Consider the following 115,343-nt stretch of genomic DNA (forward strand, 5'->3'; position numbering starts at 1 on the left):
TCGCATCTCCAAGGCCCAAAAGACTTATCGTGGCTTCTACGACAATTGCGCCCGGTACGTTGAGGGCCATTGAAGCGAAGGCGTAGGGGATAAGCAGAGGAACCATATGTTTGAAGATTATTCTCGTATTGGAGGCTCCAAGAGCCCTGGAGGCCTCAATATAAGTCTCTTCCTTGATCTGGAGTCCCATGCTCCTGACGGTCTTCACCGGTCCTACCCAGTAGAAGATGCACATTATTCCAATCATCACCCAGATATTTGGCTTAAAGACAGCGCTCATTACAATGAGTACGGGAAGCATGGGAACGCTTATGAATATCTCGAATATACGTTGCATTAAAGAATCCTTCCAGCCTCCAACATAAGCACTGATGACACCGTAAACGACACCTATGGAAACCGAAACAAGAGCCGTAAGGAGCCCGATCAGCATGGCCCATTTCACTCCAGCTATTACTCCACTCCAGATATCTCTCTTCGAGTTGTCCGTTCCCAGAATTCCATGCACTCTGCCCGCAATGCTGATAAAGACATTGTCGATCCTCTCGTCTGGCTTTTGCAGTAGAAGTGTTACTTTGAGTCTGTATGTTCCAACGAGCGGCTCAGGATTTCTGAATATTCCCTCCTGGGCTTTCGAGAACAACACATCGGTAGTCTTGATTGTTTGGAGAGGGACTCCTTCAGAAGGGGAGTATTTCTTGCCGAAATTCATCGCCGATGTTTGGGCCGATCTATCGATTGAGACCCTGGCATCTTGACTTGGAGAGGTTTCAAGCTGTTTTCTGTACAGATCAACTGAAAGGCCGTCAGGTCTTTCGATAGAGATAACCACAGTTGGCTTGCCAACTCCAGAAGCATGAAAGACGACATCCGAGGGAGCAACAGACGCGGAGTAATCATATTCAAAAACATACTCCTGTATTCTCATTGCACCGGCAAGGGTTTCAGAGAAGGTATATTTCTCGATAGTCTCCGATATCGCGCGCTTCTTTGAGGTAAAAAGATTGATCCACGAAGGAGGTGCACTGGAAGGAAGATCCTGCCAATAGGTAATATCTCTCCACTTCTCGTTGACTTCGGGATATGGTACGATGATCGGTTCAAAGATTAGGATGCAGATAAATACTACGAGAAATATGAGACCAATCATTCCCGACCTAACCTTTCTGAATTCCTTCCAGAAATCGCTTGCCGATCTTCTTAAATCACTCATAGTCATTGTTTACCACCTACCTTGATTCTCGGATCAAGTAGGCCATAAATGAGATCTAGAAGGACGAGACCACAGATATATAAGCCGGTAGTTATCGCGAGGTTTCCCATAAGAACTGGAACATCATTCTGCTGCAAAGCTATCCAGTAAAGGTTTCCCATTCCTGGCCAGGAGAAAATTCCCTCGTAGACAATGTTTCCTCCAACAGAAGCCAGCAATGCTAGCAGAGACATTGTAACAATCGGCGGTGCAGAAGTTCTCATAGTATGTCCGTAGAGAACCTTCCTTTCAGGGATGCCTCTTGCTCTTGCTGCCATTATATAGTCTTCCTGAAGTACTCCGAGAACGATGTTTCTGGTAAGAAAGGCCCTTCCCCAGAAACCGATAACAACAAGCGTAAGTACTGGGAGCGCGAGGTGGTACAGGAGATCGAAGAAGTACGAAATTCCCTCTGGTGGAGGAGTCGAGTGTAGTCCACCGGAGGGAAAGATCTTTACTCCATAGGCGAAGAACATGATCATAATCATTCCCAGCCACCACGACGGCATACCGAAGACCACCATGGTTCCAACTGAAGTGCTTTTGTCCAGTAATCCTCCGGCCTTTTGTGCCTTTTTCAGTCCCAGAAGAAGGCCGAGAACAATGTCCACCAACATTGCAACAGAGAAGAGAAGAATGGTCTTCGGTATAGCTTCTGAAACGACATCCCATACGCTTCTGCTTCCATTGGAGGATCTAATGATTGTTGAATTACCAAGATTCAAAGTGAGGGTGTCCCAGGTTCGCCAGAGAATTCTTTCAGCTACCGGTCTTGTTAGGCGGTACAGTGAGTACAGATCGTTTCTTCGATTAACAACGTAGTCTTCCAGCTGACTCTCGTTCAGACTGGTCATGCGCATAGTCTCTCCTCTGATCTGTTCTTCAATTTGCGCTCTTAGGGTCTGTTCCATTACCGTATTGAACAGAGCAGAGAAAATGAAAACCAAGATCGCGTACATAAGTATCCCATAGAGCACTCTCTTAATTGCATACTTCCAGTACATAATTCACCTCGATCAACAAGCAAAATTCTGTTCGATCTCTATTGGGATTCAAGAACGTGTATTTCTCAAAAACAAATGACGAGTAGAAAGAACATGTTATCCTTATTACGTTTAGGTGCTTTCATGGCCGAAAAGATCTCGCCTTAAGAGAAAAATTCATTGGTGTTGTGAATCGATTGAAAACACAATGATCAGAGGTAAATCACACCCACAACACAACATAAACAATGATGACAAATCGTTCTGCCGACAAATGCAAACAGATATGATGGATTACGGTATATAACAATTATATACTCACTGTTAAATAATCAGTTGTGTTGCACGGTATAGTTCAAGAGACTAAGGGAGGAAAAGTCATGCAGCTTTCTTCATTTGGCGAGGGAACAATTAAGCATTTCACATGGCTGAATGAGCCGAAGCGGTGGGAATTGCAGGATGGTAACCTGATAGTGGAATCAGAAGAATCTACCGATTTCTGGCAGAGAACGCATTACGGATTTAGAAGCGACAACGGCCATTTTCTTTTTGTTCCATTAATGGAAGATTTCTCGTTTGTCCTTGGCGCGAAGTTCTTTCCGGTCAATCAATACGATCAGGCCGGAGTCATGGTAAGGGTCTCACCTTCCTGCTGGTTGAAGAGCTCTATTGAGTTTGAAGGAAGTGCCCCATCCAAACTAGGTGCCGTTGTTACTAACTCTGGCTATTCAGACTGGTCGACTCAAGATGTATCTTGCGAAACAAGGAGCCTAAGAGTTAAAGTCGACAGAAAGGGGTCTGACTACTCAGTTTTTGCTTGGCAGGATGAGTGGGTTCAACTCCGGCTGGCAAGACTAATAGAAGACGACTGCAAACTTCCGGTTATGGTGGGGGCTTATTGCTGTAGTCCAAGAGGAAGTGGCTACAGAGTAGTCTTCGATGAAATCTCTTTGAACTGCAGATAGCCCTCTCGAAGGATATCAAGGAGATCCGAGATTGATCCGGTAATTTAGCCTTCTCCGCCGGAAGTGTGGTCATCTATTTTTGATCGGGCGACATTTCTTGACCAGATTCTTCAGTTATTACCAAGCCTATTTTGAAGGCATCAACCTGTTCCCTTCTTTTTTCGCCTTCAAAATAGAGAAATTCAAGCATAGAATCTCCTGAGTCTGTGGGTTTTAATCGAAACACTGAATACCTTACACCCATATACTCTACTTCAGTGATGTCACCAACAGGTTCTACTGCCGAATATGAAGAAAGTTGCCATTCGCAATCTTCTTCGTTGCCTTTCTTCAATCTAACCAAAACCGTTTGATCGATCCTTATTGAAATCGTTCTTCCATAGTCGGAATCCTGAATAAAAACATATTCCCTAACGGGTTCTGCAACGACTATTGTAGCCTCAAAGGTTCTCTCGGGAGCGACATCTTCCCACAGACTGCCATAATCAAACCTAAGTCTAGCCTGCCCGTAATTCATACCCTCAAAGTAGTAGGTCTGTTCAACTTTCCCGGCTGAATACAGTGATGGTTCCGTAATTTTCACTTCATTTTCTCTTGGCTGTCGGAGTACTTCAGGAGTGGTGGCAGAGATACGCCATCTTAATCCGGAATCAATAGGGGAATCGAGAATAACCTCTATCGGTTCATTGAGACCGACTACAACAGTTTTTCCTGCATCTGAAGAATCAATAATTACCGGATCTATGTTGGGCTTTTCTACATTAATAGAAAATGAAGAGGTCCTTATTGAAGTTTCCTCCCACAATGAACCAAAGGAAAACTCAATGGAAGACTTCCCAGATCCAACTACCCGGAAATCGAAGACGTCGCGTCCACCGCCTGATTCCTTAAACTCTTCGTAGTATGGATCCGAAATCGGTCTTATGGAGTTTTCGTCAAAACTCTTGACTTTCCAGAAGTATCCTGCACCTCGATTTGAAGGAAGCTTCACGGAAAAATCATCTCCAACGTGAAGTTCGTGAACTTTTCCAAGATCTTCCCACCCGAATACCATATCTCCTGGAACTTCCGACATGTCATCAAAATTCATTTCCTGTTGTCCTTGATGACTAAAGTTTTCTTCGGCTCTTTGAAGGAAATCTTCCACAATGGTTTTGAAGGCTTTCTTCTCTTCAAGCATAGGTAGATGTCCGCTGTTCATGAAGGTTACAAATTCGATATTTGGAGACCCCTCTTGAAACGTTAAGAGATTCTTGACGCCGGGAAAGCTGTTTAATCCAGAGCAGATAAGAATCGGTACGTTAATGTCTAAAAGTCCTGAGGAAAAATCATGTCCTCTAAGAATTCCACTTATGAAGGTAGGGGTTTCTCCCCAAAACAGGTTATAGATTTCCTCGTTTATAATATCTCTGGAAAGTACCGGCTTCAGTTCAGATGTGGGACCATCCCCAAACAAATAATGGAACTTGTCGAAACTCTGAGACGATTCACCATCGGCTAGATCGAATAATGCGGAATCGATTGCAGGGAGGTTCAATCTTGGATTTATCATTACGAGACTGAGCAGTCCTTCGGGATTTGTAAGGGCAAATCCAACGGCGATTGCTGATCCAAATCCATGGCCAAGAAGATGAAAAGAGTCTATTTCGAGCGAAAAGATAAGCGAAGCGAGTTCAGCAACAAAGTATTGAAAATCAATAGCTATATCCGAGTGATTCTTTGAACTCCCACTTTCAAGCTGATCGTATCTCAAAGTCTTCCTTCCACTGAGTATTCCTTTCATGTAAGAACTGCTGAAGCCTGGACCGTCGCCTATCAGGATAACCACTTCTCCATCGGCTTCTTCGACTTCATAATGGATTTCGTTTCCGCTAAATAGAATCTGCCCTTCATAAGCTAGACAGATCGCTGAAAAAGCTAATATTATGATCACAAAGAAAGTACGCAAATAAGACACTCTCCTGCCACAAAACAGATGTAAGAACGCTCCTTTTAATGAACTCGCGATTTCGAAAAGTCCGTCTATGGATCTTATTGGTTGCTTGAATTCACAGCATTGAGTTCCCAAAGAATAATAGGCGGAGCTTTCCCTAGTGAACATGCAACCATACACACATTGTCGATTTTCCCCTGTTATTCCAGGCGTAGTATGGAACAAGAGAAAATCTAACATTGTTGCCCTTGTTCTTCACTGATCCAAGGGGGTTGTATAGCTTCTTTTCCCATCCATCCAGATCAAAGGCGACTCCCTTCCCACTAAGAATTACTGGGTTTCCTGGCAGTGCATCACTCTGTGTGACTTCGAAGTTCTTTCTTGAAGGTACTGACAAGGTTCTTACATCGAAATCCGGGTTGTCAACACCTTCTGCACAGTAAACGAGAGGCCCCCTTTGGACCGAGACTTTGTCGGTGTTTTCCCTAAGAAGAGGGTTGGCGGTCATCAATCGAATGCGCATCGGAAGGGCCAGATATACTTCAGTCTTTCCCTTCCAGTTGCCTTCCAGCCGCACAAATCCCTTCTCTGGACGGAGTTTTTGTTTTACGCCATCGACCTGCACTTCGAATTCTCCTTCGGTCCATTCAGGAATTCTTAGGAGAATAGAGAGCTCAGTATCCAGATCAGTAGCAATAGTTAACTGCACCTCTTCAGAGTGTGGATAAGAAGTTTTCTGAATAATGGAGACTTCTCCGTCTCTAAAAGGAATTGTAGCTTTGCTCTCTTCGTAGAAATTGACCCTGATTTCGTTCAGAGTTGTTCCATAGATATAACCTCCGAAAGAGGTCAGCAATCTAGCGATGTTTGAAGGACAGCACGCGCATTCAAACCATTCCTCTCGCTCGCGTTTACCTGCGTCTTCCAGAGGATTGACATAGAAGTAGCGTTTACCGTCAAGCGAAATTCCCGACAACACTCCATTATAGAAAGACTGCTCGAATAGGTCCAGGTATTTGGCATCACCAGATATCATATACATGCGCCAGTTCCAGAAGACATTTCCAACTGCAGCACATGTTTCCGCATAAGCTCTTCTGCTGGGTAATTCGAACTCTTCTCCAAAGGATTCTCCCTCGTATCTTGAGCCGGCGCCACCAGTAACGTACATCTTCCTTGCTGTGAGATCGATCCAGAGTCTTTCAAGGACTGCCAGCAGGGTCTCGTCTCCAGTTTCAAGAAATACGTCTGCCGCGCCCGCCAGTAAGTACAGCATCCTAACCGCATGACCGGTAAGCTCTTTTAGTTCTCTGAACGGTACATGATCTATGTGATACTCATCGCCACCAACATAACCTCTACCGCGATTGTCGATAAGCTTCTGAGCAAATTTCAAATAGTCGCGATTGCCTGTTTCTCTGTGTAGTTCGATCATTGCCATCTCTAACTCAGGATGGCCTGTGGTCACTTTGCAGTCGTCATCTCTAAAGCTGTCAAGAATATTGTCGGCAGCACTTACGCAAACCTTGAACAGCGTCTCGTCACCAGAGGCTCTCTTGTTGGCTATACCTGCCTGGATAAGATGGCCCGCACAGTAGAGTTCGTGCATGTTCTTCAAATCTTTCCATCTTTCCGCCGCCTTCTGGCCAACAAAGTAAGTGTTGATATAACCGTCACCGCTTATATCCTGTGCCTTTTCTATAAGAGTTATCAAAGACTCAATTCTGGCACGAATTTCGGGGTCCTCGTTATATGAAAGAGAGTAAGACGCCGCCTCTATCCACTTATAAACATCGGAATCATTGAAAAACCAGCCGGTGAAGCTCCCTTCCATACTCCCTGCTGCCTTTCGAAAGTTGTCTATTCTTCCAGTTGACTCCAGATACTCGTATTGCATAGGCAAACTGGTAGACTTCATGAGTCCCTGATATCTTCCGACAAACCCCTGTAGTTCCACTTTCTCGATAGCCAGGGGCCTTACTTGCGCTCTTGGTGACCGTGACGTGTCATTCACGAATGTCACTGTTCTCACCTCCAAAGAAGATCCTCTCTTGTCAAGAGTAGCAGAAAACGGTCACACTTTTGTATCCTTAGATAAGGAGGTATTTTGCCATGTTCGAGAAAATAGACTACTGGGTTTCAGCTGCGAGCTATTCAGATAGAAATGGTACATGGTTACTTGAGGCAGCGCTGATTCACCCGAATATTGGAGAGTCTCACGACTATGGGGAAGAATGGACGCGAGAAGAAATAATCGATAAGTGCGACGTATTTGTGTTTTGCCTTATAACAAAAGACGCGAAGGGAAACTGGAAGAGAGGAGAGCAACTTAGAAAGATTGAAACTGACAAGGGAGTTTTCATAAGAGTCGACGGGTTGGAAAAAACGGGGGATTACCTTGGAGACATTCCATTTATTGAGGAGATTGAATGACTCTCTTGAATTAGGTCTCATCCTAACTTGAGCCATTAAGAAGATCCAAATGTCTTAAGTTTTATGTTGGTCAGAAGTGATCGATATTTCTCCAAATGAAAGGGGTTCCTTTGCAGCTTCTTCTGACGATACACACTGTGATATTATTAAGATTATTACAACATCTTATATTAATTGATTTCTTAGTTGCGGACAAAAATACGGTTTGGGGGTTCTCATGAAAGCCAAGTTTGCTTTGATTCTTTATGTTTTGTTTATTTTTGCGAACGCTTGCGGAGTAGGTTCTATAAGATACCTGGTTAGGCCGGGCGATAGACTGTTCAACATCATCAGAGACTATAATCTGAGAATCAGTACAGTGCTCGACCTGAATTGCATCGCCAATCCTCGTCAGCTTGAACCTGGGGAATTCATAAATCTTCCAACTGGAGACGGTTTCTTTTATGAAGTTCAGTATGGTGATTCAATCGACTTCATCGCGAAGCTTTTCTTTGCTCTTGCCGAAGAAATCATGGCTGCAAATGATTTGAAATGTACCTCGGTAATCTATCCCGGGCAAAGGCTGTTTATCCCGCTTGAATCAATAAATGTCTGCGGAAGTATTAATCCTGGTACGCAGTTTACCTGGCCGGTATATGGAAAGATCTCTTCGGAATTTGGTTGGCGAAAGGATCCCTTTACCGGAGTTTCTACCTTTCATTCCGGAATAGATATTGCAGTTCAAAAAGATGCGCCCGTTTTTGCCTCCAAGGATGGAATGGTAATGGAGGCGCAGGAAAGCGGTGGGTATGGACTGAACATAATAATCCAACATTATGACGGCAGCAAAACAAGATATTCACACCTGAATCATATCAGTGTATATGTTGGTCAGAGAGTGCTGAGGGGAGAGTTAATCGGTAGAGTGGGAGAAACCGGGAGAGCTACGGGACCTCATCTGCATTTCGAGATTATCGATTCCAATGATCAATGCAGGAATCCAAGAAGTTATCTTACAGGTATAAACTACATGTATGTTAGAAGAGAAGCAGATAGCCTTGGCGTTGGGGGTAGATAGAATTACAAACACAGTATACGTTGAATCAAACTCTTTTGATCCCTGGTTGAATCTTGCCATTGAAGAGTACCTTTTGAATTCGTACGCCCGCGACAGCAGCGTGCTGTATCTGTGGCAGAACGAAAATACGGTGGTAATCGGCAGAAATCAGAATGCGTGGCAGGAATGCAGACTCGACAATCTTGAAAGGGATGGTGGGAGACTGGCAAGAAGATTGTCTGGCGGTGGGGCTGTCTATCATGATCTTGGAAACCTCAACTTTACGTTTCTCATGCCGAGAAAGGAATACAACCTCCACAGGCAACTTTCTGTAATTGTAGATGCTGTAAAGGAACTAGGAATTGAAGCACATTTCAGTGGTAGAAACGATATTTTGGCGGGCGGAAAGAAGTTCTCAGGAAATGCTTTCTATCATGGGCAATTTGCCTCCTATCACCATGGAACAATTTTGATAGACGTAGACACCGGAAAGCTTTCCGAATATCTAAATGTCTCAAAGGAAAAGATCGAATCCAAGGGAGTTAAATCAGTTGTGTCGAGAGTTGTCAATCTCAAGGAAATGAAACCGGATTTAACCATTGACACAATGAAAAAGGCAATGTATAGAGGTTTCATTGAGGAGTACGGCCAGATAGTCAGTGTTCTAGACTTTGAAAGGGTAATTGAGTCGGAAGATATTGGAGACCTTTATGAGAAATATTCTTCAAAGGAATGGCTTTTGGGGAGAAATCCTGAATTCAATTTCAGAGCAAGCAAAAGGTTTCAGTGGGGAGGTATTGAACTCCTGTTTACATCCAGAAAGGGAAAAATCGTGGATGTGACAGTATATTCTGATTCAATGGATGTAGATTTCATTGAGGAACTGAGACGTGGGCTTAAGAATATTGAATTCTCCAGATCAAGTATTTTAAAAGCTCTTAACAACCTTCCTAGATACATCGAACGGGATGACATCATTAACTGGCTTGGGATAACTGACTTCATTTAATCCGTCAGCTTAGAGACCACATATCTCATCCGATCAAAATAATCATCTGGAGTCTATTTATGACCAAATTTGTGTTCTAGAACACTGCAAACTATTAGAATCGGTCGGTTTTCTGCACGTGGGTTTTATAACCCAGTGCGAAGAAAAATAAGTATTTTGTTCGAGATAGATGACTTCAAATGATCTATTCAACTCATTTACTATTGACTGCCAGCAGCAATAATCTGAAAAATCTTCATAAGCCGATAATAATCGTTTTCATTTTTGCGAACTGAGAGAAATCTCTGTGAAAGCAGGGAAAAGATGTTCTATAATGTAACTGATGACAAGCAAAATTTCCTCTTTTTCTATGTTTTACTAGATAGATCAAAAATAATTCGAGGACTACAGGAGGTTTAGAATGGCACGAGTAATGAAAACTATGGACGGTAATACTGCTGCCGCCCATGTTGCTTACGCATTCACGGAGGTTGCGGCGATTTATCCCATTACTCCTTCATCATCCATGGCCGAGCTTGCAGACGCTTGGGCGGCAAATGGAAGGAAAAACATTTTCGGGCGACCAGTTGATGTAATAGAAATGCAATCGGAAGGCGGAGCAGCCGGAGCGGTCCACGGATCACTTGTAGCAGGGGCCCTAACAACTACATTTACTGCATCACAGGGGTTGTTGCTGATGATTCCCAACATGTATAAAATTGCAGGAGAGCTTTTGCCAGGGGTTTTTCACGTCAGCGCAAGGGCTATAGCGGCTCACGCCCTTTCGATTTTTGGTGACCATTCAGATGTGATGGCGACAAGACAGACGGGATTTGCGTTGCTTGCTTCTGGAAGTGTCCAGGAAGTAATGGATCTCGGATCCGTTGCTCACCTGTCGGCAATCAAATCCAGAATCCCATTCCTTCATTTCTTCGATGGATTCAGAACTTCGAGCGAAATTCAGAAGATCGAAGTTATGGACTATGATGATCTCAAAGAACTTGTCGATTATAAGGCGCTTAAGGAATTCAGAGACAGGGCCCTCAATCCAGAGCATCCCAAAACAATGGGAACGGCCCAGAATCCCGATATCTTCTTCCAGGCGAAGGAAGCTTCGAACAGATTCTATGATGCAGTTCCAGAAATCGTAGCCGATTACATGAAGGAGATTTCGAAGATAACAGGCAGGGAGTACAAGCCTTTCGTCTACTATGGTGATCCAGAAGCGGAACACGTAATTGTCGCGATGGGTTCAGTTACCGATACAATCGAGGAGACAGTCGACTACCTAATGAAAAAGGGTGAGAAGGTCGGTGTAATAAAGGTACACCTCTACAGACCATTCTCTGCAAAACACTTCTTTGAGGTTCTTCCAAATTCAGTCAAGAGGATTTCTACTCTAGACAGAACAAAAGAGCCGGGCTCTCTTGGGGAACCTCTATACGAAGATGTGAAGACTCTCTTCTATGGGGATAAGAATGCTCCAGAAGTCTATGGCGGCAGATACGGACTGGGTTCAAAGGATACCACACCTTCTCAGATTAAAGCTGTCTATGACAATCTTAAGCTTTCGACACCAAAGGACCACTTTACGATAGGTATAGTCGATGATGTCACCAATACTTCTCTCGAGATAAAGGAGAAGATCAATACCGCTCCAGAAGGTACTATTCGTTGCAAGTTCTGGGGACTTGGTTCCGACGGTACGGTGGGAGCTAACAAGGACGCGATAAAGATAATCGGTGATCACACCGACATGTATGCCCAGGGATATTTCGCTTATGATTCAAAGAAGTCCGGTGGAGTAACCATATCGCATCTTAGATTCGGCAAGAAGCCGATAAAGTCGACCTACCTGATCGATGAAGCCGATTATGTTGCCTGCCACAAGCAGTCATATGTGAATCAGTACGAGTTGTTGGAAGGACTTAAGAAGGGTGGAACGTTTGTCCTTAACACCAGCTGGGATTCTGAAGAGCTTGACAGGAATCTTCCCGGTAACATGAAAAAGTACCTTGCAGACAACAATATTAATTTCTACACGATCGATGCCACGAAAATTGCCATGGAGATCGGTCTTGGAACGAGAATCAATACGATAATGCAATCTGCCTTCTTCAAGCTGGCTAATGTAATACCTATAGAAGAAGCTATCAAGTATCTGAAAGAAGCAATAGTCAAGTCTTATGGTACCAAAGGCGAAAAAGTGGTACAGATGAACTACAAAGCAGTTGATAGTGGAATAGATGCGTTGAAGAAAATAGATATTCCGGAATCATGGGCAAAGGCACAAGATGAGAAAAAGGAAGAAGACTCCGAAAGACCTGAATTTGTGAGGAAAGTTGCAGATGTTATGAACAGACAGCAGGGAGACAAACTTCCTGTTTCTGCTTTCTTGGGAAGGGAGAACGGAGAATTTCCCAATGGAACGGCTGCATTCGAAAAACGCGGTATTGCTGTACTGATACCTGAATGGCAGCCCGACAACTGCATTCAGTGCAATCAGTGTTCTCTTGTCTGTCCACACGCAGCGATCAGGCCCTTCCTCATAAACGAAGAAGAAGAAAAGAAGGCTCCCGTTGCCTTTGAATCAATTAAAGCACTCGGAGGGAAGTCTTTCGAAGGACTGAAGTACAGGATTCAGGTTTCCCCTCTTGACTGTACAGGTTGTGGAAACTGCGCAGATATTTGTCCGGCTCCGAAAAATGCTCTCTTAATGAAACCACTTGAATCGCAGGTTGAGAAAGAGGTCCCAAATTGGGAATTCTCTACTACCATTTCTGAGAAAAAGGATGTCATGAACGTCGAAACATTGAAGGGTAGTCAATTCTCCAAACCTCTCCTGGAATTTTCCGGGGCATGTGCGGGATGTGGCGAGACCCCTTATGCACAGTTAGTAACACAACTCTTCGGTGACAGAATGCTTATAGCCAACGCGACGGGATGTTCTTCTATCTGGGGAGCCTCGGCTCCTTCGACTCCTTATTGTATGAACGGCGAAGGCAAGGGACCTGCATGGGCGAATTCACTGTTTGAAGACAACGCTGAGTACGGATTCGGTATGGCTATGGCAGTCAACCACGGTAGAAACAAGCTTGCAAAGATTATGGAAGAGCTCTTAGAACAAGACATTCCGGAAGATATGAAGGAACCATTCGAGGCCTGGCTGAAAGGTAAGGATGATGCTAAGGCTTCAAAGGCGGCCACAATGGGCATCCTCAATGCAATTTCAAAGGGTTGTAAAAATGAAAGGGCAAGTACGCTCTTGAAGGAAATTGAGGAGAGAAAGGATCTCTTGATTAAGAAATCTGTATGGATCTTTGGTGGAGATGGATGGGGCTACGACATAGGTTACGGCGGTCTCGATCACGTACTTGCGTCCGGAGAGGATGTAAACGTTCTCCTCTTTGATACCGAAGTCTACTCCAATACCGGTGGTCAGTCTTCGAAGTCCACTCCGACAGGTGCGGTAGCGAAGTTTGCTGCTTCGGGAAAGAAGACTAAGAAGAAGGATCTTGGTAGAATGGCAATGACCTATGGATACATCTATGTAGCACAAGTTGCTATGGGTGCAGACAAGAATCAAGTTGTCAAGGCCATTATAGAAGCTGAGAAATATCCTGGGCCATCTCTGATCATTGCATATTCTCCCTGTATAAACCACGGTATCAAGATTGGAATGGGTAAGACTCAAGAGCAGGAGAAGAGAGCGGTAGCTTCAGGTTACTGGCATCTTTACAGATACAATCCTCTCTTGAAAGAACAGGGCAAGAATCCCTTCATTCTCGATTCAAAGGAACCGAAAGAATCATTTATCGATTTCTTGATGAGCGAGGTTAGATACAGCGCTCTGAAATCAACCTTCCCGGACATCGCCGATGAGTTGTTCAAAAAGGCCGAAAGTGATGCTAAGGAGAGATACGAGATTTATAGAAAGCTTGCCTCTGAATAGAGGATTCTAAATGGGCGGGTGGTGATAAGCCACCCGTTTCTTGCAAAACGCACTAGCCATGTGTGCTCAGATTTACTGAAGGAGGTTTCAAATGAACGCAATTGATTATGCATTGAAACTAGAAAAAGACGGTAAGGCTTACTACACTAAACAGGCCCAGTGTTCGGAGGACATTCAGCTTAAGAAATTGTTTGAAATGCTCGCAAATGATGAACAGAGGCATTATGAGATCATAAGTGGATTCAAAGACAAGAATTACAAGTACAAAGGCACATATACTTTCAAGACCACTAGAAATATGTTTTCCGAAATGCTCATTGATAAGAAATGCTTTGAGATTGATGCTACGAATCTTGAAGCTTATGAGCACGCAGTTGAAATGGAAAAAGAAAGTGTTAAGCTTTATCTTGATCAGGCAAAGCAAACAAGTGAACCATCCGAAAAAGAGATATTATTGAAGCTGGCTGCGGAGGAAAACAAACACCAGATAATTCTAGAGAATCTCATGGATTTTGTTAGAAAGGGCCTCGATTGGACCGAATCCCCTGAATTCAGCCATTTGGAAGAATGGGATAAGTTTACGGACCTAGACAAGTACTGATTTGGTTTTACTTCAAATATAAGGAAAGACCGGGACATCGTCCCGGTCTCCTTAACTCAGGGGTAATCCATGTCGCCTTCGTTTGTCTTACATTTTAAAGGGGTTGTGCCTGTGGTTTCTCTGGTCTCTGATAATCAGACTTGATACCCGAGAAAAAGGTTCAGTCTGTAAGAAGTTTTTCAGCTGTTTGAAGATCCTCAGGAGTGTTGACCCCCAGAAATTCCTCTTTGTCGCTTGTTGAAAATCCGCATACAGACTTGTTGTCCGACAATGCCAAAGCAACAATATCTGCAATGTAAATTTCTCCAGTCTCCTTGTTTGGCACAAGCTGACCGATGTACTCCTGAACAATCTCTTTTTTGATGATTATCGGACCGATGTAAAACTCCCAGGGAGGTGGGAAGTCAGGGATCTTTCTTTCTTCGAAGGAGACGACTTTACCATTTTCATTTCTCTCGACCAGTGCATAGGGAAACTTTTCCTGGGTGATTCCAGAGAGAAAAGTAATATCACAGTCACCGTTCCTGTGAAGCTCTACCAGAGATTTCAAAGATCCCTTTGCGATAAGAACAAGATCAGAGTACATCACTAGAATGTCTGAGTTGTCTGGGATCAGGTGAAGGCTCCTCTTCAAAGCGTCGGCGGTTCCTTTGGGTGAGTTCTGATAAGCTAAAAGAGTATTTTCATCGAGCACTTCTCTGAATTCCTTTTCAAAGTCCGGATTAATTACAACAATTGAGCATTTGCTTTCACAAAAAGCCGAAACCTTGTTCAAGACGTGAATTATCATGGGTTTTCCCTTTATTTTTACTAATGGCTTGGGAACCTCAGACTTCAATCTCTTGCCTTTTCCGGCGGCGAGAATCACGGGAACTAACACTATAATCCCTCCTTCCTAATTATGATAACACTTCCATCTTGTGATGAATATTTGCGTCCTTTTTCTTTGTAAGGGTTTTGCCATGTGTTATGTCTAGAATTCTCTTTGAGTCGGCCTTGCATTAATTCTATGAAAGAGATTCTATTAATTCAATGATGACATCACTGAAAAAAGTGGCGGACTTAGGCGACCCATTACTAATTAGGAAAGGTTATAATCTTAACTTAAGGGAGGTTGAGGTTTGGTGGAGTATCTGGATTTGTCCTTAAGATTGTTTTGTGCTCTCGTTGCAGGAGCGCTTATAGGTGCCACAAGGGAAAGGATCTATAAACCTGCCGGTCTCAGAACTCACTCTTTGATATGTGTTGGAGCCGCCTTTATAACTGTCCTCTCAACAACTGTGTTTGTCACCGCCGAGCATGGTGATCCGGGAAGAGTAGCGGCACAGATTGTCTCGGGCATAGGATTCCTTGGAGCTGGAACAATTCTCAAGAAAGGTTTTTCAGTCAAAGGCTTGACCACGGCCGCGACACTCTGGGTAACGGCTGCTGTCGGGATGGGTTTCGGCAGCGGGGAATACTTGCTCTCAACAGTAGTGACGGCCTTCGCGTTGCTTATAGTTCTTTTCCTTAAAAGGATTGAGTTGTTTATCGGAGGGAGAAATCTTCCCAGAGTTTTGATAGTTGCTGAAAACAGTCAGGAAACGTCTACAAAGGTCTCCGAATGGTTCAAGGACAATGGATTGACGGTTGAGTCAATGGAAATTGAAGAGGACGATGAAGTCCTTAGTCTTCTAATTGAGTTAAGCAGAGGAGATGCCTTAAAGGTAAAAAACATTATGGTGGGTCTTTCCACACTGAAGGGTGTCAAGAGCGCAGAGCTTCGATGACTTCTATTTTCTTCGACAGATATGGTCTATCCAGAGTTCCTTACCTCCTATCGAAAAAGATGTAATCGTTCCCTGGAGATTAAGTACTCCTCCAGGACCGCTTACGATTGTTAGGTTTACGGTGACCCCGCCGATTACCTTACCGTTGATGTCTAAGAAGTCCTGGACATTTTCGAGAATGCCATTTATCTCCACATTGATGTTGCCTCCATATTCACCGTAGTAGAGAATCACAGCGGATGGGTTTACCGGGAACTTGAAGGAAACGGTGATGTTTTTCAGGTTGACGTCCTTTCCAGAATGACCTGCCAACCCGCCGTTGGTAACAGTCAACACACCGTTGGGAGTTGAAGTGCCATTTGACCATACGAATGGCTTCATATCCATTCGCGTTGTTTGCTCAAAGAGGATCTTGCCATTGTAGTACTTTGTCCCAATCCGGAGCCGTTGGCGCGGCGATTGACTGTACTCTAAGAGATAGACCAGAGCCTATTCATCATGATTTTCGAAACAGTGAGAAGAAGTTTTCCGGACAGACTGATAATGGCAGACATTTCTAGTGTGGAAAATGTACGCGTGATTGCGAGGCTCAAGCCGGGGAATATTGCGACTACACTTTCGTGGTACACCACAGATAATTCACAAAGACTGAAGCCAGATATTGACCTTGTCACTATGCTTGTCAAAGAATTCGACTTCCCGGTGATGCCGAAGGGAACTACTGGGAGCCAAACCGGATGATCATGGCGTTTGAGGCAGGAGCTTCTTCAGTTAGTCTAGGGAGTGTAATCACTAGACCTCAGCTCATCACCAAGAGATTCAATGATTGCCTGGAAACATTGAAGAAGAACAGTGATTTCAGAGAGAGTGATGGCCTTGAAATTTCTAGATAAAGACCTGATCGCTGTTGGTGCAGGAACAGCAGGAATCCATGCCGCTATTACCGCATCAAAAGAGGGCTTGATGTTATGCTTGTTGAAAGGAACGGCTCCGTTGGCGTTATTTCTACCGTCGGTTTATGCAGTCCCTTCATGAGATTCTGGCTTGGAAATGAGTCCCTTGTCTCGGATATTTTCGAAGAAGTACTCTTCGATCTGCACAGGCGTGGTGGACTTCTGAGGGATTCATTCGATTTGGAGATTTTGAAGATGATCTATCTGGAGAAACTCAAAAAGGCTGGAGTCGTGCTCGCGTTTCGCTCGATTCCGGTAAAATTAATCTCCGCAGGAGGGTTTATGAAACAGATTTCGCTGCTTGTGTCAAATGTCAGTTTAACAGGTAAGTAGATGAAAGCTCTAGGAGTGGTCATCAGTGGTACTATGATAAAGACTGCGGTTGTGGCGTGCTCGGGTGAAATCAGTCAAAGGAAGAATCATGCAACCAGCAGGGATCTTAAGAATCAGATCCTCACGATTATTACTGAAGAGATTTCTTCAGATAGCGTTTCATCTATAAGAATAGCGACCGCAGGGACATTATTTCGAGGTGTTTAGATGATTAAGGCGCTAGTTCTTGGTGGAGGCGGGGCAAAAGGTTTTGCTCACGTCGGAGTTATTCGAGCGCTAGAAGAAAAGGGTTTTGTGCCGGATCTGATCATAGGGGTTAGTGCCGGTGCGCTTGTAGGGGCGGGGTACGCTTTACTGTCAGATTCAAAGAGGCTGTGGGAGATCTCTCTTGAAATCTGTAGAAAAAGTAAGAAGCTAATTCGCTTTGCAAATTCAGCTGCAAGAGAAAATAGAGGCTTGTTATTCAATGCAGCCACTTGTATTCACATAAACACTTTTAGAGCGCTGCCTTTCGGATTGTACTTTAACGCGCTCAAGAAGGGTCTGAAAGGGTACAGATTCTCTGACACAAGAATTCCCTTCAAGTGCGTTTCAACCATAATGGATTCAGGTGAGTTATTCGTTCATGAAGAAGGAAGTATTTTCGAAGCGCTTAGAGCTTCCATGGCGATTCCTGGAATTATCTCGCCTTTTAGTCACAAAGGCTTCTCTCTTGCCGATGGGGGGATTGTGAATAATATTCCTGTCAGCATAGCTAAGGAAGAGGGCTGTACTCTAGTGGTGGCCGTGGATCTTTCTTCAAATAATAGAAAGGTCGGGATCGATACTTCAAATTCGATACTGGAAACAATCGATGGGTACAAAGTCGAAGAGTTTCAACGGAAGGAACTGGCTGTTGCAGATGTTGTCATTTCACCATTGAACAAAAGAAATATTGGTTTGCTTGACTTCTCATCCTGTACTGAACTCATGAATGAATCTTATGAAGAAACATTGAAGTTCGATCTAATTGGAGTTAGCCAGTGAAGATACATGTTGGTGGTTATGGTTTCCAGGGACTTGCCTCTATCGAGTACCTTGGAGATTTCGAGAGCGAAAGCAGAATGGTTTTGAACGGACTGGCGGGCTATTATGTAGCGGTTGAGAGAGCCATGGGTAAGAAGGAAGCCTTGTATCGGCTTTCAAAGTTTGTGGATGAGTTTTTCGTCACGTTGGAAGTGATGGATGGTGGCGCGCTTTCTTCAAAAAAGAGAGTGAGCGGCAAATTAGAACGAATTCGCCACTGTCGTATTTGGTCCAAAAGTAATCATATCTACGGGATAGCTGCAAGGGATTCTTATCTCGATGGAATTGCAGGGAAGACAGAGCTTAGTGCTGAAGTATTCAATCTTGAAACTAGGAAGGTTGAGCTCATCCGCGACGATATGAGAGAAGTTGCAGCCGCCTGTATTTCCATCCCGGGACTTTTCGCTCCTTACAATGATGTTTATGTTACTACGACTTATCTGAGCCAAATTCCTGTTTCGTTCCTTTCAGAAGGTGACACTGTAATTCTGAATCTAAGGGATCTTTCTACTGACAAACCAAGTACAGCTTCAGAAGTAGTTTTCCGCGCCATGGAGATCCGATCACTAAATTATGCAAAAATAATTCTCGCTAATTCCAGTTGCGTTTCAGTCGGAGTTAAGACTAGAGTTCATTCAGACAATGTGTTTAACTATCTAGATCGAGTTAAAAGGTCAGTATAGTTTGCGCGAATGATAGTATAGATTGTGTGGAAGTATTGAGACAAGCGGTTTCGAATGGAGGAATTCTAGTTGCTCAAGACGATGGTGGTAATCGGGACTCTTTTAGCCATGGGTTTCTATTTCATTAGTGGAACAAAGAAAGGAATAGATGAGATCGTGACGATTGAACACGATGGCAGAATAAGACAGAGTATCGTTCACCTGCCTCCGATGATTCAAGATGATAAGCTACCTGTAGTGCTGGTATTTCACGGTCTTTTTGGCAACAGTAACTACACTAAGAATACGTACGGAATGACTGAAGTGGGAGACAGAGAAGGGTTTATTACCGTGTATCCCGAGGGAACCGGTACATTGAACAGCGTTCTTTTGAGCTGGAATTCAGGTTTCTGTTGTGGTTACGCAATGGAAAATGATGTCGATGATGTCTCATACATAGCGGAGCTCCTTGGAAGATTAGAAAGTGTTTATCCCATTGACGAAAAGAGAGTCTATCTCATTGGACTTTCCAACGGAGGGATGCTGGTATATAGGCTCATGTCAAGTTATCCCGATCTCTTCGCTGCCTGTGCGATTGTTTCATCTTCTCCAGCCGGCGGAGCCAGTGAGGACAACGTTGTAATGATAGAACCTCCAGATACCGCCATTCCGCTTATAGTGTTTCACGGTATGGAAGATCCTATTATTCCTTTTGATGGGGGTTTTTCCAGTAGTTCTGAAGCAAATGGTATCTATTTTCCCTCGATAGAGGAGTCTGTGAAACTTTGGGCGGAGAAAATGGGCGCAGTCAATATGAGCGAGAAATCGCTCGAGAACGGTTTGGTTCTGCTCAGAGAATACACTGGAGAAGACGAGAGAAGCCTAGTTCATTTCTACGCGATAACCGATGGAGATCATACCTGGCCTGGAAGAGAGAAGGGAATAGATGCTCTCAGCAGCTCTTCGCAGGCGAACATCAAGGCAAGTGAGTTGATATGGGAGTTTATGAAAGACAAGCATCTAGATTGATGCTTGTTCGCTTTCGGTAGATCTCACCTAACAAAGCCGGCTCCCGGCTGTTCAAACCTTATCCGTTCAAATCCCTTTCCCGTTAGAGACCTGTGTATATTGTTAGCAGAGTCACATTTCGTTGGAAAGAGAAGCATAGTGCCGTCGTTCTTGACAACTCTGAGCATTTCGCTAAACTCGTCTTAACGAAATCCCCAAAGACATGATCGGAAATGGAACATCGCCGAATCCGTCTTCGAAGAGAATGTCCCTGATTAGGCCGTCGAAAATGAAGAGATTCCTGACTTCTCTATCATGTACTTTCTTCTTCAGATATTCTTTAAGGATCTATGGGTTCATCAGCAAAGTCAATGGAGGCTTCGCGCTTAGTAGCTGCAAACGGCAGTCTACCGGCGCCCTTTGAACTCTCTTGCAAGATGACTAGCGTTGTGCTTTTCAAGAAGAAGCAGGGGTCTAATATTTAAATTGTCCACATCTATCCAGTCGAGAGACAAAAACATCACCCCCAGAGCAAAAGCTAATATGGATAGTAGCATGATAAAATCGGGATTATCTTCAGTATCGTAGATGGGAGACTTATATGAGGCTTAACAAAGATTTATTCGAGAGAAGGCTGGGAGTCTTCTTCATGGTATTGTGGATCTTAATCCTGTTCTTCTACCTCACCTGGGATGGATGGCTGTACGAGTGGCGCGACTGTGGCTACAACGGTCCTAGTCAGCACTTCGATCTTGACATTACCGACATGGAATATTCGCGCTCCCCAGATAATGAGATCACTTACTTGTCTACGAACAATCTTCACAACTTGATATATCTTTGTTATCTCGTCTTCTTGATCGGTTGGCTGGGTTTGCTTTTTGACCTTGAGTGGGCTAAACAGGGAGCGATGGCTACCATGGGAATTTCTTTCGTTGCGGCTCTCTCGACGCTAAACCTCTCCGACCACGTGTACTTGCTTCAAGTGGTGTATGATATAGTGCATTTTTCAGGGTTAGTAATGGGAGCGTACCTCTTTTCGAAGTACTCCCTGAAGACTTCAAAGAGTCTTCCCGTTGTCCTAGGCACGTGGGCGATATATCTTGTTAGTCACGTTATCTTCACTCCTTGGCCGTTCTGGGAAAACGTTGGCCAAGCTTACTTCAGCGTAAATCAGATCAACGACTTGCCGTTCTTTCTTTTTGGTATGGAGTATATAGTTGTTGTAGTAATCTTACTCGCAGTGAACACCCTTATCGTAAAACTAAACGGAAGAACGTCGAACCGTTTTCTAAGAGTTTTGATCCCGCTCGGCCTCTATTTCCTTCTGTTCATGATAATGTACTCAACAGGCCTAATAATAGTCCAGAACGTGAATATGAACACATGTGCCCTTAGGTAATCATGTAAGCTTGAGTTGTCCAAGTTCGTTCTTCTTTTTCAAAACCTGACCTCAACATATTTCTCCTTAGAGTCGTAGTATCTTTTGGTGTTTCTGAGGTCCTTCTACCCGTTTGGCTTCAGGGATATATATTCATAACCTTCTTAGGCCTTCCATCTCTTCATCAAATGCCTGCCGAGAGAGATTTGCAGTCTCCATCGTAACACGTATAGACAAAGAATGTGGAGAAGAAGACTTGATAAAACCGATTGTAGTTAACTGAATCGAAAGGAAATGAAAGCAAAGAATTAATTGATGAATAGGGGCACTCAATCAATCGCATCTCAATTAACTATGAGTTGATAATTGCCAATAGTTGGATCTTATCGGGTACCATGTCGGCAGACAATAGTTTGTCAGAAACATAGTAGATGGTAAAATGAGTTTGTAAACAATAAGGATTACGTACTTATTTAATAGTTTGTATCTTATTTCCTTCGGCAGCCTGCAAGAGAAGCATTTGAACTAAGTTATCATCAGCATTATTCATTGTAGACAATTGTAAATTGGTCTATAAGCCAGCTTATTGGTTAATAAGGGAGGGTGTTTTATGAGAAAGATAGCTTTGGGATTTCTTTTACTGCTCATTCTAGCTGTTCCTTGCACCATGCTCTTCTCGGAAGAGATTGAGATGCCTGTTGTCCAGCCTCCAATGGTTGTCACTACTCTGGGTCAGAGTCCGGGTGCTTTGATGTTCAGACTGGTCTGTGTCAGAAATCAAATTGCCTGTGTTCAGGAAGACCTACTTACCGTTGAGAAATTGGTCCAATTGGTTGAAGGAGAAAACCCACCCAAGACACTGGTCATAACTACCGGAACCAGTTTGAAGGGAATGGGGGCTGCCGGTATTGACATGAATTTCGAAGTGAAGCGTGTCGAAGGACTGATTGCCAAAGCCAAGGAGCTTGGTATGACAATAATTGGGGCTCACATCGAGGGCATGGCACGAAGGGTAGATGCAACAGATGAGAAGTCCATCAGCACAGTGATGCCTAAGTCTGATTTGATTCTCGTAATAGAAGACAGCGATTCAGATGGATTCTTCACAAACTTTTCGAATGAGACTGGAATTCCTCTTGTAAAGGTGAAAGAATCCTTGGAAATCGGGCCGGCTCTCAAAAAACTGTTCCAAGAGTAGAGCATAACAATGATCTTCTTATCTGTCGACCTTTAGGTCGATTCTAAAGGGGGAGTGTCCTGGTGTACTTCCATGCTGGTCTGATACTTTTCGTTATAGCAGTATCGTTTGGAGTTGCAAAGGCACTTAAGCTAAGTGTCGAACTGTCGATGCTTGTTGCCGCGCTTGCAGCCGCTATTGTCCACTCGGGTGGAGCGATTCCGGTACGTCATCTTGTGGAAGGCTCCTTCACTTATCTTGATGTCTGTCTGATCTTTATTACCGCAACGTTTTTCATGAACCTGATTAAAGAGTCCGGTGGAGTCGCTTTTCTTGTAAGAGGCATTGTCAAGGCCTTTCACAAGAGCAGAGTACTGTGTCTCTTCTTTCTTACTTTGCTGTTGTTGATTCCTGGGGCCCTTACTGGATCGGGTGCCACCACAGTTCTCACGGTTGGTACACTGGTGGGAACGGTCCTCACCTATATGGGAATATCTGAGAAGCGGGTGGCGGCGATAATCTTTGTTTGCGCTGCGATGAGTGCCGCTGCACCGCCAGTAAACCTCTGGGCAATGATGGCTGCGGCCGGATCTAACATGCCTTACGTGGGTTTCTTCATTCCACTGCTGGTATTGTCGCTAGCCGGTTCTCTATTTGCAATGTTCTTCCTTGGGGGAAAGGGTAAGAAAGTAGAGCTCGATGAAGCTCTGAAAGAGCTTCCTGAACCACCTGCTAAGATGAACTGGATAAGGGTAGGAATGCCATTTGTCGTTCTCATTTTCCTGATAATGGCCGGAAGGATTTGGCCTCACTCAATCCCCACTCTGGGACTTCCGTTCATGTTTGTTGTCGCATCAATATTTGCAATTATACTTAGCCCAAAGAAGCTAGAGATCCTTAGAATCGCATCGGATACCATCAATACATTGATCCCTCTTGTAGGCATCATGATCGTTGTAGGTATCCTGATTCAGATTATGGCTTTGAGCGGCGCAAGGGGATTGATCTCTCTTGCGGTAGTAACGTTGCCCATGTGGGTTTTATTTGCAGCGCTGTGGCTGATTCTTCCAGTGTCAGAGGGATTACTCCAATACGCGGTTGCACCGCTTCTAGGAGTGCCCCTAATTCTTCTTTTCAACATGAAGGGAATGGATGCCATAATAGCACTCTCTGCAATGGCTGTTATGTGGCCTGTGGGAGATATACTTCCTCCCACGGCGGTTGTTGGAAGAGCGACAGTGATGGAATTGAAGTTCAAAGGCCATTATTACAGGGATTTCTTGAAGACTTCGCTCATACCGATGGGGTTCATTCTTCTAATTGCTACTTTGTTCTTGATTTTCAGTAATGAACTCTCCTTTTTAGTTGGCGGGTGATGTCATGAGTGAAAGGAAGTGTTTTTGATGGCTATTTTGTACACGATAATCAGTGTCTGCTACTACTTGATAACGGCTTTTATCATCTTTGTTATAGCTAGAAGCTTGGTGAAGACGAAGAATTTCCAAGAAGCAATCCTGTTTTCTGTCATGCTCATGCCGTTCATCCTGCGACTTTTGAGAATCAAGTAGGGGGTGCTGCGATGACTGACAGAAATCTGGCGATAGTCAAAATAGTATCATGTGTTTTAGTTGGAATTGCCCTAATTATCTCCGGTGTAGAGTTCTACAATCACAGGAATTTCAAGGAACCCGTCGTTGTTGGATCGGGAGTCACTGAAGTCAAAACGTTAGGTGACTACTTCGCTCCGTTGAAAGGAACGATAAACGATACGAACATCTACATAATTGACAGCGGTGTACCGGGTGGGACGGCTATGTTGATAGGCAGGTCGCATCCCGAAGAACCCGCAACGAATCTGGCTGCCAAGATCTTCGTCGAAAACGCGAAACTTACCAAGGGAAGACTCATAGTTGTTATTACAGCCAATCAGAGCGCTTCAAGGGTTACCAGACCTGGGGATGCATATCCTATGTACTACACAATAGAGACTCCATGGGGAGAAAGCAAGTTCAGGATGGGAGATCGATGGTCCAATCCGCTTGACTCATGGCCGGATCCCGAAGCATATGTTCACTATCCTAGTGGTCAACTCCTGGCTTATATGGATATTCGTAATTTCAACAGAACGTGGCCCGGGAGAGAAAATGGGATGATCACCGAACAGACAAACTATGCCTTTATGAATTTGATAAGAGAAGAGAATGTGGACATATTTATCGATTTACACGAAGCCGAGCTGGAGTACCCTGTTATAAGCACTATAGTTGCCCATCAAAAGGCGGCCGATATTGCCGGACTGGCTTCAATGATACTTACCTCAACTGAATTCAGAATTGGTATGGAGTTCTCACCCCCTAGCCTGCACGGACTTTCTCACAGAGAGGTCGGTGACCATTCCGACGCCATATCTCTGTTGTTTGAAACGCCGGAACCTTTTCTTGACAGAGTCAGGGGAATCACCGATGAGGCTCTTCTCTTAACGGGTAAGGATGAATTCGTTATGACAGCAGGTAAGTTCGGTTTGCTCTACGAGAAGATTGACGAAAATGGTTGGCCGATCGACGTAAGGGTTGGCAGACACTGTTCTTCAACTCTTATGGTTATTGAACTATGGGGTGATTTCAATCCTGGAAAGGAGGTTGTGATCGAAGGAGTTCCACGGTATGACGAGGTAGTAAGCAATGGAACAGGCTATTATTTCCATGATCCTTCAAAAGCTAGAACACAGGACATTTATTACGAGTAACCAAGAACATTTGTGATTGATGATCACAAAGGAGGGGAGTAAGGGTGAAGAAACTGTTATTGACTGCAATACTGATAGTCTCACTGTTCTATGTGAGTGCTGTAGCATGTACGGATATCTTAGCAGCGAAGCAAGCCACTGTAGATGGTTCCGTTATCACATCTCATACATGTGATGGTCGTTATGACTCCAGACTGGTTGTCGTACCGGCTATGGATCACGAAGAGGGAGCTATGGCCCCAGTTTATGAGTGGATAGTCTACGCCGATCGAATGGATCTGGTGAAGCTTGGAGAGATTCCACAGGTAGCACATACCTACCAGTACTTCAACGTTGCTTATCCTATGGCAAATGAACACCAGCTGATAATAGGAGAGACGACACTTGGTGGAGCCAGAGAGACTGCCAACAGCGATAAGGCGATAATGACAATCGAACAGCTGGAGATCTTCGCTCTACAGAGAACAACTAACGCCAGAGACGCTATAAAACTTATAGGCGCTCTTGCAGAAGAGTATGGTTACCGAGAATCGTGCTGGTTAGGCGAATGCATTACAATTTCCGATCCGAACGAAGTTTGGGTCTTCGAAGTTTACGGGACCGGTCCCCTATGGGAACCAGGTATGGGACCTGGCGCTGTTTGGGCTGCCCAGCGCGTGCCCGACGATCATATTACTACCGTCGTGAATTACAGCATGATTGGTGAGATCGATCTTGAGACAAACAGGCCCCCGAACGTATCTGCAGGGGACTTCATGATCAGTGAAGACTATGTTCAGGTGGCAACGGATCTTGGCCTGTATGATCCGGCCAGTGGAGAACCCTTTGTCTGGAAGTACATATTTGGAGACATTGAGGGGAAGAAGAGCGACAGACTCTGGAGAGTCTTCTCTGTTCTCAATCCTTCGGGGAACTGGTCGTTGGACAACACATGGGAATATCCATTCTCAGTTAAGCCGGATGAGAAGGTATCCGTGTACGACATAATTGAGCTTTATAGGGACGTTTCCGAAGGTACACCTTACGACATGGGCGATAACGAGGCATGGTACTATGAAAGTGGAGGCGAGATGGTTAAGAGTCCGCTGGCAAGTTCTGAGCCCAACACTCCTATGAGAAATCTTCTTGGCATTCCTTACACAAGAACAATAGCAAAGAACGGTTGTTCGTACTATTTTGTTTCGCAGGCAAGGGACTGGATGCCCGACAAGATAGGCGGACTTCTCTGGTTCGGACTTGACAACCCGAGAAAGGGAGCCTGGATTCCCGTTTATGTAGGGACTCTTCCCAATACGCTCCCGGAGTCTTGGGTGACCTTAAACAGAGATGAGCTTGACAGGAGCTGCTCTTATTGGGCTTTTGATCTTGTCGATAAGATTTCAAATCAGAGGCTTGGGGCTCTTATGCCTTTGATAGAGGAAGTAAGAGTACCTTTCCAAACGGAGATGTTCGAAGAACAGAGGGATCTTGATGAAATGGCAATGACCCTTTACGAAGATAATCCCGAGCTTGTTCTTAGACTCCTCTCATCCTATACGGCGAGAAAGATGAGAGAAGCAGAAGAACTCTGGTATGATCTTTCAGAGGTCTTGTTAACTAAGATAGACTAAGTAATTGACTTTGGGCCGGTTGATGCCGGTCCATTACTTTGAAAGGGGAGTGAAAGAAATGAGACGTGCACTTATTGTTATGCTAGTCCTCATTGTCGGTTATGGAGTAACAGCAATGGCATGTACTTCGATACTTGTCGGAAAAGACGCATCTGTCGACGGTTCTACTATGGTGACACATACTTGCGACGGCAGTTACGACGCCAGGTTACAGGTGATTCCCGGTGGAGTACATGAAGAAGGCGAGACGGTAAGTATCTACAAGGGTTTGTGCCAGGCGGGTATTCCAGGTAGAACGGTTCAGTATGTTGGAGAGATTCCACAGGTTCCCGAAACTTACACCTACTTCCACACCGGCTACCCGTTTATGAACGAACATCAGGTAATTATCGGAGAAACAACCTGGAGTGGAGAAAGAGCGCTCAGAAACTCCCAGGGTTGGATGACAATCGAGCAGCTCCAGGTGCTGGGTCTGCAGAGAGGAAAGACAGCCAGAGAAGTCATTCAGATAATGGGTGAACTTGCTGAGAAATATGGTTATGGTGACGGCGGCGAGGGGCTTACAGTAATTGATGGAGACGAAGCCTGGTTGTTTGAGATCTGTGGCCCCGGTCCTTTCTGGTCTCCTGGAAGCGAAGAACCCGGAGCAGTATGGGTTGCGCAGAGAATTCCCGATGACCACGTCCTTGTCCATGCAAATAGATCTAGAATTGGCGAAATCGATCTTGAGAACACAGATTATTTCATGGCATCACCCAATGTATACTCAACGGCTCAGGAACTCGAGCTGTGGGACGGACAGGAACCATTCCTTTTCTATGCAGCTTACGGGCCAAAGAATGCCTTTTATAACACGAGACGTGAATGGAGGGTTCTGGACCTTCTTGCCCCGTCTCTTGAGCTCGATCCATGGGCAGAAAGATATCCGTTGTCTGTCAAGCCAGATAAGAAAGTGTCTGCGCAGGATCTTATGATGATTAAGCGTGACCATTATGAAGGAACCGAATTCGATCTCACTGTTGGCCTTGCCGCAGGTCCTTTTGGCAATCCCAATAGGTATGCTACTCCCGCCAGTGCAAGACCGGAAGGTATAAACTATGACGGTTGGGAGAGAGCTATATCGATGTTCAGATGCTCATATGTCATAGTTGGGCAGGCAAGAAACTGGATGCCAGATGCGATCGGTGGAGTTGTGTGGTTCGGAGAGGATGCACCTCACTCGACAGTTTATATTCCATTCTACGCAGGTGCGACCAGTGTTCCCGAGTCGTTCAGTCAAGGAGCAAGGGATTTCTTCGACAGAAGCTCTGCTTGGTGGGCATTCAACCACGTGTCAAACCTAGCCGATCTGAGATATAATGTCGCAATAGAGATAATCAAAGAGGAATACACGAAGTTTGAGACTGAGTTCCTCGCAAATCAGCCGCTGATCGAAAAGGTTGCGCTGGATCTCTATGCAGAGAATCCCGAAGCGGCTATCGATTTCATTACTAATTACAGCAACGGGCTAGCAAACAGAGTTGTCGATAGATGGTGGAAGCTGGCCGATGAGCTAATTTACACCCTGAACGATGGGTATGTTGATGGTAAGACTGTGGGTTATCCGACGTGGTGGCTCGAAGCTGTTGGTTATGGAGATACAACTGCAAGATAGATACTGATCGTTTATTTGTAAGGGCGGATATTATTCCGCCCTTTTTTAAAGCTATAGATGGAGTGATCCGCGAAAAACATCCAGTGAGTGCAAGTGTGCTCAAATCAGCTAATTCTCAATGCGTTGCATATTCGAAAGATAAAACCTACTCTTCCTGGATTGATTTTCGAATCCCTGAAAGGGTTTGAGTCTTTCCGAAGCTAACTGGAGCTTTTTCCTCCTATTTAACACTTGTGTATCGATTGAAGGAAGGAGGCATATTCTTGGGACCCTTTGCTATAATGAATATAGAAAGTTCTCGAACCTTACTTATGTTGATTTTTTTAGTATCTACAGAGTTTATTGCTTGGGGATGTCACTTTTGAAAATTGCTACGATCTTTTTGATTCTTATTGCGAGTTCAGTTCTTTGCTCGCTGTCTATCGAACCGCTCCCCGTAATTGAAGATCCAGTGCTTTTTACAGTTTGGGGTGAGAGCATAGAGCTTCAAAACATAAACTATTTCTGTGATAGTCTTCAAGTTGCACGTGATTATTCACCGGGTGCAAGTATCGAAGATCTGTGTGAAGGCGCCGGATTCAGGATTGAAGAAGAGCTTTCAGGAGAATCTTTCCATCCATTTTATGTTTCAGGGACACCTTACCGCACACTTGTGATAATTGCCGGGAGTTCTTTGCCAGAGTCGAGAGCAGACATAGAGAGAATTGAAGAGCTTGCTTCCTCAGTGAAGTCTTCAAATGGATTAGTGATGGTAATCGATATAGATGTTGAAGGATCGGGAGATGATCCGCTGAAGCAGGAATTTGCTCAAAGATTGGTGCGGTATCTAGATGTTCTGATTGTAGCTGAAAGGCCAGTTGGAGAGTATCTGTCTTTCTTGGAAGGAGAGACTCCTATAGTTGTTGAGTTACCCGTGGTTGTAGACCTCGTTTCGATTTTCGAAAGGGACTTTGGGGGCGGCAGATGCTGCGATTGATTGGAGGAAATATGAAGAGAGTTCTCTTGATTACGATGATTTTGATTGGCACATTCGCACTATCTCAGATTCATTTGGAAGACTCAGTTACTTTTGGGAGCGAAGGTGACGATGTGGCCAATGATCTAGTAGTGTTGAGCGACGGAAAATTACTACTGGTAGGGTATACAACTTCGTTTTCTGGAGAGCTTGGAAGTTCTAAAGGAGAAGAGGATTTCCTGATTCTTAAGCTAGATGAAAGGCTACGCATAATCTGGTCAAAGACATATGGAGGAAGCGGGCGTGACATTGCTGAAGCAGTTCTCGAAACATCAGACGGAGAAATAGTGGTTGTGGGACTGACAGAGTCGTCAGATGGAGATGTTTCTGAAAGTGATAAGCTTGGCGATTTTTGGGTCGTTAAGCTCTCGCCCACCGGAGAACTCCTTTGGGAGAAAACCTTCGGGGGAAGCAGCCAGGATCATGCTTATGACGTAGTGGAAAGCCCTTCGGGGAATATTCTGGTCGCCGGCTACACCAGGTCTCCCGACGGGGACATCGAAGGACACGTATGGGGCGAAGATTTCTGGATAGTTGAGATTTTACCATCCGGTCAGGTATTGAAGCAATGGGTTATGGATGGAGGGAACAACAACGAAGATCTTGCAAGAAAGCTTTTCGTAAATGAAATGGGAGATATTTTGATTACGGGATACACCGCATATAAGGATGTAGGGATCAGCTGCAACTACGTGAATGAACAGGCGGCTCTTGCCATTATTCATGCTGAGGGTATTTCTTCTTATTACGCTTTTGGAGGCATGTATCTTGAGGATGGCTACGACGTGCTTGCCTCTGGAGAAACAATAGTCATAGTCGGTGAACAGGATGCTGGAATCTCTATGTTTTCGACCGGTCTTGGCGGAAAGGACTTCTATGTAGTCGCGATAGGTGAAAAGGGGCAGGAATTGTGGTCAGAGAATTACGGTGGAACCTTCACGGATATAGCCCGTGTAGTAAAACCGTTTGGAGCTAGTGATCTTCTAGTTGCCGGTCATACAACTTCACAGGATATTGACATTGAAGATCCGCTCGGGATGACAGATGGGTGGATAATCGTTGTTAATGAAAACGGTGAGCTTGTCGAATCGTTGTCGGTAGGTGGCTCGGCTGACGATTTCATTCTTTCGGGTGTTAATTACGGTGAAAAGTACATTTTCTGTGGTTGTTCAACATCATCTGACGGAGACCTGGAAAGCAACAAGGGTAGAAAAGACATCTGGTTGATTACGTTAGGAAAACAGATAAGGTCTAGCGACCTTAAACTGGGGTTAGTCCCCAATAAAATCAAGTTGGGAGGGGTTTCAATTGCGTAAGATCTTGTTGGTCCTGATTGTGGCTGCAGCAATAGTTAGCATCGGCTTTGCGTGCACCACGATCATCGTTACTAAGGGTGCGTCTGTTGACGGTTCGGTAATGACGAGTCATTCAGCTGACTGCGGCCTCTGTGATTTCAGGTATGTCTATGTTCCACCCGCAGACTATGAAGCGGGAGCAAAGAGAGCAGTATATCCATTCATTGAGCCATATCCACGTTATGTCGGTGCGGATATGGGTCCGACCTACAACGATCCGGACCTTCCGGCTACTGAGCCTCTAGGCTACATCGATCAGGTCGAGCACACATATGGCTACTTTGATGCAGTTTATGGTGTAATCAACGAGCACCAGCTCGCCATTGGCGAATGTACTTGTTCCGCAAAGGTCTATGCTCAGCCGAAGGCTGGAGAATGCATATTTGACGTAGCTGCTCTTTCCAGAGTTGCTATGGAGAGATGTACGACTGCAAGAGAAGCCGTTGAACTGATGGGCGCACTTGCCGTTGAGTACGGTTACTACGGTTGGGGAGAAACACTCACAGTAACAGACCCTAATGAAGCATGGGTCTTCGAAATCTGTGCAACGCCTGACAAGAAGAGCGCACTTTGGGCGGCAAAGAAGGTTCCCGATGGAACGGTCTTTGTTGAGTCAAACCTATTCAGGATTAGAGAACTCGATCCTGAAAGCCCTGACAATATGTTCTCCCCGAATCTTATCGAAGTTGCAACGGAGGCCGGCTGGTACGATCCCAGTACCGGTCCTATCGACTGGATGGCTACTGTTAGTACAGGCGAGTACACTATGCCTTACTATAGTCTGAGAAGAACGTGGAGAGTTTTCGACAGGGTCTCCCCTTCTCTTGGACTTTCTCCATGGGTAGAAGACAGTTTTACAAAGGACTACCCGTTCTCTATAGTGCCTGACAAGAAACTGTCGGTAGCAGATGTTATTGATCTTTTCAGAGACCACTACGAAGGAACGGAATTCGATCTTACCGAAGGACTTGCCGCAGGACCTTTCGGCAATCCCAATCGCTATGCAGGTTCAAGCAAACTAATAAAGGGGAGCTGGGAAAGAGCTCTTTCTATCTTCAGATGTGAATACGTATTTGTCTCTCAGGTCAGAGATTGGCTTCCGGATCCTGTCGGCGGCGTAGTATGGTGGGGCGCAGCTGCTCCTCACGAGACAATTCTAGTGCCCATGTACTGTGGAATAACGGACGTTCCATATGCTTATGACAGTGGTAGCCTTCAGGAATTCGACTACGATGTCGCATCATGGGCATTCAACTTCATGGGTAACTGGGCGGAGTTGAAGTGGAGCTACATGTACCCGGAGATTCAGGAACTGCAGAAGAAGATCGAAGGAAAGCTCTTTGCAGTACAGCCAGCTATCGAGGCAGCTGCTGCACAGCTTTATGAGACAGATCCAGAACTGTGTAAGGAATTCCTTACAGATTACGTTGCTGATGTCACTGACAGAGTGATGGCAGAAGTGTGGGATTTCAACGAATATCTTATTACGAAGTACAGAGACGGATACATAAACATTCCGAATGTTGGTTCGTCTGCTGGATACCCCGACTGGTGGCTTGATGCAGTAGGATACGACGAAGGCCATATTTTCGGCGAAGACGGCTACAAAGCTAAGTAATCGACTTACCCGCCCCCAAAGTGGGGCGGGTTTTGCTCTTTTTTGTATTTCAAACCTTGTAGACGATTCTTGATTCATATATAGTGTTGAAGATTTCGAATGAGGAGGTTACTTATATGAGAAGATTTCTGTTAGTTCTGATTGTAGTTTCTCTTGTCAGTGTTTTTGCGTTTGCCGAACCCGAGGTAAAACTCGGTTTGCCTGTCGTAATCACTTCTGCCGGTCAGAGCGCAGAGGTTGAAACAGTCAACTATGTTGCCGATGAAGTCGGCCTGAAGTACGACTACTGTGACGTTCTTTCCAAGGATGAGCTTGCGGCTGGAGTTGGACTCGGTGGAGCCAAGTCAGCAATAGGAAAGCACGTCACGACGCTTTCTCCCGATCCCGAAGGTACTAAGTTCCAGTCTCTGTTACTCGTTCTTGGCGCCAGCCTTAAAGGCATGGGCGCTTCCGGTCTCTCAGTTGACACGGAAGTTGACAGACTCAAGGATCTTATAGAATATGCGAAGGCAAACAAAATAAAGATTGTTGCAGTTGCTATTGGAGGAGAGATTCAAAGAGGTCTTCCAGGAAGTCCGATCGAAGTTATTATCGACACCGTCGTTCCCCATGCTGACGTATTCATAGTTACAAAGGATTCAAATGGCGATGGGAAGTTCACGAAGGCGGCGGAAGCCAGAAACGTTCCAATAGTAGAGATCGATTCTGCATTTGATCTTCTCGATACTTTTACACAGGTATTTGGCTTGTAGTTTCTTGGTGGCCGGCGCAATAGTTTTATCTACCGCGCCGGCTCCAATTAAAGGGGGTAATCAGATTGTCAGCTGATGCAATATACATGCAAACGATCATAGCAGGAATAGTTATGGTTGGAGCCTATGCCGTCGGGAAGTTTCTGAAATTTTCAACCGAACTATGTATGTTTGTCGCAGTAATCGGTGGTGCCATTGCCGGGGGAGCGGGATTTGATACTTTCAGACATATTGCCGAAGGATCGGTAACCTACCTCGACATTGGACTAATTTTCGTGTTTGCAACGATATTTATGAACATCATCAAGGAATCGGGTGGAACGAATTACATAGTAAGAAAGATAATAGGTGCCTTCCACAACAAGAGAATACTGATGCTGATACTTCTCATGCTTGTGATTCTTGTTCCCGGTGCCCTAACAGGTGCCGGAAGCATCTCGGTCCTGGTTGTTGGAGGAACGGTTGCGGCCGCTCTCAACGCAATGGGACTTTCGAAGGTGAGAATCTCGGCGTTGATTTTCATTGTCGCGGGTTTGAGTGCCGCTGCTCCGCCAGTTAACATCTGGGCGATGATGACCTGTGCCGGAACGGCCATTCCTTACGTTGGATTTACGATGCCTCTTCTCATACCGGTCCTGATTCTTGGGCTTTTCACCGTGCTGTTTTTTGGACGCGGGGCAGGAAATATCGACAAAGAAAAGGCTCTCAAAGAGATTCCCGATCCAAAAGGACTCTCCGGATGGAGTGTTGGAGTACCTTTCCTTGTCTTGATCTTCCTGCTTGGAGCTCCTAGAATCTGGCCATTTGATTTCCCGGTCCTCGGATTGCCTCTGGTATTTGCAATCTGTGCTTTGGTAGCATGGCTTATGAACTTCAAGAGAGTTGATATATTGAAGGTCAGCAGAGAAACGGTCGCTCAATTGACGCCGCTCATAGCGACTACCGCTGTCGTCGGTATGCTGATACAGGTGATGAGTTTTAACGGTGTCAAAGGCTTGATTTCCATGTGGATTGTGACTGCTCCTCTCGCGATCGTCTGGATTCTCCTTCCTTTCATAATACCAATATCGGAAGGTCTCCTGACGTATGGTGGTGCTACGGTAATTGGCATACCTCTTATATGGATGTTGAACTCGAACGGGATCAACCCGGTAATCGTTCTGGCAGGACTGAGTTTACTGTGGCCTCTTGGGGATGGATTGCCCCCGACTGCGCTTATTGGGCGCTTGACGGTTAGCACAGTAGGTTACAAAGGCTCATATGGCTCATTCTTGAAAGAATGCGTGGTGCCCTGGATAGCCATAACTGTCGTTGCAATGATACTGGTTATCTTTGCAAATAAATTCAACTTCCTGATGATGGTAGGTTGAGGAGGAGGTGTCGTCATGACTTTGATAATGTTTCTGTATTATGTGATGACAGCCTATGTGGTAGGCATGCTTATCTGGAACTTCATAAAGACGAAGGATATAAACAGCGAAATCTTATATGCACTGGCTCTCTTGCCCCTCATTCTCAGATTGCTTAGAATGAGGTAGGAGGGATATTATGATGAGAAAACTATTGATACTGGTTGTTCTGGCACTTATTGTCTTGGCGGGCGGAATACCTTTGTACATACAGAGGAGTTACAAGGAAGAAGTAGTCGCCGGGCCGAGCGTGACAGACGTCTTCAAGCTAAGCAAGTATTTCGACGGAATCAAAGGAACCATTGCCGATACCGACGTCTTTGAGCTTAAAGGAGCAGAAGAGGGTGGAAAGACGCTGATAATCGCGGGAACCCATGCAAATGAACCCTCTGCTGCCTTACTCGCCTATTTCTTCATAGAAAATCTGGAAGTCGAAAAGGGAACAATTTACGTAATCCCCCATTTCAACCGAAGCGGTTCTCTCGGGCCGCAGCCCGGTGGCGGTTTCCCGCTCTATTACTTCGTTGATACTCCCTGGGGTGAAAAGAAATTCAGAATGGGCGATCGAGGCTTCCAGGCACTCGACCAGTGGCCCGATCCAGATGTATATGTTCACTATCCAGACGGCCAGTTGTTGTCCTATATCGATGCAAGAAACACAAACAGATCTTGGCCGGGAAGACCCGATGGCTACCTTGCGGAAAAGGTTTCCTTTGCAGCAATGGAGATGATCCGTAATGAAGGAATTGACGTGGTTATCGATCTTCATGAGGCAGAGGCAATGTATCCAGTAACAAACTGTATAGTTGCTCCCGAGAAGTCAATGCCCTACGCGATAGGAGCTGCGTTCTATGTAAAGGGAAGGGAGAAATTCGAAAACCATGTGGAATCTTCACCGGCGGGTTACAGGGGTCTTTCTCATAGAGAGATCGGAGATTGGTCAGACGCATACCCCTTCTTACTGGAATCTCCTGGTGTGCACTTAGATCAGATTACGGCAGCGAAAACTCCTGAGCTGATCATAGACGGAATAGACCCGTTTGTACTGAAGGCCGGCGAAAAGGGACTGCTTTTCGTTCCATATGACGAAAACGGATTCTCTATGGACAGAAGAGTTGGACAGCATTCTTCTGTCATACAGGAGATTTTGTCTCAGTGGACGAAGAAGAATCCAGATCGCGGCTTCAAAGTCTCGGCTCCGAAACATGCGGACATTGTTGAAAATGGTCTCGGGTTTTATTTCAAAGATCCTTCTGAGGCGGATGAAGATAAGGTCTTTCTCCAGTAGGATTTTGTCTAGGCTGAATGAGTGCATGCGTTATCGAGGACGCATGCACTTTTTTAGTTTTCGTCACGGTTTCGTTATTATTCTTCTTGAATAATCCGCCCCAGCTGCAGCAGATCGTCGACTATGTAGTCGACGTCTATCGAAGGTTTCGACCCATCTTGCGAAAAGAAGCAGGTTTTTGTTCCCGCATCCCTTGCGGCCATCACATCGAGATCTCTGTCGCCAATGGAGAGAGTTGATTCCGGTTTTAATCTGTGTCTTCTAATCGTGCTTACGAAAGCATCTGGATCGGGCTTTCTTTTGAATCCGCTTTCTTTTGTGACAATTTCACTGAATAAGGAGGTCATCTCGAAGTAATCTAGCAGTTTGAAGGCTGTCCTTCTAGCTCGATGAGTAATTATTAGATTCACTCCACCATCTCTCTTAATTCTTGAGCATACCTCACGGGCACCACTGAATGGAGGCTGTTCGACTGGATCCAGTTCTTCCTCCATTCTTTGGAAGTCCTTGTAGAAAGCGTAATCAACTCCACGATCTAGATAAAAATCTACGGCCTTTCCCAGCGTTTCTTTCATCAGCGAGAGTATCTCATCTTCAGAAGCACCGTATCCGTGAATTGCCAGAGACTGCTTGAATAGTCTTACCATGGCGGGATAGGTGTTAAACAAGGAACCATCGAAATCCCATATTAAATTTTCAATCATCGCCTTCACAGCCGCTGAATCTGTTGCAAACCTGGAGGACAGAAGGAACCTGACTTAAAGAGGTTAAGACGAAGTCCGCGCTGGTCTTTACGAAATCCTTATCTGGATTGAAAAGGCACGTCGCTATTCCCGCTCTCTTTCCAGCCTCTATATCGATCTCTCTGTCACCTATCGTCAAGACTCTCTCTCTCTCAAGGCCGTATTTGTCAATTATGTACATTATTGCTTGAGGATCAGGCTTTCTCGCAAAGCCGCTATCCGCAGATACGATTTCGGAGAAGAGATCGAGCATATTGTAGTAATTGAGAAGTTTGGTCATGGAGTAGTTGCTTCTATGACTGAAAAGGAAATTGCTGCCGCCGTTCCTGTTGATCTTCACACAAATCTCCTTCGCGTTATCAAATGGCGGCTGTTTCTCGGGTTGCAGAAGGTTTTCTATGCGGTAGAAATCCTCAAGGAAGCCATTCATCAGCTTATATTTGTTGACAAAATAGCTTGCAGCTTTCGATGTCGACTCCTTGAGCTTTTCAAGAATTTCATCTATTGAGGCTTTGACATCATACTTCTCGAGAACTTCCTGAAATACCTTTGCTGCAGCTGGGTAAGTATCGAAAAGTGTACCTCCGAAATCCCAAATCACGTAATCATACATAGTACTTCCCCTTTCTTGGATCTAAATCAATAATAAACGCTTTTGGGGATTTCGTCCTGTCGGATATCTTAAGAATCCTGGGTTTCTTCAAGATATCTTACCCTTGATGCAGCGATTATTTCCAACGTTTCTTCCCTTCTTACCCAGCCCTCGATACCCGTTTTCTTCTTTTCGAGATCCTTGTATACGGAGAAGAAATGCTCTATCTCTTTCAGCAGATGAGGCGGAACATCATCGAGAGTCTCAATGTAATTCCAGACCGGATCATGAATCGGAACACAAAGGACCTTTTCATCGGGTCCCTTCTCGTCCCACATCTTGAATGCGCCTATGGGCTTCGCTTCTATTAGACAGCCAGGAAAGGTTGGCTCCCACAGCAAAACCATCGCATCGAGCGGGTCTTCATCCTCGGCAAGCGTATTGAGGATGAAGCCATAATCCATTGGATAATGGACCGCAGAAAACAGCGTCCTGTCGAATCTTATTCTTTGAAACTTCTTGTCGTATTCGTACTTGTTCCTGCTCCCTTTCGGAATCTCTATCATTATGTCCAGTACTATTTCTTCCTGCAAAGCTGTCACCTCCACAACAATTATGCCAGAAAGACCACAGCCTCTGATTATCATAAAAGAAGAACCCCATAAGGGGTTCTTCTAAACCGATTTCAAAACAGTCTTACCTATTGTTAAACAAGAATACCCAGGCAGCAGCGTCTTCGCCGTTGATCTTCCCGTCCTTGGGGAAGGAAATGTCGCAAGCGGTTATGTCGTCTGCTTCCGTAGAACCGATCTTTTCAACTAGATATTCGAAATCCTTCGTATCAACAACGCCATCGCTATTGACGTCAAGATCGTCACCTTCGTGATGAGCGAGATCATCGAATATTGGCAGGTACATCTCTCTTTTTTCAATTTCCCAGAAGCCCAGCTGCCCACTTTCATATTGTTCTTCACTGATAGCCGGAATCACGAAGTAACCACCGTCTCCCCAGTCGTAGGCCCAGGAGTTCTTTATTATCCAGAACGTGGTGGTTGTGAAAACCGGCGAGGCCGCTTGTGTTGGATCGACATATGTGTAGCTTTCGATCTCTTCGTCCAGGACAGGAGTTGCATCTGGATTTGTCTTGCCAGCTAGAATAATATCGTCGAGATCTGTGGCACTTGCCCATCCGACCAGAGTAACTGCATGTCCGCCCGTACTATAATCTCCTTCTACTGGAGTATATATACCCTTTGAATAGTAGTTGAAACTATACGGAACTGAGAAAGCGACGGCAAGAGATCCATAATCTGAAAGCGCTGTCTTGATCATGTTCAAATAGTCTTCATAGCTGTACCCTAGCTCAGCTGCCGATGTGGATGGAGGGATCATAACGGTTCGGGACGACTTCAAGAGCGGAGCATTGTATGCCGAGGGAGGCAGAGGGACTTCCTCCCTGGGGTCCAAATAGACTTCAGAATACGGGGCATACTCTTCTTCCATCATTCCGTACCTAATTAGGTTGTACATTGCAAAATAACTGTTACCGCCCTCAAGGCTGTTCTTATCCTGAACATAACTGTCAGGGGAAAAACTGTAGATATCCCGGTCTATGTTGTGATAAGTTCCCCATCGTTCCGAATAATCGAAGGTGTTATCAACGTTGCCGTTCATTCCGAAAGACTGCACCGCCAAAGCGCTCTCAAAAGAGCCCACAGTGGCAAAAGACCAGCAGCTTCCATGAATGAACTGATCTCTTATAGGTTCGAGTCTTACAAAACTGCTCTCGGCTACTACGCGAGGTTCCAGAAGCACGAAAGTCGACATCATAAGATCATCAGTAGTTGTCATTCCCTGTATAGAGAATTCATCCATCTCTTCTATGTATGCCAACCTCAAATACTCGATGAATCTCTCGCGCACTTCATCTGGAAGGTCTATGTAGCCATTGAGTTTCTCGAATATCGCTTCTACGTCACCAATGTTCGCTGTTTCCAGTTTAGCAACGAAGCTCTCTTCTAGATCTGCTTTCCAGCTGAGATTCATTCTTGATATCGCTGAGTTGATTTCCGTCTCTATGGATACTACCTGAGTTGCAACGTTAGCAGTTGCAAACGAGTATAAGAACAAAACCGAAAGTAATGCTACCAATATTTTCTTCATGGTCATCCCCCCTTTACTCCAAGAAGACAATCGGTTCGTGATCAACTATGAAACCGTCAACCGAACCATTGTCTACATCTCTGAAAGCGGGATTTGGTAAATCGGGATAAGTGCCGTACGTATCCCAGTAACCTTCGTACGCCAGTCCCACGGCAATGAGTTCACCTTCGAAATCTTCAGGAACCGAGAAAGTGAGAGTTGCGAAGACATCGTCGGCCGCTTCGGCTTCATCTGCCCCGTTTAGGAAGGCTTTGTAAAGGGTGACTGCCTCATCACTACTCTTGAATGTTCCAACATCCTTCAGACCTGCCATGAAGTTTCCGAATTCGACGCTTTCGAGAACCAAACCTTCGCTGTTCCACAGAGAGAGTTGAATATATCTGACATCATACAGATCGGCAAAACTCGCAACATTCTCTGTCAAGACACTAACCGTAAACGAATCGCCGGGTCCTATATCACCGTCGGGAGTTGAAAGGCTGATCACAGGCTTTTCATCCGAGTCATACCTCTCCCGTAAGGCAAAGGCCTTGTAAGCTTCTCCGTAGTCGTTAAGAGTGTATCCGAAAACGTGAGCTTCTACCCATCTCGCGTAAACTGTGTTAAGATCAAATCCCACTTCAGCAAACTTGTAGAACAAGACATATCCGCTGTAAGGACCTTCAACACCGGCATAGTATGCCCTTATCGATTTCTCGCCATACTCGAATCCATAAGGCACCCATAGCGTATCATAATCTATCAAATAACCAGGAAGATACACATATGTCTGAAGATCGGGCCTGTCATTTGGTATTTCTTCCCATGTGTCATACATGCCATCATCATCGGTGTCGAGCAGGTTTAGCCGCTTCCTTACCGTTACCTCTTCGGCAGGTACAATTTCCTCTGAGGCAGTCTTGTAAAACCTGATGCCGAAATCCTCATCTTCGATATACTGGAAATAGTCGCTGTAGTCAAAGTACATTAATCCAGCTCCAGACTGGAAGAGCTCTCTCTTAAGATTCGTGGCTTTGAAAGAAATCGTCTCTTTCGATTGAGCACCCATCGAATCGGTTGCTACAACCTCTGCGACGTACTTTCCTTCTTCGTCCAGAGCGTACATCGCTTCGCCGGTGTCTACCACAGACAGAACTTCATCCCCATTTCTGTAGAGCTTGAACTGAGAAGTTACTTCCGTGTCATCAAAGTCAGTTGTTTCCCACTCGAAAGTGACAAGCGTCATCGGAGCAATTTCCTGCCCTTCCGAAACGGAGCCTGTCAACGATATTACCGGTGGATTGTTGATCTTAAAGCAGCCGGAGACAAATAGCATGAATCCCAGCAGAAGAGTAATCAACAACGTTTTCTTCATTCTCTTACCCCCTTTTCAAAGATTTCGCGTTCAAACAATTATACATTCACAGGCGCCAATTCTGAAAACCCCCATTTCTGAACAATTCTGCTTTCATGGCTTGAGAACATGATTTTTCGCTTTGTCTAGATCCTACCTGACACCATCGGAGAATCTCTGAAAAACTCCGATAAACGACTCGTCAACATGCTTTTCAATGAAGAGATTTGCTTCACTTTCAACCGGGTTCTTCATCCCAAATTCAGTAACACTCCCATGTTATAATCCATCTAAATTGCTTTTCTCAGGCTTCATATTCAATTGTGGAGGTAACACATGTACGATTTCAGGGCGATCGAAAAGAAATGGCAGGAATATTACGCTAAGGAGAAACCATTCAATATAGACCTTGAAAAGGCCGAACGACCATTCTACAACCTCATGATGTTTCCCTATCCCTCCGCAGCGGGGCTTCACATAGGAAATATGTTTTCCTTCATAGGTTCGGATGTATATGGAAGGTTCATGAAACTGAAGGGCTATGATGTATTTGAACCGATCGGCTTCGATGCCTTTGGAATTCACAGCGAGAACTACGCTTTGAAAGTTGGGAAACATCCCGCAGAACTCACCCCAAAGAGCATAGAGTATTTCAGAGAAGAGCAGCTGAAAAAGATCGGGAACATCTTCGACTGGAACAGCGAAGCGATTACCTCCTCTCCAGAGTACTACAAGTGGACGCAGTGGATATTCATACAGTTATTCAAGAATGGACTTGCAGAAAAGCGCTCTTCAAATGTGAACTGGTGTCCATCGTGCAAAACGGTGCTTGCTGATGAACAGGTTATCGATGGCCGTTGTGAACGGTGCAACAGCGAAGTTGAGAAGCGTGAGATGAGTCAGTGGTTCTTCAAGATCACAGAATACGCAGAGAAGCTGCTGTCTAACCTGGAGAAGCTTGACTGGACCGATACGACCAAAAATCTTCAGCGGGCCTGGATAGGCAAATCCTCCGGAGCTACGATCTCTTTTGAAGTATCCGGAATGAATGAGAAGATAGATGTTTTTACAACCCGTCCAGATACGATATTTGGAGTAACTTACATAGTTGTTGCTCCTGAATATGGTCTGGTCAGTAAGCTAATCACGCCCTCAACACTGCAGGCCTTTGAAAACTTCAAAGAAGAAGTCAAGAACATGGATCTTGCCACGAGAACATCTATTTCGCGCCCCAAGAATGGAATATTCACCGGATCTTACGCCGTTCACCCTCTTACAGGTGAGGAGCTTCCAATATGGATAGGAGATTACGTTCTGGCAGAATACGGAACGGGCGCTGTTATGGCCGTTCCGGCACACGACGAGAGAGATTATGTCTTTGCGAAGAAGTATGGACTGGAGATAAAACAGGTTATCGAATGTGATCCCTCACAGTTGCCCTATACTGAGAAGGGAAAGATGATCAACAGCGGAAAGTATTCGGACATGCTCAGCGCTGACTTCATCGAGAGGATAGATGAAGTGAGCGAGAGTATAAAGGGTTCGGTAAACTACCACCTTCATGATTGGTGCATCTCGAGGCAACGCTATTGGGGTCCGCCAATTCCGATTGTGTACTGTGATAAGTGTGGAACGGTTCCGGTACCTGAAGATCAGTTGCCGGTAACTCTACCAAATACCGATGATTACATACCGGACGGAAGCGGGAAGTCTCCTTTGGCAAAGAATGAAGAGTTTGTCAACACGATTTGTCCTGTTTGCGGTGGACCGGCTAGACGAGAGACCGATGTATCCGACAATTTCCTTGATTCGGCTTGGTACTATCTGAGATACCTCTCACCGAACGATAACAGTGCACCTTTTGATGATGGGCTGGTTCAAAAGTGGTGCCCGGTCGATATGTATATAGGGGGAAATGAACACGCTACCCTGCACCTCATGTACTCGAGATTTCTTTCAATGGCACTTCACGATATGGGTTTTCTTCCTTTTGAAGAGCCATTCGCCTCATTCAGAGGTCACGGGCTCATAATTAAGGACGGCGAGAAGATGTCGAAGTCCAAGGGCAACATTGTCAATCCAAACGAATATTTTGAGAGCCATGGAGTAGATGCCCTCAGGACATATCTGATGTTCATGGGTACGTTTCTTGAAGGAGGAGACTTCAGGGACAGCGGGATGGACGCTATGAGGAGGTTTCTCAATCGTGTATGGGACATTGCTACTATGCCCGAAGGGAGAAGTTCTACCGAGTTGAAGATAAAGATGTCAGAGACTGTAGAGAAAGTAGATTATTCAGTCAAGAACATCAAGCCGAACACCGCAATTGCCGCTATCATGGAGTTTGTTAATGAAGCTTCGAAAGAGGTTTCTATTGAAAGACAGCTTGTCATAGATATGGCAAAGCTTCTTTCTCCATTTGCACCGTTTGTCTGTGAAGAGATTTACAGTATGAAGGGTGGAAAGAAGAAGACGATTCTTGACGATGGATTCCCATATGGTTATGAGAAGTACGCATCTATGGCCAAGACGGAATTGCCTGTCCAGATCACTGGAAAGATGAGGGGGAAAGTCGTGCTTCCTCAGAACGCATCCCAGGAAGAGGCGATGGAAGCGGTAATGGCTGATGAAAAGCTCTCAAAAATGCTTGAAGGAAAGTCAATAAGAAAGATCATCTACGTTCAAGACAAGATAATCAACATAATTATTTGAACGCAGTAAACAATATTCTGTTCTGAATACAAAAATGGAGAGCCAGTTGCTCTCCATTGTCTTCCATAGATTCATCTTCATTTTGATAAAGGGTTTCGCGAAACAAAAATACTGGTATTCCCGTATCTTGCATGGTGTCTTACGAGCCTGAACCCAGCCTTTTCTAGAACTGCTTGTTGATTATCTATGGAAAGTGGCAGATCGAAGTGATAGAAACCGTCAGGTAAGTTACTCTCGCTTTTCAGAGACCCGTATCTGTTGAGCAACTCCATCTCCTCAATCGCAGTACCGACAACGTAAACGGCTTCGATATATGTTCTATTACCCCCCGGACTGCGGAAAACCTTCCTGTAGAGCGATAGCTTTTGTTCTTGTCCGAAGTGGTGCATCGATTGAACCGAAATGGCAACGTCGAATCCCTCCACCGGCAATTCGACTTCGAAATAGGAACCGGCAACAAATTCGTGGTTCCCTTCTTGCCTTCGTATTTGCTTCTAAGATTTTCGAGGATCTTCTCTGATAGGTCGATGCCGGTTACCCTGGCCGTGGAATTCAATTTGAATATCTCGTCAATTTCCAGGCCCGTCCCGCAACCGAGATAAAGTATCCTGATTCCTGTAGTAACTGGAACTAGCCTTGCCATTTCTCTGTAGAATGCAGCCGATTCCTTGACATTGTTTTTCATGTGGGATTCGCATGAATAGGCTCCTCTATCGAAGAAAGCTCTCATTGTTTCCAAGTAACGGCTCATTTTCTCTCGCTCCGTTTTTTTGCTTCTTTGGCAGGTCAATCTGCTTTCTTATATTATAGAAGTGCCGAACGAGTATGAAGCCGAGTTTGCCGTAACTATTAAGGTGGGGGTTTTCACGGAAGTCTAAATGAGCTTTTGCCCGAAAGGAGACAACATTGATAATCAGCGCAAGCAGGAGGACGGATATCCCGGCATTCTATTCCGATTGGATTATTGAAAGAATCAGAAGCGGTTTCGCTCTGGTCAGGAATCCTTTCAATCCCAGACAGGTAAGTAAGGTAACTTTGAATCCGGAGGCAGTAGATTGTCTTGTTTTCTGGACCAAAGACCCTAAGAACATGCTCGACAAACTGTCTTACTTGAAAGACTACTGCTACTATTTCCAGTTCACAATCACACCCTATGATAGATCTGTAGAGCCCGGACTACGCGACAAGGGAAACATCATTGAGACTTTCAAGAAGCTGGCGGATAGAATCGGTAGGGAAAGAGTAATCTGGCGATATGATCCGATTATAGTTTCGGAGCAGTTCAATTTAGCTTACCATTTTAGAGCCTTCGAGAAGATGGTCGATCTGCTTCAAGGGCACACGGAGAAGTGTGTAATTAGTTTTCTAGATTACTACAAGAAAATCTCTTCAGGTCTGAGGAGATTAGGTTTAAGAAGACCGGAAAGAGATGAAATCAGAGATGTTGTTCGGTTTTTTGCCGGGAAAGCAAAGGACGCGGGGATTCGTATCGAGACGTGTTCTGAAGAGGAAGACCTCGACGAATTCGGAATAACCCATGGCAGTTGTATTGACGGCAATCTTATAAACAGGCTTACGGGCAGAAACAAACAGTACTCAAAAGACAGATATCAAAGATCTGCATGTAGATGCGTTGAAAGCGTTGACATCGGTTCATATAATACCTGTCTTCATCGCTGCAGTTACTGCTACGCGAACTTCAGCCAGAAGATGATCTATAGAAATTACGGGAGGTACGATTCAAAGTCTCCAATTCTATGCAGTCGTCTAGACGCAGGAGACACCATAACAGAAAGAAAAGAGTAGCCGATTCCTGAAGGTGTTCTAGGTTCCAAGATCTAGATTTAGTGTCTTTTTGCCTTTAATGGGTTCATTATTAGCCACATCATCTTTTCTGCAGCTCAGTGATCTTGTCCCTTCGTTGCAGAATCAGCTAAAATCCCGCGTCTTTTCAGTCTTGCCTTCTCGCGTTTCTCTCACTTTGTCATCCCGGGATTGTTTCGGGATCTTGGTTTTGATCTTATCCAAAGACGGTTCTTCACAGTGCTCAGCGGCACTTAGGAACTAGATTCTGAAACAAGTTCAGAATGACGGGCTGTGGCGTTTTTGCCTACGGGTCTTTAACCTGCAACTTGGAACCGAGAACTTGCAACTGGTCTTTCAGCGTATAGCGTCTCTTAGGAACTTGATTCTGAAACAAGTTCAGACATAGTATGGCGTTGGCATGAGTATTTGGTATAACAGTCATTTCTTGCATTGGGTCATTCTGAGATGATCCTGCTCAGAATCTCTCTCTTCTCGTGAGCGCAGCGAACTCTCGACAATGCTCTTTCTCGCTTGATCTTATCCAAGGACGGATCCATAATTTGGGACGAAAGGACAGTTTTTCACAGCGCACAGCGGTTCTTACGCCTGCAACTTGGAACCGAGAACTTGCAACTGGTCTTTCAGCGTATAGCGTCTCTTAGGAACTAGATTCTGAAACAAGTTCAGAATGACGGATTGTGTCGGTTTCATGGCCGCAGCCAGCAACTTAGAACTGACAACTTGCAACCGGTCTACAAAGCCAAGAAGTTAACAGGATCGAACATCAACGCAATAGTACGGAGTCCAGAAAGACCACGAAGGTCCTGGAAAATACTTCCGATGCCGGAAGTAACTTCCGCCTTCGGAAGCGCTTCTTCCAAACTATGTAGTTGGCCAGATTTAGCTGGACTCACACCCTCCGCCACTACGTGGCCCTGCTCCCTCAAAGGTGGATTTAAGATGGGGATCATTCGGAGCAAAAAGCAAACTCATGCAAGAAACAGCTAATTAGTGGAATTCAACTCCCAGACTCATGGGCAATGATGAGCTCCCTCATGTGAGGATTTAAGAAACAGGATCATTAGTACGCAAAAGCAAATTCGAGCAAGGAAAAGCCAGTTAGCGGGATTTAATTTCCTGACTTACGTGTAATAATGAAAGTTAATGGAGGTTAACCGTAACTTTGGCAATCTCTCAATCACCCCACATCTCGACTAATATCTTATAATCGGCACGGACGGGCAGATAATTATTATGAAATGCGGTAGGAGGGTTACTAATGGAAGAATTTCTCAGTGGAGATCTCTTTAAATGGGTGATAATGCCCCTCATAATCTTCTTCGCAAGAATCGTTGATGTCTCTCTAGGGACAACGAGAATCATAATGGTTTCTAGAGGGAAGAAGGAAATTGCCAGCCTGATCGGTTTCTTTGAAGTTATTGTTTGGTTGCTCGTTGCCAGCAAGGTTATCCAGAGTGTTGACAACGTACTTTACATTCTTGCTTATGCAGGCGGTTTCGCTGCCGGTAGCTACATAGGGATCTTAATAGATGAGAGACTGGCAATGGGTACTGTCTCTATAAGGTTAATCACATCAGTTGAACCGACTGAACTGATCAATAAACTCTGCCTGGCGGGATTTGGGGTGACAAAGATAGATGCGCAAGGCTCTCGCGGAAAGGCTTACATAATCTACAGTATAATAAACAGGAAGGAAGTCTCAGAGTTTGAAAGAATAGCTCAAGAATGCGTACCAAAGGCGTTTATGTCTGTTGAAGATATCCGGAAGGTTAGGGAAGGAGTCTTCTTGCCAAGAGATACATTGCGAATAAGAAGAGAATCGCCTTTAAGAAAATCGAAGTGACCTCTGTATGGATTATTACGAGAAAGAGATAAGGGTTCGGCCCTCATCTCGTTATGTCGTTAACGATGTTACCGTCTTTTATTTCGATTATTCTGTCAGTTTCTTCTGCGATCCTTCTGTCATGAGTGATGATCACGAAGGTTGTTCCGTATTTCTTGTTAAGGCTGCGCATGAGATTGAAGACCTTTGACGAAGTATCTGAATCGAGATTACCTGTCGGCTCGTCCGCGAGGATGATTTTCGGATTATTTATGAGTGCCCTCGCGATTGCCGTTCTCTGCTGTTGACCTCCGGACATATTTGGCGCAAGATTGTCTCTGACCATGCTGATTTCAACAATATCCATAAGGTCTTTCGCTCTTTCTACTACTTCTTTCGTTGGTTTGAGACCCTTTATTCTGTACGGGAGAATTACGTTCTCAAAAGCAGTGAATTCCGGAAGGAGGTAATGAAACTGGAATATAAATCCTATTGTTTCGTTTCTTACTTTTGCGAGTTCATTCTTATTCATTTTGTTTGTCTTCCTGCCGGAAATCGTTACTTCTCCGCTAGATGGCTTATCAAGAGTTCCAATAATATTCATCAGTGTAGACTTTCCGCTTCCAGATTGGCCGACTATCGAGATGAAAGAAGATTCTTCGATCGCAAGATTTATTCCATGCAGCACTTCGGTTTTGACAACGGTTCCGTATTCTTTCTTTATCTCTTCAAGCTTTATAATATCAGCCATTTCTTATCACCTCAACCGGACTGAGTTTGGAGGATCTTCTTGCAGGAACCATGGCTGCAATGGTCGAAGCACTTATGGCTATGATCGCAGAAAGCATTACAAATCCGTAGTTAAGAGAGATGCTTAATATTGGTTCTCCGTCTGGTCCAACGGCAAAGGTAGAAAACATTATTATAAGCAATAAGCCAAAGGCTATTCCAACAACAGCACCCACAACTCCCAGTGCGAGCCCCTGAAATAGGAAGACGAAGCTTGTTGTAGAATCTCTCAAACCCATTGCTTTTAGTATTCCTATCTGTCTCGATTTCTGGACTACAGTTATTGCCAGGACACTTGCTATTCCAAGCGAAACGGCAATGATTACGAAGACTTGAATCATTATACTTGAAATACTCTGTCCGTTCAGCCCGGAAAGGAGGTCCTCATTCTGGGACTTCCAGTCTGTGACTTGTAGACTAGGATTCCGAAGAGCTTCCGAAATTAGTGAAGCGTTTTCATCGGCTCTGAAAACCTCGCTCACCTGCATTTCGATCGAAGTGACTGCATCGCCCAGATTCCCTACGGATTGAGCAGTATCGATCGTTGAGATCAGCCAGTTCCTGTTGAGACTTGCAACTCCCAGATCAAAAATGCCGACGACTTCGAGGGTTTCGACCGTTCTATCTGGAGTGAATATCGTTATTTTTTCACCGATTTTCACTTCCAGATCATCTTTTAAACCCTTGCCGATCAAGATCTCTCTATAATTCTCCGGGATTTTACCATCTAGTAGACGTGTATCGATCTTATATATTGCATTTGATTCGGGAAACTGAAGACCCCGAAGAAGAACCGATAAGGTTCTGTTGCCGCTGTCAATAAATACTGGAAGATCCGCGCTCGCCGAAAGAGCGGTTAGTTCCGTTGGAAGATCTAGAGAATCGATCTCCGAAATTATACTCTCCCAGTCTGCTACTCTATTGTCTTCTTCCGATGAAGTAATGGTAACTTGTGAAGAACTTCCGATTGTGGTGTCGACCAGGTCCTTTTGCAGTCCCTGAATGAGCGAGCCGATAAATACCTGGACGGATACCCCTATTGCAATCCCTAGAACTATGAGAAGAGTCTGTACCTTGCTGGATGATAGGAAACGCATTGCGATTGAAAATGCCAGTTTCACTTCTTATCACCCTCCCCGAATGAGAAGATTTCTCTCGGATCTTTCAGGAAGATATCGGCTCCCACTTCCTTCCAGTAATTGGGGTTCTTCTCGAAGGCCTTTCCGCCAACCACTATTCTTGATTTTCCACCGTGTTCCCTTATTTTGGTAATCATCCTACGTGTATTTATGAGGTTGTAGTAATTAGAAACACTAATAGCAATATAGGATGGATTAAGCTCTTTCATCGCTTCGAGGAAGGTGTCGAGAGGGGTATTTGCACCTACAAACGTCGAGTCATATCCTGCAATCGTGAAGATGTCTGAGATCATCCTGGCACCTATTTCATGATACTCTTCCGGTGGGCAGAGAACTGCAACGGTAACCTCTTTCTCGGCAGATCTTTTGCCGCCTCTTTTCCCTATGATGTAGGGATAGCAACATTCCATTACGGTCCTGACGATTGAGCTTCTTATATGTTCGTTCCAGATGCACATCCTGTCACTTTCATAGTCGCACTCCCAGTTTCCGAGAGCAGGGCCGAGAATTTCCAGATATAGATCTACCACTTCAATGCTACCAGAATCCAGGGCGTCGATGCAGATTTCTACGGCTCTCTTTTTGTCCTGAGAATCTAGAGCCTCTATGAAACTACTTCTGATTTCGTTCAAGGTAACCTCCTTATTCCAGAGAATCTAGTCTCCTCGTATCATCGTCATCCAGGACTATACTCCCCGCTTCGAGATTTAGGCGCAGGTGATCTAGCTTCGATGCCTTCGGAATTACCACAACTCCTTCTTTGCCCAACAACCAAGCAAGCATTATTTGCTGTACAGTTGCGGAGTACTTCACGGCGAAATCCTTTAGCAGCTTCTCGGTCGAGGGTTTCAAAGAGTTTCTTTTAAGCGGCGAATAGGCAGTCAGAGTTATTTCATGACTCTGACAGTAAGGAAGAAGCTCTTCCATTGGCTGTCTATCGTCAATATTGAAGAGAACTTGATTGTCTACTATTGGTTGTTTCGAAACGGCAAGTGCCTTCTTCAGTAAAGGTGTGTCAAAGTTAGAAACGCCAATAAACTTTACTCTTCCATTCACTACTTCTTCGCTCATAGCGTTCAGGGTCTCTTCGAGAGGAACATCGGGATTTGGCCAATGTATAAGGTAGAGATCAAGATAGTCCGTCCTGAGTCTTTGCAGAGTTCCTTCTAGAGCTCTGTGAAGTTCTTCCTTCCGCAGATGAGTGGGCCAAACCTTAGAAGTAATGAACAGCTCTTCTCTGCTGAAGACCGAAATAGCCTCTCCTATTATTTCTTCGGTATGGCCTCCACCATAGTATTCCGCCGTGTCTATGTGCGTATAACCCATCTCAATTGCTCTGGATATTGTATCGATGTGCTCTTTGTCTCTAGATAGATCGGGAAGATCTCTTCCACCTATTTCCCAAGTACCAAGCCCTATGGCTGGAATTTCTCCCATATTCTTTCCCAAAGTTCTGTAAATCATCTTATTCACTCCTGTTCTTTACATTTTACATTAATGATTCGAAAGAAAGTAGTTAGTAAAACATTGCAAACTTCCATGAGCACGTAATTCATCATAATTAAATCTTCTCATGAGAATGTTATTAATGCATCAAAACAATCTACTCGAAGTCAAGATGAAGGAGATTAAGAACACCTCCCTTTGAGTTAGATTTACATTTCATTCTCTGTATGTCAACCAGTGATTCTCGAGAATATGCTATATCGGATCTAATTAAGGTTGACAGTCCTTGAGGTATAATTGTTTGAACGGGCTGATCACTTTGCAGTTGCAGTTACAAATGGTCTTTCAAAAACGGCTTTTCCAGAAATCAGGATCTACATCTGGTACCTTCCTATGTTAGTTATGAACAAAATCAAAGACACCAAACGAAGGAGGGAGCGCCATGTATATTGTGTGTGATTTGACGTATGCTGTTTCTGAAAGTAGATCCACGGAGGCTTTGAAAATGATACTTGAGACGCTCTCAAAAAAGTTGCTTCTGGGAGCCCAAGGTGACACGCTTAATATGAGAGCCGAGACGGAAGACACGATTGAAGTTCAGATTATGGCTCTCAAAGGTTCGTGCTCTTTCGAAGAAGTAGTGCCAAGGATCAACGAGTACCTATCATTGATCTCAAGAGCGCTGGAAACGAGTTTTCCAGATTACAGAGTAGTTAGTTCATACATCTATCTAGATGGAGAAGAAACACCCTATCTACTCTGTTGAAGCCATAAAAAGAGGGCCGCAGGCCCTCTTTTTTTTCGTACGGTTGACAGGATAAAAACGCTCCACTATAATCATAATGTTGATAATTAGAATGGTTCTAAATAAGGAGGTGTTTTATGGAGAAAAGAATTCCTTTGATCGGTGAAGATTTCCCTGAAATGAAAGTGAAGACAACTCATGGTGTACTCAGCCTTCCAGAAGAATATAAGGGCAAGTGGTTTGTTTTGTTCAGCCATCCGGGCGATTTTACACCGGTTTGTACAACTGAGTTTGTGGGATTTCAGAAGAGATACCAGAAGTTCAGAGAGCTCAACTGTGAACTTATAGGTCTCAGCGTCGATCAAGTCTTCTCTCACATAAAGTGGGCCGAATGGATAGAAGAAACTCTGGGAGTGAAGATTGAGTTCCCAATAATCGCCGATGAAATGGGCGAAGTTGGTATGACTCTCGGTTTGATCCATCCTGCGAAGGGTACAAACACGGTCAGGGCCGTATTCATTGTTGATCCGAAGGGAAAAATAAGGGCAATACTCTATTATCCGCAGGAGCTTGGAAGAAACATGGACGAAATACTTAGAATGGTCAAGGGCTTCCAGGTTGCCGACAAGAACGGAGTCGCGATTCCTGCCGATTGGCCAAACAACGAAATCATCGGCGATCACGTAATTATTCCCCCTGCAGCAGACGTCAAGACTGCAGCAGAGAGAAAGGGCAAGGAAGGTTGCTACGACTGGTGGTTCTGCCACAAGAGCCTTTGACACAGCGATCATGAAATAAATTTAACGGATAGAGGTCGGGACAACCGACCTCTTCTTTTTTTGCTTGCCGCCTCAAACATAGAATCCCGAGCTTAAACCACTAATCTTTTGAAAGACGGGCAGAATAATTGTCTCTAGGTATTCGATGTTTTCTGCGCGTAATTAACTATAGACAATCTAGAATGAGCCTGATCGCACGTGGTTGATCTTGATTGTTCTTTTTCAAAGATGTAAAGTTTGGTATTATATAGATGAAAAAAATTTCCTTCGGAGGTGATGACAGTGAAAAAAATTTTCTTTGTGGTATTCCTCGTATTGATGCTTTCAGTGACAGTGACTGCAAAACTTGTCTACTGGCATACTCAAGAGGAGGAATCAAGACAGCAGGTAATTGCACAGATAATCGAGTCGTTCACGATTGAAACGGGAATCGAAGTCGACGTAGTCGCGATCGAAGAGAATGAGATGTTTTCACGGCTGGCGGCCGCTTCCGCTGCCGAAACGCTTCCGGATCTGATTGAAGCTGGCGCGGAAACCATTCTGGGTCTTGGCGCGGATGGTTTGCTTGACACTGCAATTCCAACGAGATTCATTAAGAATGGAGGGGATTTCTACAACGGCGCCACGAGATTCGTTATTACGCCAACCGGGGACGAATACTTTGCGGTCCCATACCATGGATGGGTTCAGGGTATCTGGTACAGAAAAGATTGGTTTGAAAAAGCCGGATTGGCCGAGCCGACCACATGGGAAGCGATCATGGAAGCTGCGAAGTATTTCCATGATCCTCAGAACGGAATGTACGGGATCGTTCTGGGAAAGGCAAACGATGCTTATGCAGAACAGGTGTTCACGATTTTCGCTTTGTCAAATGGAGCCAGGATATTTGATAAGGAAGGAAACGTGATCGTAAATTCTCCGGAGATGAAGGAAGTACTCCAATACTATAAAGATCTTGGAGAGTACTCGGCCCCCGGGCATACCTACTGGCAGCAAGCAAGAGAGCTCTTCCTTGCAGGTAAAACACCGATGATGTTCTACTCTACTTATGTTATGGATGACCTTGCCCTTGCTGAGATTCAGACTCAATACATCAGCGATTTTGATCCTGAACTGGTTGAGAACACTGAGTTTGCTCCAATGATGACTCACAGCAGATCTTCATCTTTTGGACAGGTTTTGTCGCTTGCCGTAGTGAAGTCGTCCGAAAATAAGCTTGACGTTCTCAAATTCCTGGATTTTGTCTTTGAACCGGACAACTACATTAAGTACATCCACATGGCTCCAGGTGGTATGCTTCCAACACGCTCCTCTATCGCCGAAAGCGAAGAATTCCTGAACGATCCAAAAGGGATTTACAGGAGGTACGGTGCTGACAAGATCAAGGCAATCATCTATGGAATGGAGAACATTGAGAAGTTCGGTTACGTTGAAGGAAGGGTCTTCCCAGAAATGGGCAAGATATCCGGAGCTTTCACAATAGGAAATGGAATTGTCATGATGTTCGATAACGACGCAACTCCAGATCAAGTTCTCACTTTCTGGAGAGAGGATATTAGAAAGCTTATAGGAAGATAGTCAACTAGCAGTGGAGGCCCCGGAGCCGGGGCCTTCATTTTTTGGAGGGAGATCTCATGCAGAGAGCAGCCTCTTCCATGTTGAAGAAAGAAAACAGTCTGGGTTGGAAACTGGTTTCACCAACTGTAATACTGTTGATGATACTTATACTCTATCCAGTCGGCTACAATATCTATATCTCGTTCTTCGATTATGGAATAACCAGCTCCACATTTGTAGGACTGGAAAATTATGTTCGCGTCTTCAAAGACAGCGCCTTCTGGAAGTCATTCTTCATTACTGTAGGTTTTACCCTTATGACTGTTGTTGGAAGCATTCTCCTGGGACTCGTTGTAGCATTAATGCTCAACAAGGAGTTCAAGGGGAGAGCTATTGTTAGGACGATTGTGCTGCTTCCATACATAACACCGCTCATTTCAATTGTCTTCTCCTGGAAGTATATCTTCGATCCCAGCTATGGGCCATTTATGCAGCTGTTCGGTCAAACTCTTGGGTGGGTTTCCCCTCAACTCGATCTTCTGAACAATTCGAACAACGCGTTCCTGGTGGCCTCTGTCTTCAATATTTGGCGAAACTTTCCTTTTGTCTATTTGATGCTCCTATCAAGGCTTCAGTCGATACCTGACGATTACTATGAAGCTGCTGAAATTGATGGGGCAACGTCTTGGAAGCAGTTCACTAATATAACACTTCCAGAGCTCTACTTTGTGATGGGAGCGGTAGCACTAATGAGAGGGATCTGGAATTTCTACAAATTCGATGAAGTCTATCTGATAAGCAAGAGGGCGGGAACACTACCAATCTTCATCTATGAAAGGGTAATAGGCACTACTTCGCCGGAGTACGGAGTAGCCGCTGCGATAGCAACGATTCTGATGGTAATAATGCTTTTCTTGATAACCGTGTACGTCAAGAAGGTGTTGAAATGGTAAAGAGAAAATCACCCTTCAAGAGAGGAATGTTTATTTTTGCGATCCTTCTTTTGTGCTTTTTTATTCTAATTCCGTTTTATTTCATGATTCATGTATCATTAAAAGCCGATTATGATCCAAACAAGCTTACATTTTCGAACTTCACGGTAAGAAATTACCTCGAGATATTCGGTTTGATTCAGAGTAGCGAGACAGAGTTTTTCGGAGATGAAATTATTAGGGCAAATCTTGAGCCGGTACTGAAAAGAATCGAAGAGCTGGAAGAAAGGACGGCCTCACTGGAATCGTACACTCGATATGTTCACGAGATCCAGTTGGAGGCAAAAGAGAAAGAACTTAGGGATATTGTAGATCTTGTAATTGATTTCACTGGAATAGAAGTTCAAAACAGAGAGGAATTTATCGAACGCGCGATAACTCCAGGTACCGAAGAGACGGAAATCGTTGAGGAGAATATGAAATCGATTTTCAGTGCCAACGATGTAAAGAAGTTTATCGATCTTAGGGAAGAAGTGGACAGCGCTCTAACCGAGGAGTCTCTCCTGGCTGGTCTAGAGAGTGCAAAGGCCCAGCTCAAATCCTATGAAGCTCAGAAAGAAAAGATAATCGAGGAGAGAGCAAGTGAATTCCCCTTCCTGAGATATCTTAGAAACTCATTAGTCTTCGCAGGAATTTCAGCTTTAATAAGCCTCATTGTTGCCATTTTCGGTGCCTACGCCTTTTCGAGGCTTAGATTCAAGGGGAGAAGTTCTGTTCAGCGATCCGTTCTATTCGTTTATCTCTTTGGAGGGACGGTAATAATGGTTCCGCTTTATCAAATGGCGGTGAAGCTCGGGATCCTTGCAACGCCATTGGGAACGGGAATCTACTTGATCATGGTTTATGTTATTCAAACATTGCCGGTTTCTTTGTACATGCTGGGCAACTATTTCAGAACGATACCGTTTTCGATAGAAGAAGCCGCTATCATTGATGGTTGCTCAAGAATTCAGGCGATCTTTAAGATCGTAATTCCTCTTTCTCTTCCAGCGATAGTGACTGTATATATCTACGCATTTATGATTGGTTGGAATGAATACCTATTCGCATCGGCCTTCCTTGGTTTGAAGTCATACAAAGATCTCTTCACCCTTCCAATTGGGTTGAACGCGTTCTCAGGTTCCGCCCATGCTGTTTGGGGTAGGTTGATGGCGGCTTCTGTGGTTTCCGCAGTTCCAATAATTATCATCTTCAGTCTCATGCAGAAATACCTGACCAGCGGATTCACTGCTGGAGGCGTGAAAGAATAGGAGGTGTCTATATGCCCGGACTGAGTCATGATTCATACGATATAGTGGTGGGAATACCTAGTTTCAACAACGAGACTACGATTAAATATGTTGTCGAGACGGCGGCCATAGGCTTAAAGCAGTATTTCCCATCTATGAGAGGTTGCATTGTCAATGCTGACGGGGGCTCAACCGACAGGACAAAGGAGATGTTTTATTCGGCTTCAAGTAATGGGGTAGATTTGCTGTCCTTCATATATGAGGGAATTTCGGGAAAAGGTAGCGCAATGAGATCAATAATGGAGAAATCAAAATCATATGGAGCGCAAGCAGTCCTATTTCTTGATTCCGATCTCAGAAGTGTGGAGCCATTCTGGATAGAAAGGCTTGCAAGTCCGATTCTGGAGGAAGGGGCAGCCTATGTCACCCCTTACTATATAAGACACAAGTACGATGGGACAATAACGAACAGCATATGTTATCCCCTCAACACAGCTCTTTATGGAAAAAAGATCAGGCAACCCATCGGGGGAGATTTCGGAGTTGGAAGGGAGCTCCTCGAATACTACACGACGGTACCCGAGAATACGTGGAGATCGGACATTTCGAGATTTGGAATAGATATATGGATGACGACCTCCGCTGTCAATGAAGTCAAAGGAAGCATTTACCAAGCCGCTCTCGGCACGAAGATTCATGATGTCAAAGATCCTGGAAAGCAATTGGGGAACATGTTCAAAGAAGTTGTAGGCACCCTGTTTTCCCTGATGCAGAAATATGAGGATAATTGGAAAACAGTGGGTGACTATTCCGATTCACCTATCTATGGTGACGTTGTGACAGGTATACCGGAGCCGCTGGAGGTCGATCTCGAAAACATGATTTCCAAGTGCTACGAAGGCATACACAGTCAGGAAGATTTCATTAAAGACATTCTTGGTGCGAAGATTGCTCGAAATCTCTTACTTCTTGGAAAATCAGACGCGATGATCGATGATGATCTTTGGGTTAGAATTATTTACAGAATAGCTTCAGGCTATAGAAAGTTAGCTCTTAGAGACAGACTCATAGAGCTTCTAGTTCCGCTTTATTTTGGAAGGGTTGCCAGCTTTGTCTCAAGAACAGAAAAGATGACCCAGGAAGGTGCCGAAGAAGAAATCGATAAACTTCTGAAGAAGTTTGTAGAAACGAAGGATGAGTTGATATCTATATGGGAGAAGAGTTCAGAATAACTGAAAAACTGAAGGCGATGATAAAGGGTTTAAACCCTGCAGAGAAGAAGGCAGCCAGATACATTATCGATTTTCCAGATGATGTTATCCATCATTCAATAAGCGAACTCTCAGTACTTGCGGGAACAAGCGAGACCACAATTTTCAGGCTGTCAAAAAAGCTGAACTTCAATGGATACCAGGCCCTCAAAATACAGCTAGCCAGAGAACTCTCGCGAGAATCACCGCCAATTTCAGCCGACAAGAATAAGCTGATTTCCGATCTCATTGAGGCACTTAATCAGCAGAACCAACTTATTGATGATGTTCAATTAGACAGAATTGCAGGTAAAATCGTTAGAGCGAATAGACTGATTTTCTTTGGAGTGGCCTCAAGCGGAATAGTTGCCGAATTTGGGGCAACCCTCTTCATGAGAGCCGGTTTTTCGACCGCGTTCTACACAGACCCCCATTTGCAGATAATGACTGCCGTCTCGCTTAACAGGGGAGATATGGTTTTCGGCATCTCCGCCAGCGGAAATATTAGGGACACTGTGAAGTCCATTGAAGTGGCTTCAGACTCCGGGGCGTACACTGTAGCAGTTACGGGTGGGATAGGATCGAGAATAGTGAGTGTTTCCACCGAGACCATCTACGTAGCTCAAGGAGGTCATGAAACCGGGATACCACCTCTTCAACCCAGAGTCTGCCAGCTTACGGTAATACAACTTCTTCTGGAGAAGTCCATAAAACTCAGAAACGGAACGATGCAGACTCTTGAAAAGGTCGATAGAACACTTGATAAGAAAAGATATCTTTAGTCTGAAGGTCTAAATACACTCTCTCCGGTAGGTTTCTAGTTCAACCGTTGAACACAGCCAAAGGTTTTCTCAATGTCTGTAGCAAAAACGTCCACTTTGACAAGAGAATTACCGAATAGCTGCTTTGGCATTAGGGCTGGGAAGCAGAAGTTTTCAAGCTGCTTTCAAAGGAAAAACCATTTTCGAAAGCAGTGAGGCAGGCTTCGACAACTTCTGTTCTGTAAAGTGAACCTTTGTTTTTATCTATCTGATCCAGTGAGTACTCCTGTCCATACGGCTTTCTGTATGGCCTGTAAAAACTCATTGCCGCGACTACTTCAGAAACGGCAAGTATGCTACCCTCAAGGCTAATTTCCGAATCCTTTAGGCCGTTCGGATAACCGGAACCGTCAATTCTCTCATGATGCTGAAAGACTGCGTACGAGACTTTATCGGGAAATGGAACTCCTCTACTTATCTCGAATCCCGTAATGGGATGTCTTCTAAGAAGTCTGGCCTCAAGAGCATGCAGTGGCCCGGGTCTAGTGAGCATGTCCAAAAACATCGAGTTCATTCCTAAGTCGTGTATCTTTCCGGCCATTTCAAGACAGGCCATGGTAAAAGAGTCCAATGCCATTTCCTTAGCGATTGCTGACGCAAGCTTCGAAACGTTTTCCTCATGTTCTTCTACATATATGCTCTTCATTCTGAACATCTGTAAAAGGGAGTTTGCGGTACCCCTGCAAATGTCGAGCCGACTTGCGGTATCATATTCCAGAGTTCTTCTGGGTACACGATAATAATCTTCATTTACGATAAACCCACTTTCTCTGAGAGTGTACGGATGGAGTCTGGAGATTTCCAGAGCACTGCTTCGGGCAATTCTTGAAGAGTCATAAAGGCAATATGCCGTTACTGGAGACTCTTCAACGAGATCGTTCACAGATGCCTCGTACTCTAGAAGCTCTTCCATTTTCGTCCCAGATTCCAGGATCGCAGTACCTTCCCCGGCCACACCGAGGCCATTATAGCCTTCCTTTATAGCCCTTAGTGCGGCTTCTTGCAGAAAACTAATCTGTCTTACGGGATCGAAGACGCCGTTCTTCACATATGACTTTTCGGAATCGATTATCTCCAGTGTGTTCGAACCAAGAAGATCATCCAGGTTATAGGGGAGCCCGTCAGTTGTCTCTTTAGAAGGAATGACATCCCTTTCTGGTCCAAAATAAAGAAGTTTGTAATTTTTGGAAAGACCTTCTTTAAGGAAGGTGTTTATTGCTTTTCTTAGATCGTGAGCCGAACCATAAAGACAGATACTATGAGTATCTGATTTCATTAAACAACAACTCCATTAATATATGACGAACTTTCTTTAGGAGGTCATATCAAAAAAATTATAGCATAAGTGATTTCACACTTTGCCATAAACGAATATGCACTGTTAGTTAAATGGTGGCGACCAAAAAGAGTCAGAGTCTTATTACTGGCTTTATCTGGAAGTAAATTCAGAAGATGTCTCTACATGTTCTTGGGAAAACTGATCGTCACGGTCGTTCCCATCATGTACCTCGATCGTACCTCTATAGATCCGTTTATAAGGTTGAGAGCGTGCTTAACGAGAGACAGTCCCAGCCCCAATCCAGAAGATCCCGAAGTTCTTGCATTGCTTCCTCTGTAGAATCTTTCGAAGATTCTCGGTAGTTCTTCACTTTTAATACCTATTCCGTTGTCTTTCACGGAGATGTATATTCTGGATTCGACTTCCCCAGAGACGATTTCAACTGTGTCGCCAACACTTGAGTACTTAACCGCATTCGAAATCAGGTTCGATATCACTCTGAAGAGAAGAAGCGAATCTACGGCGGCATATGTGTTAGGGGAGACTGTTGTGGTTATCTTCAATTTCTTTCTTTTCCATTTGCTTTCGAGGTCACTTACGGACTCATCAATTAGTTCCTTCAAATTGACGGTTTCAATCTTGACTCTGTAGTTCTGTAGCTCGAGATTAGACAGTATTCCAAGTTCTTCAACCAATCTCGAAAGCCGTCCAGTCGATCTCGCTATCCTTTCGATAGTCTCGGAAACATCTGCAGGTAACTCCATTTTCTTTTCTATTAGAAGCTGTACATAACCGTTTATAACAGCCAACGGTGTAGAAAACTCGTGGACAATCGAATTGACAAAGTCCATCTTAGCGCTTTCAAAGAGTTTTTCACTCGTTATGTTTCTCGCTATTATATATGGTGCAGAAACCCTTATTTTGAGATAGTGAGTCGTGTCATCCTTAACGAAGATCGTGTCGATGGTGTAATTAGTACCCGAAATGAGATTATCTACTATCTTTGAAATGCCCTGAACGTGGAGAGCGTCAGGTAAGGCTAATCCTTCCACATCTCCAAGCATCTTTCTAGCCGATAGGTTGGCCCTTGTTACGACCAGACCTTCATCTACCATTATGATTGCTTCGTTAAGTTCATCGAGCAGAGATTCGTTCATCTCTGCTCTCCAATGACGAATTTGTAACCGACTCCCCGAACTGTCTTAATGAATCCCTCTCCAACCTTTTCTCTGAGTTTGCTTATGTGGACGTCAACGGTTCTGAAATCGCCGAAGAAATCCATTCCCCAAACCTTGTCCAGTAGCTCTTCGCGAGTGAAAACTCTCCCGGGGTTTTCCGCGAGCAGTTTCAACAATTCGAATTCTCTTCTTGTCAGCTCTTCTGACTTTCCATTTTTAGTTACTGTGTACGATTTGAGGTTAACTACGGCGTCACCTATCGTAAGTTTATCTTCCAAAGTACCGGATATCTCTGTTCTTCTCATGACAGCCTTGATTCTTGCCACAAGAGCCCTTGGATTGAAGGGTTTTGTAACGTAATCATCTGCGCCAAGTTCAAGCCCAAGAATCATGTCAAGGTCGGACTTTCTTGCGGTCAAAAATATTATCGGAATTCTCGAATACATTGTTCGAATCTTCTTCACGAGATCGAGACCATTTGCGTCAGGTAGCATGATATCAAGTAATATCACGTCGGGCTTTTCTGAACGCAGGGATGACCATAACTCTTCTGCATTTGCGGCAGTTGAAGTCTGCATCGATTCATTCTCACATGCAGTTCTGACAATATTCAGGATATCGAGATCGTCATCAACAATCAATATTTTCAACGTCGCATTTCCTCCTTGAGGCTCTCGCCCTTTTCTATGTAATAGATCTCTTCTGCAATGTTAGTCGCATGATCGCCGGCTCTTTCGAGAAATCTTGACACTAGCATCAAATCAAGGAGCTGTCCGATTGCATTTGGGTCGGTCATGCTAATCAATTTCTCTCTCACTTCCCTCTTTATGTACAGGTAATATTCATCTACGCTATTGTCCTCGTTCCATACTCTTTTTGCAGTCTCCGTATCCTTGTTGTAGTAGGCACCTATTATCTCTTCCAACATCTTTTCGACAACTGCTGTCATTTTCTTAATATGTATAAGTGGTTTGACGAGAGTCTGATTCTCATACCTGACTGCGACTTCAGCAATGTTTACGGCGAGGTCGCCGATTCTTTCTAGATCAGTTGCCAGCTTCATCATTGTAAGAACATACCTTAAATCCTCGGCAAGGGGTTGAAATCGTCCGATATAGTTGCATATTTCTGTATCCATTTCTCTCTGAAGCTTATCAATCACTTCATCATTTTCAATGACTACTCTTGCGAGGTCGCCATCTAATCGATCAAGAGAGTCTATCGCTTTCAAAAGACTCGATCTCACGTTCTCCATCATATCTGACAACATAGATTTCAATCTGTTAAAGCCTGCTTCCAGATGCCTCTGCCTTTCTGGTGTCATCTCAACCAACTCCCGTTAACTGAAGATTCCTCTCAGGTACTCGCTTGTTCTTTGATCTCTAGGGTTAGAGGTTATCTTCTCGGTAGTGTCAAACTCAACGAGATCACCCACGTAGAAGAACATCACATAATCCGAGATCCTCAGTGCCTGCTGAAGGTTATGGGTTACTATAATAATAGTATACTTTTCCGAGAGCTCTTCTATAAGAGTTTCTATTCTCTGTGTAGCAATTGGATCAAGAGCACTTGTAGGCTCATCGAGAAGCAGAACATCCGGTTCAACGGACAGAGCCCTCGCTATGCAAAGTCTTTGCTGTTGACCTCCCGATAGATTTGTTGCGTTTTTCTTCAGCTCATCTTTGACCTCATCCCATAGGGCTGCCTGCTTTAGTGACTTTTCGGTTATCTCCCTAAGTGTCTTGCGGTCCTTGATTCCGTGAATTCTCGGCCCATAAGTGACGTTTTCCTGGATCGTTTTTGGAAATGGGTTTGGCTTCTGAAAGACCATTCCCACGTGTTTTCTTAGAATGACCGGGTCCATATCGAGAATCTCGTTGCCGAGAAGTTTTACCGATCCCGTATGTCTGTAGGAAGGTATCAGATCATTCATGCGGTTTAGAACTCTAAGAAAGGTAGATTTTCCGCAACCGGAAGGGCCCACAACCGCTGTTACCTTCTTTTTTGGGATTTCACAGGTCACGTCCTTAAGTGCATGTTTATCACCATAATACACGTTGAGCTTTTCTATTTTGAAAATTGGTTCGTCCATTTCACTCCTCCAGTTTCTTCGATTCTATTCTCCTTCTGATTGCGACGCTGACGAACAAAGTTATGACGATTATCAGCAGAACGGAAATACTTCCCTCAAGCTTTGGAGTCACATTCTCGGGATAGATTGCCGAAAGCACGAAAATGTGTGTCGGCAATGACATAGCCGGCTCAAAGAGACCTGAAGGGTTTCTAGTAATATAAAATGCGGCCCCTGTAAACAGCAAAGGAGCCGTCTCCCCAATTATTCTTCCTACAGCTATCATAACTCCTGTTAGTATCCTCGAGAAGGAGGCTGGAACAACGATTCTGAAAGTTGTCTCAGCCTTATTCGCACCAAGTGCCATCGATGCTTCTCTGTAAGATTTCGGAACTGCAGCCAGGCTTTCATGGGTATTTGAAATGATGTAAGGAAGTGACATTATTCCTAAAGTAAGACCCCCCGAGATGATTGAGGTTCCGAATCCAAAAGTGATCGAAAAAAGCGACAGGCCAAACATTCCAAAAACAACCGAAGGAATTCCTGCAAGAATGTTGTTAGCAGTTAAAACTAGACGCTGAAAACGATTCTCTTTGCTGTACTCACTCAAATAGACGGCTGATAAAATACCAACCGGCACCGAAAAGAGCAGTGCTATCGATAGAAAATAAAACGTTCCCAGTATTGAAGGCCAAATTCCTCCTTCCGTCATCGAATTTTTCGGGAAGGAGACCAGAAATTCCAGGCTAATGTCATCAAGTCCATTTACAACAAGGAAACCAATTATAGCTAGTATAACTGCAACCAGTGTGTACGATATAATTCCGAAAATCAATTTGGTTATTCGGTCGATCAGCATCTTCTCATTCCCCTCTTAAGACGCATTGCTATAACTGTGAAGATCAGGGAAATCCCTAAAAGAACAACCCCAATCATGAAGAGAGCGTAATAATGAGTGCTTCCAAGTTCAACTTCTCCCATTTCGCCGGCGATTGCTGCGGTTAGAGGTCTAACTGGATCAAAGATCGACTGGGGAATCATGGAAGCGCCGCCTGCGACCATCAGAACAACCATTGTTTCTCCTATTATTCTATTTGCTCCAAGTATGATCGCATTTAGGATCCCGCTTCTAGCTTGTGGAACAATAATGCGGAATACTGTTGAAGTTGTGTTGGCTCCCAGTGCTAATGAGGCCTCTTTTTGATCTACAGGAACAGCTTTCAATGCATCTTCGATAAGAGTTACGAAATATGGCATAGCAAGTATAGAGAGCATGAGAGAAGCGTTGAAAATATTCAGTCCCGTCCACACTTTCATCGGGAAGAGCTCCATTAACCACCTTGAGACATACTTGAGCCCGAAACTTCCAAGTACCACAGATGGAATTCCTGCCATGAGTTCAAATATGAGTTTTAGAAAGTCGTGCGCCTTCCTGTGGCTGAACTCGGCAAGAAATATGGCCGAAACAAATCCCAACGGGATAGATATTGCTAAGGTCAACCCTGTTACAGCCAGAGTGCCCGATAACAGAGCGAGGATGCCATATTCGGCATCCTCGTAAGTTGGGTACCAGCGAGCGCTGAAAAAGAACTCCTCGAATGATATCTTTCCGAAAACTCTTACCCCATCTGATATGAGAAAGAAGAATATTCCGAAAAGAATTGCTGATGTAATCAAAGCTGCAGTCGTTACCAGTACTCTCGACGAAAGTTCAAGTCTCCTTCTTCTCAACTCGCCTCATCCAATCTATTTCGTTCCGTAAGCGTTTACATAACCCACACTTAGAACAGCTGCCTGCCCTTCCGGTGATAGTGCATATCTCAGGAATTCACCAATAACTCCTGTAGGGAGTCCATTGGTTGCATCGACGAACATGAACAATGGTCTCGATATCGGGTATGATCCTGCATTCACGTTTGCTACAGTTGGTTCAACGCCTTCAACTGTCAGGGCCTTTACCTCTTCCGTGATGTATCCCATTCCAATGTAGCCGATAGCATACTGATTCTGCATAACCTGCTCAACTTCGGCTCTTGTTGATGCCAGCTGTTGAACCTGAGGAGCGAATTTCTCACCCTTCATTACGTGTTCGACGAAGTACTCGAATGTTCCAGATGCATTGTCTCTTGACAGAGGAACAATTCTAGCCTTTGGCAGAGAAGAGTCAATCTGATTCCACGAAGTTATCTTTCCCGAGTAGATATCAAAAAGCTGTTGAATGGTTATGTTGCTAATCCCGAGGGACTTGTTTACGATAATCGCTATCCCGTCATAGGCGACAACATATGGTATGAAGTACTTTCCATCACTGTTCATCTGTTCAATTTCCGAGGCCTTGATCCATCTACTGGAATTTGCAATGTCGGTCTGTCCGTTGAATAAGGCCTTGATACCCGTCGAAGACCCGGCGCCTTCGATAGATATCTCAACATCAGGGTTCATTGCCTTGAAACCTTCTGCCCAGAGCTGCGCAACTGGATAGACAGTGTTGGAGCCTTTAATGACAAGTGTAGAACCTAACATAGTGCCAGCCAGTAACAGGATTACGATAAGTACACCAAAATTCTTCATACACACACCTCCTGAATTTATTTCCACGATTAGTTTATACATGTAGGGTGTTATTGGGGGATTATTTGAGTTTGCTAAAAGTTCAGCTTCTTGACATTCTGATCAGAAGAAGATTACAGACGACTGGTGAAGGCCGGCATGAAAATGCTGAAGTATTCAGTGAATGATGAGCACATAAGATCCTTATTGAGAGAGGATTCTATAGGATGAAAATGAATATTTCCCGAAGATCAAGTATTTTAAATTCGATGAACTGCTATAAAGATCAGTTAATTATGTTTTGGAATATAGAAACTGTCCAGAATAAGGCCCTCCGGGGTTTTTGAATAGCCGTACAGACCTTCTAGAGTATAGTTGAACAACATATAGTGGAAGGCTTTGGCGGAAGCGACTAGACTCTCGCCCCGGGTGATATCGTAAAGCGGAGCACCGCCGCCAGCCGTAATAACATAGGTTACGCCGTTTCTCTCAATTCTCTGATAGCCATGATCATGGCCGCTAAGAACAAGATCGACGTTGTAGTTTTCGAAGACAGGAACCAGGTATTCCTTTAGATACAGATGGTCTCCATGAGAGCCGTAACTGTACGGAGGGTGGTGTAAGCAAACTACTATATGTGCAGGATCTTCTTCTTCCGCCTCCTCCAGCTGTGTTAGAAGCCAAACGTATTGCTGTGAATACTTATCGAAGGCTTCATTTGTGTTCAAAAATATGAAGAAGATATCGCCGTACCATAGGCTATAATATCTTTCATTTCCTGGGAAAGCAAAGAATTTCAAATAGTTTATGGCTTCAGACTCGTGGTTTCCAATAACACTGTAGAGTACACTGTCAGATAATATTTCGGTGACTTCGAAAAAGTTTATCCATTCTTCAATAGCATCGTCGGTCGAGACGATATCACCCGTGTGGATTACTAGAGGTACGTTTTCACTAGCTATTCCATTGACTATCTCAGAATGAACGACATAGTTGTTTCTACTATCTCCGTAAGCTGCAAAACTGAATGGTGTGTTTCTGTTAGGTGCGGTTGTCAGTATCCCGTTGCCTTTGTAAATGACTTCTCCATCCTTTTCACTCTTAACAGTGTAAGCATAGCTCATTCCAGGAAGGAGTCCAGATACCCGGAATCTGTGAAGAGTCACTTTCTCATCTGAATGAATAGATTCATTGGAGCCATCGTAGACTATTAAATAAGAAGTTGAGGGTTCCTCAGTGAACCAGCTTACGGTAACTCCATCGCGCGAAATATCGTTCAAATAGACTGAAAAAACCTGACCAATTATCAGAAGAAACAGAAGAAGCATATATTTTTTCAACGCGCTCACCTCCTTTATGGTGTCGTGGGATCTGCGAATAAATGGACACATAATGATTATAACGGAAAAAGAATCTTGATTCTTATTGAGGGGGTTTTTGAAATCTCGTCCATTGATGGATGACAAGATACAAGAGAAGTGTTGGAATAGCTTTTAGCGGTGAAAATAACGGTGTTCAACTGCGTTATGATATAATCTCAGAGCGGAGGTGAGTGATATGGAATTATACAGTAGTGAGAGTGAACCGCCACTTTGATTTGATTCGCCCGTTGAGACCTCCTTCTAAGTGACAAAAGAAAGATGAAGTACTTAAAAAGGGGGGACCGATGTGCGCGAGATTTTGATTTCCGAGAATGGAAGAATGAATACATTAGATTCACCAGTAGAAGGTTGCTGGATCAATGTTGTATCGCCAGATAGTGGAGACATCGCTTTTCTTAAGAGTTTAGAAATCGACGAGGATTTTGTGTACGATGCTTTAGATCAGGAAGAAAGGGCAAGATTCGAGCAAGATGAGGATTTAATCTACGTGATTACCAAACTGCCATATTTAGATACTGCAGACGAAACCGTTCCATACAAGACGACGACTCTCGGAATTGCAATGAAATCCGGTTATTTTGTCACGATAAGCAGTTCGGAAAACGCAATTGTATCGGACATAGTCGAAGGACGGGTTAAGGATATTTCCACAAAGAAACGAAACCGCTTTCTTCTTAGAATTTTTGACAGAGCAACTGTTTATTACCTGAGGTATCTCAAGGAAATCAGGAGACTGTCAAATGAGATCGAGTCCGAACTACACAGATCTACCAGGAATCAAGAGCTTGTGGCGATGTTGAATCTCGAAAAATCTTTAGTTTTCTTCACGACATCTCTTAGATCAAACGAGTTAATGTTTGAGAAGCTCAAGAGAGCAAACATACTGACGCTCTATGAGGAAGATGAAGAGCTATTTGAAGACATCTCTATCGAGAATAGACAGGCAATCGAGATGGCAAACATTTACAGCGACATTCTGACGGGAATGATGGATGCCTTTGCTTCTGTGATCTCCAATAATCTCAACGTAGTAATGAAGATATTAACGATAGTGACGCTCTCTCTTCAGATTCCGACGCTGGTAGCGTCGATCTATGGAATGAATGTTAAACTCCCCTTTATGGAGAGCAGTACGATTTTCTACTGGTCTATGGGTTTGTCGGGACTTGCTGCCTTCCTGGTTGGTTTTGTACTATTCAAGATAAGATGGTTCAAGTAGTAGAATGAAGTGATCCCAGGGAAAAAATCTGAACTAGTGAAGCCGCCAAAAGAACAGGGGGGATGAATATTACAGGAATAAAGACCCCCACAAATGCGTAAGAGAGCGCAATGCCTGTTGAAATAAGGAGCGTGACTCTCTTCCTGTTTTTGGTAAGTCTGAATATCTTATCGTAATAGTGGTCACGATCACCTGTAAAAGGCGATTTTTTTGCGAGAGATCTTCTTAAGAATCCAACGAAGAGATCGAGAAAAACCGGCCAGCAAATCGCCGCAATTCTGATGAAATTCTGAGTCCCCCAAGATTGAATGAGCAATATTCCGACAAAGGAACCTGCGATATACGATCCCTGATCTCCCATGAAAAGTCTTGCAGGTGGAAAGTTAAAAATTAGATATCCGGAGTAAACGCCCGCAATTGCGAGGGCTATCTCAGGAACGAATCCCGTGAAATATGCAAACACTGCAAATACGATAACATTTGCCGAAGAAATTCCATCAAGACCATCTACCATGTTGTAAGCATTAACCATGCCTGCAAAAACCACCGAGAGAACGATCGAATCTAATGTAGAAAACCCAAAGATGATGAAAGACACTGCAAATCCCACAAGAATCTCCAATATTAATCTGATTTTCGGGGAAACACCTCTTATGTCGTCAACAAAGCCCAGAGCCCACATTATCAGTATTGGCGGAAAGAACTCTGGATTCCGAAAAAACCAAGGAATCATGGCAAGAAATATCCCCGTTCCTCCCATGAAAGTAATTGGCCTTTCATGAGGTTTTAGAACACCAGAAGGCTTATCCACGAGCCCAAGCCTCATACCGATCTTTCCAAAAATGAAACACAGTAGTGCGGAAAGAATCATGGCATAGAGGTACGACATCATCCAGCGAACTCCACGGCTTTTTCAATAGTGTAAGAGACAAACTGCATCTCTTCTTCACTAAGATTGTTGAAGAAAGGAATTGCGACCGTTCTCTTGGCTAACCTTTCAGTTACCGGAAACATACCCTCTCTGTATCCGAAGTCTTGCATATAAAATGGCTGAAGATGTATAGGTCTGAAGTAATCCCGGCACTGGACTCCATTCTCTGTGAGATATCTCATGAAGCTTTCTCTATCTATCTTCTCGTCTAACTTTATAACATACACAAACCAGCCTATGCTCGTAGCGTAATTTGCAATGAAAGGAGTTTCTATTCCACTGATGTTTGACAAAAGCCTTTCATAACGGTCAGCAACTCTCTGGCGTTTTTCAAGAATCTCATCAATTCTTTTCATTTGTTCCACGCCAAGTGCGGCTGACATTTCATCCATCCTGTAATTATAGCCAAGTCTTACATGTTCAAGCCAGTTTTCGGAGACTCCTCTTCCTTGATTTCTCATGCTCTTAGAAAGTTCCGCAATATTGCTGTCATCGGTAACAATCATTCCGCCTTCTCCAGTTGTAATCTGTTTGTTTGGATAAAACGCAAATGTGCCGGCAAGACCGAAACTCCCTGTCTTTCGTCCCATGAAAGAGCTCCCCAGCGCCTCACACGAGTCTTCAACGATTTTTATCCCGTGTTTGTTGCAGATCCCCTCGATTCTGTCCCACTCAAGTGGATGGCCAAAGATGTCTACTGCCATAAATATGTCCGGAACAAATGAGTCTAGTTTGATAGCACCTGTATCCAGACCATCTCTTGAGTAGTTGGCCAGGGCCTCTTCCAGAGTTTCCGGAGATACGTTAAATGTCGACTCTTCAATATCTGCGAATATCGGGATGGCTCCTTCGTATAAAGCAACATTTGCGGAGGATACAAAAGTGAAAGGGCTTGTGATAACTGTTTGACCCCTCTTCAGGTCCAGAGAACGAATCACCAGGTGAAGGGCGCTGGTTCCGCTGTTTACTGCGACGGCATGTTCAACACCGATATATTCCGCGAAGATTCTTTCAAACTCTGTAACCTTGGGGCCAATAGATAAAATGCCTCCCGTCATCAACTCCGTAACTGCCGAAATTTCTCTTTCTGTAATGTCAGGTCTTGAAAGGGGAACGAACATTATTTCACCTCCTGAGGAGATCTTGAAAATAAAGAGAGCAGAAGTCCTAACATAAATGACCAAAGTGCAGCGAGACCTATCTGGAAATCCTTTGGCAAAGCGAACGTAAGCGTGTGAGCTGGAATCCAGAACCAAATCAAAGAAATAAGCGCTTTGTCCAGGTTCTTCCAGTTGACTGTTTGAAGTACTAAATTGTCGAGCAGCCTATGAAAAAGTACAAGAAATACACCAAATTGAAGATTCATCGAAAGTGAGCGTGCAAAGGCATTGAGCAAGAGGTTCTCGACGAAAAAGCTCGGTAGAACTCCATTGATTACAAGAGCAGAAACGAAGCCCTGGTAACCAATGAATGCGATCTTTATGAAGATAGCTAGGAAAGCCCATTCCAGGGCCTTCATGAAAGCAATCCTTGGCGGAAACGGCGTCTTGAAGCGGGCAATCTTCGCACTGACAAAATCGCCAAGAGTTCCAAGAATAGAGAACTGAATGATTGCTGATAAGAAAGGGAAATCTCTAACGAAATCGACATACCAGTTCACTTTGAATCACATCCATCATCTATTCTGGCAGTTGAATCATCGACTATTTCAGAAGTTATTCTGTTCAATTCCTCAAAGTCGCTCTCTTCAACTGCGGTCCTCAGTCTGGAAACTGTCTTAAGCAGAGCCTCTTCATCCATCGCTTCATTCATCTTGAGACGGAAGATCTTTGGATGTTTAGTCTGAATTAATTCTTCATTTGTGAGGACTAATTCTTCGAAGAGCTTCTCGCCCGGTCTGACACCTGTGTACTTTATTTCAATTTCCTGATGGGGAATATATCCGGCAAGGGTAATCATCTCGTTTGCGAGGGATGAGATTTTGACAGGCTCCCCCATGTCAAGCACAAAGACGTCTCCATCTCCGGAAAATGCCCCCGCTTGAAGAACTAACGTCACCGCTTCCGGAATTGTCATGAAGTATCTTGTCATTCTAGGATCTGTAACGGTAACGGGCCCACCGGACTGGATCTGTTTCTTGAAAAGAGGCATCACACTTCCACGGCTTCCAAGAACGTTCCCAAACCTGACAATTCCGAATTTCGTATTGCTTCTCGATGAAATGGATCTCACGAATTCCTCTGCGATTCTCTTTGAAACACCCATGACAGAACTTGGCCTTACTGCCTTGTCTGTCGAAATAACGACCATTGTTTCGACTCCAAATTCATCGGCCAGACTCGCAATATTGTAAGTGCCAAGTGAGTTGACTCTAAATGCTTCTGTTGGGTTCTCTTCCATTATGGGAACGTGCTTGTGGGCAGCGGCATGGAAGACGACCTGTGGCCTCATCTTATTGAAAATGTATCTCATTCTCGACCGATCGGCCACGTCGCCAATTAGTTGACTGACCTTGAGATCAGGAAACAGAGAGCCAATCTCCTGGCTGATTTCATAGATGCTGTTTTCCCCCTTTCCGGCGAGCAAGAGCCTGCCGGGTCCAAGAGGGGCTATCTGACGGCACAACTCACTCCCAATGCTTCCTCCAGCACCGGTTATGAGCACAGTTCTTCCAACAACATAATCCTTGAGTGAGTTCAGATCTATCTGAACGCTTTCTCTTCCAAGCAGGTCTTCGATGTTTATCTCTCTCAGATATCCAAGTTTCGCCTTTCCGTCCATTATCTCCGTAATGCTTGGAAGAGTCTGAGCCTTGACCTTACTTACATCGATCTTCGAAAAGATTCTTCTCAATGTGCTTGCATCGGCAGAGGGGATTGCAATGATTACCTTTCGGACTCCCATTTTCTCTACGAGCGGCATAATCTCATCAGTATTCCCCAAAACGGGAATTCCACGAATTCGTTTTCGAAGCTTTTTCGGAGAGTCATCTATAAAACCCACTACCAATCCATTTTCAGGATGGCGCGACAGTTCCTCCGCAATTGAGGTACCGGCATCTCCTGCCCCTACTATGAAGACCCTTTCTTCGGAAGAGACAATCGGATGATTTCTACTCAAGATACTGAGCCAAAAAAACCTCGACCATATTAAGAGAAAAACGGAGATAATTGCTGCCATCGTCGAGACTGTGAAAGGCACCGTGAGAAATCTTATTTCAAAGAGGTTGAGAAATCGACCTGCAAGAAATCCGATTGCATAGCCAACGATAACAGCTCGGAGTATTATGAAATAATCTCTGAAGTAACTGTAGCTCCAGGCGATTCTATATACACCGTTTAGTATAAGAGAAACGACAATGAAAGCGCTGAAATAAATTCCATTAACGAAAAACTCCGGTTCATCCAGAGTGAAAATACCGTATCTGAAGTACATACCTAGTATGTATGCAAAATATACTATCAATGAATCAACTACTAGAAGCAAAAGATTTCTCTTGAAGCCGGAAAGATCACTGAGTTTTGTCAAACTCTTCACCTCATGGAGATTCTAGCACAATAGACTCGAAGTAAAAATTCGCCTCCATCTTTCTTTTACACTGGATTCAGTTAACCTGGAACCTTTCGTCTTTGCGCGTAACACGGATAGCTGCTTCTGCCGACTTTTCCTTGTCTTTTATCTCAAGCATGATGTCGAAATTGTAGGGGCGACTTTCCTCTAGAAAAGAAGTGAAATTGTGTAGATCGATGCTATCTGTATGTCTTCCCTTTCTCGCGCCTTCTTGTTGAGTGCTGTAATCAACAACTGGAATTCCATCTTCATCTGACCACGTTGATCCGGATAAACTAAGGGAATCAGCAAATGAAATTCCATCTGAAAGAATTGAATGATGAAATACATCAAGGAGAATCGGAATACCTGTCTTATAATTAATCGCCATACAGTCCGAGAGCGAGTATAATCTTTCGTCGTTTTCGATCACGAGTCGCTCCTTTATAGCTTCAGGAAATGCGTTGTACCTGTCTATGAATCTCCTGGAGGCTTCCTTCTTATCTCCGTAAACTCCGCCAACGTGAATCTGGATTTTTGCACTGCCGTCTAGCTTCATGAGATCGAGAATTTTTGCGTGATAAAGTAGTTCGGCGGTACTATTGCTTACAACATCAGACCTGGGAGAATTGACCAAGACGAATTGATCGGGATGCATCGATACTCTCATATTGTAATTTTTTATCCTATCGCCTATGCTCTCGAATCTACTTCGAAAAATATTTTCCCACTTTGCTTTGCAGACTGGGTGAGAAGCAAATGGAATTAGGTCCGATGAAATCCTAAAGAAGAGAATGTCCTTTTTTCTGTTGTATTCTAGTATCTCTTCAAGGCAATCAAGATTGGCAGAGACAGTCTTAATCAGTCTCTCTTCACTGTATGATGCCAGTCTGAAAGTTTTCGCAGAGGTGCAGCTGCGAGTTGTGTTTATGCAAGGATACCCTATCTTCATGCATAACCTCCTAATAATAGTATTTTAGCGGAGTTTCGGGCGAAGAATGTATAATTGATTCGATACTGATTGAGAGGTGAGGTATTTGAGAGTTAAGAAGCAACAGTCTTTCCCCATCACCAGAGTTGTCCTTGTTGCCTTTCTTGTGATTTCAGTTCTGCTTTTAGTGATTCTTATTTTCCATCTTTTCAGGGTGAAAAGCCTTGAGGGCAGGGTAGCAAACCTTGAAAAGCATCAGGCCGCTCTTGAGATGGAGATTAGTGCGGTAACCGGTGTTCAGCGAACAATGAGTATAAATCTCTATTATTATAACGAGCTTCTCGATAGACTGATGAATGACGAAGTCATCTGTGATACAGGAGCTGTAATACCTGTCCAGAGAACGATTCCATATTCTCAGTCACCAATTAACGATGCGCTGCGTTTGTTGTTAAGGGGAGAGCTTACTAAGGCCGAAGAAGACCTGGGTTTCAAGACAGAATTCCCCGGCAGAGAACTGCAATTTCTTGGAGCCAGACTTGAGAACGGAGTTTTGTTCTTGAAGTTTTCAGATCCTACCGGGTTTACTTCAGGCGGGTCTTGCAGGGTAAATCTCCTTAAAGCTCAGATAGAAAAGACAGCTCTTCAATTCGACTCGGTGAGCAGCGTTGAATTCGAGCCAATCGATCTCTTTCAACCCTGATCTTACATTTGATCTTTGAATAGTAATTTACACTGTTGCAATTTGCAGAGTAGTTGACTTTAACAAAATCTCGTGGTATAATATTCATTAAGACGTCCGAACGAAATGGGCGTTTTTCTTTTTACCTTACACGATTACTAATCTTAAGCTTCTTTTTTCAGAGGAAAACTAACAACACCAGAGCGGCAGATATTGCTCCTATGATACCCAGCCCGTACAATTCCCATTTGGCCAGTCCCTTTAAATAGTGAAATGATCTGATCTCTCTTATCCATCGTGGTACCGCAATTATCTGGGAAGCGGTAAATTTTTCCTTCTTTCCAAACGTTATCCATGCTCTTCCTGGATCTTCAGCCTTCACTTTGATAGAATAGATCCCTTTCTTAGCTAGTGTCGAGTCATGTCTTACGTATAGGTATGAATAGGTATCACCGAAGAACTCATACATTATTTCGGGTTCTATACTTTCAAGAACGAAATCTTCGACGATTTCTCCATCAGGATCATATACTGTGAGTTCTGGACGAAAGTCCATTGTGGAATCCATGCCTTCAATTTCCTTTGGTACTCCAAAAAGCATGTGGAAGTGCTGACCGACAAAACCTTCGAATACGAATGTGATTTCCTCTGCTGCGGAGAAGACATAATAAAAGATCTGTGACAGATCTATGTCCCTTACAAGGAATGCACCTTTAGCAAAGTCATCGGATGTTAGGAAGGCCGGTACATGGGCGAATGCTGAAACTGCAAAAATAACCAACAAAGAAAGCAGGACGAATTTTTTCTTCATGGAATGCCTCCTTTGTAGTAATCTATTTAAATAAGTCTATCAGTATTCAAGACATTTTCTCTCATGCTGAAACTATATGGACAGAAAAACAGATTTGCGCCAGTTCAAAATGATCGGTTTCCGATAGCTATCGAATAATCGCAGCATTTTTATCCTTTCAAGGGCTGACGAAAAGATTGTTTTGGCGATTTCATAAACTGATAACAGCGAGAGAAAAAAAGATCTTTCAGAGTGATCTCCGTTTTCAGCTTTTGTTACGTTAACCTTTCAAAAGAGAGTATTTCAATAGAGCACTCCCTCTCGTACGATCTCAAGGCTCTCTTTTCTGTCTCGATTTCTCCCACCTGATTGTCATATGGATCAGATCTGAAAAATCTCTTAGCCGGCAACAGGGGTGCCATAAATTCTGAATTCGAGATCATTCTGTACGCATCTAGATTCCCGAAGTAGAACTCTCTATAAGCAGGGATATCCTTTCTTGATCCTCCGAAGGAACAGTCGGCTGGAACCCACCCAAAAGGTTCGAACCAGAACAAAGCCCAGTCGTGAGGGCTCGCACCTTTTGGAGATGCGAACCATCCTGATTGCCATCTAGCGGGTATTCCCTTTATTCTGCAAAGTGTGATAAACAGCAGAGCTTTTACACCACAATCCCCCCTGAGATTGGTAGCGGCAAATTCCGAAAGATTTGGATAAAGGGCATATTCACTCATGAATGTATATTTGACATGCTCGCATATCCAGTCATAGAAACTCTTAGCGATGTAGTAGGGATTGGTCTCTTTGCCAGAGATTTCATCGGCTAGAGATCTCATAAATGGTGAAAATACGATATGGGGCGCTCGTTCAATCAAATAGCTTTCAAATCTCTTTTCATCGGGATGTGTGCATCTGGAAGGATCGAGGGAAGTCGATATTTCGGAGATTTCGTACTCAAATTCGACACTGAAAACGGTATCTTTTTTTGCATCTGACTCCATGTATACGGTGCGTTGGGAGTAATCTGCCGGAGACAGGAAATAATCGTGACTTGTGTTGAGGATCTTCGTTGAGGAAACTTGTTCTCCATTTCTGGATACTGGCAACCAACAGCGGAAAACATTTTCCTCAGAGCTTTGAACATTGATTGACGATCTAGCATTCACTTTGAATTTTGAGGGTTCTCTAGTGCTGATAAGCCTGTCTATTTCTCTGTGGAGGAGCACCCTTATTTCGTCTCGTTCGTTATCTTTTTGCTTCAGTCGACTACCATATTCCGGCATAACGAATAGAAGATTCTTATCGAATCTTTTTTCGAATCTTGCCTCACCGTCGAGAGTCATTGAGTCTAGTTGCTTCGCTTCACATAAACCTTCAAATTCCTCTCTGGTGAAGTTGTCTATAGAATTAGATAGAATCTCAAATGCCTGTGAATTAGTGTATGGATAATTGTCCTTCAGTCTGAGAATTCTTTCCTTTTCCCATAACAGTCTTCTTGTCATAATAGAAGGAAGATAGCTTTCAAGCTCATTATCGATTTCTTTTATAGCCCCTTTATAGTCTCCATTGCTCTCAAGCAAGCCGATCTTCTCAGGAAGTTGAGCTGCCAAAAACTCCATTCCTTTCACCCCTTATCTTCGTAATCAAAGAGAGATCTCAAAATGATTATATCAGCAAGAAGGGCTACGAAAAAAAGGCGGCCTCCGCCTGGAAGCCGCTATTCTCTTAAGATATAAGGGGTGGAATTTTCTCCACTGCTAGAATATGTGCAAATCCATGCCATGAATCTTTCTTCAGAAGATAATCTGACAACACCAGTAGAGAAAAAGACTTCGATACGCTTGGAGTAGGTTGTACCTGCAATTTTCCGGGAGTCTAATTTCTAATGAGCACAGCACTGTCGTTTTGCAAGCAAAGAGGACAGGGCTGAGAATTCTAAGTGCTTAGAGTAATTTGCCCTATAATCAAAATGAGTGAAACGGGGCTCCTTTCTTGATCCTGATGGGGCGTTCTTGACATCCGAAAAAGGTGGAGGTGAAATAATGGCCGAGATTTCTCTGGGCAAGAACGTACCGGACTTTTCATTACTTGATCAAAACGGCAATGAGATATCGTTGTCCCACTTTTCCGGGAAGAAGATTGTGCTCTATTTTTACCCAAAAGATAACACTTCCGGTTGTACGCTCGAAGCAGAAGGCTTTAGAGATTTGGCGAGCGAGTTCGAGGCTTTAAATACAGTCATAATTGGTGTTAGCAAAGATAGTCTGAAATCCCATCAGAGCTTCTCGTTGAAGCTTGATTTGAACTTTTCTATTCTGAGTGATGAGAATGGAAGGATTCACGAGATGTTCGACGTGATCAAACCGAAAAAGATGTACGGTCGTGAATATATGGGAACAGAAAGATCGACTTTTGTAATTAATGAAAACAGAATTCTCGCAAAAGAATATCGAAACGTTAAAGCAAAGGGTCATGCCGTAGAAGTGTTGGAGTTCATCAGGAGTTTAGAGTGATCTAGACAATGAGGTTGTAACAGGTTTTTGCCTGGACTTTCTCAAATCCATCTTCAAGATAAAGAGAAAGGGTGATCTCGTTTCATGTATTCTCCGAGAGGACACTTCCAAGGCCCAATTCATAAGAAAGAGCCAATGTTTTTCTTAACAAGAGCTTTCTAAAATCCTGCCCTTAAAAGCCTGGCAGTAACGCCAGAGGACCTATTTCAAGGAGTCTTTCACTATTGATTTCCGAAAAGAAGAGGCCTACTGGTTCATTTTCTTTATATAGCAGTTGAATCCCTGAATCTGGAACTGTGCTAATTGACAGATTGCTTCTTAACCAGTTCGGGTCAATGTCGAAATGGCCCGCTAGTTTGGCGAAAGCAGAGTTGATTATTTTGCAGAAAGTCTCTCCGTGTTTCTCCAAGTCAAATGTGGTGAAATCGATTTCCTCGGGGGTTTCTAGAGAGCTGCTAATTAGCCTTCTCTTAAGGACGAAGGAATATCCCTCAACTTTGAAACCGATTTCCTTTAGAATGGATTCGACTGGTTTTCCTAATGAAACAAAGAGATAGACCTCGTCTATTCCAGAGATTTTACTTAGTAATGGCGTAAGTAGTGATCTATAGGCGTCCGTCATCGATGATTTGGAATGAAGAATCATGAATCTTCCCTTTCTTAAACTCCTATATCTTCCCTCAAGAATTAGAGAGGCAGCTCCAATAACTTCATCATTTCTATCCAAGAGAATTACTGAAGGATGATCTTCATCTGCGACAAATGTCTCTATGGCAAAAAAGAATCGTCATGCTCTGGATGAATTTCCTGCAGTAATCGATAAAAGCCTCTTTCGATAATTCATCTATTAACTTGACCATTTTAGCCTCCACAATTTGAATTCACAGAATACTCTATTACAAGTGAGGAGAGGTGAGAAATTAAAAGAGCGATTGCCAACTTCTTCTGGAAGAAACAGAGATTCGTTGTTGCTTATGAGAAATGGATCTCATATGTCTTCTGTTGGAAGTTTTCGGCGAAAGTATTTCTCTATTAAAGGGCAGGCAAAACAATCAGTGTATAATTACATTACTCAGATAAGAAGTAACTTGAGGTGGTGATTTAATGGGTTTTGCGGCAAGGAGAAGCAGAAGGCCCAAAATAGGACTCATAAGAAACAACTTCATAAGAGCATCGGTTTTACTCGGAATAGTAACTCCCGTATCGATTTATGGAATCACGAAATTCTTTGGAGCAAGAGAAAGACTTGAAGGGTTTGGGTGGCTCCTGATAATGCTGATAGCGGTTTGGATATTGGTAGCAGTGATCTGGGTTCTTTCACTAAGAGTTTATTTTGAGGCTCGTAAACAGATTGTCAGGAGCAGGAGAGGTTTTAGAACTGGAAATCTCAAACCATCCAGAATGATTCTCAACAGATCTCAGGTAAGTTCCATAAGAACGAAGTCAACCTAGTTTACGCTTGCTCATGAACCATTCATAAAGTTCCGGATCCGAGTAAGTCTCTGTCCATGAATCATGGCCTGCATCGGGATAGATCTTTAGCATTGCGTTTCCTCCGGCTTCCTTCAAAGTTTTCACAAGAATTCTGCTCTCTTCAACAGAGACAATATTGTCTTTTTCACCGTGAAAGGCCCAAACAGGCAAATCCTTGATGTCGATCACTCTTTCCGGGAACCCCAAAATCCCTAATCCTCCGCCACAAATTGGAGCTATGGCGGAAAACAAATCTGGGTACTCAACTGCCATATGCCAGGTTCCGAAACCTCCCATAGAAAGGCCTGTGAGATAGATTGCTGAGGGATCGACTCTGTACTGCTTAATGATCGATTCTAGGAGAAATCTGAGGTCCTGAAGTCTGTTCAGCCACCAATCATTTTCCGGACATTGTGGCGAGACGGTTATGAAAGGAAAATCGCTCATTTCGCTAACCACTCGTGGAATTCCGTGCTTCTTCAGTAGCTCCAAATTGTCTCCCCTCTCACCCGCTCCATGAAGAAATAGAATAAGCGGCCATTCAGTATCTTCTTCGTTGTATTGTAAGGGGAGTGAGAGAAGGTAGTCCAGCTTCCTTTTGAGTGAATAAGCGATGGTTGATTTATGAAGCTCCATTTTTCGCACCTCCTTATCAGACTTCAACCTACAGCATATCATTATCGACAGAGAATTCTCTGCATAAACAATAGTCGTGAGTCTTCTTGAAGAAATCAGTCCATTCTCCCAAATAAGAGGATATGTATCATTCTTGCCACAGTGATCGTTGTTAACTTATCTTAGAAAAAGCTTGCAGACAGTAGGAGAGTTACTCTGGCAGTCCGGATTAATGAATAGGGTCAAGCTCGTAAATTCTGGTGAAGTGGCTCTGTCAATACAGCACCAGATCCTAGTGGAATAGTTTGGAAATGCGTAATGAATCTTAATTAAATCTACTCAATACAATGCACGTTCGACGAGAAAAGTCACTATAATCTTCTTCTTAAAAATCTTCAAAAATCAGAGAGCCTTTCTTTTGGGAAAAGCTACCCACTCTGGCTTTCGCGATCTCATAGCTACTTGGAAATGAACACAGATTTGCCAGCTAGAATCGTTTCTTCGACCTCCAGTTCTTTGCTAAGCAACACAATATCGGCAATCATGCCCTCTTTGAATCTTCCCCTGTTGGAGATGCCAAGATTCTTAAGAGCGTTGTAGGAAGATACTTTCGCCAGTTCTTGAAAATTGCAGCCAGTCCACCTCTTGAAATTTCTTATTGCTTTGTCCATTGTCAGAGTACTTCCGGCTAGAGTCCCGTCTTCAAGTGTTGCAACATTGTCTTTTACTTCTACCCTTAGACCACCGAGATCGTAAATCCCATTATCCAAACCCGTTGCATCAAGAGAATCGGTAACAAGAATTATCGCTTCGCTTCCACGGATTTTGTAGACCATTTCTACGAATTCAGGCGTGGTATGAACTCCGTCGACAATCATTTCGAGATTCAAAGGAAGCAGGAATCCCGCTCCAACACAACCAATCTCTCTATGGTGAAGGGTGTTCATACCGTTGGGGAAGTGAGTCATCCTCCTGGCACCTAACTTATAAGCAGCCTTGATCTGGTTATAAGTGGCGTCTGTATGTCCGATCGAGACAGTGATTTCTCGCTTTATTATCTCGGGAAGGACCTCCAAAAATCCTCCAACCTCGGGGGCCATCGTAATTATCATAACTACATCTGAAAGCACAGAATTTATCTCTGATAGTGTTGGCTGCCTAATTGCTTCCGGATTTTGAGCACCTTTCTTCTTGGGGTTAATATATGGACCTTCGAAATGCACTCCGTGAACCACCGTTCTTGACCTGTCGGAAATGTATTTAGATACAAGATCTGCAACTCTCTTCATTCCTTCCTCGCTAGCAGATACTGTGGTTGGGAGAAGGTAAGTCACACCATGAGATTGAGCAAATTCCTCCCACTTTTCCAACCCTTCATGGTTCATTGTCATGCAATTTATTCCAAGGGCGCCATGCGAATGAGTATCAACGAAGCCGGGCATAGCTATCGATCTGAAATCTCCTCCGGTCTTCTTGATTGATTCGATTTTGCTTCCAGAAATCCTTACATCTGCTGTGTATTCACCATCTATTGGATCAACTACGAGAATTCTTTCCAGTTCCATTCAAGGTCATCTCCTTTCACAACTCAATTATTACACCTATTCTTCTTCAATACAATTTCTGTGTTGAGAAAGCTCGTCTGTCAAGAGGAGATGTGTTTTTTGGCAACCATGAGATTGAGCATTTGGCCAAATAAAGGGGAGATCATGATCGCGGGTAGTAAGTAGGCGGTAGGAATAGGGACAAAACAGATTCGTCGAGGAGAACTGTTATTCAAGAGAGAGGATTTGTTCCTCGTTCTTGCCAAAACGCGACGAGGTTCGAGGTTGGGGTGTGCCAAGAAGGCGAAGAAGGAAACTTCAAGCCATGCTTAATTGAAGATGAGGGAGGAACCCTCGAAGCCGCCATGCAGGTGGAGGCTTCAAACCGCCGTAAGCTGCTGTGGTAAAGAGCCATGGTAGTGAACGTTACGGGAAAAGGCGGGACAGTGATCCCGTCAGGTGAGTACCAGAGGAGACGAATATCTCTTGTCGATTTTGCACTGGATCTTATTCTCTGACTTTTTTTCAGCCTCCTGGCCGTAAGCGCCAGCATCACTTCCCTGGATGTCCTTCCGGGCATCACTTCCTCGCGCCAGCGAGCCTCACTTCCTGCCGGAGGCAGCCTTGCGTCCCGGCACGATCTTTGCCGATATTGCGTCTTGCATTCTATAACTGATCTGCCATAGCAAAGGAACGACCATCTCTTTCCACAGACTCTACAATAAAAACTGAAGACCCTTTGGAAAGTTATGGAACGGGTCTTCAGTTATTTGGTATCCAGTATTCCTTTGGATTCTATCAATTTGAACGCCTCTCCTTCTTTTCAGTTGTGGATAGAGCTCATGTATCTCTTCAGTGCATCTGTCTTTATCTTGTCAATGTATCTATCCACATCCGCTAAATTCTCTCTTCTCTTTCTCATGATCTCACCCCCTTCTCTTCGGAGTTAGAACCTGGGATTCATCATCAAGGAACCGAAAGCACTCTCTCTTACCTGTGAAACCATCCTGTCTACTTCCTTCATGTTTCTCTTCTTCATCTTCTTTCCTCCTCTTCTCCAATCAAAATCTCGGATTGATAAGTAAGTTGCTGTAAACAGTCTCTCTTTCACTCTCGATCAATCTGTCTATCGCCTTGAAGTCTTTCTTCTCCCTGAATCTCATTCAAACCACTCCTCTCTTATCTGATGTTCATTACTCTTGATCTGATTGAATCTTCAATGATGTTTGAGTAAGTCTCCCTTTCTCTGTAATGAACCTTTCTTTCTCTTCCTCTCATCTTCCTCACCTCCTTCATAGGTAATGTGGGAAGGACTCTCCTGCCAGTTTCTCTTTGAACTTTCTGATTGCTCTTTCTATGGACGCTGGATCTTTCACTTTTCTCATTCTCACACCTCCTTTTTATTAATCTCTGCTTCGACATTAATAATATATCACATAAAATAATAAAAAGTCAAGAGAGAAACTAAAACAATCTTAGATAAATATAATTATTATTGGAAAGTGGATAAGTATTTCTTCCAGAACAAGAAAAAAGTTCAATGTAATAGATCATGTAGAATTTTGAATGGGGATTTGTCAACTGATTAGATGGTTAAGGATCCAAAGATTCGAGGAATGTTGGAATAGTTATGATCCAGACTTTATAATTTCTAATTGGAACATGGAGAATTGAGATTGATTAAGGGCAGTAGGTAGAGTCTGCAAAAGCATGGACATCAAATGTATAATCAAGGAAAGACAGGGGGCACTTGCGGAATGGTTAAACGTGCTAAATGAATGCATAATTTGTGGTTCTGAAACGCGAGAGATCTATAATCGCACATTAAAGGTGAAATATCACCACTGCGGAAACTGTGAGTTCATCTCGAAGGATCCGGCCGATTGGATTTCAGAAGAAGAAGAGCTGAAGATCTATAATAGGCACAATAATAGCATCGAGGACCCGCGATACGTTGCGTTTTTCAAAGATTTCATCGATTCTGCAGTTGTGCCTTTCCTCTCAAAAGGAAGAAGAGGATTTGATTTTGGAAGTGGTCCATCGCCTGTGCTTGCAACTATACTTGAAAGGGATTACGGCTTCAAAATGGACATCTATGATCTTTACTTCTCGCCAAATGAGGTCTTTAAGGGGAAAAAATACAATCTAATCACCTCAACTGAGGTTTTCGAACACCTTGCGGAACCCGTAAAGTATTTTAGAATGCTTTCGGGCTATCTTGAGCATGATGGATTGCTTTCAGTCATGACTCTTTTTCATCCACAAGATCATCAGCAGTTTCTTGACTGGTACTACATGAGAGATATGAGTCATATATCCTTTTATACTGTCAGAACAATGCAAGTAATTTCCGATCTTGTCGGACTTGAGTTTGTTGTTATTCACTGATAGAAAGAGATACATTTCTTTCAAATTGAGAAAGAAGTGAGAAAGACACCTTAATGGTCAGAAACAAAACAGGCCCTCTCGTGAAGAGCCTGTTTTCTATTTGGGAATTTCCGAACAGGGGTGGGGTCTAGCATGTCTCTGTTTGATCGAGTCGAGAAGGAGTTGATTCTTCAATTCATTTTAGTCAAAAATGTGGAATTGTCAATTAACCCAGCGTGACTATTGTTTAAGTCTATATGTACTTCTTTTCTTCCGATCAGAGTAAGTTACAACATTCTTAGCAAACTTGAAAATCACTCGGATTTCCTGGCAGTAATTAATCTCTTCATTGCCTCTTCAACTATGGCCCTTGGGCAGGCAAGATTCACCCTCATGAACCCTTCGCCTTCTTCACCGAATATCGAGCCGTCTTCAAAGCCAACCTTTGCCTTTTCGTACAGAAAGCTCCTGAGCTCTTCAACACTCATACCTGTATTTCTAAAATCGATCCATGCAAGATAGGTTCCTTCGAGATCAGCAACTCTCAGCTCCGGGAAATTGGTTTTCAAGAAATCTCTCATATACACGAAGTTCCCATTAATGTATTCAAGTAGTTGTTCGAGCCAACGTTCCCCATTGTTATAAGCCGTTTCAAGAGCGACTGTGCCAAAAACGTTAGACATACCGGCTCCAACTGTGCTCATCATACTCGAGTATTCTCCTAGAAGTTCACTGGATGACGAAATTACCGCTGCTGAAGAGAGGCCAGCGAGATTGAAAGTCTTACTTGGCGCAACGCATGTCAGTGTTATGGAAGAAACCTCGTCAGAAATCATTGCTGTAGGTATATGCTTGTTATTGCCAAAAACCAGATCCGAATGGATCTCGTCAGAGATTATCTTGATGTTTCTGTTCAAACAGATCTCTCCCAGCCTTGAGAGCTCATCTCTTCTCCAAACCCTTCCGACTGGATTGTGGGGACTGCAGAGAATGATAATCTTCGTTCTTGAATCAACTTTTCTTTCAAGGTCTTCGAAATCCATTGAGTACCTTCCGTCTGATTCCTTCAAAGGGTTCAGAATCATTTGTCGACCCGTTTCTTTGATTGCTTTGAAGAAAGGATAATACACCGGTGTCTGCACAACCACCCTGTCTCCAGGATGAGAAAGCGCCATAATGGCAATGTGAACTGCCGCGACAACTCCAGGAGCGTGTGCGATCCACTCTTCCTTTATCTTCCAGCCATGTCTTCTATAAAGCCAATTCACGATAGACTCGTGGTAAGCTTTTGATCTTGCGGTATATCCGTAGATTCCATGCTTTGCTCTTGAGACTATTGCCTCGACAACTTCAGGGGGCGACTCAAAATCCATATCGGCTACCCACATCGGAAGCAGATCATTCCTTCCAAAAAAGAGATCTGCGTGATCCCACTTAATGCAATTTGTTCCTCTTCTCTCGATAACTCTGTCAAAGTCGTATTTCACAGCTTTCCTCCATCTCTTAGAAATGTCATCTATGTTCACATTCAAGATTATCACTGGTTGAGCTGAAAGAATTTCTGGACTACTCAATAAACGGAAGACCATCACCCGAGTAAAGACATTCTGGAATCTCCGGCTCGGGATATTCCCCCTTGATTTTTTCTTTGATCACGTTGAGATAGTTTTCAGCGCTTGATCGCCATGTATATTTTTCGGTTACCCGATCGACTCCTCTTGAACTTAATTCTTCCCAAAAAGAGGGACTGCTGAAGAGAGCCTTTTTCAATCCGCGAACAATATCATTTGTTTCAAGAGGATCTACTAGCACTCCATATTCAATGTTGTCTTCTCTTAAACTCTCTGCCGGTCCACCATTTGAGGTTGCTACTACTGGCAGCCCGCAGGCCATAGCTTCAATCGGTGCAAGGCCGAACGGTTCATACAGAGATGTCAAAGCGAAAATCGATTTCCTCTTTGTAGAGATTCTATATAGGGCGGATAGTTCGTGCTGATTCTCAATGTTAAGGAAAATCACTCCGTATTCAATTCCATTTCTGCGGATATGGTCGATGATTTCCTTCAGAACTGAACGATCAGGTTCCTCAAGAGAGTCGAATTCTTCGTATGGATTTTTAATCCCTCTCGTGACGATTACAAGATTGCTTGACTCATGGAGTTCACGATCATTTGCAAAGGCTCTGACTATTCCAATGTGGTTCTTCTTTCCTTCGAATCTGCTTGAGACAACGATCATCGGAAGTCGAAACCTCGATGCATTTGAAAATCTTTCAACAGCCTCTTTGTATCTATCTTCTATTGCTTCGTCCAATTCCGATGGATTTGCAGTGAATATATCCGTATTGACACCGGGAGGCACGATAGAGTATTTTGAATCGTTTCCGACGTCAGAAAACTCACGGTAAAGGGGATGGCTATACTGCTGAAATCTTTCCATCGAAGTTGAAACAAAATTCACTGCAGAGTACTTCATAGAGATACGCTCTGCCGCAATTCGATAGGAGAACTTGAACTCCTCTTCGATTTTCATGCGGTTTTCTCCCGTCTGAAGTAGCTTGTCTAGTTTCTGAGCCCCTAAGGAGTGAGCGGTGAACGAGTAAGGAATCCCCGTTTCTTTGAATAACATAGCGCCTGTAAGACCTCCATCTCCGTAATGTGTTGTAAGAAAATTCGGCATCGTGCGCTCTGCCCGATAGAACTCTATTATTCTTATTGAGAACTCACCTAGGTAGGGCCATAAGTCCTCTTTTCTTAGAAATCCGTCGGGGCCGAAGGGAATCCGAACGATTCTGAGATTCTCTTTTCCTGGATAGTAGTCGAATTCATCGGCGAATTCGGGCCATCTCTCATCGATTATTCTTCTGGTGATTATGTCACACCTGATTCCCATTTCCGACATAGCCGAAGCGACCTCTTTAACATAGACCAACTGGCCCCCAAAATCCGGATGAGTCGTCCAGTAACTGTCTTCCCTGTCGAAGTTTCCCTGCGGGTTTATAAACGCAACTCTCACAAATAATCACCTGCCTCGAAAATCGCCTTCAGAGCATCTATAGAAGGTAAGATCACTTCCTTTCCTTCGTGTTCAATGCGGAAGCCCGCGCAGTAGTTACCGTACACTGCCGATTCAAATATGTCCTTTCCACCGAGCAATCCGAATAAAACTCCTGACCAAAATGCATCTCCAGCTCCTGTTGTATCTACTACTCTTCTCGCACAAGATGGCAAGGTTACTACCCTGTTTCCGTCGGATATCATTGATCCTTTTTGCCCCAGAGTCAGAATGACGTTTTTCGCTCCAGATTCATGGAATTTACGGATGTAATCAAGAGGTTCTCCAGGGCCGAAAATTTCGTTAGCATCATCTTCAGAAGGTTTGACAAGAAAGACATTCTCGAGGAACCCTATTGTGAATTCCGAACCATCCTGATTGTGAGTCCAAAGAATTTGTCTGTAGTTGGGATCGAATGTGATCCTTACTCCCGTTCGAAGTGCATAATCTACAAGCTTGCAGCAAACCTCTCGAGACCTCTCACACGATAACGGCCATGTAGTGAAGTGAATAAAGTCTATGTCCTTCATGAAGCTATCAATATCATACGGTTCCTCAAGTAAGCAATCTGCGCCTCTGAAGGCCGAGAACTGTGGGGATGACTGAGATCTCGAAACGAAGACCATAGAGGTATGGGCTTCCTGGTCTTGCTGGACAAAGGAAGTATCGATCCCTTTTAGACGAAGATGCTCAAGGTAAGCCCTTCCGAAAGGATCATTTCCAACTCTTGATAGAAGAATACTTTCGATACCCAGGTCGTTAAGATTCGATGCAAGGTTTCCAGGCGAACCCGCAAAGAACCTTCGAAAAGAAGTTGCTTCGCCTAGATCTTTCACAGTATTGGTAGATATCAGATCAATAAGGAGCTCACCAACGACGGCAATTCGAGACAATTCAACGCCTCCTTCTCTTATTAGTCTATCATTCGAGAGTCTATTTCCGTTCACGGATCCGGGATCTGCTCAAACATAGCTCTTCAGAAACCAGATTCTCAAAGCGGGAGGCGTGTATAATCAAGTTAACAATAGCTACACATATTTGAGACAGGAGGTTTAGTAAATGGAGGAAATATCTTTAAAAAGGCTCCAAAGAAGATATGTTGGAAGTGATATTGATTTATCGCTTTGGGAGAATCTGGAGAGCGAGCTCAAGAGGCTTGAGGAATACGAAATTGTTGATAGAGATTCGCTAGAGAACTTCCTGCTTCACTGGAGTGAGCTATTCATGATTCTTCAAGAGAAGCTTGCATGGAAGTACATCGACATGACAAGATTTGCTGATAACGAGAAGAAGAGACTTGATTATTCGAAATTCTTCGAAGATGTTTATTCGAAGGCAGAGCCTTACAGAATAAGGCTTATGAAAAAATACTACGATAGCATTCACAGAAGGGAGTTAGATCCTTTCCGATATGAGAACTTCGATGCGATAGTTTCTAATGCGGTTGAGCTTTTCAATGAGGATAATCTCTCTCTGGAGGTTCAGGAGAAGAAAATGGCGTCTGAATATGCGGCGACCATCGGTTCAATAACTGCAGAGTTTCGAGGAAAAGAATACACTCTTTCGCAGCTATCGAGGTTCCAGCTGGAACCGGACCGCTTAACTCGCGAAGAAGCCTGGCGGCTTTCAATGAGCAAACTTGATGAAGTACATGAAAGCCTTGAGAACCTATTTGATAAACTTCTTTCTGTAAGGGTTCCTCAGGCGGCAAATTCTGGATTCAGTAGTTATAGAGACTATATGCATCAGAAGAAGAACAGATTTGTCTATTCAGTCGAGGATGTACACAGATTTCATGAATCGGTAGAAAAAGTTGTAGTTCCTTTTGTTTCGGAGCTTAATGAGAAGAGACGGAAAGAACTCGGGTTGGATAGACTAAGACCCTGGGATATTAGTGTTGAGCCTTCGGGAAGAGTGCTAAAGCCATTTGAAACAATGGAGGAATTCATACAGAAGGCTATCAGAGTACTTCAGAAGGTTGACCCGGAGTTCGGCGTTAATCTCTTAAAGATGAAGGAGAACGGTCTGCTTGATCTCGAAAACAGAAAGGGAAAGGCTCCAGGTGGCTACAACTACCCCTTAGATGAAACCGGCGCTCCTTTCATCTTTATGAACGCCACGGGAACTCCCGCAAATGTCAAAACCATACTTCATGAATCGGGACATGCGATGCACTCTTTTGCAACGACAGATGAGAAACTGATAGCTTATAGACACGCAACCCACGAAGCTGCCGAACTGGCTTCCATGTCTATGGAACTTTTGACGATGGATTATTGGGATGAATACTACTCAGAAGAGGAGGTAAGGATTGCAAGAAAAGAGGAACTGGCCGGAACTTTGAGTTTTCTGCCATGGTGTATGATTGTGGATTCGTTCCAGCAGTGGATCTACACAAACCCCGATCATTCTTCCTCGGAAAGAGATGAGAAATTCTCTTTGGTTTTTGATCGATTTAACACTGGAGTCGACTGGACAGGACTCGAAGAAGAGAAGAAGATTCGCTGGCTTCTTCAGCCACATATTTTTACGAATCCCTTCTACTATATAGAATACGGAATTGCTCAACTTGGGGCTCTCGCTGTTTACAGAAACTATAGGCAAAATGGCTCTAAGGCCATAAAGGATTACAAGAAGTTCCTTTCAATGGGTTATTCAAGGCCGCTAGACGAATTGTTTGAAAGCGCAGGTATAAAATTCGATTTTTCGGAGCATTACCTGCTTGAACTCGTCCGATTTGTTGAAAGCGAGCTAGCTTTGCTTTGAAGAGAGTGCTTCTTTGAAAGAATAGACAGTTCGCAAGGACGTAATCCATCATAATTAAATCTACTCAAGAGAAGGATAGCTTCGGCGAAGCTCACAGAGTTAGAATTGGCGAGGAGGTGTTTGAATGAGAAAAATCGTCTTTGTTATAGTTCTGATGATGGTACCGTTCGTTGTATTGGGACAGGTTGAAGAACTCAAGGCCAAGATAGCCGAAAATCCTTTGGATGTCGAGAGTCTCAAAGCATTGCTGGAAATCTATTATGAGAATTACGAACTTGAAAATTATGGAACGACACTTAAAGAAGTAATAATGGCTGTTGATGAGATTCCCGAAGCAATGTATCCGTTGATTGAAGAAGGAATTGAGAAGTTGCTTGAAAATGCTTATTCAGATTACGCCGAAGAAATATCCGAGATCCTTTTTGATCTTCGGCCAGACAAGAACTCTATGCTACTCTATCTTAAGTCCCTGAATAGCGGCTGGGCCATGTCGGAGGAGGCTATCCGACAGTCTGTAAACAGACTTAGCGAAGATCAGATCGAGATTTACGAGTTTCTCCATGCGGAGTCTGTCGACCTTTATCCAGTCGATCTTCATCTGCTTGTATCGAGAATCCTTGTAGAGGATTTTGGAGAGACTGACTATTTGATTCCTTATATTGTGGGGTTGATAGACGATTACGACTTTTCAACCGCTAGAAGTCTGCTAAGTGAGAATTCAGAATTTCTTAGCTCTTCACCGATGTACTACTATCTAAATGGAATCCTTGATCTGGAGATAGGCTATTATGATGATGCAGTAGAATGGTTTCTGCAGGGCAAGTCGAGAGACGACGATACTGAAATTTACGAGGCGCTGTCCTTGATCGAGTATATATATATCCCTGAATATGTAACCGATTTGTTCACCGCGATTGTCCTGGCCAACGACGAAGCATCGCTGATTTCGAATATTCAGGAGTTTGTTCTCAACTACGAGGAGTTGTCCTGGATCTTTTCGTGGATTTCAAGAGTTCCTGAACCTATGAAGCTGGCAGAGATTCTCTCAGATGAGGAGACTGCCGTATCGTACAACACGGTGAACCTCGATTTCGAGAAGATCAACATTGGTTTCTATGATGCTTACGCATCGCTTCGGGGAACAGTTTCAAGTGCTATTTATGGACAGTTTCTAGATGCGAGAACTTATGTCTACATATCTGAAAAGATGGATGGAGTCATAGTTGAAGGAGAAAGAGAGGCCAGATTTGATGGATGTGATGTTTATTCTCTTTCCCCCAACAGAGATCGATTATTGATCATGGATACATGGGGAGAGTCAATCTCAATGGTAGATAGCAGCATGGACATTATATGGACATTGTCTGAAGAATACAGTATGGTACCTGTTGCGTGGTCACCGGATGGATCCAAGGTAGTTGTATCGACTGGCGGAGATTACTTCTCAGTGATCGATGTCGAATCGGGTCAGGTCATCGAGTCAATCGAGAGTTTCTATGATCTGGTCTTCTTGTCTTTGGATGAAACTTACGCGGTAGACTACGATGGAGAAATTGTCAATCTTACAAAAGAATCCCTTATTGATACAGATGCTCCAGCCTTCTGGGCTGCCTACGGCAATAATAACAAGATAATCTATTTCGAGTACCCCGACGAATACTCGGATTTCTCTTATGATTCTCTCCATGTATATGACTTAAGTACAGGGGAAGACACCGTGATAGCTTATAACGTTATGTTCATGGATGCGCCCGTGCCTTCTGTGAAGATAGAGGGAGATTTCGTCTATTTCACAGAAAAGGATGCTCTGGGAATGCACAGGGTAATTCTTATGGATTACATGACGAATGAGGTGTTATTTGAGAGTCTACCCAGTGAAGACATAATAATCTTCCCTGACGTTAGACCTGAATGATGGAACGAAGGCCGGCTTTAGCCGGCCTTTCTCTTTTTGTAGTGAAGAATAAATAATGAATTATGACAGAGATCTCTTAGAGTTCTATTTCTTTCCTGCAAAAGCTTCATCCAACTGTTCCTTTGTTATTAGATCGGAAGAGACCCCTTTCTTTGAGCAACAATACCTGGCAGCTATCTGGCCTCTCAGAATTGATTCCTCTAAAGTATATCCTTCAAGGAAGTAGCTCGAAAGAAACCCCGCAGCAAGACTATCACCTGCTCCGTTTGTGTCGACTACAGGTTCATCAAGCTCAACCGGGCCGAAGAAGTTGATTCCGTGCTCCGTGCCTAATGCACATCCTCTCTTTCCCATTCCACAGATCACAATTCTATCGTTTCGAACCCTCAGGTATTTTGATATTATGGGGGTGGGATCTCGAAAGTTTGTTGATGAAAAGAAGAGAACGTCAGCCTCTCTAACATAGTCTTCTCTGTACAGGTCATCGGGATCCGTTACATCCTGGATATCTACAGAAATTACAAGCCCTGCTTCTCTTAAAGGTTTTAGAAGAAATCTGGACCAGTTCACAATATTGACGTGGGCAAGTTTGGTTCCAAATAGGTATTTCTTTATGGCTTCAGCATCCGGCTTCAAGGCCATTGCTCCTCTACCGTCATAGAAGTTCTTTCGCTCACCGTTCTTGTACATAATGTTTACGCTTCTCTTAGTTCCCAGTGGATCGACTCCAAGGAAAGCGATGTCGATGCCCTGTGCTGATAGAGTTTCCCGGATGTGGTCTCCAAAATAGTCCGATCCAACGTATCCGATAAAACAGACCTCGTGGCCAAGCCTTTTCAGAGACTGACAGACATATCCACCTGCCTGGCCGATGCAATCCACAACTTCAGTAAATGTCGCCTCTACCGAAAAGTCTATCTCGCTGCCCGATAAATAGACGTTTGTATCAATCCCGATGGCGCCAATTACAGCTACTTCGAAGCCCATAAAGAATCACTCCTGTTTAACAACGCTTCTGAAAAGCTCAAGTTTCTCCTTGAGCAATTCTCCTCCCAGAAGACCGGAGAGAGCCTTTTCGTAATGCTCAACTGAAATTCCTGGAATCACATTTTTGTGAGCAATAGTTCCCACAAGAACTACATTCTGCATCTGGGGATCCTCAAATCTTCTCTCAATACTGAAATCACCTTTGAATTTCGATTCCTTGCCTCCCGTTCGATGTCATCCTTATTTACTTCTTTTGTCCTTCTCAAAAGGACATCCAATGGTTGCCAAACAGTGTCATGGTATAACCAGTATTCCCCCGTTTCTAAGTTAGTTCACCATCCCTCTCAATGCTTCATAAAGCTGAAGGGCTATCATCATTTGAGCAGGGTGCTTCTTGATCAATACCGAATGAACATTATTACCAATTCTTAGCTGAGATAAAACCGTACCCCCTCTCTGAGCCAGTCCATGGGTATCGGTTCCGATAGCCCACTGACCGGAGTGGTCGACGGTCCCAAGAAGAATTTCGTTGAGCAGTCCTATGCACTGTCCACCAACTTTAATTATACAAACGTCAAACCTCCTCATGCTTTCACCCCTTCACTGATCATCGGATTCATTTGACTCTGAGGGGCAGGTTTGAACTCAGGATCTATCCCCGATACAGAGATCGTGTTGAAACCAAATTGAACCGTCTTAGGCAGCTTGATAACTCGGACAGGCAAAGTCAGCAATACATACTTTCTGTTACATATCATTCCGGTTTTAACAGGATTTGGCAATGGTTTATGGCTCCTTTTCAGTTCTCTAGTGAACTCCAGCATACACGAATGCTTCACGATAATCACCTTGAAGCCTTCTTCTTCGACAGCCCGTTCAACAAGAAGCTAGTTCCCCATCATAATCTCCGAACCACTTTCCTGGGAGAGGAGTATTTCGCCAATCCTCTTCATAGGCTCCCACCTTTACACTGGATATTGTTTTATATACTGAACATTACTCATTTTTTAGTTCGAAAGATTTCTCAAACCTCTGTTAGATGCATTCACTCACTAAACTCTAACCTTTATTTGACAAAGCTTCAAAGTAGTTGGAATCTCGTCCCTCTTTTCTCCGGATAATTCGATTTCAGTCGAGACAATCTCAATTCTCTTCTTTTTCAGAATATCGAGAAATGTATCGCGAAGGCATTATGCCAGACCCATTAGGAGCAGATTGCAAGGAGCTGATCCTTCTTTTCCAATTCTTACCTAGTAACCGGAATCGGTAATTCCAGAACCGGAGAAGCCATCTTTGAAATCTACCTTTGCATGCACTGTACTTCCCATTTCTTACCTCCTCTGCATTTTGACTGGAAAGGATTATCTGAATTAGATGTCACGAAGATCAAACGGGCAGCGTTGCTAGAAAGAAACGAAACTGATGGTTCGCGACAACTACAGGTTGTACAGTTTAGATCATATCAATAATCAATATTAACATTCAGATGTCAAGAAGAACCAGAATACGAGATTGCCTAGAAGTCTCTCGTGAGTGAAAAGTAGAATATATTAGGAGGTGCGATGTGAATCTATACGCGTTGTTCAATTCATCTCTTTATCATGGAACTTCTTCGAGAAAAGGTTTTTTTGAAGGCTGGTACTTCAAGTTTGTTGACAGGAAGAAGGAAAAGTCATTTGCAGTCATACCGGGAGTGTCCTTGAATTCGTCGAGAGAAGATGCTCACGCTTTTGTTCAATTCCTCTCGGGTGGGAAGAATGAATCCGGCAACTTCAACTATCCCTTGGGAGAGTTCCATTCTGATAAGAAACGCTTCTCTGTTGAGATCTCGAAAAATCATTTTTCGGCCGGAGCGGTGATTCTGGAAATGTGCAATGAGAATCACAGAATTGCTGGGAACATAAGGATCTTGGAGCCGTACCTTTGGCCTAGAAAGTTCTATTCCCCTGGGATCATGGGGCCTTTTTCCTTTGTACCTTTCATGGAATGTTACCACGGAGTCGTCAGCATGGACCACAAACTTGAGGGAGAAGTAAGAATCGATGATGAACTGATAGATCTTTCCGGAGGCAGAGGATATATAGAAAAGGATTGGGGAAGATCATTTCCAAAGGCGTGGGTCTGGATGCAGAGCAACAGCTTTGATCTCGAGAGAACCTCATTAATGCTGTCGATTGCAACGATTCCATGGTTGGGAAGGAGTTTCACCGGTTGCCTCTGCGCATTTCTGTTTAAAGAAAAGCTCTATAAATTCGCTACCTACAGGGGAGCAAAGATCGATAGAGTAGAGGTTTTGGACAACGAAGTATTCCTCCAACTTAGACAGGCAGGGTTTTCCTTGAATGTCAGTGCAAAAAAGACTTCTGGAGCGCATTTAATCTCGCCTGTAGAAGGTAGTATGAGTGGGAAAATTGATGAATCGCTTACGTCTGAAATAACGGTGAGACTCTTCCGAAACGATGCGGTCTTGTTTGAAGGTACCGGGACAAATTCCGGCCTAGAAGTTGTTGGGGAGCTTAAGCTGAAGGAAAAAAGTAAATGAGAACCTGTGCTGTTCAATCATTAGAGGACTGGATATTGTTGCTGAGGGGATTCTTCCGTTCCTCTTTAGCAGTTTATCTCTTACATGTATGTGAAAAAAGGGCATCCCTAGTTTCCTGGATGCCCTCTAACATAAGATTCCGAAAAAATTGTTTCCGAATCCTCTAGCCACTTCTTTTCAGCACCCCTCTTTTTTTCGCCCAAACCTCCATTCTCTTGAAAAACACGAGGCCGAATGGAAGTAGAAGTGCTCCAAGAAGAATCAGAGGCCAAACATCATTCCACATCTCCGCCATGGTTCTGCCTTCAAGTATCGATGATCGCATTCCTCTTAAAGCATAAGTAGCGGGAGAGAGCTTTCCAACCTGTTGCATCCACACCGGAAGCACATCGATTTCGTAGTACACACCTGAGAACATCAGAAGCAAGGCCTGAAAGATATGAACTACTTGAACGCCTTTTTCAGGTGAGATCAGAGGCAACACGGCAGCGACAATTCCCAGTCCAACGAATGAAAAACTTGAAACCGCCAGTATTCCAGCCGCCGACAGAAAATTGGCTCTTCCAAGATCTAGATCGAAGAAGACTGAAACGACTACTAAAATAAGACCACTTCTAAGTATTCCATATAGAATGGCATATCCGCACGTACTCAATAAATGAGTAGCTCTTCTAACCGGTGCCATGAAGGTGTATTCGATAGTCTCTTCCCATCTTTCCCAGGCAACGGTCTCAGCTACTATCTCGAAGAGAATTGAAAGATAGCCCCACAGTATCGATCCAAGCAACATGTAAAGGATCAGATAGCTTGTATCGAGCTTCGTCCCTGAAAAGGCTTCGACTCCCTTTCCGATGAAACCCATTGTCACAGAGTTTGCCATGGTGTAAACGAAGAAAACCAGTTCCCACTTCCAGTATCTCTTGGTGAAGTTGAAATTCCGCTCAATAAAGGCCCAGGAGGCGCGAAGCTCCCGGGCTATTGCCTGTGAATTCATGCTGACTCAACCTCCTGATATTCGGCCTCTTCGATACTCATTCCAGTGAATTCGAGAAAGACATCTTCAAAGCTTGGATTGTCAACTTTACCGAGCAACTGCTTCTTCAGTTCTGACGGTCGTCCAGAAGCAACGATTCTTCCTAAGTGAATTATCGCAACGTAATCACAGAGTTTCTCCGCTTCATCCATGTCATGCGTTGTCAAGAGCATGGTTGTATTCATGGTGTTCTTCACATCGCTAATAAGACTCTGAACATCCCTCTTTGCCCTTGGATCAAGTCCCGTGGTCGGCTCGTCCAAGAGTAGCATTTTGGGTTCAGTCATGAAGGCCCTAACAATGGCTACCTTCTGTTGCATACCTCTGGAAAAGTCTTCTAGCGGATCTTTCAATCTCTTGAGATCCAGTCCGAATCTCTCGGCGAGACCGTTTATCTTTTTGAGAGCCTCACGCCGTGGAATTCCATATAGTCCTGCTGAAAAACAGAGATTCTCCACTGCGGAAAGCTTCCTGAAGAAACTTGCCTCGACTGAAACTCTGTTTATCATTCTTTGAACCGATGCAGAATTACTAACGGAATCGTACCCGAAAATGGATATGCTTCCTCTATCTGGAATCAAGAGTGTTGAGGCAATTCTGATAAAGGTTGATTTTCCCGAACCGTTTGGACCTAGAAGACCGAAAATCTCTCCTTCCTTTATTCTCAAATTTATCCCTTTTAGTGCTATGATTTCCTTTCTACTCTTCTTAAATGCTTTCACTATATTGTTGGCAAGCAAAGCGTCTGCCATGTTCTCACCTTCCTAAAGGTAATGAGGTCTGCTGAACCTGCTCTCGATTTCTATCTTCTGCTTATCAACCAAGCCATCTATAAAAACGCTCTTTGAGCCTCTGATCTTATTTTTCATTGATATCTCCTCCTGTTTTCTACCTTGTCTTGGCCAGTGTTGCCAAGCTTTTCGGTTTTTCGATAAAAGGCGGGAGGGCCGTCGTTTCGATTTCCCTCTTCTTTCTTGGCGATCCAATAACGATGAACATATTTACCCCCTTGATATTAGGAGAGAATGGCCCGTCTAAGTATCCAAAGAACACTATCGATATTGGCCGGATTCTCCGTTTTGGTTCTTTCTGTTTCTGCTGCTAATCTGCTTTCGTTTCTCGGTTTCCTTCAAAAGGCTTTTCTCAAACATTTCTGCACCTCCTTAGTGTCAAAAAAAAAGACCGCGGCTGTTGCAAGCCACGGTCCTTCATAATCCAATTGTCGTTATACGATCTTATACCTCACACGACGGAAGAAGGCGTGGCACAGTACGGCATCGCCGGATACCCGGTTAAGGGAAACGGTTGCCGGAACGTATGCTCTCATGGTCATCAAACTGTGCCTCCTTCGTAGTAAATGTACCTGTTGCTAAGGAATTATAGCATAATGGGGGAGAAATTCAAATATTAAACTCTAAGATTTCCTAAAGTGGTTCTTAAATTTGATAACCTTATTCACACGATGACTAAATAATCCGTCTCTTGTCGATGAATTTATGTCTAAAGTAATCCAAAGATCAAGGCGGTTATCAAACGTTTCCGATGACTGTATAGACAATTCTGTTCAGGTTGGTCTAATCAAAAAGGTCTCGATCATCTAAATGACTGGTCAAGAAGCTCTTTGTTGTTTTCGATCACATTGTCTGTGAATGGATCACCGGGAAAGAGAAGAATCTCGCCCTTCCCGTAAACATGCCTGCCTGACTCTCCCCGAAGAACGGAAAGTCCATCGAACACGATCCCGTCGAGTTCAACTGCATCACTAGTAATGGCTTTTTCATAGGTTGCATAAATTTCCATCTCTTCCAAGAGCTTATTGTAGGAAGAGATAATTTCATTGCTGATTTCATCTCCTGTGCCTGTTATAATCAGTCTGCCACCGTTCATAATAAATTCCTTTATGATATTCGATTGCTGAGGCATTAGTATTTTCAGACGATCAAAACTCCCACCTGCTCCAGGAAGTGGAAGTAGAAGGACATCTATAGTATCGAGTTCACCAACTTTGAAGATCCTATCTGCAGTGGAAACCCTGTTGCCCATTTCTTCGAGTAGCATCTTCAGTTTTTCTCGCTCGTCACTTGCGTAATTGATGTGACTCCTATCCACCAGAACATTGAGAGAGGCAGAACTTCTTATCTCTAACCAGGTGCTAGAGTACGGAACTGAATCAAGAAGGAAAAGTATCCTTGCATCATGTTCTTCTGCGGTCCTTTCGAGATGAACTATCTTCGATTCGAATCCCTCCAGCGTCACAATCTCTTCGTGGATAATCCCTTCTAGATTCTCTATCTGAAGCAAAGAAGAAGCTTCTTCAGAGGAAAGGTTTGAGATCTGGAATGAAAGAGTCACTCTTTCTCCGGGCTTGACACTTTCCGGAAATGCGGCTGAATTATAGAGGTGAATAGGGCAAGATCTTTCTACCCAAATCGGAGAAGAAACTGCTTCCTCGCCGTCATGGCCTCTTGCGTATACGAAAAAGTACTGAAATCCAACTTCAATATTTGTTGCCATCTCAATATAGAACTCGTGACTGTCTACAAGAAAATTTGCAATAACCCCGTCATTCGAGTAGATTTGGACAATTTCCAAAGGATCATCCGCGGTATCACGTATAAGTATTCTAAGTTCAACTCTATCGGCATCACGTACTATGTCTCCCATGAATGCTTCCTCGGTTGAAAAATGAATCTCAATGTTCCTGTCTTCCGTCGCGTATGTTCTTCTCTTCTTAAATGCTTCCAGTATCGATATTTCGCTCAGATCGGTTGCGAAGACGGCTGTTCTGGAGTCATTTGCACCTCCCCAATTAGGTTTGTGGTTATCCTGACCAAGGGTCGTACCAAGATGCCATCCTTTACGAAGTGCTTCCCGATATGCACTGAACATCTCTTCGACAATTGTATCGTTTTCCCACCAGCTTCCATTGCCTACTTCTATAAGATTCATATAGAGATCGGCTTCCGGGGAATACTGAAATTCCTTGAAGTTGTCACCGAAATCTCTCACTGGATGATTGAATTGACCGACGGCATCATGCTCGATTATCCAGTCATAGAGCTGCCAGAGATCGGATTTGACTCTATCGGTCCAATCACTTGTGCCGTAAACGTTGATGTGTCCTGTTCCTGTCGCCGTCCATTCGAACCCCACAAATGATAGGAAGTCTTCAGATGTTGCTTCAATAGCCGCCTCTATTGTTGCAGCTAGTTTGTTCCTGCCATCAGGAAGATCTTGAGCGAAATAATAGGCATGATCGGTTATTGCTAGAAAGTCGAGGTCCGGGACTTCCTTGGCGTAGGAATAAGCCTCTTCCGGAATTCCTGAGCCATCCGAGTAAGAAGTATGGGAGTGGGGGTTCCCGAAGTAAAGGTTGAGATTGCCGCCAACTGAGGCGACAGATGATAGGAGAAGCAGCGCCACCAATACAAACCTTTTCATCAAATCACCCTTTCACAATCAACGTTTTTTATGTAAGATCACTGAAGCTCAGGAGAATCAACACATCTTGTTTTTCCTATCTAGATAGGATATCAGTCTCCAATCTCTTCTTCGTTTTCGATTTTACCTAAGTATAATCTGCTTTGAAGCATCTTTGAGAAGTCTGTCCATCTGCTTTCTTTTGAAGCAGAAAAAGCATGGCTTTCAAAATTGTCAAGCCTTGAATCAATATTGTCACAAAGCCATATCAGTATTGCTTCTCGGGTTTTCGGTGTTACCGGTGAACCGAACTGCAGTTCCCCGTGATGGCTCAACACTATGTGCATTAGCTTTCTTCTGGTTTCCTCCGGAAAGCCGCTAATTTTGGAGACTTCTAATTCGATCAACCTGGCGCCAATAGCTATATGTTCTTCTAGATAACCATCATCGGAATAATCAAACTTGAAAGATTCCGTTATGTAGGTCCTTGTCTTTCCAATGTCGTGCAGAAAACCTCCTGCAATGATTAGATCTCTGTCAATGTTTGGTCTGGAGTTTGACGCTTCTCTTAAAGCCAGTGCATATCTAACAACAGAGAGACTGTGTTCCGCCAAACCACCGATTCTGGCATGATGATAGACTTTTGCTGCAGGCGCTTCAAAGAAGTCAGGGCAAACCCCATCATCAGAAACCATCCGCTTTACAAGAGTGTTCAGATACTTATCTTTGATCGACTCTACAAGTTCCAGAACTTCGGATTTTATCTTTTCTAAGTCTTCAACAATTGGAAGCAGCTGGGTTATCGAGCCTGAGCTGTAGCTTTCCATTTCACTTATTGAGAAGAGCTTCCTGATTTTTATGCTCAATCCAAACCTGTTATCTATAAGGTAGTCTGCAAGACCTATCCAGCCCTCAACCGGTTCCAAACAGCCCTGTTCACTGATCCATGCCTTTGCTTCAGTTCTACACTTAGAATCCCCTACGAGACAGTCATAGTATGGGCCTCTGCTTCCCTCTATCCTCTTTGAACTGAATATGAAGAAGAAACCTTGCTTTGAATTAACATAGTTTTCGACCCTGTCGAGCGCAGAGTTGTATTCTCTGAGGATTTCGGAAAGCACGGGATAACTTCCACTTTTTCCATCAATCATCGTGTCTTGCTCCTTTTGCAACATTTAAAACTCTCTGAAACGAGTTTCATAGTACCGGTAGTCAGAAACAGACTAGCCTGCATCTTTTCTTGATGCAGACTTCATCAGCAGTTTTATCATTATAAAGAAGGCAACAGTAGCAAGAAACATTGTCGGATAGCCCTCAACAAAGATCATTATGCTTTTGGAAACGGCTTCATTCATCACTTAACTCCTTTCATCCAAGAAAAAGTGCCAGAACAATGCTACCGGCCAGTACAGAACCTATCTGACCTGCAACGTTTGCTCCGGTTGCATACATTATGAGAAAGTTGTTCGGATCTTCATCCAGTCCCATACGGTGAACAACTCTGGCAGACATCGGGAAAGCAGAAATTCCTGCAGCACCTATCATGGGGTTTATCTTCTGCTTTCTGAAAACGTTCAAGATCTTGGCGAAAACAACTCCGCCCATCGTATCCAATACAAAAGCGACAAGCCCCATAAAGAGAATCAACAAGGTTCTTGAATTAAGAAATGCTTCTGCAGTCATAGTTGAGCCAATGGTAATCCCAAGAAAGAGAGTGATAATGTTTGACAGTTCGTTTTGAGCGGCATTACTCAACTTGTTTAGTACGCCGGACTCTCTTATAAGATTACCAAACATCAGCATCCCTATCAGCGCTACACTTACAGGTGCAATAATTCCCGCTAACAGAGTCACTAGGATCGGGAAAAGTACCCTCACGTATTTGGGAACCTTCTCGGTCCTGTTGTCCATTCGGATCCTTCTCTCTTCCTTAGTGGTCAGCAGTTTTATTATTGGTGGTTGCACAACTGGAACGAGAGCCATATATGAATAGGCGGCGACTGAAATCGGTCCCAACATGTGGATTGCCAGTCTACTTGCGACATAAATAGACGTTGGACCATCGGCTGTACCTATTATCCCTATAGAAATCGCTTCCCTTATGTCAAATCCCAGTAACGCTGCCACAATAATGGTCAAGAAGATCCCAAGCTGAGCAGCCGCTCCGTAAAAGAACATAACGGGTTTCTGTAATAGAGGTCCAAAGTCTATCATGGCTCCGATCCCGATGAATATTAGGGCTGGGAAAAGTTCATTCGCAATCCCGGCCTCGTAAAGAATAGTGAGCACACCATGCTCTCCAATAGCCGATGACCCAGGAATATTTGTAAGAATAGCTCCAAACCCGATAGGAAGAAGCAACATTGGCTCATATTCCTTCTTTATTGCTAAGTAGATCAGGATTGCTCCTATTGCAAACATTACTAGATTCCCTAAAGGAATAGAAAAGTTCGATAGTAGATTCACTGGTGATGCCTCCCGAATTGTATTTCAAAGTTTCACATTCGACTTTTGTGTGAAAGGAAGCGGATTGCCCCTTTTTCAAATACAATATTAATACATACGGAAAGCTTTTGATCGGGTCGAAAAGTCTTTGTGACTAATTTTCTGAAAAGCAAACAATCACTGCTCAATTCTTTGAGTTGTGGTAGGATTTGTCAGTTGAGGTTGATCTCAAGGAGGCGGTCGCTTTGAGGGCAGTATTTCCTGAGGGTTTTCTCTGGGGTGTAGCAACGGCTTCCTATCAAATTGAAGGAGCTGATTTTGAGGATGGAAAGGGGCCATCGATTTGGACTGATTTCTCTCACAGACCCGGCAAAGTAAATTCCGGAGACAATGGTGACGTTGCTTGCGATCATTATCACCGGTTCTCCGAAGATATTGAGCTAATGAAGCAACTTGGTGTTAATTCATATCGATTCTCAATATCCTGGTCGAGGGTGCTCCCCGAAGGTCGAGGAAAGATAAACCGTAAGGGTTCGGATTTTTACAACAAACTTATCGATAGACTTCTGGAAGTTGGGATACAACCCATGGTCACACTGTATCACTGGGATCTTCCTCTTGAGTTGCATAGGAAAATAGATGGCTGGGAGAGCCGAGATATGAGACATTATTTCGGCGATTACTCCAGCTTGGTGTTCAGCGAATTTGGGGACAGGGTAAAACACTGGATCACGCTGAACGAACCTTATTGTTCCTCTCATGTAAGCTATCTCTGGGGTGAACATGCCCCGGGCAAGAGAGATCTGAAAACTTCACTTACCGTGGCTCACAACCTGTTACTCTCTCATGGAGAGGCTGTGAGACGTTTTAGGGAAGTCGTCAAAGATGGGACTATTGGTCTTGCTAATGTCTCAATTTTCGTCGAACCGGCCACCGATAGCAAAGAAGACAGATGGGCTGCAAGAATTCGAGATCAGTTCATTAACGGATGGTTCTTTGAGACACCCATAACAGGTGAGTATCCTTCTGAACTCTTCAAGAGATTCAACGATGCAGGAGTACAACCGCTCATCGAAGACGGTGACATGGATTTAATATCGACGCCATTTGATTTTTGGGGTGTAAACTACTACACAAGAAACGTGGTAAGAAAGGAAGAATCAAGTATTCTAGGTAGTGAGGTTATTCAAGGTGAACTTGCTAAGACAGAAATGGGATGGGAAGTCTACCCCGAGGGGCTTGAAGCTTTTCTTTACAAGACATTCAAAGAATACGGAAAAAAACCAATATACATTACCGAGAATGGCATGGCGTGCAAGGACAAGTTGACTGATGGCTTTGTTGAAGATTTTGAAAGGATTGACTATATGAAGAGGCATTTCTCTTCCGCTCTCAGTGCTTTGAAGGCAGGAGTAGATCTGAGGGGTTTTTATGTCTGGTCGCTGCTGGATAATTTCGAATGGTCTTATGGCTATTCGAAAAGGTTCGGATTAGTGTATGTTGACTACGAAAAAGGTCTTAAACGTATCCCCAAGCGCAGCTATTACTATTACAGAGACTTCCTCGAACGGGATTGAGAAAGCTCTCTTCTAAGAAAAATACTGCCGGGTTCCATTTGTGGTTTTCATTGTGAGCCCTGCTGAACGAAGAAAAGATACCAAAGGTCTTATAAAGAACTGTGAAAGAGTTTGTTTGATAGGAGGTTTTGAAATGATCGGAGTTGTCGTGGATTCAGGATGTGATCTTCCTGATGAGGTTAAAGCAAAAGACAATGTAAGGGAAGTGCCACTGAAGATAGTCCTGGATGGTAAGGAATATCGGGACAATATTGATATTTCCACTTCTGATCTTCTTGAGTACATGGAAAACAAGTTTCCGAAGACATCGCTTCCAAGACCGCCCGAAATCGGGGAAGCTTTCGAAAGCCTTTATGAAAAGGGATACAACGAGATCCTCTTCATAGGGATTTCAAGTGGCCTGAGTGGCACACTTGATCAGGTTAAGTCTTATGTTCGCGATTTTTCAGAAAAGCATGGCGATTCGAAAATTGAAGTAGTGGATTCAAAGAATATTTCAATTGGATCTGGTCTTCTGGCAATGAAAGCAATTGAGCTGATCAAAAGTGGGGAGTCTTTTGAAGGAGTCGTCAAAGACATTCTGGGTTCTGTCAGGAAAGCGAAGGTTTTCTTCTGCATACCCGTACTGAAATATCTAAGAGCAGGAGGGCGAATAGGAAAGGTTACCGCCACCATCGGTGATATTCTTGATCTGAAGCCCGTAATTACTGTCGGAGAAGGCGGTGTTTATCACAGCGTTTCTAAAGAAAGAGGTATGAAGAGAGCTGTGAAAAGCTCCGTCGAGAAACTGATTCATTTCATCGACGGCAATAGGGTGCTGAACATTGCGGCTTATACTTCTGACAAGAGTGAGAAAACCATGGAGCTTTTCAGGATGGCGGTTTCAGAGATTAAAGCCGCTGGACTTAGCCATATAATAACCGGACAGATATCTCAATCTCTTGTTTGTCATACAGGTCCCGGTCTGATCGGAGTTGCTGCGATCTTGGAGTAAAAAAAAAGCCGCCGGAGTGGCGGCTTAAAAATCGGGATATTCCAGGGGGTTTCTCATGCCTTGTCCGTCATCCATAACATGGGGGGTAATGGTGAACAAGCATATTGTTGCTAAGTTGTTTTGTCTTTTTTAATGACCGGTTGAGCTTTGGGGTGCAAGGGTTTCTTATCTATTTGATATAATTCTACCCAAAACTATCGGGTTTGTCAATATACTGGATCATAATTATCGGTTTTTCTTTGTAAACATTCGGTAAAGTCAAAATCCATATTGTGTAGGACGAACTGTGATCCGATGATTTAGTTATATATTTTGTTTAGCTTTCCTTGAAGATTGCAATTATTGGTGGTAGAGACATTTAGTGCTCTACTCAGCCGGAGATGTATCTATTGGACAGGAACAGTCAAACTAGAATTCTATCGGTTTTTGAGGGTGCCATTTACAATGGGTTCTTCTTAATTACTCAGGGATTCCTTGGGACGGGGCTTGCTCTTGAATTTGGGGCGTCCGAACCAGTTATTGCTTTGATTGGAGTTCTCCCTTCAGTTTCACAATTAATTCAACTCATTGCTCCTTTTATATTAAGACTGGTTGGAAACAGAAAGAAAGCAATGATGATATGTGCGTCTGCGGGGAGACTATCGACGGCGTTTATTCCAGTAACACTCGCATTAGGAATAAACAAACAGTCACTTTTACTGGTAATTCTTGCATTCTTTTCATTTGCAGCAAGTTTGGCAGGGAATTTCTGGGTATCAATTATCAGGGATGTTGTTCCGCCAGATAAATCGGCAAGGTTCTTCAGCCTGAGAAACGTTATATTCACAATAACAAATATGTTGATAACGCTTCTTTATTCTTTCATTCTTGACCATTCATCTGGAAAAACGGGTTTTGTGATAATAACCACTATGGGGGCAGTCAGTGCGTTGGTCAGCCTTGTTCTACTGGGTCTTCACAACGATCCTCCACACGAGATAAGCTATGGAAGTGGCCTTTTTAAGGCTGTTACAAGAGATAAGAAATTCATGACCTATCTCCGTTTCTATTCCTTCTGGAGCTTTTCAATTGCGATTGCTTCACCCTTCTTTGCCTATCATGAGCTGGTGAATATGGAACTGGATTATTCGTTTCTCAGTTTACTTAACATCTTCAGCTCAACTCTTACGATGGTGTTTTATCTTTTGTGGGGGAGGATAGCTGATAGAATTGGAGGACAGGCGGTATTGGAATTCGGCATCTTCGGTGCATTTTTAAAGACATTTCTCTGGTTGTTCATGGACAGGGGAACGGTCTATTTACTTTACGTAGATACTTTTATTGGTACCGCTTCGTGGAGCGCAATAAATCTTTGTCTTTTCACTACAATGCTCGAATTACTAAATGGGGTTGATGCGGAAACTTACTATGCGTTGCTTTCTTTTTCGAATGGGGCTTCCGCTCTTGCTGGTTCACTCGTTGGAGGGGTTCTTGCTTTTTATCTTAACAAGTTTACCTGGACACTCGGTGGACATACGTTTTTTGGCATTCAGATTTTGTTCCTAGTTACTCTGGTCTTGAGAGGTGTTTCTTTTCTGCTATTGAAGAGAGTAAAGACGAAGAAAGTCGTATCAGTACCTGGAATGGTTTTCAATTCGGCAGTTGTCATAGCTAATCGACTTGCAGCGAGGCCGAGAGAGTTTATTGAAGTGATGATAGAGAAGAACAAATCAAGAAGAAGGAGTGATAATAGTGATTGAGAAATTGATTGAGCGATTTCTGAGATATATATCGATTGAAACCACTTCAAGCTTTGAAACTAAGACTTTCCCGTCTACAACTGGTCAGCTAGATCTTGCCAGAACTCTCAAGGAGGACATGGAATCTATAGGATTGTCTGAAGTTACTATTGACGATTTTGGTTATGTGATGGGGACCCTGCCCTCAAACCTTGAAACGAAACTACCCGTGATTGGATTTATCTCCCATATGGATACGAGCCCGGAAATGAGCGGAAAAGATGTAAGACCTTCAATTGTTAAATATCAGGGAGGGAAGTTGCTCCTTAACAAGAAAGATAACCTCTATATTGATCCTCATCTGTATCCAGAAATTGAAAGATATGTTGGAGAAGATCTGATTGTTACTGACGGAACTACTTTGCTTGGAGCGGATGACAAGGCAGGAATTGCAGAGATTTTAACCGCGATGGAATTTATAATTTCGAATCCCCGGATTAAACACGGCAAGATAAGAGTAGCCTTTACACCGGACGAGGAGATCGGGAGAGGAACTAATCATTTCAGCATAGAAGAATTCGGAGCCGATTACGCGTACACAGTAGATGGGGGAGGCATTGGAGAACTGCAGTACGAGACTTTCAACGCTGCCAACACTGAGGTTGTGATTAAAGGACTGAATATCCATCCTGGAAGCGCGAAAGATAAGATGAAAAACTCAATGCTCATTGCATGTGAATTCAACGGAATGCTGCCCTCAAATGAAATACCTGCCACTACTTGCGGGAGAGAGGGATTCTTCCACTTAATCAGTGTTCAAGGTTCTGTAGAAGAAACAATACTAAAATACATCATTAGAGATCATTCTAGGGAGAAGTTTTCAAGAAAAAAGACGATGATTTCCGAAGTAGCGGCTTTATTGAACTACAAATATGGAGAAAATACGGTCACGTTTTGTACTGAAGACTCTTATTACAATATGAAAGAGAAGATAGAGGAAGTGTATTTTGTTGTTGAGACCGCGAAAAGGGCAATGGAGAGTCTTTCAATTGAACCGAAAATAGAACCTGTGCGAGGGGGAACTGATGGTGCGCGTCTTTCTTTTGTGGGACTTCCTACACCCAATCTCTTCACAGGAGGGCACAATTTTCACGGAAGATTCGAGTACATACCAATAAGATCTATGGAAAAGTCGGTTCAGGTAATTACGAAGATAGTAGAGTTGTTCTCTGAGGAGGCAACCTTTGAAAGTTAGGACTCTTTTATGGAAGTTCAAAGTCTGGAGACGAAGATTTGAAGTTAAAGAACGATCACCTTAACCCAGTATAACTCTACAGCTTTTTTTGGTAAGAGTCACACCCCAATATAGAGATTTATGTTCAAAGACGTTAGATTTGCTTTGATTCGCACGATCTTTGTAGATTATGCGAACATTCGTGGTTCTTAGTTCAAGGAGTCTTGTAAGTAAGGCTCTACAGATTTTCTGGGATCTCTTGGAGGTGAAAGATGTCTACTAGTTCCAGATTTGTGAGAGAAAGAATTGGAAGAGATAACCCTCTCTTTTCAATGAGCCGTGTAACGATAGAAACAGCTTTCTACGGAAATAACGTAGTACCGGTCGTTTCGCCCAGTGAGGCCTACAAGCTCGCGAAGAACTCGGCAGGTACGATAGTCACTGACCTTCCAGTTTATAAACCCGAAAAAGCCGGTCTTGATTCAGATTCAAAAGTTCTTCTCTTCAATGACGGCGCCGTGACTGGAAGATGTGCCTCGGCGAGGCGAATAGTGGGAGAGCCAGGAGTAAACGAAACAGAATACGGAGCGAAGTTGCGAGAAGCAGTCTACAAAACAAGAAACAGGAAGATGTACCATGCCCAGGCGTATATAGGGCTCGATAGAGATTTCATGGTAAAGGCACATCTTCTGGTTCCTGAAACCCACGAGAACCTGATTTATAATTGGTTGTTAAATTTCCAGCCGATAAACGAATTCTACAACGAAATGTATGAGTCCTCAGAAAGGTGTGAAAACGAGGGCGATATTTTTGTGTTTTCCGACCCGGAATGGCATCATCCAGATCATCCATTGGGGCTTTCATTCTTCGATCCGGAACACAATTGCGCCGCAATTCTCGGAATGAGATACTTCGGTGAATTCAAAAAAGGAACGCTTACCCTTGCGTGGGGATGTGCCAACAGGCATGGTTTTGCTGCTTGTCATGGTGGTCAGAAAAGGTACAATCTCCAGGACAGAAAATTTGTTGTGGGTTTCTTTGGACTGTCCGGTTCCGGAAAGTCAACGCTTACTCATGCTAAGCACAACGGAAAGTATGATGTTACAGTGTTGCACGATGATGCCTTCGTGATTTCATCTTCCGATGGATCTTCCGTAGCACTGGAACCCTCGTATTTCGACAAGACGTCCGACTATCCTCTAAATAGTGAAGACAACAAGTTCCTTCTTTCTGTTCAGAACGTTGGTGCGACCCAGGACGACGAAGGACGAATTGTTATTGTGACGGAGGACATTAGAAACGGAAACGGAAGGGCAATCAAGTCAAAAATCTGGTCTCCAAATAGAGTAGACAAATTCGATGAACCAGTAGAAGCCATCATCTGGTTGATGAAAGACCCATCAATTCCTCCGGTAGTGAAAGTCAACGATCCTGTTCTCGCATCTGTTATGGGCGCGACTCTTGCTACAAAAAGGACCTCGGCTGAACGCCTGGCACCAGGAGTTGATCCCAATGCGCTGGTAATAGAGCCCTACGCGAATCCATTCAGAACCTATCCGCTTTCTGACGATTTTAATCGTTTTCTTGAATTGTTTACTCACAGAGGGATTAACTGTTATATTTTCAATACCGGGCATTTTGGCGAGAAGAAGGTTCCCAAGGAACTCACCCTTCAAATCCTCGAGTCTATAGTAGAGAACCGAGCAGAGTTCTTGCCGTGGGAACCATTCGAGGAACTCGAGATAATGTTTATTGAAGGTTTTTTGCCTGATCTTTCTGATGAGAGCTACAAGAAGCTTCTGAGGGAGAGACTCGTTGACAGGTACAACTTCCTTCGGTCTAGAGAAGTTGAAAGAGGTGGCTTCGATAGACTTCCCCAGGAGGCAGTCGAATCGATTTCGTCCTTGATGAAAATCGTAGAGTAGTTTTGGTTTTATCATGGGGCCGCCTTTGGCGGCCTTTTCATTTGTTTATTCAATCTTAGTTTACAATAAAAAAGGATTCCTGACTGGCGTCAGGAATCGAAGGGGGAATTGCTACGAAACGAGGAGTTGTCCGGATTGCGGCTAACTTTACCGTATAAACGAGTGCATTGTGAATACACTGTAACCGAAGTTAACCGTTAACCTTTCAAACTTATTATACAATTTATTCTCAAAGAAATCAAATCGTCTCTATTATGTAAATGGAGGCGACAATTGCATGGTTCATCAGTCGGTGTCTCAGTTAGCCTTAATTTAACGTATTGCGCAGTTGGCTAACAAGCCCGGGAAATACTGGGCTCATAGAACGGTGGTAAAAAATCAATTTGTTACTTCGATGGTATAAGATTTTATTTGATAATCTTCGTTATTCATTCTCTTTCGGGAGGTTTTGAGTTTGAGGGTATTGGTTACGGGCGCTAGAATGTGGTATGCAATTAATACTATAAGGCTTTTGGCTAGAAGCGGTCATGAGGTTTTCGCAGCGGACAGCAGTAGACTTAGCGGGGGTCTTTACTCCAGATATCTCAAAGGGAAATTCATTTATCCTTCAGTCGGTGAGAATAGCAGTGCTTTTGTCGAAAGCGTCATTGAAAAGATAGAAGAACTGAAGATCGATGTTCTGTGTCCAACCTTTGAAGAGGGTTTTGTGTTCAGCAAATATATTGGTAGGTTGGAAGGTCGTGTAAATGTACTGGTTCCTTCTTACGATCATATTACTCTCCTTCACGACAAGTACTCAATGACCACTTACGCAAGATCACTTGGTATAAGTGTTCCGAAGACGGCGCTGTTGAAGGATTTCAGCTTAGAGGGGTGTGAATTCCCGGTAATAATTAAACCCAGAAATCAGCGATCTGCTGAAGGGATTTTCAAGGTTAATTCCATAGGTGAGTTCGAGAAAAGATGCAGGAATCTTGAAGAAGACAGATATCTGGTCCAAGAGTGGAAAGAGCCCTACCAGATTTGTACAACAGGGTTGGCTCACAATGGTCGATTAATTGGAAACGTCATTTATCACAACATAAGAGAATACCCTGAATCTGGAGGAATTGGTACCTGCAGAGTTTCTATAGATTGCGAAAAAGCGCTTGGAGAAGTTAAGAAAATCGTCAGCGATCTCAACTACTCTGGATTCATTTCGATGGATTTCCTACATGACAGAATCAATGGTGAATACTATCTGGTTGATGTAAATCCCAGGATGAGCCCCGGGCTGCTCATTGCTTATAACTCTGGTGTTGACATGGTAAAGGCGTATCTTGAATTAGCAAATGGAAGTGAAGTCAGCGTGGCTAGATCGCCGAAAACCGGTTATGGTACTTTTACAACGGCAATGGAGATCGGTTGGTTCTTCAGTACGTTGTTTAAAGGCAAGTTTAAGAACCTGAAGGGCTTTTTCAAGAGCAGGAAGAAGCTAAAGGATGATTCATGGGATGTTCGCGATCCGATTCCTTTTTTTGTGATGCTTCTGTCCATGTTGAACACTGCTGTCTTTGGACCTCTCAGAGGTGGCCAGACGAAGAGTTTTTCTCTCGGAGCAACCTGTGATACAGAAAGTCTAGGTTCCGAGGACGAGTTAATCAAGAAGAAAAAAGCTGTGTAGAAATCAAACCATGGTCGTAAAAAACACTGCTATGGATAGTAAAACGGTCTTAGAGTTAGCTAATAGAAGTTCTACCTCACAATGGAAATTTTCAAATGGTCCAAGACAATGTTAGACTGTTGATTCATATGACGCACGAAAAGTCTATTGAAACCTGGTTTCGAGAGACTGAATCAATAGTCCCGAAGAATTGTTTGGAAAGCTAGAATGAGATCATTTGAGTATTAAGATTGGGCTCGCCGAAGGGTCTTCCAAATTGAAGCAAATCCAGGTTCAGCAGCTTTGCCTCATGACGGACGTGGTTTGTCATATATTGTCGTTTGAAGAGCTACAGAAGTACGAATTTCCGTAGGTTCTTTTGTATTGATTACTCATTCCCGGAAAGAGCTCGTCGAGTTTTAGATAGTAATATTCTTTCTGCCTATCCCTCAAAGTCATTCTCATTGAAGGATAGATAAACTTGGCTCCAGCTTCTTTTCCTCTAGTAAGTATGGGCAAGATGTCTTCCGTACTATCTTCTGTGAATGGCAGGATCGGCATCAACACGATTTCGACATCAATGCCTGCTCTAGATAAAGCCTTGAATACTTCGATTCCTCTCGAATGCCAGGGTACTCCTGGTTCGAGTTTGTTTGCCAACTTATCGTCTGGAGTTGTTATTGTGAAGACCACCGAGCAACGCTTCGAGACATTCAGAATATCAACGTCTTTAATTGAAGGTGGTCCTTTGTGGTTATCTGGACTCCGTATGCGAGATTTCGACTAACCAAAAGAGATCTCTTCGTTATTTTCATCTTTTTGGCGGAGTACATGGATCGCTCTTTTATCCGGTCGATTCTATGCCGTTATCTCTTTTACGCTTGAGCTCGAATTTCGGAAAATCCACTGCATTTGACCTGTAACCGACATTTTCGAAACCGTCTACTCCTTAGCATTGACTCCCAGAGTCACAGTGTGTGCAGCAGTGTTGACACCCACGACGCCGATAGTTTGTAGATCTTATAAACGCCGAAAATTGCCCGCCTAGAGCGGAAACAACGGTCTTCGCGATTATCTCTATAATGGAACAATGATACTGCTCAAGAAACTACGTGAATGCAAGATCTTCGAATGACAAAAAGCGTGACTTTGCGAGAAATACAGGCGATTTCTCCGGTTTATCTAGTTTTCTTCAGAAGCGAGGTCAAAGGGTACGAAGACAATTATCTGATATAATCTATCCTGAAGGGATCGTTGAAAGAGAGATTTGTCCAGACGTAAGTGCTCTTCTGGCGCTTAGCAGGACAGTGACGAAGAGTTATTTTGGAGTGATGTTATGGGTTTTTTCGAAGGGTTTAGCAAGATAGTATTTGTGATCTCCTACGTTTTATGGGCTGGAGGGGGGCTCACGGTTTCGCTCTTGATGATACCTATGAAGGATCCCAGAACTGAACCTCAGGTTCAGGGTTACCTTCACGCTTTCTGGCAAACCATAAGAATACCGGCAGCGGCTCTTTCTTTCGTTGTTTTGGGAGCAGCAATTACAATGGCAATAATCGTTTCAGCTTCCTTGCTTTGGAGCTCAATTTTCTCTTTGTCATGGTTTCTCACTTTCTTGTTCTGGCTTATGGCGGACAGGTTTATGAAATCAGGAGGAAGCGATCCAAGATCAATGGTCGAGGTCCATAAGAGAAGCTTCCACGCTTATCTGGTTATGGCAGATATTTCGATCTTTCTTTCAATGCTTTCAGTTGCGTTTATGCTGTTATGATTGATTTCCCATCATTGTAGAAAGTTCCTCTAGGTCGTGTTCCAGGATCTCTCTTTCTTCAAGAATCTCAAGAATCCTTTCTTCAGCCTGATCCAAAGTGTTCTGAAATTCTTGGAGCCTCTCGTAATCACTAGCGTAAAGCCCCATTCTTGCGTGAATCTCTTCCAGACTATTGGACAGAGCTTCTTCTTCAGCATCCAATTGTTGCAACTTTTCAATGATCGACTTCTTCTTGTTGGATAATCTCCTTCTTTCTTGAAAGCTGACTCGCCCGTCATCATTACCCACCGAACCGGTATAGCTTTGATTTCTACTCAAATACTCATCAACAGTGGATACACTCTTCAACTTATGCCTATCGATCATCAAGAAACGATCACAAATATTCTGTACGAATTCTCTGTCGTGAGAAACAAGAATTATGCAGCCTTCGTATTCTTTCAGTACCTGTTCAAGGCTTTCAATGGACCAGATGTCGAGATTGTTCGTCGGTTCATCCATGACCAAAACGTTTGGACGCGATAATATCAGTTTCGCAAGCGCGAGTTTCGTTTTTTCTCCACCACTCAAGGTGTGTATTGGCTTAAAGACATCGTCGCCGGGAAAGCCAAACCTTCCTAAGTACTTTCTAACTTCGTAATCAGGTTGCCCCCTCATCAATTGCCAGATTTCCGTGAGCACATCGTTTGACGAATTTAGATCCTCGGTCAGCTGAGAAAGATAGCCCCAACGGACGTTGTGGCCCCAGGTAACTTCTCCCGAGTATCCCTTTAAATTCCCAGTAATTATCTTCAAGAGTGTTGTCTTCCCGCTGCCATTTGGGCCGAGAAGGCCGATCTTATCTCTCCTGTGTATTTCTGTGGTGGCGCTGCTGAAAAGATTCTTGCTGCCAAAGCCGAATGACAGTTTTTCGATCTTCAAAACTGAGTAGCCGGTTCTATCTGGCTGTGGCAGGCGGAATTTTGTCCCTCTGATTTCTTCATCTGGGAGATCTATCGATTCGAGCTGCTCGATTAGTCTGTCCCTTTGTTTTTCTTTGTTGATCGCCTGCTTGATGAATTTTTCCTGCCCCCACAATCTGTAGCGTTTTGCGACAGAGTCAAGTCTTTCGATTTCTTTTGAAAGATTATCCCGTGTTCTCAGGCCGCTCTTTAACATAATCTCTCTGTCTGCCTGGTATCTGTCATAAGGTCCGGAGAAATCCCAAAGCGAGCCGCCGTTCAGCTCCCAGAAGCGATTGCCAACGTTTCTAATCAAGTATCTGTCGTGAGTAACGACAAGCAGAGCTCCTTTGTAATTCTTTAAGAAGCTTACTAACCATTCAGTCGATTCGAGATCGAGATGATTTGTAGGTTCATCCAAGAGCAGTAGATCGTAATCAACCAGAAAAAGCTTTCCAAGAGAGATCCTGGTTAGTTCGCCACCACTGAAGGTTTCGAGACGTCTTTCCCAATCTTCCTCGCCGAATTCGAGCCCTACGAGGATACTCCTTACTCTTCTGTCGAAGGAATAGTATTCTTCGGTGTCAGGAAGGACACTCGATTTGTCCTGCATGTAGTAATCCATAAGAGTCAACTCAGAATTGGGTATTCTATTCTGTATTTGATAACCAATTCTCACGTTTGTGGATAGGAAAACCTCCCCCTCAGACGGCAAAAGATCACCTGAAATTATTCTCATGAGGGTTGATTTTCCGCTTCCGTTTTTTCCAAGAAGTATTGTCTTATCTTTCCTATCTATCGAGGTTGAGACTTCGTCAAAGAGGAAGTCTTGACCATAATCGTGTCCAACTTTGCTCAGAGTAATCAGCATACATTTCCCTTCCAATCTGCCGGTCAGTGATAATAATACAACATAACAGTTTCTTTTGTGGGAAGGGGTCTTCATGCATTCATGGTTCGATGACATGTGATATCTTTGATTATGTGGTGAAACCGGGTGGTGAATTTCTTTGAAACTCTGGTTGCCTTTTCTTATAGTTCTTACAGGATTTCTAGCGGTCTCATACATCTGGGGATTCAACTTCTTCAGGAGTCCAGACCAAGTCTTCCTGCAATATGAGAGGGCAATGATCGACTATGCAAATCAAATTCGTCTTCAGCAAGATTCCGGCCTTGAAGCCGGATTAAGTGAAGATGAAATTGTGTCGCTGAGAAAGGTAGCCATTGTCGAGCTTGAAGGAGACATGAGGAATCTGATATTTGACTTCCCTAAGTATTGGTCAATTATTGAGAAGTATTATCTACAGTATGCCCAAAGTTCAGGCATCTGGTTCACAGATGGATTGTCGGGATCGATATATACTCAAGACGATCCAGAGTATGATACTTTTCTCGCTCTCTACGAATTGAAGGATGATCCTGAAAGTTACTGCCTGATATTTGTCCCTGAAGTTTCCGAAGAGAGTGTCTTCAGAGAGTTCAGAGGAGCGCGGATTTACTTCCTTCAGAAGACAATTTGGGGTTACAAGATTGAATGGAGCAGATCCCTGATCGATTTGATTCTGGATGTAGATTTCTCGTCTGTCTCGGTATAATCTTTTGTTTTTTCACAGAAGGCCGACTCGCTTTTGGGTAAACGCTCCTCAGGATAAGCCAACGTTCTCCAGACGAGGTTTTCTGGTATCCTTTTATCGAAGCTATTCATTCCCTTGTTGCCGGAGGATATGATGTTCTTTAAGAAGATTAATGATAGAAGAAGAGAGAATAGGATTACTAAGATAGAAAGAAGGATTTCGAAATCTCGAGAAGAGGAAAAAGGTAGGTTGCTATATGAACTCTGGAATTTGAAGAGAGGAAAAGGAGATAATGAAGGCGCTATGAAGGCTGCACTAGAAAGGCTCGCATTTCTCAAAGATCCTGAGTCATTTGAAGACCTTATCTCAACCTTTGAGAAGATTGACGGGTCCTCGAAAAACTCTTTTGCCCGAGAAATCGAGAAGTTTGCCTGCGAATTTGATAGAGGCCTTTGGGAAGAATTCATATCAGTCTTCTTTGAGGACCAACCTGAGGCTGCGATCAAATTTGCTTTAAGCTGCTACAGGATCTCTTCGAAAGCATTATTTGCCGAGATTGCTCTTAAGAAGCTTGAGAATGCTGTTTATAACGAAGAGCCCGATAGGCTTGTGCGGCTACGAGAGATGTACATTTCAGCAATTTCGGAAGTCGGAGAGATCTCTAGAGTAGAACAGCTTCGCCTTCTCGAGAGAGCCTTAGACTCTTCCAAATCGCTGATTCAAGACGAACAATTACTTTCCAACCTTGCGGTGAAGTATATTGATCTTATGCTTTCCGGCGAAGATTTAGATGGAATCGCAAAGAAATTATCGGGTAGTTTTGACCGCTTTGTAGTTTATTTCAAAGGAAATGA

General features: G+C 43.8%; 102 protein-coding genes and 1 pseudogene (1 of these 103 running past the window's edge). 53 read left to right on the plus strand and 50 right to left on the minus strand.

Features of this window, described 5'->3' with window-relative positions; all coding sequences use genetic code 11:
- Both V513_RS00005 and V513_RS00010 read right to left on the minus strand, forming a co-directional pair.
- Positions 1–1,213: ABC transporter permease (locus tag V513_RS00005; RefSeq protein ID WP_257211827.1), on the minus strand; the 1,213-nt coding region annotated here is incomplete at its 3' end.
- A gap of 2 nt (positions 1,214–1,215) precedes the next feature.
- The gene (locus V513_RS00010) at positions 1,216–2,256 is read right to left on the minus strand and encodes an ABC transporter permease (RefSeq protein ID WP_099771164.1); all 1,041 of its coding nucleotides are present in this window, start codon (positions 2,254–2,256) and stop codon (positions 1,216–1,218) included.
- Between the two features lie 359 nt (positions 2,257–2,615).
- On the opposite strand from V513_RS00010, the gene V513_RS00015 reads away from it, so the two are divergent.
- Positions 2,616–3,200 carry a DUF1349 domain-containing protein gene (locus V513_RS00015; RefSeq protein WP_099771165.1) on the plus strand — a complete coding sequence of 195 codons (585 nt, stop codon included), beginning with the start codon at positions 2,616–2,618 and terminating at the stop codon, positions 3,198–3,200.
- 73 nt (positions 3,201–3,273) lie between these two features.
- Here the strand turns inward: V513_RS00015 and V513_RS00020 are convergent, their stop codons facing one another.
- Together V513_RS00020 and V513_RS00025 are read right to left on the minus strand one after the other, a co-directional pair.
- Positions 3,274–5,148: an alpha/beta fold hydrolase gene (locus tag V513_RS00020; protein ID WP_099771166.1), complete on the minus strand. Its 1,875-nt coding sequence runs from the start codon at positions 5,146–5,148 to the stop codon at positions 3,274–3,276.
- Positions 5,149–5,290: 142 nt separating this feature from the next.
- Positions 5,291–7,156, minus strand: coding sequence for a glycoside hydrolase family 127 protein (locus V513_RS00025; protein WP_099771167.1), 1,866 nt, complete (start codon positions 7,154–7,156; stop codon positions 5,291–5,293).
- Between the two features lie 89 nt (positions 7,157–7,245).
- On the opposite strand from V513_RS00025, the gene V513_RS00030 reads away from it, so the two are divergent.
- From V513_RS00030 to V513_RS00050, 5 genes are all read left to right on the plus strand, one after another.
- Complete coding sequence (locus tag V513_RS00030) at positions 7,246–7,566, plus strand: hypothetical protein (protein ID WP_099771168.1); 321 nt, start codon at positions 7,246–7,248, stop codon at positions 7,564–7,566.
- A 217-nt stretch (positions 7,567–7,783) separates the two neighbouring features.
- Positions 7,784–8,623, plus strand: a complete 840-nt coding sequence (locus V513_RS00035) for a M23 family metallopeptidase (RefSeq protein WP_099771169.1) — start codon at positions 7,784–7,786, stop codon at positions 8,621–8,623.
- Positions 8,604–9,611: a lipoate--protein ligase gene (locus V513_RS00040; protein ID WP_099771298.1), complete on the plus strand. Its 1,008-nt coding sequence runs from the start codon at positions 8,604–8,606 to the stop codon at positions 9,609–9,611. Before V513_RS00035 ends, V513_RS00040 begins: the two co-directional genes overlap by 20 nt.
- 400 nt (positions 9,612–10,011) lie before the next feature.
- Positions 10,012–13,542 carry a pyruvate:ferredoxin (flavodoxin) oxidoreductase gene (nifJ, locus tag V513_RS00045; RefSeq protein WP_006488153.1) on the plus strand — a complete coding sequence of 1,177 codons (3,531 nt, stop codon included), beginning with the start codon at positions 10,012–10,014 and terminating at the stop codon, positions 13,540–13,542.
- A 91-nt stretch (positions 13,543–13,633) separates the two neighbouring features.
- Positions 13,634–14,143, plus strand: coding sequence for a ferritin family protein (locus V513_RS00050; RefSeq protein WP_014731395.1), 510 nt, complete (start codon positions 13,634–13,636; stop codon positions 14,141–14,143).
- A 160-nt stretch (positions 14,144–14,303) separates the two neighbouring features.
- Here the strand turns inward: V513_RS00050 and V513_RS00055 are convergent, their stop codons facing one another.
- Complete coding sequence (locus V513_RS00055) at positions 14,304–15,023, minus strand: sugar phosphate nucleotidyltransferase (RefSeq protein ID WP_099771170.1); 720 nt, start codon at positions 15,021–15,023, stop codon at positions 14,304–14,306.
- A gap of 244 nt (positions 15,024–15,267) precedes the next feature.
- On the opposite strand from V513_RS00055, the gene V513_RS00060 reads away from it, so the two are divergent.
- Positions 15,268–15,912: an MgtC/SapB family protein gene (locus V513_RS00060; protein WP_099771299.1), complete on the plus strand. Its 645-nt coding sequence runs from the start codon at positions 15,268–15,270 to the stop codon at positions 15,910–15,912.
- Between the two features lie 3 nt (positions 15,913–15,915).
- Here V513_RS00060 and V513_RS00065 read toward each other — a convergent pair whose 3' ends face one another.
- Positions 15,916–16,293, minus strand: a complete 378-nt coding sequence (locus V513_RS00065) for a hypothetical protein (protein ID WP_257211828.1) — start codon at positions 16,291–16,293, stop codon at positions 15,916–15,918.
- A gap of 162 nt (positions 16,294–16,455) precedes the next feature.
- Here V513_RS00065 and V513_RS14030 point away from each other — a divergent pair.
- From V513_RS14030 to V513_RS00100, 6 genes and pseudogenes are all read left to right on the plus strand, one after another.
- A pseudogene (locus V513_RS14030) lies at positions 16,456–16,805 on the plus strand (hypothetical protein).
- A gap of 54 nt (positions 16,806–16,859) precedes the next feature.
- Entirely contained in the window at positions 16,860–17,198 is a 339-nt protein-coding gene (locus V513_RS00080) for an FAD-dependent oxidoreductase (RefSeq protein ID WP_257211848.1), read from the plus strand.
- Positions 17,199–17,405 carry a hypothetical protein gene (locus tag V513_RS00085; protein ID WP_099771174.1) on the plus strand — a complete coding sequence of 69 codons (207 nt, stop codon included), beginning with the start codon at positions 17,199–17,201 and terminating at the stop codon, positions 17,403–17,405.
- Positions 17,406–18,224: a patatin-like phospholipase family protein gene (locus V513_RS00090; protein WP_099771175.1), complete on the plus strand. Its 819-nt coding sequence runs from the start codon at positions 17,406–17,408 to the stop codon at positions 18,222–18,224. It abuts the gene before it with no gap.
- Entirely contained in the window at positions 18,221–18,946 is a 726-nt protein-coding gene (locus V513_RS00095; RefSeq protein ID WP_099771176.1) for a hypothetical protein, read from the plus strand. The genes V513_RS00090 and V513_RS00095 overlap by 4 nt, the downstream gene beginning before the upstream one ends.
- Positions 18,947–19,015: 69 nt before the next feature.
- Entirely contained in the window at positions 19,016–19,954 is a 939-nt protein-coding gene (locus V513_RS00100) for an extracellular catalytic domain type 1 short-chain-length polyhydroxyalkanoate depolymerase (protein WP_014731402.1), read from the plus strand.
- 23 nt (positions 19,955–19,977) lie between these two features.
- Here V513_RS00100 and V513_RS00105 read toward each other — a convergent pair whose 3' ends face one another.
- Positions 19,978–20,121, minus strand: coding sequence for a hypothetical protein (locus V513_RS00105; RefSeq protein ID WP_006488123.1), 144 nt, complete (start codon positions 20,119–20,121; stop codon positions 19,978–19,980).
- A gap of 413 nt (positions 20,122–20,534) precedes the next feature.
- On the opposite strand from V513_RS00105, the gene V513_RS00110 reads away from it, so the two are divergent.
- The 13 genes from V513_RS00110 (at position 20,535) to V513_RS00165 (ending at position 35,938) form a co-directional block, all read left to right on the plus strand.
- Entirely contained in the window at positions 20,535–21,335 is an 801-nt protein-coding gene (locus tag V513_RS00110; protein ID WP_099771177.1) for a hypothetical protein, read from the plus strand.
- A gap of 589 nt (positions 21,336–21,924) precedes the next feature.
- A complete protein-coding gene (locus V513_RS00115) occupies positions 21,925–22,512 on the plus strand; it encodes a DUF6305 family protein (RefSeq protein WP_006488110.1) in 588 nt (195 codons plus the stop codon).
- Between the two features lie 62 nt (positions 22,513–22,574).
- Entirely contained in the window at positions 22,575–23,867 is a 1,293-nt protein-coding gene (locus tag V513_RS00120; protein WP_006488109.1) for a hypothetical protein, read from the plus strand.
- A gap of 203 nt (positions 23,868–24,070) precedes the next feature.
- Positions 24,071–25,237: a succinylglutamate desuccinylase/aspartoacylase family protein gene (locus V513_RS00125; protein ID WP_006488106.1), complete on the plus strand. Its 1,167-nt coding sequence runs from the start codon at positions 24,071–24,073 to the stop codon at positions 25,235–25,237.
- A 44-nt stretch (positions 25,238–25,281) separates the two neighbouring features.
- On the plus strand, positions 25,282–26,847 hold the full coding sequence (locus tag V513_RS00130; protein WP_099771178.1) for a dipeptidase: 1,566 nt from the start codon (positions 25,282–25,284) through the stop codon (positions 26,845–26,847).
- Between the two features lie 58 nt (positions 26,848–26,905).
- Complete coding sequence (locus V513_RS00135) at positions 26,906–28,501, plus strand: dipeptidase (RefSeq protein ID WP_180274793.1); 1,596 nt, start codon at positions 26,906–26,908, stop codon at positions 28,499–28,501.
- A gap of 352 nt (positions 28,502–28,853) precedes the next feature.
- Positions 28,854–29,477, plus strand: a complete 624-nt coding sequence (locus V513_RS00140; RefSeq protein ID WP_257211849.1) for a DUF6305 family protein — start codon at positions 28,854–28,856, stop codon at positions 29,475–29,477.
- Positions 29,465–30,832 (plus strand): hypothetical protein, encoded by a 1,368-nt coding sequence (locus V513_RS00145; protein ID WP_257211829.1) that lies wholly within the window; start codon positions 29,465–29,467, stop codon positions 30,830–30,832. Before V513_RS00140 ends, V513_RS00145 begins: the two co-directional genes overlap by 13 nt.
- Positions 30,825–32,489: a dipeptidase gene (locus V513_RS00150; protein WP_099771180.1), complete on the plus strand. Its 1,665-nt coding sequence runs from the start codon at positions 30,825–30,827 to the stop codon at positions 32,487–32,489. Before V513_RS00145 ends, V513_RS00150 begins: the two co-directional genes overlap by 8 nt.
- A gap of 116 nt (positions 32,490–32,605) precedes the next feature.
- Positions 32,606–33,241, plus strand: coding sequence for a DUF6305 family protein (locus tag V513_RS00155; protein WP_014731411.1), 636 nt, complete (start codon positions 32,606–32,608; stop codon positions 33,239–33,241).
- A 65-nt stretch (positions 33,242–33,306) separates the two neighbouring features.
- The gene (locus tag V513_RS00160) at positions 33,307–34,611 is read left to right on the plus strand and encodes a TRAP-type C4-dicarboxylate transport system, large permease component (RefSeq protein WP_014731412.1); all 1,305 of its coding nucleotides are present in this window, start codon (positions 33,307–33,309) and stop codon (positions 34,609–34,611) included.
- A gap of 15 nt (positions 34,612–34,626) precedes the next feature.
- Positions 34,627–34,779: a hypothetical protein gene (locus V513_RS13790; RefSeq protein ID WP_006488088.1), complete on the plus strand. Its 153-nt coding sequence runs from the start codon at positions 34,627–34,629 to the stop codon at positions 34,777–34,779.
- A 10-nt stretch (positions 34,780–34,789) separates the two neighbouring features.
- On the plus strand, positions 34,790–35,938 hold the full coding sequence (locus V513_RS00165) for a succinylglutamate desuccinylase (protein ID WP_099771181.1): 1,149 nt from the start codon (positions 34,790–34,792) through the stop codon (positions 35,936–35,938).
- A gap of 77 nt (positions 35,939–36,015) precedes the next feature.
- Here the strand turns inward: V513_RS00165 and V513_RS00170 are convergent, their stop codons facing one another.
- The 5 genes from V513_RS00170 to V513_RS00190 form a co-directional block, all read right to left on the minus strand.
- Positions 36,016–36,642 (minus strand): HAD hydrolase-like protein, encoded by a 627-nt coding sequence (locus tag V513_RS00170; RefSeq protein ID WP_099771182.1) that lies wholly within the window; start codon positions 36,640–36,642, stop codon positions 36,016–36,018.
- The gene (locus tag V513_RS00175; protein WP_099771183.1) at positions 36,635–37,294 is read right to left on the minus strand and encodes an HAD-IA family hydrolase; all 660 of its coding nucleotides are present in this window, start codon (positions 37,292–37,294) and stop codon (positions 36,635–36,637) included. Before V513_RS00175 ends, V513_RS00170 begins: the two co-directional genes overlap by 8 nt.
- Positions 37,295–37,362: 68 nt before the next feature.
- Complete coding sequence (locus tag V513_RS00180; protein ID WP_257211832.1) at positions 37,363–37,920, minus strand: inorganic diphosphatase; 558 nt, start codon at positions 37,918–37,920, stop codon at positions 37,363–37,365.
- A 49-nt stretch (positions 37,921–37,969) separates the two neighbouring features.
- Complete coding sequence (locus V513_RS00185; protein ID WP_180274794.1) at positions 37,970–39,436, minus strand: C1 family peptidase; 1,467 nt, start codon at positions 39,434–39,436, stop codon at positions 37,970–37,972.
- A 13-nt stretch (positions 39,437–39,449) separates the two neighbouring features.
- Positions 39,450–40,790: a hypothetical protein gene (locus V513_RS00190; protein WP_099771185.1), complete on the minus strand. Its 1,341-nt coding sequence runs from the start codon at positions 40,788–40,790 to the stop codon at positions 39,450–39,452.
- A 315-nt stretch (positions 40,791–41,105) separates the two neighbouring features.
- Here V513_RS00190 and leuS point away from each other — a divergent pair, with 315 nt between their 5' ends.
- On the plus strand, positions 41,106–43,481 hold the full coding sequence (leuS, locus tag V513_RS00195; protein WP_099771186.1) for a leucine--tRNA ligase: 2,376 nt from the start codon (positions 41,106–41,108) through the stop codon (positions 43,479–43,481).
- Positions 43,482–43,722: 241 nt separating this feature from the next.
- Here the strand turns inward: leuS and V513_RS00200 are convergent, their stop codons facing one another.
- Entirely contained in the window at positions 43,723–44,232 is a 510-nt protein-coding gene (locus V513_RS00200; protein ID WP_099771187.1) for a class I SAM-dependent methyltransferase, read from the minus strand.
- 155 nt (positions 44,233–44,387) lie between these two features.
- Between V513_RS00200 and V513_RS00205 the strand changes: the two genes are divergently transcribed.
- Both V513_RS00205 and V513_RS00210 read left to right on the plus strand, forming a co-directional pair.
- Positions 44,388–45,287 carry a DUF1848 domain-containing protein gene (locus tag V513_RS00205; protein WP_099771188.1) on the plus strand — a complete coding sequence of 300 codons (900 nt, stop codon included), beginning with the start codon at positions 44,388–44,390 and terminating at the stop codon, positions 45,285–45,287.
- Positions 45,288–46,566: 1,279 nt separating this feature from the next.
- Positions 46,567–47,151 (plus strand): DUF2179 domain-containing protein, encoded by a 585-nt coding sequence (locus tag V513_RS00210; RefSeq protein WP_099771189.1) that lies wholly within the window; start codon positions 46,567–46,569, stop codon positions 47,149–47,151.
- Between the two features lie 43 nt (positions 47,152–47,194).
- Here V513_RS00210 and V513_RS00215 read toward each other — a convergent pair whose 3' ends face one another.
- Genes V513_RS00215 through V513_RS00230 form a run of 4 tightly spaced genes read right to left on the minus strand, consistent with a single transcriptional unit; the run spans position 47,195 to position 50,522 of the window.
- Entirely contained in the window at positions 47,195–47,881 is a 687-nt protein-coding gene (locus V513_RS00215; RefSeq protein WP_099771190.1) for an ABC transporter ATP-binding protein, read from the minus strand.
- Positions 47,874–49,040 (minus strand): ABC transporter permease, encoded by a 1,167-nt coding sequence (locus tag V513_RS00220; protein WP_099771191.1) that lies wholly within the window; start codon positions 49,038–49,040, stop codon positions 47,874–47,876. Before V513_RS00220 ends, V513_RS00215 begins: the two co-directional genes overlap by 8 nt.
- Positions 49,037–49,690, minus strand: coding sequence for a cobalamin B12-binding domain-containing protein (locus V513_RS00225; RefSeq protein ID WP_099771192.1), 654 nt, complete (start codon positions 49,688–49,690; stop codon positions 49,037–49,039). Before V513_RS00225 ends, V513_RS00220 begins: the two co-directional genes overlap by 4 nt.
- A 10-nt stretch (positions 49,691–49,700) precedes the next feature.
- On the minus strand, positions 49,701–50,522 hold the full coding sequence (locus V513_RS00230) for an aldo/keto reductase (RefSeq protein ID WP_099771193.1): 822 nt from the start codon (positions 50,520–50,522) through the stop codon (positions 49,701–49,703).
- A 424-nt stretch (positions 50,523–50,946) separates the two neighbouring features.
- Here V513_RS00230 and V513_RS00235 point away from each other — a divergent pair, with 424 nt between their 5' ends.
- From V513_RS00235 to V513_RS00265, 7 genes are all read left to right on the plus strand, one after another.
- Positions 50,947–51,270: a hypothetical protein gene (locus V513_RS00235; protein ID WP_006488061.1), complete on the plus strand. Its 324-nt coding sequence runs from the start codon at positions 50,947–50,949 to the stop codon at positions 51,268–51,270.
- A 116-nt stretch (positions 51,271–51,386) separates the two neighbouring features.
- Positions 51,387–52,028 (plus strand): peroxiredoxin, encoded by a 642-nt coding sequence (locus V513_RS00240; protein WP_014731426.1) that lies wholly within the window; start codon positions 51,387–51,389, stop codon positions 52,026–52,028.
- A 276-nt stretch (positions 52,029–52,304) separates the two neighbouring features.
- On the plus strand, positions 52,305–53,606 hold the full coding sequence (locus V513_RS00245; RefSeq protein WP_236609145.1) for an ABC transporter substrate-binding protein: 1,302 nt from the start codon (positions 52,305–52,307) through the stop codon (positions 53,604–53,606).
- Between the two features lie 56 nt (positions 53,607–53,662).
- A complete protein-coding gene (locus tag V513_RS00250; RefSeq protein WP_099771194.1) occupies positions 53,663–54,538 on the plus strand; it encodes a carbohydrate ABC transporter permease in 876 nt (291 codons plus the stop codon).
- Positions 54,532–55,827, plus strand: coding sequence for a carbohydrate ABC transporter permease (locus V513_RS00255; RefSeq protein ID WP_099771195.1), 1,296 nt, complete (start codon positions 54,532–54,534; stop codon positions 55,825–55,827). Before V513_RS00250 ends, V513_RS00255 begins: the two co-directional genes overlap by 7 nt.
- An 11-nt stretch (positions 55,828–55,838) precedes the next feature.
- Positions 55,839–57,038, plus strand: coding sequence for a glycosyltransferase family 2 protein (locus tag V513_RS00260; protein ID WP_099771196.1), 1,200 nt, complete (start codon positions 55,839–55,841; stop codon positions 57,036–57,038).
- Positions 57,017–57,838, plus strand: coding sequence for a MurR/RpiR family transcriptional regulator (locus V513_RS00265; protein WP_099771197.1), 822 nt, complete (start codon positions 57,017–57,019; stop codon positions 57,836–57,838). Before V513_RS00260 ends, V513_RS00265 begins: the two co-directional genes overlap by 22 nt.
- 130 nt (positions 57,839–57,968) lie before the next feature.
- Here V513_RS00265 and V513_RS00270 read toward each other — a convergent pair whose 3' ends face one another.
- From V513_RS00270 to V513_RS00310, 9 genes are all read right to left on the minus strand, one after another.
- Positions 57,969–59,153 (minus strand): MEDS domain-containing protein, encoded by a 1,185-nt coding sequence (locus V513_RS00270; protein ID WP_099771198.1) that lies wholly within the window; start codon positions 59,151–59,153, stop codon positions 57,969–57,971.
- Between the two features lie 182 nt (positions 59,154–59,335).
- The gene (locus tag V513_RS00275; protein ID WP_099771199.1) at positions 59,336–60,313 is read right to left on the minus strand and encodes a sensor histidine kinase; all 978 of its coding nucleotides are present in this window, start codon (positions 60,311–60,313) and stop codon (positions 59,336–59,338) included.
- Positions 60,310–60,984 (minus strand): response regulator transcription factor, encoded by a 675-nt coding sequence (locus V513_RS00280; protein ID WP_099771200.1) that lies wholly within the window; start codon positions 60,982–60,984, stop codon positions 60,310–60,312. The genes V513_RS00275 and V513_RS00280 overlap by 4 nt, the downstream gene beginning before the upstream one ends.
- The gene (phoU, locus tag V513_RS00285) at positions 60,981–61,658 is read right to left on the minus strand and encodes a phosphate signaling complex protein PhoU (protein WP_099771201.1); all 678 of its coding nucleotides are present in this window, start codon (positions 61,656–61,658) and stop codon (positions 60,981–60,983) included. The genes V513_RS00280 and phoU overlap by 4 nt, the downstream gene beginning before the upstream one ends.
- 15 nt (positions 61,659–61,673) lie before the next feature.
- On the minus strand, positions 61,674–62,426 hold the full coding sequence (gene pstB / locus V513_RS00290) for a phosphate ABC transporter ATP-binding protein PstB (RefSeq protein ID WP_099771202.1): 753 nt from the start codon (positions 62,424–62,426) through the stop codon (positions 61,674–61,676).
- Position 62,427: 1 nt separating this feature from the next.
- Complete coding sequence (gene pstA / locus V513_RS00295; RefSeq protein ID WP_099771203.1) at positions 62,428–63,264, minus strand: phosphate ABC transporter permease PstA; 837 nt, start codon at positions 63,262–63,264, stop codon at positions 62,428–62,430.
- Positions 63,258–64,136: a phosphate ABC transporter permease subunit PstC gene (pstC, locus tag V513_RS00300; RefSeq protein ID WP_099771204.1), complete on the minus strand. Its 879-nt coding sequence runs from the start codon at positions 64,134–64,136 to the stop codon at positions 63,258–63,260. Before pstC ends, pstA begins: the two co-directional genes overlap by 7 nt.
- A gap of 15 nt (positions 64,137–64,151) precedes the next feature.
- Positions 64,152–64,976, minus strand: a complete 825-nt coding sequence (locus V513_RS00305; protein ID WP_014731434.1) for a PstS family phosphate ABC transporter substrate-binding protein — start codon at positions 64,974–64,976, stop codon at positions 64,152–64,154.
- A gap of 269 nt (positions 64,977–65,245) precedes the next feature.
- The gene (locus V513_RS00310) at positions 65,246–66,295 is read right to left on the minus strand and encodes a metallophosphoesterase (RefSeq protein ID WP_099771205.1); all 1,050 of its coding nucleotides are present in this window, start codon (positions 66,293–66,295) and stop codon (positions 65,246–65,248) included.
- A 328-nt stretch (positions 66,296–66,623) separates the two neighbouring features.
- Here V513_RS00310 and V513_RS00315 point away from each other — a divergent pair, with 328 nt between their 5' ends.
- The gene (locus V513_RS00315) at positions 66,624–67,556 is read left to right on the plus strand and encodes a magnesium transporter CorA family protein (protein WP_099771206.1); all 933 of its coding nucleotides are present in this window, start codon (positions 66,624–66,626) and stop codon (positions 67,554–67,556) included.
- Here V513_RS00315 and V513_RS00320 read toward each other — a convergent pair.
- The 5 genes from V513_RS00320 to uvsE all read right to left on the minus strand — a co-directional run bounded on the left by V513_RS00320 (position 67,549) and on the right by uvsE (position 72,988).
- A complete protein-coding gene (locus V513_RS00320) occupies positions 67,549–68,448 on the minus strand; it encodes a glycosyltransferase family 4 protein (RefSeq protein WP_099771207.1) in 900 nt (299 codons plus the stop codon). The two genes, V513_RS00315 and V513_RS00320, sit on opposite strands and share 8 nt — an antisense overlap.
- Complete coding sequence (locus V513_RS00325; protein WP_099771208.1) at positions 68,445–69,608, minus strand: DegT/DnrJ/EryC1/StrS family aminotransferase; 1,164 nt, start codon at positions 69,606–69,608, stop codon at positions 68,445–68,447. The genes V513_RS00320 and V513_RS00325 overlap by 4 nt, the downstream gene beginning before the upstream one ends.
- The gene (locus V513_RS00330) at positions 69,608–70,147 is read right to left on the minus strand and encodes a hypothetical protein (RefSeq protein ID WP_099771209.1); all 540 of its coding nucleotides are present in this window, start codon (positions 70,145–70,147) and stop codon (positions 69,608–69,610) included. The genes V513_RS00325 and V513_RS00330 overlap by 1 nt, the downstream gene beginning before the upstream one ends.
- Positions 70,144–72,015: a nucleoside-diphosphate sugar epimerase/dehydratase gene (locus V513_RS00335; RefSeq protein ID WP_099771210.1), complete on the minus strand. Its 1,872-nt coding sequence runs from the start codon at positions 72,013–72,015 to the stop codon at positions 70,144–70,146. The genes V513_RS00330 and V513_RS00335 overlap by 4 nt, the downstream gene beginning before the upstream one ends.
- Positions 72,016–72,091: 76 nt before the next feature.
- Positions 72,092–72,988 (minus strand): UV DNA damage repair endonuclease UvsE, encoded by an 897-nt coding sequence (gene uvsE, locus V513_RS00340; protein WP_099771211.1) that lies wholly within the window; start codon positions 72,986–72,988, stop codon positions 72,092–72,094.
- Between the two features lie 76 nt (positions 72,989–73,064).
- On the opposite strand from uvsE, the gene V513_RS00345 reads away from it, so the two are divergent.
- Positions 73,065–73,670 (plus strand): GerMN domain-containing protein, encoded by a 606-nt coding sequence (locus V513_RS00345; RefSeq protein ID WP_257211836.1) that lies wholly within the window; start codon positions 73,065–73,067, stop codon positions 73,668–73,670.
- Between the two features lie 157 nt (positions 73,671–73,827).
- Here V513_RS00345 and V513_RS00350 read toward each other — a convergent pair whose 3' ends face one another.
- Together V513_RS00350 and V513_RS00355 are read right to left on the minus strand one after the other, a co-directional pair.
- The gene (locus tag V513_RS00350; RefSeq protein WP_099771213.1) at positions 73,828–74,460 is read right to left on the minus strand and encodes a hypothetical protein; all 633 of its coding nucleotides are present in this window, start codon (positions 74,458–74,460) and stop codon (positions 73,828–73,830) included.
- 254 nt (positions 74,461–74,714) lie between these two features.
- On the minus strand, positions 74,715–76,058 hold the full coding sequence (locus tag V513_RS00355; RefSeq protein ID WP_099771214.1) for a transglutaminase-like domain-containing protein: 1,344 nt from the start codon (positions 76,056–76,058) through the stop codon (positions 74,715–74,717).
- Positions 76,059–76,481: 423 nt separating this feature from the next.
- Between V513_RS00355 and V513_RS00360 the strand changes: the two genes are divergently transcribed.
- A complete protein-coding gene (locus V513_RS00360) occupies positions 76,482–76,952 on the plus strand; it encodes a peroxiredoxin (protein WP_014731444.1) in 471 nt (156 codons plus the stop codon).
- A 172-nt stretch (positions 76,953–77,124) separates the two neighbouring features.
- Here the strand turns inward: V513_RS00360 and V513_RS00365 are convergent, their stop codons facing one another.
- Entirely contained in the window at positions 77,125–77,679 is a 555-nt protein-coding gene (locus V513_RS00365) for a hypothetical protein (protein ID WP_099771215.1), read from the minus strand.
- Positions 77,680–78,056: 377 nt separating this feature from the next.
- On the opposite strand from V513_RS00365, the gene V513_RS00370 reads away from it, so the two are divergent.
- Positions 78,057–78,404 carry a hypothetical protein gene (locus V513_RS00370; RefSeq protein ID WP_099771216.1) on the plus strand — a complete coding sequence of 116 codons (348 nt, stop codon included), beginning with the start codon at positions 78,057–78,059 and terminating at the stop codon, positions 78,402–78,404.
- Here V513_RS00370 and V513_RS00375 read toward each other — a convergent pair.
- Entirely contained in the window at positions 78,396–79,061 is a 666-nt protein-coding gene (locus V513_RS00375; protein ID WP_099771217.1) for a prolyl oligopeptidase family serine peptidase, read from the minus strand. The two genes, V513_RS00370 and V513_RS00375, sit on opposite strands and share 9 nt — an antisense overlap.
- Before the next feature lie 437 nt (positions 79,062–79,498).
- Complete coding sequence (nagA, locus tag V513_RS00380) at positions 79,499–80,605, minus strand: N-acetylglucosamine-6-phosphate deacetylase (RefSeq protein WP_006488012.1); 1,107 nt, start codon at positions 80,603–80,605, stop codon at positions 79,499–79,501.
- A 1,689-nt stretch (positions 80,606–82,294) separates the two neighbouring features.
- Between nagA and V513_RS00390 the strand changes: the two genes are divergently transcribed.
- The gene (locus tag V513_RS00390) at positions 82,295–82,972 is read left to right on the plus strand and encodes a class I SAM-dependent methyltransferase (protein ID WP_257211837.1); all 678 of its coding nucleotides are present in this window, start codon (positions 82,295–82,297) and stop codon (positions 82,970–82,972) included.
- A gap of 293 nt (positions 82,973–83,265) precedes the next feature.
- On the opposite strand, the gene V513_RS00395 is transcribed toward V513_RS00390, so the two are convergent.
- The 3 genes from V513_RS00395 to V513_RS00405 all read right to left on the minus strand — a co-directional run bounded on the left by V513_RS00395 (position 83,266) and on the right by V513_RS00405 (position 86,898).
- A complete protein-coding gene (locus V513_RS00395) occupies positions 83,266–84,438 on the minus strand; it encodes a MalY/PatB family protein (protein WP_099771301.1) in 1,173 nt (390 codons plus the stop codon).
- Between the two features lie 79 nt (positions 84,439–84,517).
- Positions 84,518–85,966, minus strand: coding sequence for a glycosyltransferase (locus V513_RS00400; RefSeq protein ID WP_014731454.1), 1,449 nt, complete (start codon positions 85,964–85,966; stop codon positions 84,518–84,520).
- The gene (locus V513_RS00405; RefSeq protein WP_099771218.1) at positions 85,963–86,898 is read right to left on the minus strand and encodes a carbohydrate kinase family protein; all 936 of its coding nucleotides are present in this window, start codon (positions 86,896–86,898) and stop codon (positions 85,963–85,965) included. Before V513_RS00405 ends, V513_RS00400 begins: the two co-directional genes overlap by 4 nt.
- 166 nt (positions 86,899–87,064) lie before the next feature.
- Here V513_RS00405 and V513_RS00410 point away from each other — a divergent pair, with 166 nt between their 5' ends.
- Complete coding sequence (locus V513_RS00410) at positions 87,065–88,771, plus strand: M3 family oligoendopeptidase (protein WP_099771219.1); 1,707 nt, start codon at positions 87,065–87,067, stop codon at positions 88,769–88,771.
- A gap of 124 nt (positions 88,772–88,895) precedes the next feature.
- Positions 88,896–90,686, plus strand: a complete 1,791-nt coding sequence (locus V513_RS00415) for a YncE family protein (protein ID WP_099771220.1) — start codon at positions 88,896–88,898, stop codon at positions 90,684–90,686.
- Between the two features lie 84 nt (positions 90,687–90,770).
- On the opposite strand, the gene V513_RS00420 is transcribed toward V513_RS00415, so the two are convergent.
- From V513_RS00420 to V513_RS00425, 3 genes are all read right to left on the minus strand, one after another.
- Positions 90,771–91,673, minus strand: coding sequence for a carbohydrate kinase family protein (locus V513_RS00420; RefSeq protein WP_014731458.1), 903 nt, complete (start codon positions 91,671–91,673; stop codon positions 90,771–90,773).
- A 6-nt stretch (positions 91,674–91,679) separates the two neighbouring features.
- Positions 91,680–91,835, minus strand: a complete 156-nt coding sequence (locus V513_RS13795) for a hypothetical protein (RefSeq protein ID WP_158309310.1) — start codon at positions 91,833–91,835, stop codon at positions 91,680–91,682.
- Positions 91,836–92,000: 165 nt separating this feature from the next.
- On the minus strand, positions 92,001–92,261 hold the full coding sequence (locus V513_RS00425) for a 2-oxoacid:acceptor oxidoreductase family protein (RefSeq protein WP_099771221.1): 261 nt from the start codon (positions 92,259–92,261) through the stop codon (positions 92,001–92,003).
- 976 nt (positions 92,262–93,237) lie between these two features.
- Between V513_RS00425 and V513_RS00435 the strand changes: the two genes are divergently transcribed.
- Entirely contained in the window at positions 93,238–94,215 is a 978-nt protein-coding gene (locus V513_RS00435; RefSeq protein WP_099771223.1) for a tocopherol cyclase family protein, read from the plus strand.
- A gap of 163 nt (positions 94,216–94,378) precedes the next feature.
- On the opposite strand, the gene V513_RS00440 is transcribed toward V513_RS00435, so the two are convergent.
- From V513_RS00440 to V513_RS00460, 6 genes are all read right to left on the minus strand, one after another.
- On the minus strand, positions 94,379–95,209 hold the full coding sequence (locus tag V513_RS00440) for an ABC transporter permease (protein ID WP_014731461.1): 831 nt from the start codon (positions 95,207–95,209) through the stop codon (positions 94,379–94,381).
- Positions 95,206–96,000 carry an ABC transporter ATP-binding protein gene (locus V513_RS00445; RefSeq protein WP_099771224.1) on the minus strand — a complete coding sequence of 265 codons (795 nt, stop codon included), beginning with the start codon at positions 95,998–96,000 and terminating at the stop codon, positions 95,206–95,208. The genes V513_RS00440 and V513_RS00445 overlap by 4 nt, the downstream gene beginning before the upstream one ends.
- Positions 96,001–96,841: 841 nt before the next feature.
- Positions 96,842–98,689 (minus strand): CehA/McbA family metallohydrolase, encoded by a 1,848-nt coding sequence (locus V513_RS00450; RefSeq protein WP_099771225.1) that lies wholly within the window; start codon positions 98,687–98,689, stop codon positions 96,842–96,844.
- A 92-nt stretch (positions 98,690–98,781) separates the two neighbouring features.
- Positions 98,782–99,819 (minus strand): 3'-5' exoribonuclease YhaM family protein, encoded by a 1,038-nt coding sequence (locus V513_RS00455; RefSeq protein WP_099771302.1) that lies wholly within the window; start codon positions 99,817–99,819, stop codon positions 98,782–98,784.
- Positions 99,820–99,891: 72 nt separating this feature from the next.
- Positions 99,892–100,023, minus strand: a complete 132-nt coding sequence (locus tag V513_RS14035) for a hypothetical protein (protein WP_014731466.1) — start codon at positions 100,021–100,023, stop codon at positions 99,892–99,894.
- Positions 100,024–100,036: 13 nt separating this feature from the next.
- A complete protein-coding gene (locus V513_RS00460; RefSeq protein WP_173362785.1) occupies positions 100,037–101,089 on the minus strand; it encodes a sodium ion-translocating decarboxylase subunit beta in 1,053 nt (350 codons plus the stop codon).
- A gap of 269 nt (positions 101,090–101,358) precedes the next feature.
- On the opposite strand from V513_RS00460, the gene V513_RS00465 reads away from it, so the two are divergent.
- The 6 genes from V513_RS00465 to V513_RS00490 all read left to right on the plus strand — a co-directional run bounded on the left by V513_RS00465 (position 101,359) and on the right by V513_RS00490 (position 110,224).
- Positions 101,359–102,690 (plus strand): GH1 family beta-glucosidase, encoded by a 1,332-nt coding sequence (locus V513_RS00465; RefSeq protein ID WP_099771303.1) that lies wholly within the window; start codon positions 101,359–101,361, stop codon positions 102,688–102,690.
- 133 nt (positions 102,691–102,823) lie between these two features.
- Positions 102,824–103,684, plus strand: a complete 861-nt coding sequence (locus tag V513_RS00470) for a DegV family protein (RefSeq protein ID WP_099771227.1) — start codon at positions 102,824–102,826, stop codon at positions 103,682–103,684.
- Positions 103,685–104,064: 380 nt separating this feature from the next.
- The gene (locus V513_RS00475) at positions 104,065–105,423 is read left to right on the plus strand and encodes an MFS transporter (RefSeq protein ID WP_257211838.1); all 1,359 of its coding nucleotides are present in this window, start codon (positions 104,065–104,067) and stop codon (positions 105,421–105,423) included.
- Positions 105,419–106,657 (plus strand): peptidase T, encoded by a 1,239-nt coding sequence (gene pepT / locus V513_RS00480; protein WP_099771304.1) that lies wholly within the window; start codon positions 105,419–105,421, stop codon positions 106,655–106,657. The genes V513_RS00475 and pepT overlap by 5 nt, the downstream gene beginning before the upstream one ends.
- Positions 106,658–106,908: 251 nt before the next feature.
- Positions 106,909–108,561 (plus strand): phosphoenolpyruvate carboxykinase (ATP), encoded by a 1,653-nt coding sequence (locus tag V513_RS00485; protein ID WP_014731472.1) that lies wholly within the window; start codon positions 106,909–106,911, stop codon positions 108,559–108,561.
- Between the two features lie 454 nt (positions 108,562–109,015).
- A complete protein-coding gene (locus V513_RS00490; RefSeq protein WP_014731473.1) occupies positions 109,016–110,224 on the plus strand; it encodes a carboxylate--amine ligase in 1,209 nt (402 codons plus the stop codon).
- 306 nt (positions 110,225–110,530) lie between these two features.
- Here V513_RS00490 and V513_RS00495 read toward each other — a convergent pair whose 3' ends face one another.
- Positions 110,531–110,896, minus strand: a complete 366-nt coding sequence (locus V513_RS00495) for a hypothetical protein (RefSeq protein WP_099771229.1) — start codon at positions 110,894–110,896, stop codon at positions 110,531–110,533.
- Between the two features lie 643 nt (positions 110,897–111,539).
- Here V513_RS00495 and V513_RS00500 point away from each other — a divergent pair.
- Positions 111,540–111,974 (plus strand): hypothetical protein, encoded by a 435-nt coding sequence (locus tag V513_RS00500; RefSeq protein ID WP_099771230.1) that lies wholly within the window; start codon positions 111,540–111,542, stop codon positions 111,972–111,974.
- On the opposite strand, the gene abc-f is transcribed toward V513_RS00500, so the two are convergent.
- The gene (abc-f, locus tag V513_RS00505; protein WP_099771231.1) at positions 111,969–113,786 is read right to left on the minus strand and encodes a ribosomal protection-like ABC-F family protein; all 1,818 of its coding nucleotides are present in this window, start codon (positions 113,784–113,786) and stop codon (positions 111,969–111,971) included. The genes V513_RS00500 and abc-f overlap by 6 nt on opposite strands.
- A 139-nt stretch (positions 113,787–113,925) precedes the next feature.
- On the opposite strand from abc-f, the gene V513_RS00510 reads away from it, so the two are divergent.
- Both V513_RS00510 and V513_RS00515 read left to right on the plus strand, forming a co-directional pair.
- Positions 113,926–114,510, plus strand: coding sequence for a hypothetical protein (locus tag V513_RS00510; RefSeq protein WP_099771232.1), 585 nt, complete (start codon positions 113,926–113,928; stop codon positions 114,508–114,510).
- Positions 114,511–114,642: 132 nt separating this feature from the next.
- Positions 114,643–115,343, plus strand: partial view of a hypothetical protein gene (locus tag V513_RS00515; protein ID WP_099771233.1) — the 5' portion only. It continues 589 nt past the right edge of the window; 701 of the gene's 1,290 nt are visible here — the first part of the coding sequence; it begins with the start codon at positions 114,643–114,645; the stop codon falls past the right edge of the window.

It is taken from the genome of Mesotoga sp. H07.pep.5.3, assembly GCF_002752615.1.
Classification (GTDB): Bacteria; Thermotogota; Thermotogae; order Petrotogales; family Kosmotogaceae; genus Mesotoga; species Mesotoga prima.

What these genes read in the sequence shown, in the direction of transcription:
- V513_RS00140 (WP_257211849.1), top strand. Translation starts at nt 28,854, where the DNA reads ATGTCACTTTTGAAAATTGCTACGATCTTTTTGATTCTTATTGCGAGT.
- nifJ (WP_006488153.1), top strand. Translation starts at nt 10,012, where the DNA reads ATGGCACGAGTAATGAAAACTATGGACGGTAATACTGCTGCCGCCCAT.
- V513_RS00420 (WP_014731458.1), bottom strand. Translation starts at nt 91,673, where the DNA reads ATGGGCTTCGAAGTAGCTGTAATTGGCGCCATCGGGATTGATACAAAC.
- V513_RS13795 (WP_158309310.1), bottom strand. Translation starts at nt 91,835, where the DNA reads ATGCAGAATGTAGTTCTTGTGGGAACTATTGCTCACAAAAATGTGATT.
- abc-f (WP_099771231.1), bottom strand. Translation starts at nt 113,786, where the DNA reads ATGCTGATTACTCTGAGCAAAGTTGGACACGATTATGGTCAAGACTTC.
- V513_RS00065 (WP_257211828.1), bottom strand. Translation starts at nt 16,293, where the DNA reads ATGAAGCCATTCGTATGGTCAAATGGCACTTCAACTCCCAACGGTGTG.
- V513_RS00360 (WP_014731444.1), top strand. Translation starts at nt 76,482, where the DNA reads ATGGCCGAGATTTCTCTGGGCAAGAACGTACCGGACTTTTCATTACTT.
- pstA (WP_099771203.1), bottom strand. Translation starts at nt 63,264, where the DNA reads ATGCTGATCGACCGAATAACCAAATTGATTTTCGGAATTATATCGTAC.
- V513_RS00030 (WP_099771168.1), top strand. Translation starts at nt 7,246, where the DNA reads ATGTTCGAGAAAATAGACTACTGGGTTTCAGCTGCGAGCTATTCAGAT.
- V513_RS00165 (WP_099771181.1), top strand. Translation starts at nt 34,790, where the DNA reads ATGATGAGAAAACTATTGATACTGGTTGTTCTGGCACTTATTGTCTTG.
- V513_RS00170 (WP_099771182.1), bottom strand. Translation starts at nt 36,642, where the DNA reads ATGATTGAAAATTTAATATGGGATTTCGATGGTTCCTTGTTTAACACC.
- V513_RS00125 (WP_006488106.1), top strand. Translation starts at nt 24,071, where the DNA reads ATGACTGACAGAAATCTGGCGATAGTCAAAATAGTATCATGTGTTTTA.
- V513_RS00035 (WP_099771169.1), top strand. Translation starts at nt 7,784, where the DNA reads ATGAAAGCCAAGTTTGCTTTGATTCTTTATGTTTTGTTTATTTTTGCG.
- V513_RS00445 (WP_099771224.1), bottom strand. Translation starts at nt 96,000, where the DNA reads ATGGCAGACGCTTTGCTTGCCAACAATATAGTGAAAGCATTTAAGAAG.
- V513_RS00415 (WP_099771220.1), top strand. Translation starts at nt 88,896, where the DNA reads ATGAGAAAAATCGTCTTTGTTATAGTTCTGATGATGGTACCGTTCGTT.
- leuS (WP_099771186.1), top strand. Translation starts at nt 41,106, where the DNA reads ATGTACGATTTCAGGGCGATCGAAAAGAAATGGCAGGAATATTACGCT.
- V513_RS00200 (WP_099771187.1), bottom strand. Translation starts at nt 44,232, where the DNA reads ATGAGCCGTTACTTGGAAACAATGAGAGCTTTCTTCGATAGAGGAGCC.
- V513_RS00210 (WP_099771189.1), top strand. Translation starts at nt 46,567, where the DNA reads ATGGAAGAATTTCTCAGTGGAGATCTCTTTAAATGGGTGATAATGCCC.
- V513_RS00235 (WP_006488061.1), top strand. Translation starts at nt 50,947, where the DNA reads ATGTATATTGTGTGTGATTTGACGTATGCTGTTTCTGAAAGTAGATCC.
- V513_RS00155 (WP_014731411.1), top strand. Translation starts at nt 32,606, where the DNA reads ATGAGAAGATTTCTGTTAGTTCTGATTGTAGTTTCTCTTGTCAGTGTT.
- uvsE (WP_099771211.1), bottom strand. Translation starts at nt 72,988, where the DNA reads ATGAAGATAGGGTATCCTTGCATAAACACAACTCGCAGCTGCACCTCT.
- V513_RS00370 (WP_099771216.1), top strand. Translation starts at nt 78,057, where the DNA reads ATGGGTTTTGCGGCAAGGAGAAGCAGAAGGCCCAAAATAGGACTCATA.
- V513_RS00470 (WP_099771227.1), top strand. Translation starts at nt 102,824, where the DNA reads ATGATCGGAGTTGTCGTGGATTCAGGATGTGATCTTCCTGATGAGGTT.
- V513_RS00350 (WP_099771213.1), bottom strand. Translation starts at nt 74,460, where the DNA reads ATGAAGAAAAAATTCGTCCTGCTTTCTTTGTTGGTTATTTTTGCAGTT.
- V513_RS00190 (WP_099771185.1), bottom strand. Translation starts at nt 40,790, where the DNA reads ATGAAGAAAACGTTGTTGATTACTCTTCTGCTGGGATTCATGCTATTT.
- V513_RS00050 (WP_014731395.1), top strand. Translation starts at nt 13,634, where the DNA reads ATGAACGCAATTGATTATGCATTGAAACTAGAAAAAGACGGTAAGGCT.
- V513_RS00175 (WP_099771183.1), bottom strand. Translation starts at nt 37,294, where the DNA reads ATGTATGATTACGTGATTTGGGATTTCGGAGGTACACTTTTCGATACT.
- V513_RS00145 (WP_257211829.1), top strand. Translation starts at nt 29,465, where the DNA reads ATGCTGCGATTGATTGGAGGAAATATGAAGAGAGTTCTCTTGATTACG.
- V513_RS00215 (WP_099771190.1), bottom strand. Translation starts at nt 47,881, where the DNA reads ATGGCTGATATTATAAAGCTTGAAGAGATAAAGAAAGAATACGGAACC.
- V513_RS00325 (WP_099771208.1), bottom strand. Translation starts at nt 69,608, where the DNA reads ATGTTCGTTCCCCTTTCAAGACCTGACATTACAGAAAGAGAAATTTCG.
- V513_RS00485 (WP_014731472.1), top strand. Translation starts at nt 106,909, where the DNA reads ATGTCTACTAGTTCCAGATTTGTGAGAGAAAGAATTGGAAGAGATAAC.
- V513_RS00015 (WP_099771165.1), top strand. Translation starts at nt 2,616, where the DNA reads ATGCAGCTTTCTTCATTTGGCGAGGGAACAATTAAGCATTTCACATGG.
- V513_RS00085 (WP_099771174.1), top strand. Translation starts at nt 17,199, where the DNA reads ATGAAAGCTCTAGGAGTGGTCATCAGTGGTACTATGATAAAGACTGCG.
- V513_RS00475 (WP_257211838.1), top strand. Translation starts at nt 104,065, where the DNA reads ATGTATCTATTGGACAGGAACAGTCAAACTAGAATTCTATCGGTTTTT.
- V513_RS00355 (WP_099771214.1), bottom strand. Translation starts at nt 76,058, where the DNA reads ATGGAGTTTTTGGCAGCTCAACTTCCTGAGAAGATCGGCTTGCTTGAG.
- V513_RS00255 (WP_099771195.1), top strand. Translation starts at nt 54,532, where the DNA reads ATGGTAAAGAGAAAATCACCCTTCAAGAGAGGAATGTTTATTTTTGCG.
- phoU (WP_099771201.1), bottom strand. Translation starts at nt 61,658, where the DNA reads ATGACACCAGAAAGGCAGAGGCATCTGGAAGCAGGCTTTAACAGATTG.
- V513_RS00105 (WP_006488123.1), bottom strand. Translation starts at nt 20,121, where the DNA reads ATGCTCAGAGTTGTCAAGAACGACGGCACTATGCTTCTCTTTCCAACG.
- V513_RS00460 (WP_173362785.1), bottom strand. Translation starts at nt 101,089, where the DNA reads ATGTTTGCAATAGGAGCAATCCTGATCTACTTAGCAATAAAGAAGGAA.
- V513_RS00500 (WP_099771230.1), top strand. Translation starts at nt 111,540, where the DNA reads ATGGGTTTTTTCGAAGGGTTTAGCAAGATAGTATTTGTGATCTCCTAC.
- V513_RS00275 (WP_099771199.1), bottom strand. Translation starts at nt 60,313, where the DNA reads ATGAACGAATCTCTGCTCGATGAACTTAACGAAGCAATCATAATGGTA.
- V513_RS00425 (WP_099771221.1), bottom strand. Translation starts at nt 92,261, where the DNA reads ATGAGGAGGTTTGACGTTTGTATAATTAAAGTTGGTGGACAGTGCATA.
- V513_RS00390 (WP_257211837.1), top strand. Translation starts at nt 82,295, where the DNA reads ATGGACATCAAATGTATAATCAAGGAAAGACAGGGGGCACTTGCGGAA.
- V513_RS00245 (WP_236609145.1), top strand. Translation starts at nt 52,305, where the DNA reads ATGACAGTGAAAAAAATTTTCTTTGTGGTATTCCTCGTATTGATGCTT.
- V513_RS00270 (WP_099771198.1), bottom strand. Translation starts at nt 59,153, where the DNA reads ATGAAATCAGATACTCATAGTATCTGTCTTTATGGTTCGGCTCACGAT.
- V513_RS00240 (WP_014731426.1), top strand. Translation starts at nt 51,387, where the DNA reads ATGGAGAAAAGAATTCCTTTGATCGGTGAAGATTTCCCTGAAATGAAA.
- V513_RS00185 (WP_180274794.1), bottom strand. Translation starts at nt 39,436, where the DNA reads ATGAAGAAAATATTGGTAGCATTACTTTCGGTTTTGTTCTTATACTCG.
- V513_RS00450 (WP_099771225.1), bottom strand. Translation starts at nt 98,689, where the DNA reads ATGAAAAGGTTTGTATTGGTGGCGCTGCTTCTCCTATCATCTGTCGCC.
- V513_RS00230 (WP_099771193.1), bottom strand. Translation starts at nt 50,522, where the DNA reads ATGATTTACAGAACTTTGGGAAAGAATATGGGAGAAATTCCAGCCATA.
- nagA (WP_006488012.1), bottom strand. Translation starts at nt 80,605, where the DNA reads ATGGAACTGGAAAGAATTCTCGTAGTTGATCCAATAGATGGTGAATAC.
- V513_RS00455 (WP_099771302.1), bottom strand. Translation starts at nt 99,819, where the DNA reads ATGATTGATGGAAAAAGTGGAAGTTATCCCGTGCTTTCCGAAATCCTC.
- pstB (WP_099771202.1), bottom strand. Translation starts at nt 62,426, where the DNA reads ATGGACGAACCAATTTTCAAAATAGAAAAGCTCAACGTGTATTATGGT.
- V513_RS00260 (WP_099771196.1), top strand. Translation starts at nt 55,839, where the DNA reads ATGCCCGGACTGAGTCATGATTCATACGATATAGTGGTGGGAATACCT.
- V513_RS00010 (WP_099771164.1), bottom strand. Translation starts at nt 2,256, where the DNA reads ATGTACTGGAAGTATGCAATTAAGAGAGTGCTCTATGGGATACTTATG.
- V513_RS00305 (WP_014731434.1), bottom strand. Translation starts at nt 64,976, where the DNA reads ATGAAGAATTTTGGTGTACTTATCGTAATCCTGTTACTGGCTGGCACT.
- V513_RS00135 (WP_180274793.1), top strand. Translation starts at nt 26,906, where the DNA reads ATGAGACGTGCACTTATTGTTATGCTAGTCCTCATTGTCGGTTATGGA.
- V513_RS00110 (WP_099771177.1), top strand. Translation starts at nt 20,535, where the DNA reads ATGAGGCTTAACAAAGATTTATTCGAGAGAAGGCTGGGAGTCTTCTTC.
- V513_RS13790 (WP_006488088.1), top strand. Translation starts at nt 34,627, where the DNA reads ATGACTTTGATAATGTTTCTGTATTATGTGATGACAGCCTATGTGGTA.
- V513_RS00375 (WP_099771217.1), bottom strand. Translation starts at nt 79,061, where the DNA reads ATGGAGCTTCATAAATCAACCATCGCTTATTCACTCAAAAGGAAGCTG.
- V513_RS00180 (WP_257211832.1), bottom strand. Translation starts at nt 37,920, where the DNA reads ATGATAATCAGAGGCTGTGGTCTTTCTGGCATAATTGTTGTGGAGGTG.
- V513_RS00320 (WP_099771207.1), bottom strand. Translation starts at nt 68,448, where the DNA reads ATGATGTCGTACCTCTATGCCATGATTCTTTCCGCACTACTGTGTTTC.
- V513_RS00410 (WP_099771219.1), top strand. Translation starts at nt 87,065, where the DNA reads ATGGAGGAAATATCTTTAAAAAGGCTCCAAAGAAGATATGTTGGAAGT.
- V513_RS00265 (WP_099771197.1), top strand. Translation starts at nt 57,017, where the DNA reads ATGGGAGAAGAGTTCAGAATAACTGAAAAACTGAAGGCGATGATAAAG.
- V513_RS00250 (WP_099771194.1), top strand. Translation starts at nt 53,663, where the DNA reads ATGCAGAGAGCAGCCTCTTCCATGTTGAAGAAAGAAAACAGTCTGGGT.
- V513_RS14035 (WP_014731466.1), bottom strand. Translation starts at nt 100,023, where the DNA reads ATGAATGAAGCCGTTTCCAAAAGCATAATGATCTTTGTTGAGGGCTAT.
- V513_RS00440 (WP_014731461.1), bottom strand. Translation starts at nt 95,209, where the DNA reads ATGAATTCACAGGCAATAGCCCGGGAGCTTCGCGCCTCCTGGGCCTTT.
- V513_RS00115 (WP_006488110.1), top strand. Translation starts at nt 21,925, where the DNA reads ATGAGAAAGATAGCTTTGGGATTTCTTTTACTGCTCATTCTAGCTGTT.
- V513_RS00090 (WP_099771175.1), top strand. Translation starts at nt 17,406, where the DNA reads ATGATTAAGGCGCTAGTTCTTGGTGGAGGCGGGGCAAAAGGTTTTGCT.